Below are 113850 nucleotides of genomic sequence, written 5' to 3'. Positions count from 1 at the left end.
GAGTGGACCAGGTCCGTGTGCCCCCGCAGCGTCCTGACCGGCTCCGGCCGGCGCGGGGAGGACACGTCCCACAGCCGGATCGTGTCGTCGTCGCCGCCCGTCGCGAGCGTCCGCCCGTCCGGGCTGAACGCCACACAGCGCACCGCGGCGGCGTGCCCGCGCAGCGTGGCGAGCGTGCCGGGCCGGCGCGGGTCGGTGACGTCCCACAGCCGCACGGTACGGTCCTCGCCCGCCGTGGCCAGGGTGCGTCCGTCGGGGCTGAAGGCGACCAGATAGATCGTGCCCCGGTGACCGGTGAGCGGCCTGCCCAGCGGGCGGGGATGCGCGGGATCGGTGACGTCCCACAGCCGGACCGTGCCGTCGTCGCCGGCACTGGCCAGGGTGCGGCCGTCCGGGCTGAAGACGGCACTGCTCACCCAGCTGGTGTGGCCGGTGAGGGGTGTGCCCAGCGGGGCCGGGCGGTTCGGGTTCCCTACGTTCCACAGCCGGACCGTGCGGTCGTAGCCGGCCGTCGCGAGGGTGTTGCCGTCCGGGCTGAAGGAGGTGAGGTAGACGGCGCCGTCGTGGCCGGACAGCGGGGTGGCCAGCGGCGCGTTCACGATCGAGATCAGGCGGCTGTACGTGCCCTCGTCGCCGGGGCGCAGCCGGTGCGCGACCAGGTCGAGCTGGGCGGCCAGGGACGGATCGGTGTGCTGGACGCGGTCGGCCTCGGCGAGCACCTGCTCGAACACGGCGTCGTCGCGCTGCTTCCAGGCGATCACCGCCGTACCGGCCGCGAGCACGGCCAGCGCCACCAGCGCCGCCACCGCGGCCCGGCTCAGCCACACCGACCGCTTGCGCAGCCGCACCGAGGCGGCCAGGAACTCCACCGCGCTCCGGGTCAGATACGTGTCCCCGGCCGAACGGGCCCAGCTGCGGGCCTGCTCCAGCCGCGATCCCCGGTACAGCAGCGAGCTGTCCCGGCCCGAGCCCTCCCAGGCCCGGCCGTCCTCCTCCAGCCGCTGGCGCAGCAGATGGTCGCCCCGGCCCTCGTCGATCCAGTGCCGCAGCCGGGGCCAGGCGTGCAGCAGCGCCTCGTGGGTGATCTCCACGGTGTCCGCGTCCAGCGTCACCAGCCGGGCCCGCACCAGGGCCTCCAGCGACTCCTCCGTCTTGCCGGGGTCCGCGGACTCCTCCGCCAGCTGCCGCCGGGTGCCGCGCCGACGCGTGGCCTGCGTGTCCTCGCCCAGCCGGACCAGCCGCAGCAGCAGCAGCCGGGCGGCGGTCCGGGCCGCCGGGTCCAGCCCGGACCAGGCACGCTCGGCGGTCGCCGCGACCGCGCCCTGGATGCCGCCGGCCGCACGGTAGCCGGCCAGGGTCAGCCGGCCGGCCTTCCGGCGCTGCCAGGTGGCCAGCAGGGCGTGCGAGAGCAGTGGGAGCACGCCCGCGTCGTGCGCGCCGCGCGGGCCGTCGGCGCTCACCTCGCGCACGATCAGCTCGGCGAGCCCCGGCTCCAGCTCCAGTCCCACCGCCTTGGCCGGACCGGTCACCGCCTCGCGCAGCTCGGTGCTGGTCAGCGGGCCGAGCACCATGTGCCGGTGCTGGAGCGCGTCGGCCAGTTCCGGATAGCCGAGGCACTGCTCGTAGAAGTCGGCTCGGATACCGAGGACGACCCGGACGGGCGCGGGTCCGGCGGCGCCGGCGGGCGGGGTGCAGGCGGCGTGCAGGAAGTGGATGAAGACACGCCGGTCGGCCTCGTCGGCGCAGAGGGTGAACGTCTCCTCGAACTGGTCCACGATGACGACCGGCCGCTCGTCGGGGCCCGTCGCGCGGCCCGCCCAGACCGCGACCGCCTCGCGCACGGCCCGGCCGATGTGCGGCGCGTCGCAGCCCGGCAGCGCCGGGTTCTCCGAGGCCTCCCGCTCCGCCCTGCGGGCGTCGGCGGCGACGGCGGCGAGATCGGGGATACGGCGGACCAGCTCCCCCAGCGGATCGGCACCCGGGACGAGTTGGAGGACGGGGCCGGACGGGTCGGTGGGGTGATCGGTGGAGCGGTCGGTGGGCTGGTCGGTGGAGCGGTCAGTGGGCTGGTCGGTGGGCCGGTCGCCGGGGTGGTCGGTGGCGCGGTCGCCGGGAGGGGCGGAGCGGCCGACCGGGGGCGGAGGTGAGGGAAGCCGGGCGGGGGAATCCCCGGTGGGTGTCCCCTCCCGCCGGGAAGGGACCGCCCCGTCGGCTGTCGGACTCTTGCCGACCGCACCGGCGTCCGTGTTCATGAGGCCGCTACGGGCATCCGCGTTCATGGCCCTGCCACGGGCATCCGCGTTCATGGGCCCGCCACGGGCATCCGTGTTTACGGGCCCGCCACGAGCACCGGCGCCCAGAGCCCCGCCGTGACCACCGGCGCCCAGAGCCCCGCTATGACCACCAGCGCCCACAGCCCCGCTATGACCACCGGCGCCCACTGCCCCGCTATGACCACCGGCGCCCACTGCCCCGCTATGACCACCGGCGCCCACTGCCCCGCTATGACCACGGGCACCCGCAGCCCCACCGTGACCACCGGCGCCCAGAGCCCCGCTATGACCACCGGCACCCAATGCCCCGCCGTGACCACCGGCGCCCACAACCCCGCCCTGACCACCCGCGCCCAGAGCCCCGCCCCGGACCGCCGGGACCAGGCCCGCGTTCAGCAGGGACGACTTTCCCGCTCCCGAGGCGCCGACCAGCATGACCAGCCCGCCCGAGCGCTCGGCCGCGCGGAGCTGGGCGACGAGGTCCTTCGTGCTCCGTTCCCGGCCGAAGAACCACCGGGCGTCCTCCCGCCGGTACGGGGCCAGCCCCCGGTACGGACACACGCCACCGGCGACGGGCGGGGCCTGGGCCGGTGGCCGCCGGTTCTCCTCCGAGGGCGGCGCGGGCCGGTCGCCCGCCGGGCCGGCCAGCGCCAGCTCCCACAGCCGCTGCCAGTGGGCGAGGTCGTACAGGCCGGCGGAGACCGGGGCGGGGCGCAGCCGCCGCGCCTCGGGGATCAGGATCTGGAGGACCGCCGCGAGGGCGGCGAACTGGGCCGGTACGTTCTTGGCCCGGCGCCAGTCGCTGATCCGCTGCGCGGACACCCGTACCGGCCGGCCGCGCTCGTCGACCCGCTGCAACCGTACGACCGCCTCGGCGACGCTCTTGAGGGGAGGATTTCCGGCCTCCTTGTACAGCAGCGCGAGGCGCTCGGCGAAGGCTGTGCGTGCCCCTGAGTCGGAACTCAAGGTCCCACCCCTTACTTTCCCCCGCGTGTGACGTCCGGACCGGAAAACTCACCTTATACGCCTGACCTGCGGTTAAGGCCCGGACCGGAGACAGGAACCTCCTCCGCGGCGACGACAGATGGCAGGATCCGAACCCGGTAGCGGACCCGTCACTCACCGTCCGGACAGGCCACCGGCTCAGCGCTCGGAGAGACAGCTCATGGCACCGAACGTTCTCGGTCAAAGTCGGCCACCTCATGGCGCGCCCGGCGGGTGAGCCGCACGCAGCCGCACGCAGACCCACGCACACCCCCGTACGCCCGCCACGTCCGCGTCCACCCCGCGTCCACCCGCGTCCACCCCGGAAACCGTCCCGTTCTTCGACCCGCGCCGTCCCGCCGACTTGGCGTGGGTCGACAGCCCCGCACCGTTCGGCACCGGTCTCCACGAGGGGAGGGACCGGTGCCGGGCGGGCGGGAACCTGGCTATCTGACGGTACGTCAGCTACGGTTCGCTCGCCCGCCGTTCCCGAAGGGGTGAGTGCCATGGAGAAGCAGCGTCCCCGGTGCCCGCGACCGCCCGGCGAACCACGCTGGGTCGCGATGTTCCACGAGCCCGCCCGGGACTCCTGGACGGTGGGCGCGGAGTCCCCGTACCGGGCTCCCGTGCTGTACGCCGTGGGCGACATGACCCGGACCGCGCGGGCGCGCGGTGACGAGGTGACGGTCGCGCTCTGGGGGCCCGAGGACGGCGCCTGGCACCTCTTCGACACCCCGTCCGCCAAGCCCCCCGCCCCCACGCCGGAGCGGCCCGCGCCCGGCTCCCCGGAACCGGCCCGGCTCGTGGAGCGCATGACGGACCGCCGGCACCAGGTGCTGATGGCCGGGCTGAGCAAGGCGGGCCTGTACGACCTGAGCCCCGAGGACGGCGAGGCGGTCCGCGCCCTGGCCGACCGGCTCGACGAGCCGACGGTCCGCCGGGTGGCCCACTGGCTCGCGGCGGCGGGCGGGCAGCGGTAGCCGCGAGCCGATCCGGTGGTCCGGTTCAGGAGGGGCGCGGCCGGGCAGTGACGTCGTGAAGGTCACCGCCCACGACTGGAGGACAGATGAAGGTCTCCGTCGACCGCTCCCTGTGCTACGGCTCCGCCGAGTGCGCGCACCGGGCGCCGGCCGTGTTCGCGTTCGAGGACGGGTACGGCGTCGTACGGCCCGGCGGAGCGGACGCGACCGAGGACCCGCGCGCCCGGGAGGCGATCCTGGAGGCCGCCGAGAAGTGCCCCTCGCAGGCGATCGTCCTCACCGAGTAGCGGAAGGAGCCGGTGGGTAGGTCCAGCCGAACGCGGCGAGCGCGCGCGCCCGGGCCTCCGCGACCGCCGTGCGGGCCTCGCGTTCGGCGGGGTCGACATGGGCCGCCCCGCCCGTGACCTGCCCCTCCCACTTGCGGTACAGCAGACCGGGCTCCGCCGAGAACCAGCCCCGGCTCACCGCGTCCAGTGCCAGCAGCAGGCCGGTGTCCTCCGAGGCCGGCAGCGCCATCCAGCCGCCCAGCGCGGTGAGCAGCTCCCGCCGTACGCACAGGCTCGCCGGGTGGACCGGGGCCAGGAAGTCGTTCCCCTTCCAGTGGTCGAGGACGGTACCGGGCTCGATCGGGCCCTCGTCGGGATCGCCGGGGAAGCCGGCCGTGGAGCCGTCGGGCAGCAGGTCCAGGACGCGGCACGTCGTCCAGCCGACGGTGCGGTCCGCCTCCAGCACGGCCAGGTCGCGGGCGAGCGCGCCCGGCGTGAGCTGGTCGTCGGCGTCCAGCACCTTGACGTAGGCGCCCTCGGCGCGCGCCAGCGCGATCGTCCGGGCGACCCCGGGCCCGCCCGGCCGGCCCTGCCGGAAGCTCACGCGGGCGTCGTCGGGGAGGTACGGGCGGACCGCGTCCGTCGTGCCGTCCTCCTGGACGACCCACTCCCACTCCCAGCCGTCGGGCAGCCGCTGCGCGCACAGGGACGTGTACGCGTCCGGCAGGAACCGGGCGGACGGGCCGTGGACAGCGGTGACTACGGTGACGCGCCGGTTCACGGCAGCGCTCACCACCTTTCCGTGGGGTGCGGGTCGTTGCCGTACGAGGATGACGTACCGGGGGAACAGCGCGAGACCCCCGGCCGAACCCGGCCGGGGGTCTGTTTCGTGTCGACTGGTGCGTACGCAAGTCGCCGTGCGGTCGAGACGTTGCGGTACTGCGGTGGGGGAGGGATCAGCAGTCGAGGGAGTCCGAGAGGTGGGGGTCGTGGGCCCTGGTCTCCGTCTGCTCCGGTCCCTGCGGCTGTGCTTCCGTCTGTGTCTCGGTGAGGGGGCGGTGGCGGCAGCTCGGGGTCTTGCCGTGGGCCTCGGCCCGGATCCGCTGCTTCATCGTGGGGGGCAGGGCCCTGGCATGGGACCAGGCCGAGTGGCGCATCGCCGGGATCGTCGGGGTGGTGTGCTGCGCGGTGCCGGTGCTGGGGGTCTCGGTCCGGGGTGCGGCCGTGGCGGCGGTCGCGGGGGTGGCGGAGACGAGTCCGAGCGCCGTGCACAGCGCGAGGAAGGCGGTGACGATGGCGGTCCACAGCTTCATGACCTTGTTCTGGGCGGTCATGGCCCCTCACTTTCGGGTTGGGCGATTTGCGTACTTTCCTCATGATGTGTAGGGGGGCCGCGAAGTGGTGGACCGACGCCCGTGGCGCGTCGATGTTCAGATCAACACCACTCGGATGGGTGCAAGGGGGCGAGGAACATGTGCCTGCGCCCAAGGCGGGAGTTGGGCCCCGACGCAGGTCACCGATCGATATCGGTCGGTGTGTATAGTCGGGCGCCAGAGGTCCCTTACGTCAAGGAAAGACGAGGTCGCGCGGTGAAGAAGCTGCTCCTGGTCGCACTGGCCGCCATCGGCGGGCTCCTCGTGTACCGCCAGATCCAGGCGGATCGCGCCGAGCAGGACCTGTGGACGGAGGCGACTGACTCCGTGCCCACGGGTTCGTGAGTCCCGATACCCGATCTGTACCGACCCCGGCCGCCTGCGCGGTCGGGGTTTCGCGTTCCCCGGCCCTGTCGCGCGGGCGCCTCGCGCCTCGTGTTGCGGGGTCCCGGCGAGTGCGGTAGACGGGCGGGGCGGGCGCGGCCGGATGGTGCCGGGCGTTTAGGACGGGCGTGCGCATTGCCCGGATGGCGCAGCGGCGGCCCGGGCAGGATGGGCCTGCGGCCAGCGGCCTGGTGCGGCCGTCCGACGACTGGGGGTGTGGCACGTGCGGGGCCGAGGGGGCGGTACGGCGGCGGGGGCGAGGCCGGCCGGGTGGTCGGCGGCGTGGTCACGGGCGTGGTCGGCGTGGTCGCGGGCGTGGGCGCGGCGGCGGGCCGTCGTCGCCCGGGGTGCCGTGATCGGGCTGCTGCTGGGAGTCTCCGCCACGCCGGGCCTGCCGACCGCTGCCCTCGCCGCTCCGGCCGCCGCCGACGCGCGCCCGGGGTCGTACACCTTCACGCCCGGCGCCCAGGCCGTCGCGGGCACGAAGGGCACCACGGACGCGGCCCTGCTCGACGCCCGCCACACCTACCGCAGCTCCCTCCCCCGCAACGGCAGGCTCTACTACCGCCTGCGCCTCACCGCCACGGACACGGCGTACGTCCCCGTCACCGCCGTACCGCCGGCGGACACCACCGTCTCCGCCACCGACGGCATCCGCGTCTCGCTCCGGGACGCGAACGGCACCTCCTGCTCCTACGCCTCGGCCCGCATCGGCGCCGGGCTCAGCCCGCGCCCGGTCACGGCCCTGGCGCAGCGCGAGGCCGGCAAAGCGCTGTGCCAGGGCGGGGGGACGTACTACCTGTTCGTGGAACGCCTCGACGCCGAAGGCTCCGGAGCGGCGGCCTCGGCCGAACCGTGGGACCTGGAGATCGCGCCCGCCACGGAACCGGGCCTCGCGCAGGCCGGACCCACCACCGCGCCGCAGACCTGGGACTCCGCCACACCCGAACCCCTCACCGGCACCACCCGGGACCGCTCCGGCGGCACCGGTTTCGCCACCGCGCGCCCCGTCGCCCAAGGGATCTGGCGAACCCGTCTCACCCCCGGCGAGACCCGGTTCTACAAGGTGCCGCTGGACTGGGGCCGACAGCTGCACGCCTCCGCCGACCTGGGCGCCGCCCCGGGCCACGGCTACGTCGGCGGCGCCCTGAACCTCTCCCTCCACAACCCCGTCCGCGGCTACGTCGACGACACCTCCCTCGGCTACACCGGCGCCCCGAAGTCCGCCGCCCTCGCACCGCTCCCGCCCGTCGAGTACACCAACCGGTACGCCGTGCCCGCCGGGGTGACCTCCGTCCGCTTCGCCGGTGAGTACTACCTGGTCCTGCACCTCAGCGCGCAGCTGGCCGACACCTTCGGGCCGGGGCCGTTCGAGGTGACCCTGCGGGTCCGGGTGGGCGGACAGAAGCAGGCGGGGCCCGCCTACGCCGGCCGGCCCGTGCCGGACGGCGTCTTCACGGTCACCGATCAGGACCCGGAGGCCGCGCTGACCGGGGACACCGGGGACGGAACCGACGGCCGGATGATGCGGCTGGTCGCCGTCGGCGGGATCGGCACGGGCACCGTGCTGCTGCTGGTCCTCGGCGGGTGGACGGTGGCGGCCCGGCGGGCTCACACCCGGGTCAGCGCCCAGAAACCCACGGCGTAGCAGGCGAGCGCCAGCAGCAGGATCGGGATCGCGGCCCTGGCCGGGGGACCGGGCCGCCGGGCCGCGCGCCGCCCCCGACGACCGCGTGCGCGGGAAGGGGGTGAGGGGGGTGGCGTGTGGGGCGGAGCCTGGGGATCGCGGGTGGTGTAGGCGGCGGTGGCGGTGTCGACGCGGGGGTCCGGAGCCGGAGCCGGGGCCGGCACCGGGTCCGGCGCCGGGTTCGGGGGCGGGGCGGGGTGCGGACCGGGAGCCGGGAGCGGCTGGGGCGGCGGCAGTCGGAAGCTTCCGGTGTCCGAGAGGGAGCCGGTGTGGGTGGGCGTCGTACGGGCAGCCACGGCGGAGCCCGGAACGGGACCGGCTGTCGCAGCATCGGCACGCTCAACCACCGCCCTCTCAACCGGGTCAGCCGCCGAACCCGGCTCCTGCATCCCGCCCGGGACCAGCTCCAACGCCACGCCGGAGGCCTGCTGGAGCGGGCCGTCGGGACCGAACCCGGGTGGCAGCGGGCCGAGTTGGTCGAAGATCTCGATGACCTCGTCGTCCGAGCCGGGCTCCGGCAGGAGTTCCGCGGCGGCGGCGAGCGCCTTGCGCGCCCCCGTGGCGGTGCGGAACCGGTCCACGGGATCGGGCTGGAGCAGTGAGGCGACGACCTGCCAGAGCGGTTCCGGAACGCCCTTGGGCGGGCCGGGAGTTCCGTGCTCCAGGAAGTACTGCACGAGCGCCTTGGCGTCGGGCTTGGCGCCTTCCAGGAGATACAGGGCGACCAGGCCGACGGCGAACAGGTCGGCCGGGAAGTCGGGTTCGGCGCCCAGCATCTGCTCCGGGGCGAGGTAACCGGGCGTCCCCACCACGAGGTTGGTCTCCGTCAGCCGCGGCTCCCCGAGCCGCATCGCGATGCCGAAGTCGGACAGCCGCAGCCGGGGCCGACCGGTGCCCGTGGCTTCGAGGAGCACGTTCGCGGGCTTGACGTCCCGGTGGACGACGCCCTCCGCGTGGACGGCGGCGAGCCCGGACAGCAGCTGGTCCAGCAGCGTGCAGACGAACGCCGGCGGGAGAGGGCCGTAGTCGCCGACCAGGTGGACCAGGGAGCCGCCGGCGACCAGGTCCATGGTGAACAGCACCTTGTCGTCGTCGGCGGCCCAGCTGGCCGGAGCGAGGACATGCGGGTGGTCGATGCGCAGAGCCTGTTCACGGACGAAGCGGAGCAGGGAGTGCGCGTCGCGCTGCTGGAGGACCTTCGCGGCCACGTACCGGCGTCGGCGATGGTCCCAGGCACGCCATACGGCGCCCACGCCACCGCGTCCGATCGGATCGGCCAGCTCGTACCGGCCGGCGAAGACCTCACCCATGGCAGCCGCCGCTCCTCCCCTGGTCCGACGAAGCCCCGCACGCCCCCGCTGTACGCCCCCCGCCCGGCCGGCCCGGACCCCCGTCCCCGAACACCGGCCGCGAGGTCAGTTCTGGTGGGACTGGTAGTGCGCGACGGCGTCGGACGTACGGCCGGCGCCGTAGACGCGGAGGAACTCCGCGAGTTCGGGGTGGCTCGGGGCGAGGGTGTCCGCGGCGTCGATGATGTCACCCGCGGCGGCCACCGAGCGGAGCAGCGACTGGATCTCGCGCACCACCCGCTTCACCGTGGGAGCGCCCGAACTGTTCGTGGTCTGGGTGGTGTTGCTGAGCACGGAGCCCCCCTGCGACTTCTTGATCTCGTCCATCCGCTCGGTCGCCTCGGCGGCGCTGACACTGCCGTCCGCGACCTGGGACGCCAGTTCCTGCAACAGCTGCACCCGCTGGACCACCGCCGGATTGCCGATCTTCGCACGCTGGCCGCTCATCAGCTGCGAGAGCATCGGCGCGGACAGGCCCAGGACCGCCGCGAGCCGGGCCTGGTTCAGCCCGAGATCGTCGATGAGCTTACGGAAGAGCGCCCCCAACGGCTCCCCGTACCAGTTCCGCTGGAGGTCCCGCGCTCTGGCGGTGGCTTCCTGCTGTGCGGCGTCCATTGCGTCTCCCCATCGCTTCCCCTGAAAACCGCGGTTCGCTGTAGCGAACCACGTCGAGCATCTTACGGAGAGTGGTCATCCGCGGGGACCCCCAATCTTTTTGCGGGATACGGGGGGTGACCCGGTACTCTGGTCTGCGGCGCCCGCCGGAACGCGATGCCTCCGGCCGGTCGCTCCATCCCGGGGCCTTAGCTCAGTTGGTAGAGCGCCGTCTTTGCATGGCGGATGTCAGGGGTTCGACTCCCCTAGGCTCCACCCCGAGAAATGCCCCCTGATCTGCGGAAACGCAGTCTCAGGGGGCATTTCTGGCGTGTGGGGGCACCTGTTCCGGAGGAGGGGAAGGTCCTTCGGAATCCGCTGGACGCGCAGGCGCCGGGCCCAGCGTGGCCCAGCGGGACGAAGACTGCTCCCGGCTCATACGGCAAGACCCTCCGGCCCGATCGATCACGGCCGGAGGGTCTCCTGACGGGGCCCGGCGCTCAGGCCTCGTCGTCGCGGTCGCGGTTCGACGCCTCGTCCTCGGCCTGCTTCGCCTGAACCTCGGGGTCCAGACCCGAGGTGCCGCTGCCGTCCACGGAGGTGATGCGGCCCTCGTCAGGGACCTCCGTCGCCGCGGGCGGCTCGACCAGCCAGTCGGGGTTGGCCTGCTTGTCCCACCACTTCCAGGCCGCGAAGGCACCGCCCGCCAAGGCGGTCAGCACCGCCAGCGCCTTCAGCGTGCGGCCGGACCGGGACCGGCGGGCCTTCCGCCGGACCAGCTTCTGGATGTCCTGCGCCGAGACCTGGCCGCGCAGCGCGGCCAGCGCCGCGGCGCCACGCGCGGCGGCCTCGTCACGTACCGGGGCGGTCGCCGCCACGGCATGTTCCAGCTTGGGACGTGAATAGGCGGCCGCCTGCCGGGCGGCCTTACGGGTGCGGACGGCGGCCTCCTGCGCGGCCAGGTCCACCTTCGGCGGCACATGCGTGCGGGCCTGCTCCAGGCGCGGGGCGAGCCGGGCGTCGTACTGCACGCGGGCCTGTTCGGCGGCCTGCGACACCACGGGCGCCAGCCGTACGCGTGCCTCCTGCGCGTAGTACGCGGCACGCTCCTTGGCCGTGTCGGCGTAGGGCGCCACCACTTCCGCGGCGTGCAGCACGCTGTCCTTCGCCGAGCCGGTCGCGGCGCGCACGCTGTCGATGCGGGTCACGGGTTCCTCCTCCTCGGTGGCGTACGGTATTTCGACTTTCCACCCTTTTACGGATCATGCCTGTCCGCGGCCGGTGTGGCATGTGCGGGCGGGCATATGGGTGCCGATCGCTCCCTTCGGCGTGTTTCGGGGCAACGGGGGCTTGCGGTCGACACTGCCACGAATCACCGGCGCGCGCCGCCCGCCCGGCGGAAGTCACGGCCGCCCGGCGACGCGCGGACGGGAGCGTGGAAGGATCGAAGGTGTCGCGGCGGACGACGACGGAAGGCAGATCGTGGCCGAGCAGCTGTATGCCACCTTGAAGACCACCCTCGGCGACATCGAGGTGCGGCTCTTCTCCCTCCACGCTCCCGTCACGGTCAGAAACTTCGTCGAGCTGGCCCGCGGCGAACGCGAGTGGACACACCCGGGCACCGGCGAGAAGAGCAGAAACCCGCTCTACGACGGCACGGTCTTCCACTCCGTCATCAGCGGGTTCATGATCCAGGGCGGTGACCCCCTGGGCAACGGCCTCGGCGGACCCGGCTACGGGTTCCAGGACGAGTGCCATCCGGACCTGGCCTTCGACACGCCGTATCTGATGGCCATGGCCAGCGCCGGGCCGGACACCAACGGCTCGCAGTTCTTCATCACCGTCACCCCGAGCACCTGGCTGAACGGCAAGCGCACCATCTTCGGCGAGGTCACCGACCCGGCCTGCCAGAAGGTGGTCGACGCCATCGCGAACGTGCCGACCGGTCGCAACGACCGGCCGCTGGTCGACGTCGTCATCGAGACGGTGGTGGTGGAGGCGCGCGACGACTGAGGCCCCCGGGGCCGGCACGACCCGGCGACCGGAAGAACCCGGAGGGAACCAAACGCCCCGCTCGTCCGTAAGGATGGGCAGGGAGGACAGTGCCGGCAGGACGGACACGACGAGCAAGGGGATCTGATGGACCAGGCCGCAGGGAGCGCGCGGGACGCCGCCCGGAGCGTACCCGTGTGCTACCGGCACCCGGACCGCGAGACCGGCGTGCGCTGCACCCGCTGTGACCGGCCCATCTGCCCGGAGTGCATGGTCAGCGCCTCCGTCGGCTTCCAGTGCCCCGACTGCGTCCGCGAGGGCTCGGGCACGGGGCACGCGTCGGCGGCGTCCCGGCCCCGCACGGTCGCCGGGGGCACGGTCACGGCCGACCCCCGCCTGCTCACCAAGATCCTGATCGGGATCAACCTCGCGGTGTTCATCGCGGTCCAGGCCGACAGCTCCCTCCTGGACCATCTGGTGCTCTACGGCGCCTGGCCCCCGAAGCCGTTCGCGCCGACCTCGGGCGTCGCCGGCGGCGAGTGGTACCGCTTCGTGACGTCGATGTTCGCCCACCAGGAGTACTGGCACATCGGCTTCAACATGCTGAGCCTGTGGTGGATCGGCGGCCCGCTCGAAGCAGCCCTAGGCCGGGCCCGCTACCTGGCGGTCTACTTCGTCTCCGGGCTGGCCGGCGGCGCGCTGACCTATCTGCTCACCTCCCCGCAGACCGCCTCGCTCGGCGCCTCCGGCGCGATCTTCGGGCTCTTCGGCGCCACCGCCGTGCTGATGCGCCGGCTGAACTACGACATGCGGCCGGTCATCGCGCTGCTGGTGATCAACCTGATCTTCACCTTCGGGTTCAGCAACATCGCCTGGCAGGCGCACATCGGCGGGCTCGTCGCCGGTGTCGTCACCGGGTACGCGATGGTCCACGCCCCACGCGAGAAGCGGGCGCTGGTGCAGTACGGCACCTGTGCCGTCGTCCTGGCGCTGGCGGTGGCGCTGGCGCTGGTCAGGACCGCTCAGCTCACCTGAGACCGGGGGAACAGGGTGGGGAACACCCTGACACCGAACCGTTGTCCACAGCGTGTGGCGGATCTTGTGCACACGGTGCGGGCACAGCTGCGCCCCCTGTCGCTCGGATGTGTTTCCGCAGGTCGGACAGGGGGCGAACGCGTGTCTGAGGGTGTCTCGGCCAGTCACACCGGCGTCAACACCCGATGGGTTATCCACAGATCGTCTTTCTTTTTCCCCATGTGGAAAACGGCTGTGGATAACTCAGTGGATAGCCCTGGGCAGAGCTGGTCGCGGGGGCGTAGGCCGTGCTACTCCCACAGCCAGGGCCCGTGCTACTTCCACTGTGTGGAGACGCCGAAGCCGGCGGCGATGAAGCCGAAACCGACCACGATGTTCCAGTTGTCCAGGCTGTCGATGGGCAGCGAGCCGTCGGTCACGTAGAAGACGACGATCCACGCCAGGCCGATCAGGAACATGGCCAGCATGACGGGCGCGACCCAGGCACTGGTGGTGAGCTTGATGGCCTGCGCCTGCTTGGCGGGCGGCGGCGTGTAGTCGGCCTTCTTGCGGATACGTGACTTCGGCACGAGGGTCTCTCCTGTCGATGCGCTGCGTGGCCGCGCAGGTAACTGGGTCGGGCTCGGGGCAGCGTACAAGGGGCCAACATGACGACTCTGTGTGCTCCCCCGGGCGTCCGTTAGCGTAGTGCTTCCGTGGCGCCGAAGGAGATAAGGGTACGTTGAGCAATTCTGCCGACTCCCCCGGGACGGGATCAACGGGTTCGGGCCCCGTCCGCGGGCCGCGTGTGCGGCCGGTGCGGATACTCACGGCGGCCGTCTTCGCGCTCGCCGGGCTCATCTTCTTCACCAGCTTCGACACGGCCAAGGGCACCGACATCCGCCAGGACGGCTCCCTGCTGAAGCTGTCCGACCTGATCCAGCAGCGCAGCCGCAAGAACAAGGAGCTGGACGAGTCCAACGCGACCCTGCGCGACAGCGTGGAGTCGCTCGCCGAGAGCGATGACGGCAGCACCAAGGCGGAGGACGAGAAACTCGGCCGGCTGGAGAAGAGCGCGGGCACCCAGAAGCTGACCGGCAAGGCCGTCACCGTCACCCTGAACGACGCCCCGCCGGGCGCCACCGCCAAGCTGCCCGGCTATCCCGAGCCGCAGCCCGACTACCTGGTCATCCACCAGCAGGACCTCCAGGCCGTGGTGAACGCGTTGTGGCAGGGCGGCGCCCAGGGCATCAAGGTCATGGATCAGCGGCTGATCTCCACGAGCGCGGTGCGCTGCGTCGGCAACACCCTGATCCTCCAGGGCCGCGTCTACTCACCGCCCTACAAGATCACGGCGGTCGGGGACCCGGACCGGCTGAAGCAGGCGCTGGCCGCGAGCAAGGCGATCCAGACCTACATGGTCTACGTCAACGTGTACGGCCTCGGCTGGAAAGTCACCGACGACGGGACGGTGACTCTTCCCGGCTACTCCGGCACAGTGGATCTGCACTACGCGAAGCCAGTGGGATAGACGTCCGTCCGGGAGCCGCCGGTGCGCGTGATCGTCAGGACCGTCAGCGAGCTGTGCGTCACCGTCGGCACCGTGATCGTGCTCTTCGTCGTCTATGTGCTGTTCTGGACGGGTGTCCGGGCCGATCGCGTGATGGGCGACCAGATCGACCGGTTGCAGCAGCAGTGGTCGCGGGGGAGCGTCCACCCGAGGGCCGTTACGGTACCCAAGACGTATGAATCCGGCACCCCCTTCGCGATCATGTACATTCCGCGGCTCGGTTTCACGTGGAACAAGCCGGTGTTGGAGGGCACCGGCACCGGCACCCTGAAGAAGGGGCTCGGCCACTACGCGCGCACCGCGCGGCTCGGCCAGAAGGGCAACTTCGCGGTGGCCGGGCATCGGCGGACGTACGGCGACCCCTTCAAGGACTTCCCCGAGCTGCGGCCGGGGGACGCGGTGGTGCTCACGGACGGGACCACCTGGTTCACGTATCGGATCGACAAAGGCCCCTACAAAACAGTTCCGACCGACGTCGAGGTGATCGACCCTGTCCCCCGTAAGTCCGGGTATACGCGTCCGGGCCGGTATCTGACGCTGACCACGTGCGATCCGGAATGGGGGCACAGTCACCGGCTGATCGTCTGGGCGCACCTGGATTCCACACAGCCTGTGGAGGCAGGCGAACCGAGGGCTCTGCGCCGTTAGTCTGGTGACGTACGGCGTGGGTCTGGTGCCGTAGGGGATACGGAAGGGACGGCAAGCGACGGCATGTACGGCTGGATCTGGCGGCATCTGCCGGGCAACGCGTGGGTGAAGGCCCTCATCTCCTTCGTGCTGGTCCTGGCCGTGGTCTACGTCCTCTTCCAGTACGTCTTCCCGTGGGCCGAACCGCTGCTGCCCTTCAACGATGTGACGGTGGACAACCAGTGAGTGCGCGGATTCTCGTCGTCGACAACTACGACAGCTTTGTCTTCAACCTCGTCCAGTACCTGTACCAGCTGGGCGCGGAGTGTAAGGTCCTGCGCAACGACGAGGTGTCGACCTCGCATGCCCAGGACCGCTTCGACGGTGTGCTCCTCTCGCCCGGACCCGGGACGCCGGAGGAGGCGGGCGTGTGCGTGGACATGGTCCGGCACTGCGCGGCCACCGGGGTGCCGGTCTTCGGGGTGTGCCTCGGCATGCAGTCGATGCAGGTGGCGTACGGCGGTGTGGTCGACCGGGCGCCCGAGCTGCTGCACGGCAAGACCTCGCTGGTCGAGCACGAGGGCAGGGGCGTCTTCGCGGGCCTGCCCTCCCCCTTCACGGCGACCCGTTACCACTCCCTGGCCGCCGAGCCGGCCACGGTCCCGGCCGAGCTGGAAGTGACCGCCCGCACGCACGACGGCATCATCATGGGCCTGCGCCACCGGGAACTCCCGGTGGAGGGTGTGCAGTTCCATCCCGAGTCGGTGCTGACCGAGCACGGGCACCGGATGCTGGCCAACTGGCTGGCGGAGTGCGGTGACCTCGGTGCCGTGGCGAGATCGGCGGGGCTCGCCCCGGTGGTGGGCAGGGCCACGGCGTGACCGCGCTGCGCCCCGAGCGCGAGGACTTGTACGGCGGCGAGAGACCGTACGAGTCCTTCGGCGGTGCGCGGCCGTACGAGGCCGCCGGCGGTGCGGGGGCGCACGAGGCCTCCGGCGGTGCGCTGGTGTACACACGTCGTCGGCAGGATCCGCCGACGGCGCCGATGCCCCGGCTGACCGAGGCGGACCTCACGGCGCCGCTGCCTCCCGGCGGTGAGGACCTCACGGCGCCCTTGCCTCCCGTCGACGAGGAGACGATGGCGCTGCGGATCCCGCAGTCGGCGGGGTACGGCCCGGAGAGTGGCGCCGCAGGGGCCGCCACAGGGGCCTCTGGGGCCTCATCGACCGCTTCTGCCACCGGAGCCGCACCCGGCGGCCGCGCGGCCCGGAGAAGGGCCGCCAAGCGGCGGGGCGGGCGGCACGGCGGGGCCAGGGACACCCGTGAGGCGGTGGCGCCCCCGGCGGAGCGGGGCCCGCAGCGGCCGCTGACCCGGGTGGAGGCCCGGCGGCAGGCCCGGCTGCGCAAGCCGAGCCCGGCGACCGTCGCGAGCCGGGCGATCGGCGAGGTGTTCATCACCACCGGCGTCCTGATGCTGCTGTTCGTCACCTACCAGTTGTGGTGGACCAACGTCCGCGCGCACGCGCAGGCCGGCAGCGAGACGCACCAGCTCCAGGACGACTGGGCCAACGGCAAGCGCAGTCCGGGTGTCTTCGAGCCGGGGCAGGGCTTCGCCATCCTGCACATCCCGAAGCTGGACGTGGTGGCGCCCATCGCGGAGGGCGTCAGCAACAAGAGGGTGCTTGACAAGGGCATGGTCGGGCACTACGGCGAGGCTCCGCTGAAGACGGCGATGCCCGACGCCAGGACCGGCAACTTCGGTCTCGCCGCGCACCGCAACACGCACGGTGAGCCGTTCCGGTACATCAACAGGCTCAAGCCCGGCGACGCGGTCGTGGTCGAGACGCAGGACACCTACTTCGTGTACAAGGTGTCCTCGATGCTTCCGGTGACCCCGCCGTCCAACACCAGCGTGCTGGATCCGGTCCCGCCGGGCTCCGGCTTCACCGAGCCCGGCCGCTACATCACCCTCACCACCTGCACGCCGGAGTTCACCAGCAAGTACCGGTTGATCGTCTGGGGCAAGATGGTCCAGGAACGCCCGCGCAGCAAGGGCAAGCCGGACGCGCTCATCGAGTAGGGCTCATCGAGTAAGGGCAGAGGACACAGTGGCAGCGACCGCCGACGAGACCGAAGAGACCACGGACGCGTCCGAACCGGATCCGGAACCGGCTCCGCGTCGGCGCCCCGGCCGGATCGCGCTGGCGGTCAGCGTCTTCGGGGAACTCCTCATCACGGCGGGCGTGCTGCTCGGCCTGTTCGTCGTCTACTCGCTGTGGTGGACGAACGTGATAGCGGACCGTAAGGCGGACCGGCAGGCCGACAAGGTGCGCGAGCACTGGGCCGAGCAGCAGGAGTCGGGTCCCGGTGCGCTCGACACCAAGGACGGCATCGGGTTCCTGCATGTGCCGGCGATGCGCAACGGCGAGGTGCTGGTCGCGAAGGGCACGGGCACGGACGTCCTCGACGACGGTGTGGCCGGCTACTACACGGACCCGGTCAAGGCGACGCTGCCCACCACCGGCAAGGACGGCAACTTCTCCGTCGCCGCCCACCGGGACGGGCACGGCGCGAAGTTCCACAACATCGACAAGCTGAGGAAGGGCGACCCGGTCGTCTTCGAGACGCGGGACGACTGGTACGTCTACAAGGTCTACTCGGTCCTCCCCGAGACCTCGAAGTACAACGTCAAGGTCCTCTCGGCCGTCCCCAAGGAGTCCGGCAAGCGGAAGCCGGGCCACTACATCACCCTGACGACCTGCACCCCCGTCTACACCTCCCGCTACCGGTACGTGGTCTGGGGGGAACTGGTCCGCGTGGAGAAGGTGGACAGCGAGCGGACGCCGCCGAAGGAGTTGCGGTGAGGTGACAGACCCTCTTCGAGGGGGCCGTCATGGTCACTTACCGCAGTACTTTGAGGCGAGCGCCGGCACCCCAGGTCTCCAGCTCCTCGCGATCCACTGTGATGACTCAGCGACGTCCACGCGGTCCACGGCCCGTGCAGCTCCGGCGAACTTCTGCATGTCCGCACTGGGGACGGTGGAGCGGCCGGCGCGGTTCTTGCACTGCACGGCGAGGGTGCGGCCGTCGGCGGTCCGGCCGGTGATGTCGATCCCGCGGTCGCTGCGGGCCTGCCGTACGACGACTTCAGTACATCCGTCACGACGGAGCAGGTCTGCCACATGGCGTTCGAGTGCTTGCCAGGTCATGCTGCTGAGCGATGCCCTGACCGGGTCAGTCGGGGTATCGCCTTCGAGTGCGTTGAGCCGCCTGTGATGCCAGCACAGCCTTTGCTCGACGTTCTCGATGTCCTGGCGTAGTGCGATGAGCTCGCGGCGGTGTTCGCTGGAGGACGCGATCAGGGCGTTGAACATCGGCACGACGGTTTTGCCGAGGATGTGGGTGATGCGGTCGTCGAGGGAGACCGGCTCTGTGTGGACCGGGTTTTCCACAGGCTGGGTACGGGCCAGGTACTCCATGTCGAGGAGGTACACACGCACCTGACGTGCGACTTCGCTGTCCCGGAGCAGCATGGCGACGTTGAGGACGGCGCGGCGGGAGAAGAGGGCGAGGGACCGGGTGTGGGACTGGATCCCACTGAGTTCCTTGAAGGAGCTCAGTTCTGAACCTGTCAAAACTCGGTACCCGTTGGCCTCCAGCTCTGCACGGTGGTCGAGTACGAGAGATCGAATGGCTTTGATGCCTACCCGGAAGTAGGTCGCCACCATCGCCGTCGTCACATGCATCCCGTCCGGCAGCAGTGACAGCACCTTGACTCTGTCGAGCACGTCCGTGCGGTCCAGCACGGTGTCGCGCAGACTCTTCGACTCAGTCAGCACCGATTCTTTGATCACGTTCTGCCCTTTCACCTCGGTCGTGGCCAGATGGCCGGGGCAGAGAGGCGATTCCCCACCCCATCCGATCGACGAGTAAGGGCATTGCGAAGACACGATCGACAGAGGCACTGCCGTGCGATCACGTCGTCAAGGAGTCCGGCAGGGAGAAGCCGGGCCACTACGTCACCCTGACGAACTGCACCCCCTGCGCTGAGAGTGCGCGTGGGCCCCTGCCGGGATGTCCCGGCAGGGGCCCACGTGAGTGCGGGGTGTGTCAGCCGCCGACGCCGCCGAAGAAGCCGCCGTCGTTGCCGCCGTTGCCGCCGTTGTTCCCGTTGATGCCGGTGGTCGTGAGGGTGATCGGGGTGGCGGCCGGGTCGTCGACCTTCTCGTTCTGCTTCGGATCCTGGGAGATGACGAACGCGGTGTCGCTTCCGTCACTGCCCTGGGCGATCTGGATGTTCGTGAAGCCGGCGGCGTTCAGAATCTGCCGGGCCACGGCGACCGTGCGGCCACGGACGTCGGGGATCTGCGTCTTCTGCTGTTCCTGCGCCTTGCCCACGTTGATCGCGACGGGCGTGTTCTTGGAGACCTGCTGGCCCGCCGGCGGGTTGGTGTTCTGGACCTTGCCGTCCTGGGCGGGGTCGGTGACCGGGGTGTCGTTGCAGGTCGGGGCCAGGCCCTTGGACTGAAGCTCGGCCTTCGCCTCGTCGCAGGACTTGCCGGTGACGTCGGGGACGGTCACCTTCACCTCGGGCTTGGCGACCGTGAGGGTGATCGTGGTGCCCTTCTCCTTGCTGGTGCCGCCCGCCGGGTCCTGGGTGATGACGACATTGGGCGTCTGGGCCGACACCTGGGTCTTCTTCTCGACCTCGAAGCCCTTCTCCTTGAGCTGGGCCTCGGCCTGGTCGAACTGGACGCCGCGGACGTCCGGCACGGTGACCTTCGGCGCGCCCGTGGAGATCACCAGGGTGACGGTGCTGTTCTTGTCGACCTTGGTGCCCTGCTCCGGGTTCTGGGAGCACACGTTGCCCGTGGCCTGGTCGTCGCAGGCCTTCTTGGTGACCGACACCTTCAGGTCGACGTTGTCGGCCATCTTGCGAGCCGTCTTCTCCGGCTGGCCCACGAACGACGGCACGGGCACCTTGCCGTCGCCCTTGCCGTCGCCGCCGAACGCGTACATGCCGATCAGGATCGCGCCGACCAGGACCAGCAGGCCCGCGACCACCAGCAGGATCGTGGAGCTGTTGGACTTCTTCTGCTGGCGGCGGCGGTCCGGGCGCTCGTCGTAGCCGTAGCCGCCGTCGTCGGGGTTCATCGGCGGGAGCATGGTGGTCGCTCCGGCGCCCGCCTCCGAGCGCAGGGCGGTCGTCGCCTGGTCGTCGGGGTAGCCGCCGTAGCCGACCGCGCCCATCGCGGCCGTGGCCGCGACCGGCTGGCCGTCCAGGCACGCCTCGATGTCGGCGCGCATCTCGTCGGCCGACTGGTAGCGGTAGTTGGGGTCCTTGACCAGCGCCTTGAGGACGATCGCGTCCATCTCGGGCGTGATCTCGGGGTCGAAGACCGACGGGGGCTGCGGTTCCTCCCGGACGTGCTGGTAGGCCACGGCCACCGGGGAGTCGCCCACGAAGGGGGGCCGTACCGTCAGCAGTTCGTAGAGCAGGCAGCCGGTCGAGTAGAGGTCCGACCGGGCGTCGACCTGCTCGCCCTTGGCCTGCTCCGGCGAGAGGTACTGGGCGGTGCCGATGACGGCCGCCGTCTGGGTCATGGTCATGCCGGCGTCGCCCATGGCGCGGGCGATGCCGAAGTCCATCACCTTGACCTGGCCGTTGCGCGTCAGCATGACGTTGGCCGGCTTGATGTCGCGGTGGACGATGCCGCTGCGGTGCGCGTACTCCAGGCCCTGGAGGATGCCGATGGTCATCTCCATCGCGCGCTCGGGCAGCAGCTTGCGGCCGGAGTGCAGCAGCTCGCGGAGCGTGGAACCGTCGACGTACTCCATCACGATGTACGGGATGGAGACTCCGTCGATGTAGTCCTCGCCCGTGTCGTAGACCGCGACGATCGCGGGATGGTTGAGCGAGGCGGCCGACTGGGCCTCCCGGCGGAACCGGGCCTGGAAGGACGGATCGCGCGCGAGGTCAGCGCGCAGCGTCTTCACCGCCACGGTGCGGCCGAGCCGGGTGTCATGCGCGAGGTAGACCTCCGCCATGCCACCGCGGCCGAGCACCTGGCCCAGCTCGTACCGGCCGCCGAGGCGACGCGGCTCTTCCATAGCTACCTACCAGCCCTCTCCGTCGGTCTCGGCCGCGCACCCCTGTGCGCGGCCGGAGGCTGCCGTCCGGGCCTACCGTACCCGGCTCGCTCTGTGTGACCTGGCCAAGCCCGTAACCCGATACAGGACCGGTATCGCAACGTGCGGCGATGTGAAGGAGGTGTGAGCGGCGTCACTTCCGGTGGCCGACGGCGGTCACTTCTTGGAGTCGATGACCGCCTCCATGACGTTCTTCGCGATCGGCGCGGCCAGGCCGCCACCGGAGATGTCGTCGCGGTTGGCGCTCTCGTCCTCGATCACCACGGCCACGGCGACCGGCGAGCTGCCGTCGCTGAGCTTGGCGTAGGAGATGAACCAGGCGTACGGGTTCTCGCTGTTCTCGACACCGTGCTGGGCGGTACCGGTCTTGCCGCCGACCGTGACGCCGTCGATCTTCGCCTTGGTACCGGTGCCCTTCTCGACCACCGTCTGCATCATGTCCTGAAGGATCTGCGCGTTCTTCGGCGACAGCGGCCGGCTCAGCTCCTCCGGCTTGGTCGTGGCGACCGGGTCCAGGTTGGAGGACTGGAGCGAGTCGACCATGTACGGCTTCATCAGCTTGCCGTCGTTGGCGACCGCCGAGGCGACCATGGCCATCTGGAGCGGGGTGGCGGCGGTGTTGTACTGGCCGATGGAGGACAGCGCGGTCTGCGACTGGTTCATGTCGTCGGAGAACACGGAGGCGCTGGAGCGGACCGGGGTGAACTGCTCGGCGTCGAAACCGAACTTCTTCGCTTCCGCGAGCATCTTGTCGTTGCCGAGGTCGGCGCCGATCTTGCCGAAGACGGTGTTGCAGGAGTACTGGAGCGCGACCCGCATGGTCGCGTTCTCGCACGGGATGTTGCCCTCGTTCTTCAGCTGGGTCGTGGTGCCCGGCATGGTCCACGGCAGCGGTGAGTCGGTCTTCTCGTCGGCCGAGGTGTACTTGCCGTTCTCCAGTGCCGCCGCGGCCGTGACCACCTTGAAGGTGGAGCCCGGCGGGTAGGTCTCGCGCAGTGCTCGGTTCAGCATCGGGTCGTTGGGGTTGTACTTCTTCTGGAGCTTCTTCCAGGCCGCGGCGTCGTCGTTGGTGTTGCCCGCGAACGACGAGGGGTCGTACGACGGGTAGGAGGCCAGCGCCAGTATCTTGCCGGTGGAGGGGTCAAGGGCGACGACCGCGCCCTTGCCGCCGCGCTGCTTCAGACCGTCGTACGCCGCCTTCTGCGCGGCCGCGTTGAGCGTGGTGACGACGTTGCCGCCCTGCTGCTCCTTGCCGGTGATCATGTCCAGCGTCTTGCGGAAGAACAGCCGGTCGTCGTCGCCGGTGAGGATGCCGTCCTCGATGGACTCCAGCTGGGTGGCGCCGAAGGCCTGCGAGGCGTAGCCGGTGACCGGTGCCCACATGGGGCCGTTCTTGTACGTCCGCTTGTACTTCAGGTCGTTCAGACCGGTCTTGCTGGTCAGGGTGGACCCGGTGATCGGGTCGCCGCCGGACACGATGATGTCGCCGCGCGGGGTGGCGTAGCGGGCGATGGTGACGCGGCGGTTGTTCGGGTCGTCCTTGAGCTTGTCGGCCCTGACGTACTGCAGGTAGTTGTCCCGCAGCAGCAGGGTGAGGACGAGGAGGCCGCAGAAGATCGCGATCCGGCGCAGGGGCTTGTTCATGACGGGCGGACCACCTGGGTCATCTCGGCGTCGGGGTTGGCGGCGGGGGCGGGCGCCGGGCGGCGGGCGGTGTCGCTGATGCGGATCAGGACGCCGATCAGCGCCCAGTTGGCGATGACCGACGAACCGCCGTAGGCGAGGAACGGCATCGTCATACCGGTCAGCGGGATGAGGCCCATGACACCGCCGGACACGACGAAGACCTGGAGCGCGAAGGCGCCGGACAGGCCGATGGCGAGCAGCTTGCCGAACGGGTCGCGGGCGGCGAGGGCGGTGCGCACGCCGCGCTCCACGATCAGGCCGTAGATCAGCAGGATCGCCATGATGCCGGCCAGGCCCAGCTCCTCGCCGAAGGTGGCGAGGATGAAGTCGGAGTTGGCGGCGAACCGGATCAGCTCGGAGTGGCCCTGGCCCCAGCCGGTGCCGAGGGTGCCGCCGGAGCCGAACGCCCACAGGGCCTGCTGGAGCTGGTCGGAGTGGATACCGGTGGCGCCGGGGGTGCGGCTGAGGGTGTACTCGCGCATCGGGTCGAGCCAGGCCTGCACACGGACCTTGATGTGCGGTTCGAAGCTGGCCACGCCGATGGCGCCGGCGGCGGACATCAGCAGACCGAAGACGATCCAGCTGGTCCGCTCGGTGGCGACGTACAGCATGATCACGAACATGCCGAAGAACAGCAGCGACGTACCGAGGTCGGTCTCGAAGACCAGGATGAGGATCGAGATCGCCCAGACGACGAGGATCGGGCCGAGGTCGCGGCCGCGCGGCAGGTACAGGCCCATGAAGCGGCGGCTGGCGAGCGCGAGCGCGTCGCGCTTGACCATCAGGTAGCCGGCGAAGAACACCGCCAGCACGATCTTGGCGAACTCACCGGGCTGGATGGTGAAGCTGCCGATCGAGATCCAGATCTTGGCGCCGTACACGTCCGCGCCGAGGCCCGGGACCAGCGGCAGGAGCAGCAGGAACAGCGCGGCCACCATGGAGATGTAGGTGTAGCGCTGGAGCGTGCGGTGGTCCTTGAGGAAGATCAGCACCGCCACGAACAGCGCGATGCCCATCGCCGTGTAGATCAGCTGGTTGGTCGCCTTGCCGCCCGCGACATGGATCTGCTGGAGCAGCTTGGACTGGTCCAGCCGCCAGATGCACACCAGCCCGAGCCCGTTGAGCAGGGTGGCGAGCGGCAGCAGCAGCGGGTCGGCGTACGGGGCGAACTTCCGTACGACGAGATGGGCGACGGCGGCCAGCAGACCGAGCCCGAGGCCGTAGCTCAGCAGGCCCGCGGGGACCTGGCCGTCGATGGCCAGGCCGACGTTCGCGTAGGCGAACACGGGGATGGCCACGGCGAAGATCAGCAGGGCCAGCTCGGTGTTGCGGCGGCTCGGCGCGCCGATCGCGCCGATCGTGGACGTGTGGTGCGTCGGCGAGTTCGTAGTACTGCTCATCGTGTGACAGGGCCTCTCACGGCTTGCCTACTGCTTACCGCACAGCGAGACGACCTTCTGCTCATCCTCCGAGAGAGTGGGGCCGGGGCTGGGGGTCGCGGACGGGGTCGTGGACGGAGACTTCGAAGGGGACGGCGGGGACGTCTTCGAGGCCGACGGGTTCGGGGTCGTGTTCGGCGTCGGGGAGGCCTTCGTCGGGGAGGCCTTGGTGAAGGCGGTCTGCGTGGTGGTGCCTGTGGAACCGCTGGTGGCGGTGGAGTTGCCGGTGCCGCCGGAGCCGTTGGTGCCGCCGGTCTTGTCCTGGCCGGTCTTGGCGTTGTCGCGCGCGCGGTCGGCCGCCTGGCGCTCGGCCTGCTTGCGGCACGCCGAGGCCTGCACGGCCAGCTCCTGCACCTTCGTCCGGGCCGCCTGGAGGCCGCCCTCCGCGATCGTCGCCTTCACCTGCTTCTGCTGGTACGGCGGCAGGTACTTGAGTTCGATCTCGGGGTGGTCCTTCTCCACCTTCGACAGCGACACCCAGGCCAGGTCCTGGCTGATGCCGCGGTACAGCGCGACGTGCTCGTCCTTGGCGCCGACGTAGTACTGGGTCTGCGTCCAGCGGTAGCCGCCGTAGAGGCCGCCGCCGACGACGGCCAGGGCGAGGACGCCGTAGAGCGAGGTCTTCAGCCATCTGCGCCGCTTGCGCGGCTTGGTGAAGTCGCCGTCGGCGTAGTCGCCGAAGCCGTCGGCCGGGATGTAGCCGGTGGTGTCGCCGGAGCCGGGCGGGCCGAACTCGCCGCCGCCGTGGCCCTGGCCCTGACGGCCCAGGTGGGAGGCGCGGCCGGCCGGGGTCTGCATGATGCCGTTGTCGTGCAGGTGGTTCTGGTTCTCGGCGACGGCGCCGACCACGACGGGCTGGTCGGACAGCTGCCCGGCGAGGGTGTCACCGGTGTCCAGGTCGAGCACGTCGGCGACGATCACCGTGATGTTGTCGGGGCCGCCACCGCGCAGCGCGAGCTGGATCAGCTCCTGCACGGTCTCCTGCGGGCCCTGGTAGCTGGCGAGGGTCTCCTCCATCGTCTGGTGGGAGACGACGCCGGACAGGCCGTCGGAGCAGATCAGATAGCGGTCGCCGGCCCGGACCTCGCGGATCGACAGGTCGGGCTCGACGTGGTCGCCGCTGCCGAGGGCACGCATCAGCAGCGAGCGCTGCGGGTGGGTGGTGGCCTCTTCCTCGGTGATCCGGCCCTCGTCCACGAGCCGCTGCACCCAGGTGTGGTCCTGGGTGATCTGGGTGAGCACACCGTCACGGAGCAGATACGCGCGCGAGTCGCCGACGTGCACGAGACCGAGCCGCTGCCCGGTCCACAGCAGCGCCGTGAGCGTCGTACCCATGCCTTCGAGCTGGGGGTCCTCCTCGACCATGGCGCGCAGCTGGTCGTTGGCGCGCTGCACGGCCTGGCCGAGGGAGGTGAGGATGTCGGAGCCGGGCACGTCGTCGTCGAGCGTGACCAGGGTGGAGATGACCTCGGAGGAGGCGACCTCGCCCGCGGCCTGGCCGCCCATGCCGTCGGCGATGGCGAGCAGGCGCGGACCGGCGTAACCGGAGTCCTCGTTGCCCTCCCGGATCATGCCTTTGTGCGATCCGGCGGCAAAGCGCAGTGACAGACTCATGCGCACCTCGCCCGTCGGCTCCGGGTACAGCCGGTCGTGTCGAGCCACACTGCCCACCCTCCGGTTGGGAGCGCGCCGGAGACCGGGTGGCGGCCTGCCGCTGCGTGCTCGCTCCGCTCGCGCTCATTCATGACGTAGCACTACTTCCGCAGCTCGATTGCGGTCTTGCCGATGCGGATCGGCGCGCCCAGCGGGATCGGTGTGGGGGTCGTCAGCCGGGACCGGTCCAGGTAGGTGCCGTTGGTGGAGCCGAGATCCTCGATGATCCACTGGCCGTCACGGTCCGGGTAGATCCTGGCATGGCGGCTGGAGGCGTAGTCGTCGTCCAGCACGATCGTGGAGTCGTGCGCCCGGCCCAGGGTGATGGTCTGGCCCTGGAGCGCGACGGTGGTGCCGGTCAGTGTGCCCTCGGTCACGACCAGCTTGGTGGGGGCGTTGCGGCCGCGCCGGCCGCCGCCCTGCTGGCCGCGCTGCGGCGGGGGCGCGGCCTGCTGCCGGGTCTGCTGCCGGCCCGGCTGCTGCGGCGGCCGGGCCGCCTCCCTACGCGATCCGCGCTGGGTGACGCGCGTACCGAACAGGTCGCTCCGGATGACCTGCACGGCCACGATCACGAACAGCCACAGTACGGCCAGGAAACCCAGCCGCATGACCGTGAGGGTCAGCTCTGACATTGCCCCCGCTTCACCCTTCGGCTTGCCTATAGATAACGGTGGTGCTGCCCACGACGATCCGCGAGCCGTCGCGGAGCGTAGCGCGGGTGGTGTGCTGCCCGTCCACCACGATGCCGTTGGTGGAGCCGAGATCCTGGATCGTCGAGGGCGTTCCGGTCCGGATCTCGCAGTGCCGGCGGGACACGCCGGGGTCGTCGATCCGCACGTCGGCGTCGGTGCTGCGGCCCAGCACGAGCGTCGGGCGGGAGATCTGGTGGCGGGTGCCGTTGATCTCGATCCAGTAGCGGGTGCGCGCGCCGCTCATCGGGGCCGCGGCCGGCCGCTGTGTGGCGGGCTGCGGGTAGCCGTACCCGCCGGGGCGGGTGCCGGGCGGCGGTGCGGACGGCATCGGGGGCGCGCCGGCGGGCGGGGCGGCCGGCGGGTAGCCGTAACCGCCGGGGGCGCCCGCCGCGGGGCGGCCGGCCGCCGGGGCGCCGGGAGTCTGCGGGGCCCCCTGCTGGTTGCTGGAGGAGGCGAGGGTGCGCGAGCGCACCCGGTACAGGCCGGTGTCCAGGTCGTCGGCCTTCTCCAGGTTGACCTTGATCGGGCCCATGAAGGTGTAGCGCTGCTGCTTGGCGTAGTCGCGCACCATGCCGGCCAGCTCGTCGCCGAGCTGCCCGGAGTAGGGGCTGAGGCGCTCGTAGTCCGGCGCGCTCAGCTCCACGATGAAGTCGTTGGGCACGACGGTCCGGTCACGGTTCCAGATGGTCGCGTTGTTGTCGCACTCCCGCTGGAGCGCTCCGGCGATCTCCACGGGCTGGACCTCGGACTTGAAGACCTTGGCGAAGGTGCCGTTCACCAGACCTTCGAGACGCTGCTCGAACTTCTTCAGGACTCCCATGGGGCACCTCCTCCGTCCCTGCCGTCGTCTTGCCTGCTCTGTGCCGCTGCCTTGGCCGCTGTTCGGCCGCTGCTTGGGCGGCTGCCTTGCCGGGTACTGCTGGTACTGCTTACTGATCGTATCTACGCGCCCGCCAATCAGCCGGTTCCCCCAGCGGCTCCCCTTCGAACTCCTGGGTGCGTGTCCTGCTGCCATGGATCGTAGAGGCGGGTGAAGACCAGTGTCCCGCACCCGGCTGTGGACCCGGTCCGCCTCCCGGGGAGATGGCCTGGACCGGTACGAGGTTGATACGAGAAGCGCGTCTCCTTGATACGTCCGGCGTTCGGTGGGTGCGTCGTTGATGCGCGCGCCGGGTGTGCCGGGGGCGGTGGCCGGGGGGTCGGGCCCGGCGGGAAGCGATGTGAATCCACCCCCTACGACGTGCTAATGTTCTGGGTGTCGGAAGGGGCCGGGCCGAAAGGGCCGGAGCCGGAAGACACACCCAATGCGCGGGTGGCGGAATAGGCAGACGCGCTGGATTCAGGTTCCAGTGCCCGCAAGGGCGTGGGGGTTCAACTCCCCCCTCGCGCACACAGAGGCTACGGGCCCACCGTGAAAACGGTGGGCCCGTAGTCGTATTGCGGCTGAGCCGTGATGTGAGGAAGCTCTCAGGGTCGTGAGCCGGGGTGGATCGCGGTCGTGGTCCCGGTCCTGATCGCCGTCGTCCGTCGTGCGTGGTGTGTCGTGCGTCGTGTGACACGACGGCAGGAGGCGGGCCGGGCGAGGGCCGTCGGACGGTCCGGTGCCCCGGAGTTGTCCACAGGATCTGACGCGTTCCGGCCACCGGTTGTACGGTCTCCCCGAGTTGATGTTCGTACCGCCGCCTGTTCGGAGGCGGGCGGGCCGTGCGGGGGAGGCGGTCGCGGTGACCGGAACCGGTGTGGGAGCGACGGACGCGGCGGACCGGGGCGCGCGCCGCCTGCCCCGCGTGCGCGGGTTCGCCGAGTGGCCGCCGCAGGGCTCGCCGAAGGAGGAGGGCAAGGCACTCCGGTCGAGCGTGCCGCGCTCCGCCCACCGCACGCTGGACCTGGCCACCGCCCGCCCCGACGCGGTGAGCGCGGTGGCCGAGTCCAACGCCGGCCGCATCCCCGAGCTGACCCCGCTCCGTGTGGGCCGGATGGCGGCCACCCCCTTCGCCTTCCTGCGCGGCTCGGCCGGACTCATGGCGTACGACCTCGCGCGCACCCCCACGACCAGGATCGGCACCCAGATCTGCGGTGACGCCCACGCGGCGAACTTCGGGCTGTACGGCGACGCCCGCGGCGACCTCGTCATCGACCTCAACGACTTCGACGAGACCGTGCGCGGCCCCTGGGAGTGGGACCTCAAGCGGCTCGCGGCCTCGCTGGTGCTCGCCGGCCGCGAGGCGGGCGCCGACGAGGACACCTGCCGCGCCGCGGCCCGGGACGCGGCCGGCGCCTACCGCCGCACCATGCGGCTGCTCGCCAAGCTGCCCGTGCTCGACGCCTGGAACGCCATCGCGGACGAGGAGCTGGTCTCCCACACCGACGCCCACGACCTGCTCGGCACGCTCCAGCGGGTCTCCGAGAAGGCCCGGGCCAACACCAGCGGGCGGTTCGCCGCGAAGTCGACCGAGTCGCTGCCGGACGGCGGACGCCGGTTCGTGCCCGCCCCGCCGGTGCTGCGCCGCATACCGGACGCGGAGGCCGCCGCGGTCGCCGCCTCCCTGGAGTCGTACGTCGACACCCTCGGTGAGGACCGCCACCCCCTGCTCGCCCGGCACGCCGTGCACGACGTCGCCTTCCGGGTGGTCGGCACCGGCAGCGTCGGCACCCGGTCCTACGTCGTCCTGCTCCTCGACCACCGCGGTGAGCCCCTGGTCCTCCAGGTCAAGGAGGCCCGCCCCTCCGCGCTCGTCCCGCACCTGGTCACGGCCGGTTTCGAGGCGGCCGCGGTGCCGCACGAGGGGCGCCGGGTGGTCCTCGGGCAGAAGCGGATGCAGGTCGTCAGCGACACCTTGCTCGGCTGGACCACCGTCGAGGGGCGCCCGTACCAGGTGCGGCAGTTCCGCAACCGCAAGGGCAGCGTCGACCCGGCCGCCCTCGCCGCCGACCAGATCGACGACTACGGCCGCATGACCGGCGCCCTGCTGGCCCGCGCCCACTCCCACAGCGCCGACCCCCGCCTGATCGCCGGTTACTGCGGCAAGAACGAGGAGCTGGACGAGGCGATGGCCGCGTTCGCCGTCGCCTACGCGGACCGCACGGAGGCGGACCACGCCGAACTGGTCGTGGGGATCAGAGCGGGACGGATCGAGGCGGAGCCGGGGGCGTGACGGGGGTGTGACGGCGGGACCGGAACCCCTTCGGCGCGCCGCCGCCCGGTCCGACCACGACGACACGACGGCTACGCTGGGCGGGTGACGACCCCGGAGCCCGACCAGTCCCAGGCCCCCCGCCCCGAGGAACGGCTCGAACAGGCCGTACGGGCCGCCGAGCACGCGTTGATCGAGTACGAGATCGCCGTGGAGACCTTCCGCGTCGAGGTCGAGAACTTCGCCCGCCTCCACGAACAGCGACTCGGCCCGCTCTACGCCCGCATCGAGGAACTGGACGCGGAGATCGCCGAGGCGAAGGCCGCCCGCACCGGCGACCCCGAGGACGTCCGCCGCGCCGCGGAGGCCCGGGCCCAGGTGATGCCGATCCCGGGCGTGGAGGAGCTGCTGCACGGCTGGATGGACGGCGACGGCCTGTTCCCGGAGGCCGTCGCCATGCTCACCGACCAGCCGGTACGGCCCCCGCAGCGGGTGCGGCCCAGCGAGGAGGCCCGCAAGCTCTACCGCGAGCTGGCCCGCAAGGCCCACCCCGACCTGGCCCAGGAGGAAGGGGAGCAGAAGCGGCGCGAGGAGTTCCTCAGCCGGGTCAACGCCGCCTATGCCCGGGGCGACGAGACCCTGCTCAGGGAGCTGGCCGAGGAGTGGGCCGCCGGACCGGTGCCGCCCGAGCGCCGTCCGAGCCCCGCCGAGGAGCTGTACGCCCGCCTCGAATGGCTCGCCCAGCGCAAGGAGCTGCTCACTCTCGTCGCCCGCGAACTGGAGGAAGGCGCGATCGCCGGCATGCTCCGCCTCGCCCCGGACGACCCGGACGGGCTGCTCGACGAGATCGCCGACCGGCTGCGCGCCGACATCGCCCAGCGGGAGGCGGATCTGGCCGCCCTGCTGGGCCAGGCCTGACCCACCCGTCGCTTCGGGTAGCGTCGGAGCCATGAACTTCGGAGCTGGTGTGCCCACGGTCCAGGTCACGGACCTCAAGGACGGCGACTTCCTGCTGGACGTCCGCGAGGACGACGAGTGGCAGGCGGGCCACGCCGAGGGAGCCCTGCACATTCCCCTCAGCGAGTTCGTGGCCCGCTACGGCGAACTGACCGAGGCCGCCCCGCAGGACGGCCGCGTCCACGTCATCTGCCGCTCGGGCGCCCGCTCCGCCCAGGTCACCATGTACCTGGCCCAGCAGGGCATCGACGCGGTGAACGTCGACGGCGGCATGCAGCACTGGCAGACCGCCGGCCGCCCGGTCGTCACCGACGACGGCAAGCCGGGCTTCGTCCTGTAACCCCAGGCCTTCCGCGCCCGTGTCAGGCGAGGGGATGGGTGGCCAGCAGGTCGCCCAGCCTCTCCTCGTACGCCGCCGCCGGGCCGAGCGACAGTTCCAGGTGCTTGGCCCAGGCGTGATAGCGGTGCAGCGGGTAGTCGGTGTCCGCGCCGAAGCCGCCGTGCAGATGCTGTGCCGTCTGCACCACCCGTCGTACCCCCTCCGCCGCCCAGATCTTCGCCACCGCGATGTCCCCGGCGGCGGGCAGCGCCCCGGGCGCCCCCGAGGCGATCCGCCAGGCGGCCTGCCACAGGGTGGCCTCCATGGCGCGCAGGTCGATGTACCGGTCCGCGGCCTGCACGGCCACCGCCTGGAACGTCGCGATCGGATACCCGAACTGCTCCCGCTTGCCGGTGTACTCACCGGTCATCCGCAGCACCCGCTCACCCAGCCCCAGCGCCAGCGCGCACGTGCCCGTCACCAGCAGCGCGTGCAGCCACTCCCAGGCGCCGTCGGCCTCGATCACCTCGCCCGGCGCGACCCGCACGGACCGCAGCCGCAGCTCGGCCAGCCGCTCACCGCTGGTGGAGACCTGCTCGGCGAGCACCAGCCCGTCCGCCTCGCGCGGCACCAGTGCCAGCACGGTCCGCTCACCGGCCGTGCCCTCAATGTGCGCCGGTACGACGACCAGGTCAGCGTCGAACGCCCATGGCACCGCCGTCTGCACCCCGTCCAGCAGCCAGGCCCGCCCCTCCCGCCGTGCGGTGACGGCCAGCTCGGCCGGGTCGTGGCCGGTACGGCCCTGTCCCGCGACGGTCAGCACCAGCTCACCCCGGCCCGCCCGGGCGAGCAGCCGGTCCGCCTGCTCCGGGCCGCCGAAGGCCTGCACGGCCGCCGCGGCGGCGCAGTGCTCCAGCAGCGGCACCCGGGCGAGCACCCGGCCGGCCTCGCGCAGCACCAGGCACAGCGCGATCGCGTCCAGGCCCGCCCCGCCGTACGCCTCGGCCAGCAGCAGGCTCAGCAGGTCCGCGTCGGCGAGCCGGGACCACAGCGCCCGGTCGAAGCCCTCGGCCACGGCGCCCGTGGTGAGCGCCGGGCTGGGCACCGCGTCCGGCGCGACGCCGGCGAGCACTCCGCGCGCCGCCTCGGCCGCCGCCCGCTGCTCCTCGCTGAAGGTGAAGTCCACGGCCTGTCCTCCTGGCGGGTCCGGTGATCCGGTCGTCCGGTCCGGTCGTCCGGTCATCCGATCGTCCGGTCCGGTCGTCCGGTCGTCCGACGGTTTCCCGGTCCTGATGTCTGACGACCCGTCAAGATAGAACAGGTTCTAGGAGAAGGGAACGGTCGTGCGGCCCCTCAGCGGTCGAAGTCCAGCTCCACCCTTTCCGTCAGCGGATGCGACTGGCAGGCCAGCACATACCCGGCCTCCGTCTCCTCCGTCTCCAGCGCGAAGTTGCGGTCCATGCGCACCTCGCCCGCGACCAGGAAGGCCCGGCACGTCCCGCACACCCCGCCCTTGCAGGCGTAGGGCGCGTCGGACCGGTTGCGCAGCACCGCCTCCAGCAGCGACTCGCCCTCCCGCACCGGCCAGGTGCCGCCGCGACCGTCGAGCCGCGCGGTCACGGTGCTGTGTGCGGGCGCCGGAGCCGTGGCCGCCGGGGCCGAGCCCGCGTCCACGTGGAAGATCTCCTGGTGGATCCGGTCCCGGGCCACGCCCAGCCCGCGCAGCGCCTGCTCCGCGCCCCGCACCAGCCCGTACGGCCCGCACAGGAACCAGCCCGCCACCTGCTCCACCGGCAGCAGCGCGGGCAGCAGCCCGGCGAGCCGGTCCCGGTCGAGCCGGCCGGACGGCAGGCCCGCCTGCTGTTCCTCCCGGGAGAGCACGGTCACCAGCTGAAGCCGCTCCGGGTAGCGGTCCTTCAGGTCGGCGACCTCCTCCAGGAACATCGTCGAGGCGGCCGTACGGTCGCTGCGTATCAGACAGAACCGGGCCGCCGGCTCGCGCGCCAGCAGTGTGGCGACGATGGACAGCACCGGGGTGATGCCGCTGCCGCCGACGACCGCCGCGTACAGGCCCGGCGCCGGTTCCAGTGTGAAGCGGCCCGCCGGGGTCATCACCTCCAGCTCGTCGCCGACGTTGATCTCCTTCAGCGCGTACGCCGAGAAGGCCCCGCCCTCGACCAGCCGCACCCCCACGCGCAGGCTCTCCGGGCCCTCACCGGCCGGGTCGGGGGCGGGGGAGCAGATCGAGTAGGTGCGCCGGATCTCCGTGCCGTCGACCCGGCGGCGCAGCGCGAGATGCTGGCCGGGTGCGTGCCGGTACTCCTCGCGCAGCTCGGGCGGGACGGAGAGGGTGAGGGCGACGGAGTCGTCGGTGAGCCGGTCGACCGCGGCCACCGGGAGCGGGTGGAAGCGGGCCATCACAACTCCTTGAAGTGGTCGAACGGTTCACGGCAGGCCAGGCAGCGGCGCAGCGCCTTGCACGCGGTGGAGGAGAACCGGCTCAGCAGCTCGGTGTCGGCCGATCCGCAGTGCGGGCAGCGGATCGGGTCGGGCGCGGTGTCCGCGGTGGCCGTGGCCGCCGTGGTCTCCGTGGCATGCGTGCCCTGTGTGGCCGGCGTGGCAGGCGCGGCCTGCGCGCGGGTCGGGCCCAGGGTCAGCGGCACCGGGCCGCTGTCGTGGCGCACGCGCGGCGGGGCGATGCCGAACTCGCGGAGTTTCTCGCGTCCTTCGGGGGTGATGTCGTCGGTGGACCAGGCGGGGCTGAGCACCCTGCGCACGGTGACCTCGCGCATGCCGTGGGCGCGCAGCACACGCTCGATGTCGAGACTCATCGCCTCGACGGCCGGGCAGCCGGTGTAGGTGGGGGTCAGGTCGACCTCCACCGCGTCGCCGCCGTGGACGTGCACCGCGCGGAGCACGCCCAGCTCGCGCAGGGTGAGCACCGGCAGCTCGGGGTCGGGCACCGCGCCGGCCAGCTCCAGCAGCCGCTCCTCCAGAGCGGTGGCGGTCACCATGAGGCCCCCGGGTGGCTGCGGTGCAGGTGCTGCATCTCGGCGAGCATCCGGCCGAACGGCTCGGTGTGCAGGCCCTGCCGGCCGGCGCCCGCCGACCAGGCTCCGGTGCGCGGGCCCTCCGGCACCGGGAGGGTGGCTCGGCCGAGCACGTCCGTCACGGACTCCAGCCAGCGTTCCTCCAGGCGCGCCCAGTCGGCGGTCAGGCCCTCCACCGGCTGGAACATCTCGCCGGTGAACCGCCACAGCGCGTCGCAGGCCCGCCGCATCCGCTCATGGCTGGTCTCGGTGCCGTCGCCGAGCCGCAGCGTCCACTGCTCGGCGTGGTCGCGGTGGTAGGCGACCTCCTTGACCGCCTTCGCGGCCAGCGGAGCGAACGGGCCGTCGCCTGCGGCGAGTTCGCTGTAGAGCAGTTGCTGGTAGGTGGAGAAGTACAGCTGGCGGGCGATGGTGTGCGCGAAGTCGCCGTTCGGCTGCTCGACCAACTGGAGGTTGCGGAAGGCGCGTTCCTCGCGCAGATAGGCCAGTTCGTCCTCGTCGCCGGCCAGGGACAGCAGGACACGCGCCTGGCCGAGCAGGTCCAGGGCGATGTTGGCGAGGGCGACCTCCTCCTCCAGGACGGGGGCGTGCCCGGCCCACTCCCCCAGGCGGTGGGAGAGCACCAGGGCGTCGTCGCCGAGGGCGAGCGCGGCGGTCACCGGGAGGGGGCCGGTGCCGGAGTCGGCGGCGGGGCGGGCCGTGGGGCCGGTGGCGGTCACAGGTGCTTCACCCCTTCCGGGATGTCGTAGAAGGTCGGGTGCCGGTAGGGCTTGTCGGCGGCCGGCTCGAAGAACGGGTCCTTCTCGTCCGGCGAGGACGCGGTGATCGCGGCGGCCGGGACGACCCAGATGGAGACGCCCTCGCCGCGCCGGGTGTACAGGTCGCGGGCGTTGCGCAGGGCCAGCTCGGCGTCGGGCGCGTGCAGGCTGCCGGCGTGGGTGTGGGAGAGGCCGCGCCGGGAGCGCACGAAGACCTCCCACAGGGGCCAGTCGGTGGTGCTCATGCTCGCGTCGCTCCTGTCTCACCGGTGCCGCCGGTGTGCTTGGCCGCGTAGGCCGCGGCCGCTTCCCGTACCCAGGCGCCCTCGTCGTGGGCAGTTCTGCGCTGGGTGATCCGCTGTTCGTTGCAGGGGCCGTTGCCCTTGAGGACCTCCCAGAACTCCGTCCAGTCGATCGGGCCGAAGTCGTAGTGCCCCCGCTCCTCGTTCCACCGCAGCTCCGGGTCGGGGAGGGTGAGGCCCAGGGACTCGGCCTGCGGGACGCAGATGTCCACGAAGCGCTGGCGCAGCTCGTCGTTGGAGTGGCGCTTGATCTTCCACTCCATCGACTGCGCGGAGTGCTGGGACTCGTCGTCGGGCGGACCGAACATCATCAGCGACGGCCACCACCAGCGGTTCACGGCGTCCTGGGCCATGGCGTGCTGCTCGGGGGTGCCCTTGCTGAGGGCCAGCAGCAGCTCGTAGCCCTGGCGCTGGTGGAAGGACTCCTCCTTGCAGATCCGCACCATCGCGCGGGCGTACGGGCCGTAGGAGCAGCGGCACAGGGGGACCTGGTTGGTGATCGCGGCGCCGTCCACCAGCCAGCCGATCGCGCCGACGTCGGCCCAGGTCAGGGTGGGGTAGTTGAAGATCGAGGAGTACTTCTGGCGGCCGCTGTGCAGCTTGTCGAGCAGCTCGTCGCGGCTGGTGCCGAGGGTCTCGGCCGCGCTGTACAGGTACAGGCCGTGGCCGGCCTCGTCCTGGACCTTGGCCATCAGGATCGCCTTTCGGCGCAGGGAGGGCGCGCGGGTGATCCAGTTGGCCTCCGGCTGCATGCCGATGATCTCCGAGTGCGCGTGCTGGGCGATCTGCCGGACGAGGGTCGCGCGGTAGGCGTCGGGCATCCAGTCGCGTGGTTCGATCCGTTCGTCGGCGGCCACGGCCGCGTCGAAGGCGCGCTGGTAGGCCGTCGTGTCGACGGTGTCCGGTGCGCCGTCCGCCTCGGTACGGGCCGTGCGCTGCGCGGCTGCTGTGGCCATGCGATCCCCCTGACCTCGGGCTCTGCGGTGAACTCTGTCCGATCGACGGGTCCCGACCGGTGTCCCGACCGATCGTTCGGTCCGTGCGTAGTCCATGGTGTGCCGGGCCGCGATGGGTGTCAACCGCTGTGGAAAACTGCGCCCACAGCCTGTGGACAACGGTGGGCAAGGCACGGGAGGCCGCACCGCGGCCCGCGCCAGGGGCCGTACCGCGTGGCGAGGACCACCGCGGTCGGCCCGTACCCGGGGCTGCGCCCGGGGCCCGGGGCTGAGTACCGTTCCGTGCGAGCGCCGAGACGTGGCGCTCGTGAAGCATGCGGCTCCCGTGACGGGTGCCGCGATCCCGCGCCGCCCCGCTCAGCCGACCGCTGGGCCGGACGACCGGGCCGCAGACCGCACGAGCCGAACGACTGACCAGCCACATGAGCCGAAACGGGGGACGGGACGGAATGGACGCGTACGACGAGGACTCGCGGGGCCCGCAGGGCCCGGACGGGTCGGCCGGGACGCGTCTCCCGGAAGAACCCGCGCAGCCGCCGCCACCGCCGCCCGCTGCCGCACCCGCGCCCCGCACCGGCGTCGCCGCGCTCTCCCGCCGCTACCAGGTCGGTGCCGCGCTGGCGCTCGCCGTCGTCGCCGTGGCCGCCTGTGTGCATCTGCTGATGGTCTTCCTCAGCCTCGCGCCCGCGAACACGGTGACGAAGCAGCACGGCAAGGCGATAGAGGAGTGGGTGTACCCGGAGTTCGAGCAGAACTGGAAGCTGTTCGCCCCGAACCCGCTCCAGCAGAACATCGCCGTACAGGTCCGCGCCGAGGTGCGGATGCGGGACGGCGGCCTGCGCACCACCGGGTGGACCGACCTGTCCGCCCAGGACGGTGCCGCCATCGACGGCAACCTGGCGCCCAGCCACACCCAGCAGAACGAGCTGCGCCGGGCCTGGGACTTCTTCGCCGCCACGCACGCCGCCGACAACCGCCCCGTCGGCCTGCGCGGCTCCCTGTCCGAGCAGTACATCCGCCGGATCGTGGTGATGCGCCTGTACCGGGACGATCCGACGAGCCGGGAAGGCGTGATACAGCGCGTGCAGGTCCGTTCCAGCACCACCAACGTGCAGCCGCCGCCATGGAGCCGTGAGCGCGTGTCCGACAAGCCCGTCCAGCGCCTGCTGCCCTGGTGGTCCGTGACCGCCGACGAGGCCGCCGGAGGTGTGCGGTGAACAGTCTCTCCCTGACGCTGTCGCGCGGTATCGCCCGGGTCACCGAGGCGGCCCTCGGGCCGTACCAGAGCGCCGTGATCCGGATCGGTTTCGCCGGGACCTGGCTGCTGTTCCTGCTGCGCGAGTTCCCCCACCGCCAGGAGCTTTACGGCCCCTCCGGACCGTGGGGCTGGACCCTCGCCAAGCAGCTGACCGCCGACAACGACGCCTTCACGGCGCTGCTGTGGTCCGACGGACAGCTCTGGTTCGAGTGCTGCTACACGCTGGCCATCCTCGCCAGCGCGGCCCTGGTGCTCGGCTGGCGCACCCGGACCGCGTCCGTGCTGTTCATGGTGGGTGTGCTGTCGCTTCAGAACCGCAGCGTCTTCATCGGCGACGGCGGCGACAACGTCCTGCACCTGATGGCCATCTACCTGGTGTTCACGCGCTGCGGACAGGTGTGGTCGCTCGACGCGCGGCGCGCGGCCCACGGCGCGGCGGCACGCGCGCGGGGCGAGCGGGTGCCCGTGGACCGGGTGGGACCCGTGCTGTGGGCGGTGTTCGGGCTGGTGCTGGGCACGGTGACGCTGACCGGCCGGTTCTACAACGGCTGGCTGATCCCAGCGCTGCTGTGGACGGCCTGGGCGGGGCTCGGCCTGTGGTGGGTGGTCGGGCGCCGGGAGGCCTGGCAGCAGCCGCGGATTCTGCTGGACGTCGTCGCCAACATCCTGCACAACGGCGCCCTGGTCGTGATCATGGCGGAGGCCTGTCTGATCTACGCCACGGCCGGCTGGTACAAGGTCCAGGGCTCGCGCTGGCAGGACGGCACCGCCGTCTACTACCCGCTCCACCTGGACTACTTCTCGCCCTGGCCCGGCCTCGCGGACCTGATGTCGTCCAGCGGCACGATCATGATGATCGTGGCCTACGGGACCGTGATGGTGCAGGTCGCCTTCCCGTTCACGCTGTTCAACCGGCGGGTCAAGAACGTCCTGCTGGCGCTGATGATGACCGAGCACGCGGTGATCGCGGTCGTCCTCGGACTGCCGTTCTTCTCGCTGGCGATGATCACCGCCGACGCGGTCTTCCTGCCGACGTCCTTCCTGCGCCGGCTGGGTGACCTGGCGGCACGCGCGCGGGGGCGGTTCGCCCGGCGTGCCGGCCGTACGGTCCCCGCCCCGCGCTCCCCGGAGGAGAGCACGGCGGACCGCGTAGGGTTCACCGCATGAGCGACCCGCTGAGCCGCTGGCGCGAGCACGCGGACACCGCCGTGCTGCTCGACGGCTTCCACGCCCTGAAGCACGCGCTGCGCTTCGGGGCCGAGGTGCCGGTCGCGGTCACCACCGACCGGCGGGCCGCCCTGACCCTCGCCGAGGAGCTGGCCGGGGACGTACGCGACACCCTGGACGCCCTCCTCGCGGAGGTGTCCGGGCAGGCGTACGCCTCCCTCGTCCCGCGCCCCCATCCGACGGGCGTGGCCGCTCTCGCGGTTCGGCCGTCCCGTGAGGCCAACCTGCGCGCGCTCGCCCGCACGCTCCGCACCGCGCCCGTCGTGGTCCTGGACAACCCCCGCAACCTGGGCAACGCCGGTGCCGTGATCCGGCTGGCCGCCGGTTTCGGGGCGACCGGTGTGGTCACCACGGGCACGCTCGACCCCTGGCATCCCACGGTGGTGCGCGGCGGCGCGGGCCTGCACTTCGCGACCGCCGTCGAGCGCCTCGGCGTCGACGAGTTGCCCGCCGGCCCGCTCTTCGCCCTCGACCCGGAGGGCGAGGACATCCGCGGCACCAAGCTGCCCGACGACGCCGTGCTGGCCTTCGGCTCGGAACGCTCCGGTCTGTCACCGGAACTGCGCGCCCGGGCCGACCACCTGCTGCGCCTCCCGATGCGGCCCCAGGTCTCCAGCTACAACCTGGCCACCAGTGTGGCCATGACGCTGTACCACTGGAGCGCGACCGGCACCGCGCCCTAGGCCTGCCGGCGCACCTCCACCACCCGGAAGCGGTTGGCGACGAACGCGCCGTCGGTGAGGGCCGCGTTGGCCGCCGGGTTGCCGCCCGAGCCGTGGAAGTCGGAGAACGCGGCCGTCTGGTTCACGTAGACCCCGCCGGTCAGGTTGAGGGAGAGCTGGGCGGCCTCCTCCAGGCAGACCTCCTCGACGGCCCGCTCGGTCTCGGCGTCCGTGGTGTACGCGCCGACCGTCATCGCGCCCTTCTCCCGGACCGTGCGGCGCAGCAGCTCCACCGCGTCCGTCACCGAGTCGACGGCGACGGCGAAGGAGACCGGGCCGAAGCACTCGCTCATGTACGCGGCCTCGTCGTCCGGCTTGGCGCCGTCCAGCTTGACGATGACCGGGGTGCGGACCACCGCGCCCGGGAACTCCGGGTTGGTGATCTCGCGGGAGGCGAGGGCGACCTCGCCGAGGCCGGCGGCGGCCTCCAGGCGGGCCTTGACGTCCGGGTTGACGATCGCACCCAGCAGCGCGTTCGCCCGCGCGTCGTCGCCGAGCAGGCCGTCGACCGCGCGGGCGAGGTCGGCGGTGACCTCGTCGAAGGTCTTGGGGCCCTGGTCGGTGCCGATGCCGTCGCGGGGGATGAGGAGGTTCTGCGGGGTGGTGCACATCTGGCCGCTGTACAGGGACAGCGAGAACGCCAGGTTGGACAGCATGCCCTTGTAGTCGTCCGTGGAGTGCACCAGCACGGTGTTGACGCCGGCTTTCTCCGTGTAGACCTGCGCCTGGCGGGCGTTGGCCTCCAGCCAGTCACCGAAGGACGTCGACCCGGTGTAGTCGATGATCTTGATCTCGGGGCGGGTGGCGAGGGTTTTCGCGATGCCCTCGCCGGGGCGCTCGGCGGCCAGCGCCACCAGGTTCGGGTCGAAGCCCGCCCCGGCCAGCACCTCCCGGGCGACCTGGACGGTCAGCGCGAGCGGCAGCACCGCGCGCGGGTGCGGCTTGACCAGGACGGCGTTGCCGGTGGCCAGGGAGGCGAACAGGCCCGGGTAGCCGTTCCAGGTCGGGAAGGTGTTGCAGCCGATGACCAGGGCGATCCCGCGCGGGACCGCGGTGAACCGCTTGGTGAGGGCCAGCGGGTCGCGCTTGCCCTGCGGCTTGGTCCACTCCGCCGCCTGAGGGGTGCGGACCTGCTCCGCGTACGCGTACGCCACCGCTTCCAGGCCGCGGTCCTGGGCGTGCGGGCCGCCCGCCTGGAACGCCATCATGAACGCCTGCCCGCTGGTGTGCATGACGGCGTGCGCGAACTCGTGCGTCCGGTCGCTGATCCGCTTGAGGATCTCCAGGCAGACCACCGCCCGGACCTCCGGGCCCGCGTCCCGCCAGGACCGCTGCCCGGCCCGCATGGCCGGGAGCAGCACGTCGACGTCCGCGTGCGGGTACGTCACGCCCAGCTCGACGCCGTACGGCGAGACCTCGCCGCCCACCCAGTCGTCCGTGCCGGGCTGGCCGAGGTCGAGGCGGGTGCCCAGCAGTGCGTCGAAGGCGGCCTTGCCCGCCGCGGCGTCCAGGCTGCCCCCCTCGCCGTAGGCCTTGGGGTGCTCGGGGTGCGGGGACCAGTACGCGCGGGTGCGGATCGCCTCCAGGGCCTGGTCGAGCGTGGGCCGGTGCTTTTCGATCAGCTCGGGCGCGGTCAGTTCGGCGGCCATGCGGGACCAACTCCTCGTCTGGAGAACTCGTCGTCGAGTTCGGACCTGGCAGAAAGAGCAGCGGGATAGGACGGTCAGAGCTAGAGTAACCGAACGATCGGTCGGTACAAGGGGGTCCCGCCGCATCTGTGGAAAACCCCGTGCGGGAGGATCGCGCACATGACAGCACTCGACCTCAGCAGCCCCGTGGCCGTCGTCGGAACCGGCACCATGGGCCAGGGAATCGCCCAGGTCGCGCTGGTCGCCGGGCACCCCGTACGGCTGTACGACGCCGTCCCCGGGCGAGCCCGGGAGGCGGCCGAAGCGATCGGCGCCCGCCTCGACCGGCTCGTGGCCAAGGACCGGCTCACGGAAGCCGACCGCGACGCCGCCCGCGCCCGTCTGGAGCCCGCGGACAGCCTCGCGGAACTGGCCGACTGCGGGCTGGTCGTGGAGGCCGTCCTGGAGCGGCTGGACGTCAAGCAGCGGCTCTTCGGCGACCTGGAGGAGATCGTCGCCGAGGACTGCCTGCTCGCCACCAACACCTCCTCGCTGTCGGTGACGGCCATCGGCGGCGTCCTGCGCCACCCCGGCCGCTTCGTCGGCCTGCACTTCTTCAATCCCGCTCCGCTGCTGCCGCTGGTCGAGGTGGTCTCCGGGTTCGCCACCGACGTCACGTCGGCCACGCGCGCGTACGAGACCGCCCGCGCCTGGGGCAAGACGCCGGTGGCCTGCGCGGACACCCCCGGCTTCATCGTCAACCGCATCGCCCGGCCGTTCTACGCCGAGGCGTTCGCCGTCTACGAGGCCCAGGCCGCGGACCCGGCCACCATCGACGCGGTGCTGCGGGAGTGCGGCGGCTTCAAGATGGGCGCGTTCGAGCTGACCGACCTGATCGGCCAGGACGTCAACGAGTCCGTCACCCACTCGGTGTGGCAGTCCTTCTTCCAGGACACGCGCTTCACGCCCTCGCTGTCCCAGCGCCGGCTGGTCGAGTCCGGGCGGCTCGGCCGCAAGAGCGGGCGCGGCTGGTACGACTACGCCCACGGCGCCGAGCGGCCCGAGCCGCACACGGCCGACAAGGAACAGCCGCCCGCCCACGTCATCGCCGAGGGCGGTCTCGGGCCGGCCGCCGAACTGCTCACCATGATCCGCGAGGCGGGCATCCGGGTCCGCGAGGAGGACGAGGACCACGGCACCCGCCTGGTGCTGCCCAGCGGCGGCCAGCTCGTCCTCGCCGACGGACAGACCTCCGCCGAGTTCCGGGACGTCGTCTACTTCGACCTCGCCCTGGACTACCGCACGGCCACCCGTATCGCCCTGTCCGTCGCCCAGGACACCTCGCCGCGGACCCTCGCCGAGGCCACCGGACTGTTCCAGGCGCTCGGCAAGGAGGTCAGCGTCATCGGCGACGTCCCCGGCATGATCGTCGCCCGCACGGTCGCCCGGATCATCGACCTCGCCCACGACGCCGTCGCCAAGGGCGTGGCCACCGAGGAGGACGTCGACACCGCGATGCGCCTGGGCGTCAACTACCCGCTCGGCCCCTTCGAGTGGGACCGCAGGCTCGGCCGCGACTTCGCCTTCGACGTCCTGGACGAGATGCACGAGCGCGACCCCTCCGGACGCTACGCGCCCTCCCTCGCGCTGTACCGCCACGCGTACGCCACCGACAAGCGGGGGGGCACCTCATGACCACGGCCAAGCGTGACACCTACACCCCCGAGACGCTGCTCTCCGTCGCCGTCCGCGTCTTCAACGAGCGCGGCTACGACGGCACCTCCATGGAGCACCTGTCCAAGGCGGCCGGTATCTCCAAGTCGTCGATCTACCACCACGTCAGCGGCAAGGAGGAGCTGCTGCGCCGGGCCGTCAGCCGCGCCCTGGACGGCCTGTTCGCCATCCTGGAGGAGGAGCACGCGCGCGTGGGGCGGCCGGCGGAGCGGCTGGAGCACGTCGTGCGCCGCATGGTCGAGGTGCTCATAGCCGAGCTGCCCTATGTGACGCTGCTGCTGCGCGTGCGCGGCAACACCGAGACCGAGCGCTGGGCGCTGGAGCGGCGCCGCGACTTCGACCACCGGGTCGCCGAGCTGCTGAAGGCGGCGGCGGCCGACGGGGACGTACGCGGCGACGTGGAGGTCCGCCTGGTCACCCGGCTGGTCTTCGGGATGATCAACTCGATCGTGGAGTGGTACCGGCCGGACACGCGGGGCGCGAGCGGCCGGGAGGTGGCCGACGCCGTCGTCCGGCTGGTCTTCTCGGGGCTGCGCCAGGACTGACCTCAGCCGTCCGGCTCCAGGTCCTCCTCCTCGAACACCAGCAGCGTGCGGGTGCTGAGCACCTCGGGGATCGCCTGGAGCCGGGTCAGCACCAGCTCGCGCAGCGCCCGGTTGTCGGGCGTGTGCACCAGCAGCAGCACATCGAAGTCGCCGCCCACCAGGGCGATGTGGGAGGCGCCGGGCAGCTGTCTGAGCTGCTCGCGGACCGTGCGCCAGCTGTTTTGGACGATCTTCAGTGTGATGTACGCCGACGTGCCGTGACCCGCCCGCTCGTGGTCCACGCGCGCGCTGAAGCCCCGGATCACCCCGTCCTCGACGAGCCGGTTGATGCGCGCGTAGGCGTTGGCGCGCGAGACGTGGACGCGCTCGGCGACCGACCGTATCGAGGCCCGGCCGTCCGCCTGGAGGATCTTCAGGATGTCCTGGTCGATGGCGTCCAGCGGGCGCGGCGGCGGCGCGGTGCCTTCCTGCGGCCCCGCGGCCATTTGTTCAGCTCCCATGTCCCCCCGCTTCCTCGCCGTGGACGTCCTGCGGTCATTCCAGGCTGTGGAGAACCGTTTGTCCACAGCCTGAAGGCACCTGTAGCCAAAATGTGCCGGCGACCGAACAATCGGTTGGTGAGGCGAGTCACAGCCGACGCGCCTCCCGTAGCCACCCCCACAAGGAGGTGCCGTCATGACGGTTCTGGAGCAGCGGGGCGCGTACCGGCCATCGCCGCCGCCCGCCTGGCAACCCCGTATGGACCCCGCTCCGCTGCTGCCCGACGCCGAGCCCTACCGCGTCCTCGGCACCGAGGCGGCCGTCAAGGCCGACCCCGGCCTGCTGCGCCGGCTGTACGCCCAGCTGGTGCGCGGGCGCCGGTACAACACGCAGGCCACCGCCCTCACCAAGCAGGGCCGGCTCGCCGTCTACCCGTCCAGCACCGGCCAGGAGGCCTGCGAGATCGCCGCCGCCCTGGCGCTGGAGGAGCGCGACTGGCTCTTCCCCAGCTACCGCGACACGCTCGCCGTCGTCGCCCGGGGCGTGGACCCCGTTGAGGCGCTCACCCTGCTGCGCGGCGACTGGCACAGCGGCTACGACCCCTACGCCCACCGGGTGGCCCCCCTCAGCACCCCGCTCGCAACCCAGCTGCCGCACGCCGTCGGCCTCGCCCACGCCGCCCGCCTCAAGGGCGACGACGTGGTCGCGCTCGCCATGGTCGGCGACGGCGGCACCAGCGAGGGCGACTTCCACGAGGCGCTGAACTTCGCCGCCGTCTGGCAGGCACCCGTCGTCTTCCTGGTGCAGAACAACGGCTTCGCCATCTCCGTCCCGCTCGCCAAGCAGACCGCCGCGCCCTCCCTGGCCCACAAGGCCGTCGGGTACGGCATGCCGGGCCGGCTGGTCGACGGCAACGACGCCGCCGCCGTGCACGAGGTGCTCAGCGACGCCGTACGGCACGCGCGCGCGGGCGGCGGCCCGACCCTGGTGGAGGCGGTGACGTACCGCGTCGACGCCCACACCAACGCCGACGACGCCACCCGCTACCGGGGCGACGCCGAGGTCGCGGCCTGGCGCGCCCACGATCCGATCGAGCTGCTGGAACGCGAACTGACCACGCGCGGACTGCTGGACGACGCCGGTGTCGAGGCGGCCCGGCAGGACGCCGAGACGATGGCCGCAGCCCTGCGGGAACGCATGAACCGGGACCCCGAACTCGACCCCATGGACCTCTTCGACCACGTCTACGCCGAGACCACCGCGCAACTGCGCGAGCAGCGGGCCCTGTTGCGGGCCGAGCTGGAGGCCGAGCAGGAGCAGCACGGCGAGCCCGGCGCGCCGGAAGGCGGCGCCCGATGACGACCGTCGCCGTCAAGCCCGCCACCATGGCGCAGGCCCTCACGCGCGCGATGCGCGACGCGATGGCCGCCGACCCGACCGTGCACGTCATGGGCGAGGACGTCGGCACCCTCGGCGGGGTCTTCCGCGTCACCGACGGGCTCGCCAAGGAGTTCGGCGAGGACCGCTGCACCGACACCCCGCTCGCCGAGGCCGGCATCCTCGGCACCGCCGTCGGCATGGCCATGTACGGCCTCAGGCCGGTGGTGGAGATGCAGTTCGACGCCTTCGCCTACCCGGCGTTCGAGCAGCTGATCAGCCATGTCTCCCGGATGCGCAACCGCACGCGCGGCAGGATGCCCCTGCCGATCACCGTCCGCATCCCCTACGGCGGCGGCATCGGCGGCGTCGAGCACCACAGCGACTCGTCCGAGGCCTACTACATGGCGACGCCCGGCCTCCATGTCGTCACCCCGGCCACCGTCGCCGACGCCTACGGACTGCTGCGCCAGGCCATCGCCTCCGACGACCCGGTCGTCTTCCTGGAGCCGAAGCGGCTGTACTGGTCGAAGGACAGCTGGAACCCCGAGCAGCCGACGGACGTCGAGCCCATCGGCCGGGCCGTGGTCCGCCGGACCGGCCGCAGCGCCACGCTCATCACCTACGGTCCCTCGCTGCCGGTCTGCCTGGAGGCCGCCGAGGCCGCCCGGGCCGAGGGCTGGGACCTGGAGGTCATCGACCTGCGCTCCCTGGTGCCGTTCGACGACGAGACGGTCTGCGCGGCCGTCCGGCGCACCGGCCGCGCCGTCGTCGTCCACGAGTCCACCGGGTTCGGCGGGCCGGGCGGCGAGATCGCGGCCCGCGTCACCGAGCGCTGTTTCCACCACCTGGAGGCCCCGGTGCTGCGCGTGGCCGGGTTCGACATCCCGTATCCGCCGCCCATGCTGGAGCGGCACCACCTGCCCGGCGTCGACCGCATCCTGGACGCCGTGGCCCGGCTGCAATGGGAGGCCGAGGGCTGATGGCTCAGGTGCTGGAGTTCAAGCTGCCCGACCTCGGGGAAGGGCTCACCGAGGCGGAGATCGTCCGCTGGCTGGTCCAGGTCGGTGACGTGGTCGCCGTCGACCAGCCCGTGGTCGAGGTCGAGACGGCCAAGGCGATGGTCGAGGTGCCCTGCCCGTACGGCGGAGTGGTCACCGCCCGCTACGGCGAGGAGGGCACCGAACTCCCCGTCGGCGCCCCGCTCCTGACGGTGGCCGTGGGCGAACGCGCACCGGAGCCGGAGGGCTCCGGCAACGTCCTGGTGGGCTACGGCACCCAGGCCCCGGCGGCGCGCCGGCGCCGGGTACGGGCGGGCACGGGTGCGGCCGACGGACGGGTCGTCCGGCGCGAGATCGACGGCAGCGGAGCGGGCGCGCCGCGCCAGGCCGTCGGCACCGGACAGGCGGCGCCGACCGGAGCCTCCGGCAACGGGCAGGCCGCCCAGCGCGGGACGGCTCGGGTCGACGCCGACACCCACACGCGCGTGGCCGCACCGGCGGTGGCACAGCCACCCGCCTCCACATCCACGCCCGGCGCCGCACCCACCACGCCCACCGCCGCCCCCGCCGAGGGCCCGGTCCCCGTGATCTCCCCCCTCGTGCGCAAGCTCGCCCGGGACAACGGCGTCGATCTGCGGCAGCTGGCCGGGTCGGGGCCGGACGGGCTCATCCTGCGCGCGGACGTCGAGAACGCGCTGCGAGCCGAGGCCGCACCGGTCCGCACGGCCGAGGAGCCGGTCGTACGGACCGCCGCGCCGCCCGTCCCCCAGGGCGGCGGGACCCGCGTCCCGCTCAAGGGCGTACGCGGTGCCGTCGCCGACAAGCTCTCCCGCAGCCGCCGGGAGATCCCGGACGCGACCTGCTGGGTCGACGCCGACGCGACCGAGCTCATGCGCGCCCGCGCCGCGATGAACGCGGCCGGAGGCCCGAAGATCTCCCTCCTCGCGCTGCTCGCCCGCATCTGCACGGCCGGCCTCGCCCGCTTCCCCGAGCTGAACTCCTTCGTCGACACCGAGGCCCGCGAGGTCGTCCGGCTCGACCAGGTCCACCTCGGGTTCGCAGCACAGACGGAACGCGGCCTGGTCGTGCCGGTCGTCCGGGACGCCCACGCGCGCGACGCCGAGTCGCTGACCGCCGAGTTCGCCCGGCTCACCGAGGCGGCCCGCACCGGGACGCTGACCCCGGCAGAACTCACCGGCGGGACCTTCACGCTGAACAACTACGGCGTCTTCGGCGTCGACGGCTCCACGCCGATCATCAACCACCCCGAGGCGGCCATGCTCGGCGTCGGCCGCATCGTCCCCAAGCCGTGGGTGCACGAGGGCGAGCTGGCCGTCCGCCAGGTCGTCCAGCTCTCGCTCACCTTCGACCACCGGGTGTGCGACGGCGGTACGGCGGGCGGCTTCCTGCGGTATGTGGCGGACTGCGTGGAACAGCCGGCGGTGCTGCTGCGCACCCTGTGAGACACAGCTTCCCGCTCCTGTGAGACACAGCTTCCTCTGAGACAGAGGTTCGGAAGGAGGAACCGGCAGGACATACTCGGAGGGTGACCGACACCACCCCCGCCGCTCCGGGGACCCCCGCGCCGTACGACGCCGTCGTGCTGGCGGGCGGTGCCGCCCGGCGGCTCGGCGGGGCCGACAAGCCGGGGCTCCGGGTCGGGGGCCGCGCGCTGCTCGACCGGGTGCTCGCGGCCTGCGCGGACGCCGGGACGACCGTCGTCGTGGCCGCGCCCCGGCCCACCGCCCGCCCGGTGCGCTGGGCGCGCGAGGAGCCACCCGGTGGCGGGCCGGTCGCCGCGCTGGAGGCGGGCCTGCGGCTCACCACCGCCCGGCACACCGTCGTCCTCTCCGCCGACCTGCCCTTTCTCGAACAGCCCACCCTTCGCCGCCTGTTGACCGCTCTTCAGGAGACCGGGGCCGACGGTGCGCTGCTCACCGACGCCGACGGCCGCGACCAGCCGCTCGTCGCCGCCTACCGCACCGCCGCCCTGCGCCGTGAGCTGACCGCCCTTGCCGCCGCGCACGACGGCCTCACCGGGCTGCCCCTGCGCCGGCTGTCCAGTGCCCTCCGCCTCACCCGCGTCCCGGACCCGCTCGCGTCCTTCGACTGCGACACCTGGGACGACATCGCGACGGCCAGGGCACGTATCAGGGAGCATGGGTCCGTGTTGGATGAATGGATCTCCGCAGTCAAGGACGAGTTGGGCATCGAACTGGACGTCGACACCGGCGTCCTCCTCGATCTGGCCCGGGACGCCGCGCACGGCGTGGCCCGGCCCGCCGCTCCGCTGACCACCTTCCTCGTCGGCTACGCCGCCGCCCAGGGCAAGGGCGGCCCCGAGGCCGTTGCCGAGGCCGCGCGCAGGGCCGCCGCCCTCGCGCTGCGCTGGGAGGAAGAGAACGGCGGGGGCACCACGGACGCGAGGAGCGGGGCCCCGAGCGCCCCGGACGCCGGATGACCGCCCCCGGCACCCGGGCCGAGGCGTCCGCCGAAGACAGCGACGACCTCGATGTCGAGGAGGCTCTGGCGCTCGTGAGGGATGCTCACAGGGAGCCCCGGGACGACGGCACGGACGACAGCGCGGGCCAGGCGTCCGCCCCGTCCGCCCAGTCCCCCGGTGAGCGGCCCGTAGACCGGCACCGGGCCACCCCCTGGCCCCAGGCCCGGGAGACCGCCGCCCGTGCCGCGCGTTCCCGCGCCCGCCGCGCCCCCGTCTCGGTGCCGGTGGGCGACGCCCTCGGACTGGCCCTGGCCGCGCCCCTCGACGCCCTCACCGACCTGCCCTCCTTCGACACCTCCGCGATGGACGGCTGGGCGGTCGCCGGGCCCGGCCCCTGGCAGGTGCGCGAGGAGGGCGTGCTCGCCGGGCACGCGCAGCCCGAACCGCTCACCGACGGCGAGGCGGTCCGTATCGCCACCGGCGCCCGCATCCCCGCCGACACCACCGCCGTCCTGCGCACCGAGCACGGCCGGATCGACGCCCAGGGCCGTCTGCACGCCACGCGCGAGATGCTCCACGGCCAGGACATCCGCCCGCGCGGCCAGGAGTGCCGAAGCGGCGACCAGTTGCTGCCCGTCGGCACCCTCGTCACCCCCGCCGTCCTGGGCCTCGCCGCGGCGGCCGGCTATGACACGGTCACCGTCGTACCCCGTCCCCGCGCCGAAGTCCTCGTCCTGGGCGACGAGTTGCTGACCGAGGGCCTGCCGCACGACGGGCTCATCCGGGATGCCCTCGGCCCCATGCTGCCGCCCTGGCTGCGGGCACTCGGCGCCGACGTCATCGCCGTACGCCGGATCGGCGACGACGCCAAGGCCCTGCAAAAGGCGATCACCCGCTCCGCCGCCGACCTGATCGTCACCACGGGCGGCACCGCGGCCGGACCCGTCGACCACGTCCACCCGGTCCTGGAGCGCGTCGGCGCCGAACTCCTCGTCGACGGCGTCAAGGTGCGCCCCGGCCACCCCATGCTGCTGGCCCGCACCAAGGACCACCAGCACCTCGTCGGCCTGCCCGGCAACCCCCTCGCGGCCGTCTCCGGCCTGCTCACCCTCGCCGAACCGCTGCTGAGGACCCTCGCCGCCCACCCCGCCCCCGAGCCGTACACGCTGCCGCTCCGGGAGGCGGTGCACGGGCACCCGCACGACACCCGGCTCATCCCCGTGGTGCTGCGCGGTGACCACGCCATGCCGCTGCACTACAACGGCCCGGCCATGCTCCGGGGCATCGCCGCCGCCGACGCGCTGGCCGTCGTACCACCGGGCGGGGCCCGCCAGGGTGAGGAGGCCGAGCTGCTGGATCTGCCATGGGCGACCGCCGGAATCGGGGTGTGTTTCACGTGAAACTTCCGGGCCATGACGCCATCGCCCGCCAGGCGGGCGAACATCTGGTGACCCATCGGGTGAAACTCCCGAGGAAAGTGGTGGAGCGTCCGATCCGCCAGGTCGTCAAGCGGCTGATCATGGCCCTGGTGGTGCTGGTCGCCACCGCGCTGGTCGTCTACGCCGACCGTGAGGGCTACCGCGACAGCTCCGACGGCCCCGTCGATCTGCTCGACGCGTTCTACTACGCGACCGTCACCCTCTCCACCACCGGATACGGCGACATCACCCCGGTCAGCGACAGCGCCCGGCTCACCAACATCCTCGTCATCACGCCCCTGCGCGTGCTGTTCCTGATCATCCTGGTCGGCACCACGCTGGAGGTCCTCACCGAACGCACCCGTGAGGATTGGCGCCTGAACCGCTGGAGGTCCACCTTGCGCGACCACACCGTCGTCGTCGGCTTCGGCACGAAGGGACGGTCGGCCATCCAGACCGTCTGCGCGACCGGGCTGAAGAAGGAGCAGGTGGTCGTGGTCGATCCCAGCTCCAAGGTGATCGACACGGCCACCGCCGAGGGCTACGCCGGCGTCATAGGCGACGCCACCCGCAGTGACGTGCTCAAACGGGCCGAGGTGCACAAGGCCCGGCAGATCATCGTCGCCCCGCAGCGCGACGACACCTCCGTTCTCGTCACGCTGACCGCCCGCCAGCTCAACCGCACCGCCAAGATCGTGGCCGCGGTGCGCGAGGAGGAGAACGCCCCGCTGCTCAAGCAGTCCGGCGCCGACGCCGTCATCACCAGCTCCGGCGCGGCCGGCCGTCTGCTCGGCCTGTCCGTGCTCAGCCCCGCGGCCGGCATGGTCATGGAGGACCTGATCCAGCAGGGCAGCGGGCTGGACCTCGTCGAACGGCCGGTGGTCCGCGGAGAGGTGGGCAAGAAGCCGCGCGAGACGGACGACCTGGTGGTCAGCGTCGTCCGTGGACACCGGGTGCTCGGCTACGACGATCCGTCCGTCGGCACCCTCCAGCTGACGGACCGGCTCATCACCATCGTCCGCGCCACCCCCGAGACCCGGGTCACCCCGGACACCCGCCCCCTGCCACACGGGTGACCGGTCCCTGGGGGAGTAGCGTCACCGGCATGCATGCGATCACGATTCCCGAACCTGGTGGTCCCGAGGCGCTGGTGTGGGACGAGGTCCCCGATCCGGTGCCCGGCGAGGGCGAGGTGCTGGTCGAGGTGGTGGCCAGCGCGGTCAACCGTGCCGACATCCTGCAACGCCAGGGCTTCTACAACCCGCCGCCCGGCGCCTCCCTCTACCCCGGCCTGGAGTGCTCCGGCAGGATCGCCGCGCTCGGCCCCGGCGTCTCCGGCTGGGCCGTCGGCGACCAGGTGTGCGCGCTGCTCGCGGGCGGTGGCTACGCCGAGAAGGTCGCGGTACCGGCCGGGCAGCTGCTGCCCGTGCCCGAGGGCGTCGACCTCACGCGCGCCGCGGCGCTGCCCGAGGTCGTCTGCACGGTCTGGTCCAACGTGTTCATGGTCGCCCATCTGCGCCCGGGCGAGACACTGCTGGTGCACGGCGGCTCCAGCGGCATCGGCACCATGGCGATCCAGCTCGCCAAGGCCGTCGGCGCCAAGGTCGCGGTGACCGCCGGTACGAAGGAGAAGCTCGACCGCTGCGCCGAGCTGGGCGCGGACGTGCTGATCAACTACCGCGAGCAGGACTTCGTCGCCGAGATCAAGCAGGCCACCGACGGGGCGGGCGCCGACGTCATCCTCGACAACATGGGCGCCAAGTACCTGGACCGCAATGTCCAGGCGCTCGCCGTCAACGGACGCCTCGCGATCATCGGCCTGCAAGGCGGTGCGAAGGGCGAGCTGAACATCGGCACGCTGCTCAGCAAACGGGCCGCGATCAGCGCGACCTCGCTGCGCGCCCGTCCACTGGACGAGAAGGCGGCCATCGTCGCCGCCGTACGCGAGCACGTGTGGCCGTTGCTCGCCGCCGGGCACGTCGGCCCGGTCGTGGACCGCGAGCTGCCGATGGCGGAGGCGGCCGAGGCCCACCGGCTGGTGGAGGCGAGCGGCCACATCGGCAAGGTGCTGCTGGTCGCGCCGTAGCGACGCGGGCGGTGCGGGGGCGGAACCCGAGGGTGCATGTGGTCAGCTCTTGCGGAGCCTCAGGCCCAGGAGGGCCAGTCCCAGGCCCAGGCCGATGAGGACCAGACCGCTGCCCAGCGGGAGGATCCGCAGGACCGGCTCCGTGGATGCCTCGCCCTGCTGGGTCGCCTGCTCGGCGGCGGGCCGCTGCGGGGACCCGGTGGGGTCGGGAGAGGGGTCCCGGGGCGACGGGGAGACGCTCGGCACTTCCGCGGTCTCCGGCTCCTCCGCCTGCTCCGGCTCGTCCGGCTGCGCGGCGGGGGTGGCGGGAGGCGGGTCGTCGTCGCCCTCCTCGATCTCGGGCCCGTCCGGCCGGCCCGGCCGCATCCGCCCCTCACCGGCCCGGCTGCCCGCCCGGGACGGCTCGACGGAGGCGAGGGGCCGATAGGGGTGGACCGACGCCGAGGCGGAGTCGGACGGCATCGGAACGGCGGCGGACGCGTCCTCGCGCGGGGGGCCGTCCGGGGCGGAAGGCCCCTGCCCCGGGCGGTCGTGGTCCGGGGAAGCCTCGTCCGGCGACGCGTCCTCCGAGGAGTCCTGGTCGGAGGACGCGTCATCGGGGGACGTCTCCTCCGAGGAGTCCTCCTCCGGGGACGTCTCCTCCGAGGACGCCTTCTCCGGGGGCCCCTGGTCCGGGCGTCCACGGTCCGGGGCGGCGTGCTCCGGAGCCGTGTCCTCGTGGGGCGCGTGCTCCGGGACGGCCTGCCGTGGAGGCGCGTGCTCCGGGGCCGCGCCCTCCCTGATTCCCTGCCGCGTTGCGGTCTGCGCCCGGTGTCCGGTGGCGGACGGGCGGGCGGCGTCCGGCTCCGCGGCGAGGACGGGAGTACCGCCGTACGCGACGGCGGTGCCGTGCGCCGGCAGGGCCGTCGCCGTGAGGACGACCAGCAGCCGGAGACAGCGGAGCGTGAGTCGTGGGCGTGCAGTCACGTCGGTGACCTCCCGGGGCCCAGGTGCCGTGACCGATGGAAAACCGACGGGATCAAGCCTCACATTCAATGGCAAAGAGAGCATTCCAGATTGGGCCGTCGGGTCTAAACGGTGGATCAGCCCCACAAGGGGGCACGACGGTGATGAGGTGGTGGCGTGCGAGAGAATGGCGGCATGGAGATGCCGAGGAACGAACGGTCGCCGGAGAACCCCCAAATCCTCGTCCTGGGTCAGGACGGGATGACGCTCGGCGGTGGCGGCGGGAACGAGGACTCCCGTGAGACCCCGGTGACGGAGCAGGTGGAACAGCCGGCCAAGGTCATGCGGATCGGCAGCATGATCAAGCAGCTCCTGGAGGAGGTGCGGGCGGCTCCCCTCGACGAGGCCAGCCGGGTGCGGCTGAAGGAGATCCACGCCAGCTCGGTGAAGGAGCTGGAGGACGGCCTGGCCCCCGAGCTGGTCGAGGAACTGGAACGGCTCTCCCTGCCGTTCACCGACGACGCCACCCCGAGCGACGCGGAACTGCGGATCGCGCAGGCACAGTTGGTGGGCTGGCTGGAGGGCCTCTTCCACGGGATCCAGACGACGCTGTTCGCCCAGCAGATGGCCGCGCGGGCGCAGCTGGAGCAGATGCGCCGCGCGCTCCCGCCCGGCGTGACCGGCCACGAGGGCGGTGACGACCACCACACGGGCGGCCGTTCGGGCGGGCCGTACCTGTAAGGCCCCACCGCCCCGACTCGGCCAGACACACGAAGGGCCCGGCGGACGACCGCCGGGCCCGACCTATGCCCCGGACCGCCGGGGGCGGCTCACTGCGGCGGGTTGCCCGTCGACACTCTCAGCTCGATGGTGCCCACGTCATCCTGGTCGACGTCGGTGCCCTGTTCGGGGAACTGGTTGAGGACGGTCCCGTCACCCCAGGTGTTGTCGTCCTCGTGGACGATGTTCCACTTCCAGCCCGCGGCCTGGAGGCACTGCTTCACGGAGCCGATGTCCTTGTACCGGAAGTCGGGCAGCTCGATCTTGTCCGGGTCGCTGTAGGACTCCTGCGGATCGGTGCACTTGGACTTGTCGATCCTGCGGTTGGTGTCCGGGGGGCGGTAGCCCGCCCGGTGGGACGCGGACGCGGACGCGGAAGCGCTCGATCCGCCGCTGCCGCCCTTGGTGTCCTCGCCGGTGTTCCTCAGCGTGAGCGCGACGATCAGGCCGACGGCCACGACGGCCGCCACCGCGACCGAACCGACGACCACCGGTCGCTTGTTCCGGCCGCCGCCGGGCCGGCCGGCCTGCTGCGGCGCCGTCGTGTACGGCGGCGGGGTCGGGGCGGCGCCCTGCGGGCCGTAGCCCACGGCTGGCGTCTGGTAGCCGCCCTGCTGCGGGTAGCCGTAAGCCGGGGCGGGCGTCGGGTGGCCGTACGGGTTCGGGACCGGTGCCGGAGCCGGCTGGTACGGCGTCTGCACCTGCCCGTGCGGCGCCGGAGTCACCTGGTCGACGGGCGGGAACACCGCCGAGCCGACACCCGAGCCGCTCTGCGTCGGACCGGCGCCCGGCACGATGCTCGGCGGGGCCGCCTGGAAGGAGGCCGCGACCCGCAGGCACTCGTCGCGCATGGACTCGGCGGTCGGGAAGCGCTCGTTCGGGTTCTTCTTCAGCGCGCGGGCGACCAGCGCGTCCACGGCGGGCGGCAGCGCGCGGTTGACCGAGGAGGGCGCCACCGGCTCCTCCTGCACATGCGCGTACGCGATGGCCAGCGGGGAGTCCGCGTCGAACGGCAGCCGCCCGGTGACCAGCTGGAACAGCATGATGCCGACCGAGTACAGGTCGGAGCGGGCGTCCACGCCGCGGCCGAGGGCCTGCTCGGGCGAGAGGTACTGCGGGGTGCCGACGACCATGCCGGTCTGGGTCATCGAGGTGACGCCGGACTGCATGGCGCGGGCGATGCCGAAGTCCATGACCTTGACCACGCCCCGCTTGGTCACCATCACGTTGCCCGGCTTGATGTCGCGGTGGACCAGCCCCTTCTCGTGGCTGATCTCCAGGGCCGCGAGCACATCGGCGGTGACCTTCAGCGCCTTGTCGGCGGGCATCGCGCCGTACTGCCGGATGTCCTCCTCCAGCACGGAGCCCAGCGGCCGGCCCTCGACGTACTCCATGACGATGTACGGCGTCGCCGTGCCGTGCAAGTCGTCCTCGCCCGTGTCGAAGACGGAGACGATGTTGGTGTGCGTGAGCTTGGCCACGGCCTGCGCCTCGCGGCGGAAGCGCTCACGGAAGGCCTGTTCCCGGCCGAGTTCGGTGTGGAGGGTCTTGATGGCGACCTGACGGTCCAGCACGGCGTCGTACGCGAGGTGCACGGAGGCCATGCCGCCCTCGCCCAGCAAGTCGCGCAGCTGGTAACGGCCCCCGGCCAGCGCCTGCCCCGCGTACCGGCCGTGTGCGCCGTCCTGGCTCATCTCTCCGCGTCCCCCACCGGCCGTGCGACGCCGTCAGCCGGCGAGCAGGCCTTGATCGAATGTGTCATTCCCGGCCAAGTCTGCCCGAGGGCACTGACACGTCAAGCTCGGTGCCCGTTCCGTGACCGTACGCGCAAGAAGCGTCGCGCAAGCGTTACAGGGGGTGGACGACCGGCACACGGAATTTGCACGACAGCGCGTGCTAGAGGTTTCATGGCCGGTCCGTCTCGGGACGGTCCCGGTTGCCGTTCCGAACCGGTGGCCCCCGCGGAGGCTGTAGCGTGGCGGACGGAGACCGTAACAACACCGCGCGCACCGCGGGCAGAAACGACGGCGAGGACTGATGGCACAGACGCAGCGCTCTCAGGGCCCGTCCGACCCCGAGGCGACTGGCGGCGGCATGTCAGACGCGCCGGAGATGTGGGGCAACGGCGGGCTCGTCGGCGACGGCCGGTACCGGCTCACGCACCGGCTGGGCCGGGGCGGCATGGCCGAGGTGTTCGCGGCCGAGGACGTCCGCCTGGGCCGCACGGTCGCGGTCAAGCTGCTCCGCGCGGACCTGGCCGAGGACCCGGTCTCCAAGGCCCGTTTCACCCGCGAGGCACAGTCGGTCGCCGGCCTCAACCACCACGCGATCGTCGCCGTGTACGACTCCGGCGAGGACACGGTGGGCGGCCAGTCCGTGCCGTACATCGTCATGGAGCTGGTCGAGGGCCGCACCATCCGCGACCTGCTGATGAACGCCGAGGCACCGGGCCCCGAGCAGGCCCTGATCATCGTCTCCGGGGTGCTGGAGGCGCTCGCCTACTCGCATCAGCATGGCATCGTCCACCGTGACATCAAGCCGGCGAATGTCATCATCACCCACAGTGGTGCCGTCAAGGTGATGGACTTCGGCATCGCCCGCGCCCTGCACGGCGCGTCGACGACGATGACGCAGACCGGCATGGTCATGGGCACACCGCAGTACCTCTCCCCGGAGCAGGCGCTCGGCAAGGCCGTCGACCACCGCTCCGACCTGTACGCAACCGGCTGCCTGCTGTACGAACTCCTCGCGCTGCGGCCCCCGTTCACCGGCGAGACCCCGCTGTCGGTGGTCTACCAGCACGTCCAGGACATGCCGGTGCCGCCGTCGCAGGTCTCCGACGGGACCTGCCCGCCGGAGCTGGACGGCCTGGTCATGCGCTCCCTCGCCAAGGAGCCCGACGACCGGTTCCAGACGGCCGAGGAGATGCGCGGGCTGGTCCAGTACGGCCTCCAGATGCTGTACGACCAGGGCGGGCACACCGGCACCTGGAACACCGGCCCGGTGGAGACGCACGACGGCCGGCAGACCCCGGCGGGCGGCTTCGCCGGGACGACCGTCATGCCGCACCCGGCGGACGCCTCGGGCACCGCGCAGATCCCGCAGCCGATCCTGCCCGCGGGCTACGGCAACGGCGACGACGGCGGCTTCGAGGGGCACGGCAACAAGGGCAGCGGACGCGGCAAGCTGTGGCTCCTCGCCGTGTTCGCGGTCATCGCGATCGCGGCGGGCGTGGCGCTGGCGCTGAAGGGCGCGGGCGGCAGCGGCGGCAACGACACCGACATCCAGCCGTCGAAGACGCACTCCAAGAGCACGAAGCACGAGTCGCCATCACCGACCCCGTCCGACGAGACGACCGACCAGCCCTCGGACCCGGAGACGAACACCGGCTCGGACACCGGCACCGGCTCCGGCTGGCCGCCGGCGACCACGCCGTCGTACACCCCGTCGAAGACGGCCAGTTCCACCCCGAGCACCGAGCCGTCGGACCCGCAGACCTCGCAGTCGCAGCCCACGGACCCGACGAACGGCGGCACGGACGCGGGCACCGACACCGGTGGCACGGACGCCGGAACCGGCGACGGCGGCACGGACGCGGGCACCGGCGACGCCGGCACCACCGAGGGCACCACGACGGACGGCAGCACCGGCACCACCACCGGTTGAAGGACACCCACGGCGGCCGGGACGGCGTCCCCTTGAGGTGACGCCACCCGCCTGCCGCACGGGGCTCATTGCACGAACGCGTCGCACACCGCGTCGTACTCGCGGGTCCACCACACCGCGAGGGCCGACGCGGCCGGGAACTGGGTGTCCGCGCGCGTGTCGCCGCGCTCGTAGTGCCAGCGCAGCATCCAGAAGTCGTTCAGCCGCTCCCACCACACCCGGTGCACGGCCGCCGCCAGCTCCGAGGGCGTGGCGCCGGCCGCACGCCGGTACGCGCGCGCGTAGGCACGCACTTTCGGCAGGTCCAGCGTCCCGCCGGGTGCCACGAAGAAGATCACGGCGGCGCGTACGGCCTCCTCCGCGCGCGGCTGCACACCGAGCCGGTCCCAGTCCACGATGGCGGCCGGGGCGTCGTCCTTGTAGAGCAGGTTGAACGGGTGGAAGTCGCCGTGCACCCAGCCCACCGAGCCGCCCCGCGGCGGGCGCCGGTCCGCGTGCTGTTCCAGGAGCGCGCGGCGCTCCAGCAGCCGGTGCCGGGCGAGTTCGTCGAAGGCGTCGGCGGGGCGGTGCCGGCGCACATGGGCGAGCAGGTCGTCGATGAGGGCGACGGTGTCGGCCGGGTCGGCGCTCTCCACCGGGTGGGGGCTCGTCGCCGGGCGCGTGCGCCCCTTCGGGGGCATCACGCGCTCCAGACAGGCGTGCACGGCGCCCAGAAGCGCCCCCAGCCGCGCGCTCTCCCCGCGGGTGAGCTGGCCGCCGTGCCGGTGCCTGCCGTCGATCCAGGGATGCAGCGCGTAGGCGTGGCCGCCGACGACGGCGACCGTGCGGCCCTCGCGGTGCGCGAGCGGTACGGCGACCGGGACGCCCAGGTCGGCCAGGCGCTGGGTGGCCCGGTGCCGGCGCTCGATGGCGGCCGGGTCGGCGGTGTCCGGGTCGAAGTGGTGCTTGAGGAAGTAGCGGCCGCGCGTGGTGCACAGCCGGTAGCCGCGGTTGAGCAGGCCCTGGTCGACCGGCTCACAGGTGAGGGCGGTACCCGCGGCGTACAGGCGGAGCAGGGCGCCCAAGGGGAGTGCGGGGGGCACGGGGGGTGGTACACATGAGCGCGGCACGCGCCAGATGCTAGGGCACGCACAGCCCCTGTGAGCTGGGGCTTGTCACAGGCAGTCGCCGACGGTCGCTTTCGGTCACACGGCGGGCTTTTCCGTCTGCGTGCGGGTCACGGCCGAGGTCTCCTCCACGTGTGGACGAGCGTGTCATCCGTATGCAGTAGAAATACCCCGACTTTTCCGTCTTCGTGTGCGAGGCCGGTCTCACATGAAACTCTTCCCGTGACCTGGGTGCGCGGGATAACGTGCGGGTGCTCCGGACTGCCGCAAGGCTGTGACCAGCGCGCTTTCACACCACCTCGATTTACTTGGAAATCCAAGCAAAATCGCAGGTCAAACGGGGTTTCACAGAAATGTGGGGCACTGGGTAACGTGATGGTTGCAGGGCGCTCGCCGGGGCACCTGTCACGCCTGTTCCCGGCCGAGTGGCACCCACCCCGTGCCCGGTGGTCGAAACAGGTGAGCCGCACTGGCCTACCGGCAACCCCGGGGGCCGGAACGACGGAGGAGCACACGTGACCGTGGAGAGCAGTGCCGCGCGCAAGCCGCGACGCACCGCCGCAGGCAAGGCCGGCACCACCGGCGGCAAGACCGGCACCACCGGCGCCGCGACCGGAGCCACCGGCACCAAGCGCAGCACCCGTACCACCCGCAGCACCGTCAAGAAGAGCACCGACCCCGAACTCGTGCAGCTCCTGACGCCGGAGGGCAAGCGGGTCAAGAACGCCGAGTACGACGCCTACGTCGCCGGCATCACCCCCGAAGAGTTGCGCGGCCTGTACCGCGACATGGTGCTCACCCGCCGCTTCGACGCCGAGGCCACCGCCCTGCAACGCCAGGGCGAACTGGGTCTGTGGGCCTCCCTGCTGGGCCAGGAGGCCGCCCAGATCGGCTCCGGCCGGGCCACCCGCGAGGACGACTACGTCTTCCCGACCTACCGCGAGCACGGTGTCGCCTGGTGCCGCGGCGTCGACCCGACCAACCTGCTCGGCATGTTCCGCGGTGTGAACAACGGCGGCTGGGACCCGAACAGCAACAACTTCCACCTGTACACGATCGTCATCGGCTCCCAGACCCTCCACGCCACCGGCTACGCGATGGGCGTGGCCAAGGACGGCGCGGACTCGGCGGTCATCGCCTACTTCGGCGACGGCGCCTCCAGCCAGGGCGACGTCGCCGAGTCGTTCACCTTCTCCGCGGTCTACAACGCCCCCGTGGTGTTCTTCTGCCAGAACAACCAGTGGGCGATCTCCGAGCCGACCGAGCGCCAGACCCGCGTCCCGCTCTACCAGCGCGCGCAGGGCTACGGCTTCCCCGGCGTCCGCGTCGACGGCAACGACGTCCTGGCCTGCCTCGCGGTCACCAAGTGGGCGCTGGAGCGCGCCCGCAACGGAGAGGGCCCGACCCTGGTCGAGGCGTACACCTACCGCATGGGCGCCCACACCACCTCCGACGACCCCACCCGCTACCGGGGCGACGAGGAGCGGCTGGCCTGGGAGGCGAAGGACCCGATCCTGCGCCTTCGCCGGTATCTGGAGGCCTCAAACCACGCGGACGAGGGATTCTTCGCGGAACTCGAGGCCGAGTCCGAGACGTTGGGCAAACGAGTGCGCGAAGCGGTCCGCGCCATGCCCGACCCGGACCACTTCGCCATCTTCGAGAACGTGTACGCGGACGGGCACGCGCTCGTCGACGAGGAGCGCGCCCAGTTCGCCGCCTACCAGGCGTCGTTCGCCGATGAAGGGGGTCACTGACATGGCCGAGAAGATGGCGATGGCCAAGGCCATCAACGAGTCGCTGCGCCGTGCCCTGGACGCCGACCCCAAGGTGCTGATCATGGGCGAGGACGTCGGCAAGCTCGGCGGCGTCTTCCGGGTGACGGACGGTCTCCAGAAGGACTTCGGCGAGAGCCGGGTCATCGACACCCCGCTCGCCGAGTCCGGCATCGTCGGCACCGCGATCGGTCTGGCCCTGCGCGGCTACCGCCCGGTGGTGGAGATCCAGTTCGACGGCTTCGTCTTCCCGGCCTACGACCAGATCGTCACCCAGCTCGCCAAGATGCACGCCCGCTCGCTGGGCAAGGTCAAGCTGCCGGTCGTCGTCCGCATCCCCTACGGCGGCGGCATCGGCGCGGTCGAGCACCACTCGGAGTCCCCGGAAGCGCTGTTCGCGCACGTGGCCGGCCTGAAGATCGTCTCCCCGTCGAACGCGTCGGACGCGTACTGGATGATGCAGCAGGCCATCCAGAGCGACGACCCGGTGATCTACTTCGAGCCCAAGCGGCGCTACTGGGACAAGGCCGAGGTCGACTTCGAGGCGATCCCCGCCCCGCTGCACAAGGCGCGCGTGGTCCGCGAGGGCACCGACCTGACCCTGGCGGCCTACGGCCCCATGGTGAAGCTGTGCCAGGAGGCGGCGGACGCGGCGGCCGAGGAGGGCAAGTCCCTGGAGGTCCTGGACCTGCGCTCGGTCAGCCCCCTCGACTTCGACTCCGTCCAGGCCTCGGTGGAGAAGACCCGCCGCCTGGTCGTGGTGCACGAGGCACCGGTGTTCTTCGGCTCCGGCGCGGAGATCGCCGCGCGGATCACCGAGCGCTGCTTCTACCACCTGGAGGCACCGGTCCTGCGGGTCGGCGGCTACCACGCCCCGTATCCGCCGGCGCGCCTGGAAGAGGCGTACCTGCCGGACCTGGACCGCGTGCTCGACGCCGTCGACCGCTCGCTGGCGTACTGAGGAGAGGGTCGTGACGACGATGACGGAAGCGTCCGTACGCGAGTTCAAGATGCCCGACGTGGGCGAGGGGCTCACCGAGGCCGAGATCCTCAAGTGGTATGTCCAGCCGGGCGACACGGTGACGGACGGCCAGGTGGTCTGCGAGGTGGAGACGGCGAAGGCGGCCGTCGAACTGCCCATCCCCTACGACGGAGTGGTTCGCGAACTGCACTTCCCCGAGGGCACCACGGTGGACGTGGGCACGCCCATCATCGCGGTGGCCCTGGCCGGCGGTGCCGCGCCGGAGGCGCCCGCCGAGCAGCCGACGGCGGCACCCGCCCATGCGCAGGCCGCACCCGCCCAGCCGGAGGACGAGCCGAAGCCGGAGGGCCGCCAGCCGGTCCTCGTCGGGTACGGGGTGGCGACCTCCTCCACCAAGCGCCGCCCGCGCAAGGGCCCCGAGGTCACCGTCCCGGCGCAGGCGATCCAGGCGGAGCTGAACGGCCACGGCGGCGCGGTCACCGACAAGACCCGCCCGCTGGCCAAGCCCCCGGTGCGCAAGCTGGCCAAGGACCTGGGTGTCGACCTGGCCGCGATCACCCCGTCCGGCCCGGACGGCATCATCACCCGTGAGGACGTCCACGCGGCGGCCACGCCCCGGACGGCCGAGGCCGCCGAGCCGGTCACGGCGGCGCCCGCCGCGCCCGTGGCCCCGGCGCCCGTGGCGTCGTACGACACCGCGCGCGAGACCCGTATCCCGGTCAAGGGCGTCCGCAAGGCGACCGCGCAGGCGATGGTCGGCTCGGCGTTCACCGCGCCGCACGTCACCGAGTTCGTGACGGTGGACGTGACCCGCACGATGAAGCTGGTCGAGGAGCTGAAGCAGGACAAGGAGATGCAGGGCCTGCGGGTCAACCCGCTCCTGCTGATCGCCAAGGCCCTGCTGGTCGCCATCAAGCGCAACCCGGACATCAACGCGTCCTGGGACGAGGCCAACCAGGAGATCGTGCGCAAGCACTACGTCAACCTGGGCATCGCGGCGGCCACGCCCCGCGGCCTGATCGTCCCGAACATCAAGGACGCGCAGGACAAGACGCTCCCGCAGCTGGCTCAGGCGCTGGGCGAGCTGGTGGCGACGGCCCGCGAGGGCAAGACCTCCCCCGCGGCGATGCAGGGCGGCACGGTGACCATCACCAACGTCGGCGTCTTCGGCGTCGACACGGGCACCCCGATCCTCAACCCGGGCGAGTCGGCGATCCTCGCGGTCGGCGCGATCAAGCTCCAGCCCTGGGTCCACAAGGGCAAGGTGAAGCCGCGTCAGGTCACCACCCTGGCGCTGAGCTTCGACCACCGCCTGGTCGACGGTGAACTGGGCTCCAAGGTCCTGGCGGACGTCGCGGCGGTCCTGGAGCAGCCGAAGCGGCTGATCACCTGGGCCTGACCGCCCCGGCAACGCGCCGGAGCACGGCGAAGGGCCCGCCGCACGGGATGCGGCGGGCCCTTGTCACCGGTGCGTCAGCCGAGCTTGGCGAAGCCGTAGGTGAGGAGCTTCTTCGCGTCCGTCTCGCGCTGGGTGATGGAGGAGGAGGCGAGGACGGTGCCGATGACGGTCTTGCCGTTCCGGGTCGCGGCGAAGACCAGGCAGTACTTGGCCTCCGGGCCGGAACCGGTCTTGACGCCGATGGTGCCGCTGTAGCTGCTGAGAAGCCCGTTGGTGTTCTTCCACGGGTTCATCGTGCGGGTGCTGCCCGTCTTGGTGATCGTCTTCGCGGTGTACGACTTCGTCTTGACGATCGTGCGGAACGTGGAGTTCTTCATCGCGCTGCTGGCGATCTTCGTCAGGTCGCGCGGCGTCGAGTAGTTCGAGCCGTTGCCGATGCCGTCGAACGAGTCGAAGTGGGTGTTCTTCAGACCCAGGTTCTTGGCGGCGGTGTTCATCTTGCCGATGAAGGACTTCACCCGGGCGGCCCGCGTGGAGCCGGAGCCGTACTTGTCGGCGAGCGCGTAGGCGGCGTCGCAGCCGGACGGCAGCATCAGGCCGTACAGCAGCTGGCGCACCGTCACCTTGTCGCCGACGATCAGGTGAGCCTGAGAGGCGTTGTTCTTGACGATGTAGTCGCTGTACGCCTTCTGGATCGTGACCTTGGCGTCGAGGTTCAGGTTCGACTGCGCGAGCACGACCTTGGCGGTCATGATCTTGGTGGTGGAGCCGGTGGAGCGCCTGGTGTCCGCCGCCTTGGTGTACAGCGTCGTGGCGTTCGCGTTGTTCATCACGTAGCCGCCCTTGGCCACGATCGAAGGCGCGGTGACGGCCTGTGCGGGCGCCGCGGTGAGGGCACCGGTCGCGAGCAGCGCGCCGGACGTGACGGCGACGGCGGCGGCTCTGCGGAGGCGGATGCCCTGGATGCCGGTAATCAAAGTGATGTACCTCGAATGTCTTGAATGCCCCTGGAGTGCGGCCGAGTTGAGGTGGCAAGCGAGAGAGGGCCGCATGTGTGTGACACGTAAGTAGCACAGAAGGTTGTGCGGTCGCTGCGAGAGGCCTTCGTCACGTCCGCATGATGGACGGTCCTGCCCTTGCGTACGTGTTGTATCTATGCTGTCGGCATGAACACGGCCGTCGAGCAGCCCGCCCCGCAGTCCCTCAAGCCGCCACCCGCCGCCGACCGCGTGTACACCCACGTCAAGCAGGGTGTGCTCGACCGCCGCTACGAGGGCGGCACCCTGCTCACCGAGGGCGAGCTGGCCGAGGCCGTCGGGGTCTCCCGCACGCCCGTCCGGGAGGCGCTGCTGCGGCTGGAGGCCGAGGGCCTCATCCGGCTCTACCCGAAGAAGGGGGCCCTGGTCCTGCCGGTCTCCGCGCAGGAGATCGCCGACGTGGTGGAGACCCGGCTGCTGGTCGAGGAGCACGCGGCCCGCAAGGCCGTACCCGCGCCGCCGGGCCTGCTGGAGCGGCTGGCCGAGCTGCTGGAGCAGCAGAAGGCGCAGGCCGCCGCCGGTGACCTGGCCGCCGCCGCGGTCACCGACCGCTGCTTCCACGCCGAGATCGTGCGCAGCGGGGGCAACGAGATCCTCTCCCGGCTCTACGACCAGCTGCGCGACCGGCAGTTGCGGATGGGTGTCGCCGTCATGCACTCCCACCCCGACCGGATCGCCAAGACGCTCGCCGAGCACGAGGAGATCCTGGACGCGCTGCGCGCCGGCGACGCGGAGGCGGCCGTCGGGATCGTGCACCGGCATGTGAGCTGGTTCTCGCACCTGGCACGGGGTGAGGTCCGATGAGCCTCCCCGGGCGCAACGCCACCCTTCCGGGCGATCCGCCGGGCGGGCGCCGGGCCGTCGCCGTGTGGTCCATAGGCGTGGCCGTCTACTTCGTCGCCGTCATCTTCCGTACGTCGCTGGGGGTGGCCGGCCTCGACGCGGCCGACCGTTTCCACGTGGGCGCCTCCGCGCTCTCCACGTTCTCCATCCTCCAGCTGCTGGTCTACGCGGGCATGCAGATACCCGTCGGCCTGCTCGTGGACCGCCTCGGCACCAAGAAGGTGCTGAGCATCGGGGCGGTGCTCTTCACGGCCGGACAGCTGGGCTTCGCCTTCTCCCCCTCGTACGGCACCGCGCTCGCCTCCCGGGCGCTGCTGGGCTGCGGCGACGCGATGACCTTCATCAGCGTGCTGCGGCTCGGCACCCGCTGGTTCCCGGCCCGGCGCGGACCGCTGGTCGCGCAGCTCGCGGGCCTGGTCGGCATGGCGGGCAACCTGGTCTCCACCCTGGTCCTGTCCCGGCTGCTGCACGGCATCGGCTGGACCCCGGCGTTCGCGGGCAGCGCGCTGGCGGGCGTGGTCGTCCTCGTGCTCGCCCTGCTGTTCCTGAAGGACCACCCCGAGGGGCAGGAGCCGGAGCCGTCCTCGCACCAGGGCGCGGCCTACGTCCGCCGGCAGATCGCCGCGTCCTGGCGGGAGCCGGGCACCCGCCTGGGGATGTGGGTGCACTTCACCACCCAGTTCCCGGCGATGGTGTTCCTGCTGCTGTGGGGCCTGCCGTTCCTGGTCGAGGCGCAGGGGCTCAGCCGGGCCACGGCCGGTGAACTGCTCACTCTCGTCGTGCTGTCCAACATGGTGATCGGTCTGGTCTACGGCCAGATCGTCGCCCGGCACCACGCGGCGCGACTGCCGCTGGCGCTGGGCACGGTGACCGCCACCGCGCTGCTGTGGGCGGCGACCCTGGCCTACCCCGGGGAGCACGCGCCGATGTGGCTGCTGCTGGTGCTGTGCGCGGTGCTCGGCGCGTGCGGACCGGCGTCGATGCTCGGCTTCGACTTCGCCCGGCCTGCCAACCCGCCCGAGCGACAGGGCACCGCGTCCGGCATCACCAACATGGGCGGTTTCGTCGCCTCCATGACGACGCTGTTCGCGATCGGCGTGCTGCTGGACGCGACCGGGGACGACTACACCGTGGCGTTCAGCGCCGTGTTCGTGCTCCAGGCGCTCGGGGTCGGTCAGATCCTGCGGTTGCGGGGGCGGGCGGCCCGGCGGGAGCGGGAGCGGTTGGTGGCGAGCCGGGTGGAGACGGTGCACGTGCCTGCGGCCTGAGCCGATCTGCTTCGCCGCCCACGCGCCACCCGTTTCCAGTCGGTTGGAAGGTCGGACGACCCGTGGAGCTGCTCGCCGTCGGCGCTTTCCGCCGGGCGCGTCGCTACGGCGTCACCGTGAAGTGGCGCAGGATCGCCGCCGCCAGGTCCTGGTCGCCCTCCGTCTTCACCCGGTCCGCCACCGCCTCGGGGCTCACCCGGCCGCAGGCCAGGCGGACGTAGGTCTCCCAGTCGAGGGTGAGGGTGGCGGCCGGGCCGAGGGCGGGCGCGGTCTCCACGGTGCCGCGGCCGTGGATGTCGACGCGGACCGTGCGCAGGAACTCGACCGGGCCGTGCACGTCGAACACGATCGCCGAGCTGCGCGGGGCGTTCGCGTCGTGCGCGACGACCTTGGGCAGCGCCTCCAGCAGGACGTCCCGGGTGACGTACGCGCCCGGCGAGTCCAGGTTGCCGGGGCGGCCGAGGGCCGTGCGCAGGTCCTGCTCGTGGACCCACACGTCGAACGCCCGGGCTCGGTAGGCCTGTTCCAGGGTGATCTCCGTGCCCAGCGGCCCGCGCACCTTGGTGCCGGGGTCACGGGACTCGCCCCGCAGCTGGCGGTTGCGGCGGATGACCGTGTACTCCAGCTCGGCCGTCATCTCCGGCGCCGTGTGGTGGCGGCGGACGTCGACCTGCATCTCCATGTAGCGCTGGTGCTCGGTGGTGACGTGGAACAGGTCGCGCGGCAGGGAGTGGATGGGGCGCGGGTCGCCCAGCATCTCGCAGTCCAGGCCGATGACATGGGACACGATGTCCCGCACCGACCAGCCGGGACAGGGTGTCCGCCGGTTCCACTCGCCCTCGACGAGCGACTGCACCATCTCGGATATCGCTTCGATGGAGTGGGTCCAGGCATCGGCGTAGGGCTGGAGGGTGGGATGCAGACTCACGGAACGGGACCCCTCGGCGGTCGGTACACGGGCAGGTTGTGGCGGCATGGCCAGCGGGCGGCGGCTGCACTTCGGCGGGTGTCTTGAGAGGCTAAGTTACGCTGCTGAAAGGCACCCCGGCAGTGCTTTCGTGTGACGATCGTAGGCCCGTGTGGACGACTCGAATGCCAGGACGGTGGTAGTGTGCGCGCCTCGCTGATCCAGATCGCCGTGGACGAGGACGAACCGGTCGACTCCCGGCGGCAGCGCGTGGCCGCGCTGGTGCGGGAGCAGAGCGGGGCCGACCTCGTCGTCCTGCCCGAACTGTGGACCACCGGCGCCTTCGCCTTCGAGGAGTTCGGCCGTGCGGCCGAGCCGCTCGAAGGACCGACGTACGAGGCGATGGCCAAGGCGGCGAGCGACGCGGGCGTGTGGCTGCACGCCGGTTCCCTTCCCGAACGGGCGGCATCCGACAGCGGCTCCGCCGCGGGGGACGGCCCCCTCTACAACACGTCTCTCATCTTCTCCCCCTCCGGTGAGCTGGCCGCGGCCTACCGCAAGATCCACCGCTTCGGCTTCGACAAGGGCGAGGCGGTGCTGATGGGCGCGGGCCGGGACCTCGTGACGGTCCGGCTGCCCGGGACCACGCTCGGCCTGGCCACCTGCTACGACCTCCGTTTCCCCGAACTCTTCCGCGGACTCGTCGACGCCGGCGCCGAGACGCTGGTGATCCCGGCGGGCTGGCCCGAGCGGCGACGCGCGCACTGGACGCTGCTGGCTCAGGCGCGGGCGGTGGAGAACCAGGCGTTCGTGCTCGCCTGTGGAACGGCCGGGACCCACGCCGGAGTTCCGCAGGCGGGTCACTCGATCGTGGTGGATCCGTGGGGCGAGGTGCTCGCCGAGGCCGGCTCCGCAGAAGAGGTCCTCACGGTCGACCTGGACCCGGCGAAGGTGGCGGCGACCCGCGAACAGTTCCCGGCGCTCAAGGACCGGGTGCTGGGCCTGGAACCACCCCGGCGCCGGCTCTAGTCCCCGTCAGTCCTCCTCCCCCTCCTTCTCGGCGAGGTGGATCACGCACACCGCCACGGCGATGAGCAGCGCCGGGTCGGCGTCCTCCCGTACGACGTCCACGCCGTACGTGTCGCGGACGCTGAGCCAGCGACGGGAGATCACCGCGAGGAGTTCGCCGTCGTACTCGACGGCGAACTCGCGGTCCAGGATCTTCCCGCTGACGTCGAGTTCGGTGCCGTCCACCAGGGAGACCCGGTAGTGGTTGCGCAGCAGGGACAGCCGCTTGCGCCTGATCCTGGCCAGGGGCTCGCCGTCGCGTTCGATCACCATGGTGTCGCGCAGGGCGAACATCTTCTGGTGGATGTCGATCAGGACCCGCCCCTCGGTGTCCTTCAGCTCGAAGGTGTCCCGCAGGCGCATCGCCTTGCCGTCGACGAGGAACACCTTCCGGCCCTGTTCGTCCTCGATCCACCAGTCGTCACCGATGCCGAGGATCCGGTCGCGCACGAGGAATCTCATACGGCTCATGCTTCCCCGGCGCGGGTCGATCGTCACGAAGCCGCTCCAGCGGCCGGGGTAGGACGGGTGAGGGGCGCGGGTACGGTCCCGAACCGCCTGCGGTACTCCGACGGGCTCAGCCCGGTCTCCCGCCGCAGCCGGGCCCGCAGATTGGCCGCCGTGCCCAGGCCGCTGCGCGCCGCCACGACGTCCAGCCGCTCCTCGCCCCGCTCGATCAGCCGGCACGCCAGCGCCACGCGCTCCCCGGTGAGCCAGGCCAGCGGGGTCGTACCCAGCTGGCTGCGGAATCGGCGGTGGAGCGTGGCGGGACTGACCGCCGCGCGGGACGCCAGATCGGCCACCGTCAACGGTTCGCCCAGCCGTTGCTGAGCCCAGGCCAGCAGCGGGCCGAGCGACTCGTCGGGCACCTCGGGCACCGGCCGCTCCACGAACTGCCGCTGCCCGCCGTCCCGGTGCGCGGCGAAGACGAGCCGCCGGGAGACGTGGTTGGCGATCTCGGCGCCGTGGTCGCGGCGCACGAGATGCAGGCCCAGGTCGAGGGCGGAGGCGCTGCCGGAGGCGGTGAGGATGTCACCGTCGTCCACGAAGAGCACGTCCGGTTCCAGGAGCACCTCGGGGAAGCGGGACCGGAAGGCCTTTGCCCACATCCAGTGACAGGCCGCCCGGCGCCCGGCCAGCAGCCCGGCCTCCGCGATCGTGAACGCGCCCGAGCAGAAGCCGACGAGGCGGGCGCCACGCGCGTGTGCCCGCCGTACGACGTCCAGGACGCGCTCCGCGCGCGGGACCTCGGTGTCCGGGCGGTTCGGCACGATCAGCGTGTCGGCCTCCTCGGCGGCCTCCAGCCCGGCGACTCCGCCGAGCGTGAAGAAGCCGTCCCGCATCCGGGTGTGCGGCTCGGCCGCGCACAGCCGGAAGTCGTACAGGTCCCGCCCCAGCTCGGGCCGTGGCAGCCCGAAGATCTCGATGGCACAGCCCATCTCGAAGGGGTTGGAGTTCTCGTCGACCACCAGCACGACACGGTGAGAGGATTCTTGCGGCATATGCGATTCCTAGCACTCGTGCGGCGTCCCCGACACCCGCACGATGGGCACATGGAACCGATCTCCCTGGACGCGGCCCTCGCCTCCTTCTCCGAGCAGTGGAGCCCCCGCATCGTCACCGCCGTCAACGACTACGACGTGCGCGTGGCGAAGGTGGAGGGCGAACACGTCTGGCACGCGCACGAACACACCGACGAGTTCTTCCTCGTCCTCGCCGGCGAACTGCACATCGGCCTGCGCGAGCCGGCCGGCGAGCGCACGGTGGTGCTGCCCAAGGGCTCGGTGTTCACCGTCCCGCGCGGCACCGAACACAAGCCGCACGCGCCCGTGCCCACCGAGATCCTGGTCTTCGAGCCCACCGGGACGCTGAGCGTCGGGGACCGGCACGAGGACGTTCCCGACCATGTGGACGCGACCACGGGACACGCGCTGTCCTGACCGGGCGCCGGAATCCACCGGGACTTCAGGTGTGCGCGGGGTGAACTTCAGGTACCGCCAAGGCGGTTGACCAACCAACGGGCCCGGCCCCGAGTCGAACGGTGCGGAAGTCAGCGGAAACCAGCTGAACAGTCCGCCCGTTCCTCCCGGAGGCCCACCATGTCCGCTCGCCCCAACCGCCGCAGGCCCGTGCGCGCGCTCGCCCTGGCCGTCGGCACGGCCGCCGCCCTGGCCGTCGGCACGGCCGCCGCCCTGGCCGTGCCGTTCGCCGTGGCCGGCACCGCCTCGGCGGCCACCTCGCCGGCCACCGCCGAGGTCAACCAGTACGACTGGCAGCTCACCTACAAGGCCGCCCCCGGCCAGACCAACAAGGCCACCGTGACGGCGTCGCTCACCGCCGACCGCACGGGCATCATCTACGTGATCGACGACACCGTCACGATCAAGGCGGGCCACGGCTGCGCTCACCCGGACGGCGCGGACCGCACGAAGGTCTCCTGCACGGTCACCAGCCTCGACAGCCAGGACCCGTACGCCGCCCTGATCGTGAACCTCGGCGACCGCAACGACACGGTCGCGTACAAGAACGCCACCGACCAGATCTACTACTACGCCGAGATCTCGCTGGGCACCGGCAACGACAAGGCGACCGACTCCGGCCGCCTCGACGGCGCCTACGTCTCGGGCGACGCGGGCAACGACACCCTGACGGTCGGCAAGGAGGGCCTGGCCTGGGGCGGCGACGGAAACGACACGATCAGCGCGAGCGGCGGCGACAACATCGTGCAGGGCGGCAAGGGCGACGACGTGCTGCGCGGCGGCGCCGGAGCCCAGTACCTGGCCGGAGACGACGGCAAGGACGCGATCACCGGCGGCTGGGGCGACGACACCCTGTACGGCGGCAAGGGCAACGACGTCCTGTACGGCAACAGCGGCAACGACAAGCTGTACGGCAACAGCGGGAACGACAGGCTCTACGGCGGCCCGGGCCGGGACACGCTCTCCGGCGGCCCCGGCCGGAACGTGATCCACCAGGACTGACGGCCGCGCCGGCCACGGGCGAGCCGCACCCGGCCCGGGTTTTCCACAGGCGCCGAAACGGTTGTCGGCGTCAGGTGGCACCCTTGGAGTCATGACCGACTCCGCACCCCGACGCGCCCGAGTACGCGCCCCCGAGCTGATCGGCAAGGGCGGCTGGCTGAACACGGGAGACCAGCAGTACACCCTCGCCGACCTGCGCGGACGCATAGTCGTCCTGGACTTCTGGACCTTCTGCTGCATCAACTGCCTGCACGTCCTGGACGAGCTGCGGGAGCTGGAGGAGAGGCACCGGGACACGCTCGTGGTGATCGGGGTGCACTCGCCGAAGTTCGTGCACGAGGCCGAGCACCAGGCGGTCGTGGACGCCGTGGAGCGTTACGGCGTGGCGCACCCGGTCCTGGACGACCCCGAGCTGGCCACCTGGAAGCAGTACGCGGTGCGTGCCTGGCCGACGCTCGTGGTGATCGACCCCGAGGGGTACGTCGTCGCGCAGCACGCGGGCGAGGGCCACGCGCACGCCATCGAGCGGCTGGTCGAGGAGCTGGAGGCCGAGCACGAGGCGAAGGGCACCCTGCGCCGGGGCGACGGTCCCTACGTGCCGCCGGAGCCCGAGCCGACGACGCTGCGCTTCCCGGGCAAGGCGCTGCTGCTGCCGTCGGGGAACTTCCTGGTCAGCGACACCACCCGGCATCAGCTGGTGGAGCTGGCCGAGGACGCCGAGACCGTCGTACGGCGCCTCGGCTCCGGCACGCGCGGGTTCGCCGACGGCGGCCCGCGGGAGGCGTCCTTCAACGAGCCGCAGGGCCTCGCGCTCCTCGACGACGGCTCGGTGGTGGTCGCCGACACCGTCAACCACGCCCTGCGCCGTCTGGACCTGGCCACCGGCGAGGCGACCACCCTGGCGGGCACCGGGAAGCAGTGGTGGCAGGGCTCGGCGACGTCAGGTCCGGCCCGCGAGGTGGACCTCTCCTCCCCGTGGGACGTGGCGGTCTTCGGCGGCAAGGTGTGGATCGCGATGGCGGGTGTCCACCAGCTGTGGACGTACGACCCGGCCGCGCGCACGGTCGCCGTCGCGGCGGGCACCACCAACGAGGGCCTGGTGGACGGGCCCGTCGCCGAGGCCTGGTTCGCCCAGCCCTCCGGCCTCGCGGCCACAGCCGACCGGCTGTGGCTCGCCGACTCCGAGACGAGCGCCCTGCGCTGGGTGGACCTCGACGGACAGGTGCACACCGCCGTCGGCACCGGCCTGTTCGACTTCGGCCACCGCGACGGCGCCGCCGACCAGGCCCTGCTCCAGCACCCGCTGGGCGTCACCGCCCTGCCGGACGGCTCGGTCGCCGTCTCCGACACCTACAACCACGCCCTGCGCCGCTACGACCCGGCGACCGGCGAGGTCACCACGCTCGCCACCGACCTGCGCGAGCCCAGCGACGCCGTCCTCGTCGGCGGGGACATCGTGGTCGTGGAGTCGGCCCGGCACCGGCTGACCCGGCTGCGGCTGCCGGAGGAGGCGGTGCGCGTGGAGTCGGTCGCCCACCGCACCCAGCGCGCCGCGACCGAGGTCGCTCCCGGCCGGCTGCGCCTGGACGTGATCTTCCAGGCCCCCGCGGGCCAGAAGCTCGACACGCGCTACGGCCCCTCGACCCGGCTGCTGGTCTCCGCCACCCCGCCCGAGCTGCTGCTCAAGGGCGAGGGAGCGGACACCGACCTGTCCCGCGAACTGGAACTGAACCCGTCCGTGCCGGAGGGCGTCCTGCACGTCTCCGCGATGGCCGCGTCCTGTGACGACGATCCCGCCAACGAGTACCCCGCCTGCCATGTCCACCAGCAGGACTGGGGCGTCCCGCTCCGCCTCACGGAGAGCGGGGCGGACCGCCTGCCGCTCGTCCTGGCGGGCATGGACGAGCAGGAGGCGGCGCCTCAGACGCCGTAGCCGTCGCTGTAGCCGTCGACGCGGTGGTGGCGCGGTTCGTCCTCCACCACCGGGGTCGTCGGCGGTACCACCACGCGGCGGCGGCGGGCTATTCCGCTGAACGTCGCCACGCCGATCAGGCCCACGGCCATCAGGATCAGGCCGACGACAGTGAGGTTGACGCCCTGCATGTGCCAGTCGGTCGCGAACGTCAGGATGGCCCCCACGGCGATGAGGATGATGCATCCGCCGAGACCCATGAGACCTCGCCTCCCCTTCTGGTTCCGGAATCTCCGGTGCCGTCCGGGTACCCGGCGAGGTCCGGACTAGCCCTCCAGGAAGGCGGCCAGGGCGTTCGCCAGCAGGAACGGGTCGTCGGCGCCGCAGAGTTCACGCACGCTGTGCATGGAGAGGATCGCCACGCCGATGTCGACCGTGCGGATGCCGTGCCGGGCCGCGGTGATGGGGCCGATGGTGGTGCCGCACGGCATGGAGTTGTTGGAGACGAAGCTCTGGAAGGGGACGTTCGCCTTCTCGCAGGCCGCGGCGAACACCGCGCGGCCCGAACCGTCCGTGGCGTAGCGGTTGTTGACGTTGACCTTGAGGATCGGGCCGCCGTTGACCCGCGGGTGGTGCGTGGGGTCGTGCCGCTCCGCGTAGTTGGGGTGGACCGCGTGACCCGTGTCGGAGGACAGGCAGACCGTGCCGGCGAACGCGCGGGCCCGGTCCTCGAACGACCCGCCGCGCGCGAACACCGAGCGCTCCAGGACGGTTCCGAGCAGCGGGCCGTCCGCGCCGGTGTCCGACTGGGAGCCGTTCTCCTCGTGGTCGAAGGCGGCCAGCACCGGGATGCGGGTGAGCGGGGCGCCGGAGGTCGCGGTGGCGGCGAGGGCGGCGACACCGGCGTGCACGGACAGCAGGTTGTCCATGCGCGGACCGGCGACCAGCTCGCGGTCCCGGCCGAGGTAGGCCGGCGCCTCCACCGGATACGTCATCAGGTCCCAGCCGGTCACCGAGCCCGCCGCCAGCCCGGCCTCCTGCTCCAGGAAGGCGATGAGGTCGCCGTCCAGCACATCGCTCCCGAGGCCCCACACCGGCTGGAGGTGCCGCTGCTTGTCGAGCTTGAGCCCCTCGGAGCTGACCGAACGGTCCAGGTGGATGGCGAGCTGCGGCACCCGCAGCAGCGGCCGGTCCACGTCGACCAGGACCGAGGAGCCGTCGCGCAGGCTCAGCCGTCCGGCCAGCCCCAGGTCCCGGTCCAGCCAGGAGTTCAGCAGCGGGCCGCCGTAGATCTCCACGGCGACCTGGCGCCATCCGTGCGCCCCGCTGTCCGGGCGCGGCTTGACCCTGAGGTTCGGGGAGTCGGTGTGCGCGCCGATGATGTGGAAGGGGGTGTGCGGCTCGGCGCCCTCGGGCACGTACCAGGCCACGATCGCGCCGCCGCGCAGCACGTACTTGCCGCCGTACGTCCCGTCCCAGGCGTCCGTCTCCGCCACCTGCCGGAAACCCGCCTTCTCCAGCCGCTCGGCGGTGTTCGCCACGGCGTGGTACGGCGTCGGGCTCGCCGCCAGGAAGGACATCAGGTCGTCGGTGTGGCCGCGGTCGAAGGTGAGAGGTGCGCGCGCGGCGCTCCCTGGAGGGGCGGCGGCGGGTGACGGGCGGGATGGTGCGCTCATGGATTCACCTTAACGACGTGCACGGGCCCGCTCCCGGTAAGGAGCGGGCCCGTGCGAGGAATCGACGAGGACGTCCGGAACGTCCGCGCAGATCGGCTAGAACGCGGCCTCGTCCAGCTCCATCAGGTCCAGCTCGACGCCCGCGGCGACCTCGCGGGCGAACGTGACGCCCGGCAGGACGTTCGCCGCGAAGAACTTCGCCGCGGCGATCTTGCCGGTGTAGAACGCCCTGTCCTTCGCCGAGGCCGTGGCCAGCTTCTCGGCGGCGATCGCGGCGCCCTTCAGGAGCAGGTAGCCGACGACGACGTCACCGGAGGCCATGAGCAGCCGGGTGGTGTTGAGGCCGACCTTGTAGATGTTCTTGGTGTCCTGCTCGGTGGCGGCGAGGTCGGTCAGCATCAGGCCGACGATCGCCTCCAGCTCCACGGCCGCCTTGGCCAGGTGCTCACGGGCGCCGGCCAGCTCCTCGCCGCCGGTGCCGAGCGCCAGGAACTTCTTGATGTCCTCGGCGAGGGAGTTCAGCGCGGCGCCCTGGTTGCGGACGATCTTCCGGAAGAAGAAGTCCTGGCCCTGGATCGCCGTGGTGCCCTCGTACAGGGTGTCGATCTTGGAGTCCCGGATGTACTGCTCGATCGGGTACTCCTGGAGGAAGCCGGAGCCGCCGAAGGTCTGGAGCGACTGGGCGAGCTGCTCGTAGCCCTTCTCGGAGCCGTAGCCCTTGACGATGGGCAGCAGCAGGTCGTTCAGCGCGTGCTCGGCGGAGGCGTCCTCGCCGTTCGCCTCCTTGATCTGGATCGCGTCCTGGACGGAGGCGGTGTAGAGGACGAGGGCGCGCATGCCCTCGGCGTACGCCTTCTGCGTGATCAGCGAGCGGCGCACGTCGGGGTGGTGGGTGATGGTGACCTTGGGCGCGGTCTTGTCCATGAAGTTGGCCAGGTCCGGGCCCTGGACGCGCTCCTTGGCGTACTCCAGCGCGTTCAGGTAGCCGGTGGACAGCGTGGAGATCGCCTTCGTGCCGACCATCATGCGGGCGAACTCGATGATGCGGAACATCTGGCGGATGCCGTCGTGCTTGTCGCCGATCAGCCAGCCCTTGGCGGGGTGCTTGTCGCCGAAGGTCATCTCGCACGTGTTGGAGGCCTTCAGGCCCATCTTGTGCTCGACGTTGGTGGCGTAGACGCCGTTGCGCTCGCCCAGCTCGCCGGTCTCGAAGTCGAAGAGGTACTTCGGGACGAGGAAGAGGGACAGGCCCTTGGTGCCGGGGCCGGCGCCCTCGGGACGCGCGAGCACGTAGTGGAGGATGTTCTCCGACATGTCGTGCTCACCGGAGGTGATGAAGCGCTTCACGCCCTCGATGTGCCAGGAGCCGTCCTCCTGCTGGACCGCCTTGGTGCGGCCGGCGCCGACGTCCGAGCCCGCGTCGGGCTCCGTGAGGACCATGGTGGAGCCCCACTGCTTCTCGACGGCGATCCTGGCGATGTGCTTCTGGACCTCGTTGCCCTCCTCGAAGAGGATGCCGGCGAACGCGGGGCCGGAGGAGTACATCCACACGGCCGGGTTGGCGCCCAGGATCAGCTCGGCGTAGGCCCAGATCAGGGAGCGCGGCGAGGTGGTGCCGCCGATCTCCTCGGGCAGGCCGAGCCGCCAGTACTCGGAGTCCATGAAGGCCTGGTAGCTCTTCTTGAAGGACGCCGGGACCGGCGCGGTGTTGGTCTCCGGGTCGAAGACCGGCGGGTTGCGGTCGGCGTCGGCGAAGGACTCGGCCAGCTCGTTCTCGGAGAGGCGGGTCAGCTCCTCCAGGACGCTCTTGGCGGTCTCGACGTCCATCTCCTCGAAGGGGCCGGTGCCGTACACCTTGTCGCGCCCCAGTACTTCGAAGAGGTTGAACTCGATGTCGCGGAGATTCGGCTTGTAGTGCCCCATGGCGACGGCTCCGTAGAGAGATCGGCGAGGCACTTGCTCCTCGCACCTAGTTCACGTACCAACAAGTAGCTCCGATGATGCTACCCGTCGGTAATAAGAAGCAACCCCGATCCGGTCATCTGTGACGCGTCTCAAGTGCGCCACCCGTACCCTCCGTGCGCCTCGGCTGTCCGGGTGAATCCATACCTCCGTTTCGGGCGCGTCGCGTAACCCGATCGCTACGGTCGGTGACGGACCGTTCACCTCTCGTGCTCGGAGGCACCCATGCGACGACTCCTGACCAAGCTCGGCGGACTGGCGGCGGCGGCGATGCTCACCGTCGGGCTGGCCCACCCCTCCCAGGCGGCGGACCCGGCCTATTTCGAGTTCACCGACATCACCCATGAGCGGGCCGTCGTCCGGATCGACGACCCGGTCAAGATCCAGCACGCCCGGGACCTGCTCAGCGGCGCGACGGACGAGCGGCCCCACCTCGTCGGACGGATCGTCAAGCGGCAGGCGCCGTACAACCCGAGGTGGTCCTTCCACTACAACCCGGAGACCGTGGACTTCTTCGATGTCGCCATCGAGGTCTGCGACGCCACCCTCCCCTACGTCGAGGACCATCTGGACGAGGCGGGCGGCGCCTTCCTGCCCGGGCTCTACTGGTGCCCCTGGACCTCCCGGCTCGTCCGAGAGGTCACGGCGCCGTAGGCCGTTCGGGCGGCGGGGCGGTGCGGCGGCTCGGTACGCTTGCGCGCATGTACGGATACGGCCAGCCCATGGACGGGGGCGCTGCGCAGCAGCAGTACGCGTCGTCGCAGCAGCAGATGCCGGGTGGTGTCGGCGGGTACGGCCAGCAGCCGCCGCTCTACCCGGAGCCGTCGCCGCCCTCGCTCGCGGACGCGGTGCGCGCCTTCACGACCGGGCAGATGTCCGCCGAGGACTTCCAGCAGATCTTCGCCACGTCGAAGGTGTACTGCCCGCGCGGTGACACCCCCGGCTTCCTGGCCCTGCACAACACCCAGCAGCCGGTGATCCCGATGTTCACCTCGCTGAAGGAGCTGCGCCGGTACGCGGGCAAGGAGTCCAAGTACTTCGTCATCACCGGCGCCGAGGTGATCGACCTGCTGCCGACCGGCTACGGCTTCGTCCTGGACATGGAGGGCGAGCACCGGATGGTGTTCGACGCGAAGGCGGTCGAGCAGATGGTCGACTTCGCGATGCGCCGCATGTACGGCGGTTGATCCGCGTGTACGGCGGTTGATCCGCCCGCCCGCACACCGGGGAGCCCGGAGGGAATGCCCTCCGGGCTTTCTCTGTTGTGGGTGGCAAGAAGTTCAACGCTCAACTAAAGTGGGCGTACCAAGGAGGTACCCACCATGCCTGCAGTGACCGTCGAGAACCCGTTGACGCTGCCCCGTGTGACCGCTCCCGCCGACGCCGTGGCACGCCGCGTGCTGACCGTCACGACCGCCCCGAGCGGTTTCGAGGGTGAGGGCTTCCCGGTGCGCCGGGCGTTCGCGGGCATCAACTACCGCCACCTCGACCCGTTCATCATGATGGACCAGATGGGCGAGGTGGAGTACGCGCCGGGCGAGCCCAAGGGCACCCCCTGGCACCCGCACCGCGGCTTCGAGACCGTCACCTACATCATCGACGGCGTCTTCGACCACCAGGACAGCAACGGCGGCGGCGGCACCATCACCAACGGCGACACCCAGTGGATGACCGCGGGTTCGGGCCTGCTGCACATCGAGGCCCCGCCGGAGTCCCTCGTCGTGTCCGGCGGTCTCTTCCACGGCCTCCAGCTGTGGGTGAACCTCCCCGCCAAGGACAAGATGATGGCCCCGCGCTACCAGGACATCCGCGGCGGCAACGTCCAGCTGCTCACCACCCCCGACGGCGGCGCGCTGCTGCGCGTCATCGCCGGTGAGCTGGACGGCCACCAGGGCCCCGGCATCACCCACACCCCGATCACGATGATCCACGCCACCGTCGCCCCCGGCGCGGAGATCACCCTGCCGTGGCGGGAGGACTTCAACGGCCTGGCGTACGTCCTCGCGGGCCGCGGCAGCGTCGGCGCGGAGCGCCGCCCGATCCACCTGGGCCAGACGGCCGTCTTCGGCGCCGGCTCCTCACTGACCGTCCGCGCGGACGAGAAGCAGGACTCGCACACCCCGGACCTGGAGGTCGTCCTCCTGGGCGGACAGCCCATCCGGGAGCCGATGGCCCACTACGGCCCGTTCGTCATGAACACCAAGGACGAACTGATGCAGGCCTTCGAGGACTTCCAGAAGGGCCGCCTGGGAAGCATCCCGGCGGTGCACGGGATGTCCGAGGGCGGCATCTGACCGCTCCTCGGCGGAGTCGGCGGCGGTCGTGAGCGAGTCGTCGGGTGCCGAGTCCCCCTCGTGACCCCGGCCGTACGTCGGCCGGGGTCGGCGTCTGCTCACCCGCCCGGCCCCGCGTCGCAGGACAGGTATGGCCCCGCGTGATCCGCTGGACGCGTGCAGTTCCTACCCGTTGCCGCCCGCCGGTTCGCCGCCTGGTGTGTCGTGCTGCTGCTCGCCGCCGGGGTGGGGTGGGTCGGGGTGCAGTTGTGCGCGGAGTTCCGTACGGCCGTCACGCCGGTGCTGCTCGCCCTGCTCGGGACCGCGCTGCTCGGACCGCTGTACCGGCAGCTGGTGCGGGCGGGGGTGCAGGCGTCGGTGGCGGCCGGGCTCACCTGTGTCGCCGTCGTGGCCGTCGTCGGCGGTGCCGTCTACATCGTCGTCGCCGCGCTCGTGGACACCGGAGCGGAGATCATCGCCTCCTTGCGGGACGCGGCCAAGGGCGTCGCACGGCACTTCGGGGCCGCCGGCACGAGTCTGGACGACCTCGCCGCCAACGCCCGCGAGCTGCTGGGCAAGTTCGGCAGCACGGCCGCGTCCAACGTCATCAGCGGCGTCAGCGTCGTCGGCGAGTCCATCGCCATGGCCGTGCTCGCGCTGCTCCTCGTCTTCTTCTTCCTGCGCGACTCCCACCGCGCCGTGGCCACCCTGCGAGCGGTCGCGCCAGGCGGCAGCGCCGAGCTGCTGGAGGCCATCGCCCGGCGGTCCTTCGCCGCGGTGGAGGGGTTCATGCGCGGCACGACCTTCATCGCGCTCATCGACGCCCTCTGCATCACCGTCGGCCTGCTGATCCTCCGGGTGCCCGGCGCCATCGGGCTCGGCGCGCTCGTCTTCGTCGGCGCCTACATCCCCTACCTCGGCGCGTTCCTCTCCGGCGCGGTGGCCGTGCTGGTCGCCCTCGCCGACCGGGGCTTCGTCATCGCGCTGTGGGTGCTCGGGGTGGTGCTCGCGGTCCAGGTGCTGGAGGGGCATGTGCTGCAACCGGCGATCCAGAGCCGGACCGTGCAGATGCATCCGGCCGTGGTGATGCTGACGATCACCGCGGGCGCCTCCGTCGCGGGCATCCTCGGCATGCTCCTCGCGGTCCCCCTGACGGCGGCGGCCTTCGGGGCCGTCCAGGAGCTGCGGGGGCGTCAGGCCACCTCCTCCGAGGCGCCGGCCCCGGAGCCGCCCGGCTCGTAGAGCTCGAACCAGATGCTCTTGCCCTCGCCCCGCGGGTCCACCCCCCACCCGTCCGCGAGGAGTTCGATCAGCATCAGGCCGCGTCCGGAGGAGGCCAGTTCGCCGGGGCGACGCTTGTGCGGGAGGTCGTCGCCGGTGTCGAAGACCTCCACCCGCAGCCGCCGCCCAGGACCCTCGCCCATGACCTCCGCGAGCAGCAGCGCGTCGGCGTCCGTGTGCACGAGCACGTTGGTGACCATCTCGGAGACCAGCAGCGCCGCCGAGTCCACCTGCTCGGCCGACGCCCAGTCGTGCAGCAGCTCGCGCAGGTGCTCGCGGGCCTCGGCGATCCGCTCCGGCTCGTCCTGTGCCACCGACAGCAGCGTGCGCCGCACCGCCGGCCGTACCGCGACGGTGTCGCCGCGCCCGCAGCCCTCCCCCGGCCGGCACAGCAACAGCAGCGCGATGTCGTCCTCGCGGCGGTCGGCCAGCGGGCCGGTGGTGTGGTGGGAGGACGGCCCGTGCACGCCCTGGACCAGCGCGTCGGCCAGCGATTCCAGGTCGCCCTCGTGGTCCTCCAGGATCGCGCGCAGCCTGCGCCAGCCGCTCTCCATGTCGTGCCCGCCGGTCTCGATCAGGCCGTCGGTGCACAGCATCAGCGTCTCGCCGGGTTCGAGCGTGAACCGGGTCGTCGGGTAGTCGGCGTCCGGGTCGAGGCCCAGCGGCAGCCCGCCCGCCGTCGGCCGTGTCATCACCGTGCCGTCCGCCATCCGGATCACCGGGTCCGGGTGCCCGGCGCGGGCGATCTCCAGCCGGCCGGTCGGCGGGTCGGCCTCCACGTACAGGCAGGTCGCGAAGCGCAGGTCGGTCAGCGCGTCGTCCCCGGCGTCATGGGTGATGCCGTGCAGGAAGCGGGAGGCGCGGGAGAGGACCGCGTCGGGGCGGTGCCCCTCGGAGGCGTAGGCGCGCAGCGCGATCCGCAGCTGTCCCATGAGGCCGGCCGCGCGCACGTCGTGACCCTGGACATCGCCGATGACCAGCGCGAAGCGGCCGGAGGGCAACGGGATCATGTCGTACCAGTCGCCGCCGACCTGGAGTCCGCCGCCGGTCGGGATGTACCGGGCGGCCACCCGCATCCCGGGGATCTCGGGGCCGAGCGACGGCAGCATGGACCGCTGGAGGCCCTCGGTCAGCTCCCGCGCGGACTCGGCGGCTCCGGCCCGGGACAGCGCCTGGGCGAGCATGCGGGCGACCGTCGTCAGGACCGCGCGCTCGTCCGGGGTGAACGCCACCGGGTAGGTGAAGGCGGCCATCCAGGCGCCCATCGTGCGCCCGCCCGCCGTCAGCGGCAGGAAGGCCCAGGAGCGGCGCCCGAAGTGCCGGGCGAGCGGCCACGTCGTCGGGTAGCGGTCCCGGTAGGCCTCGGGCGAGGACAGGTACACCGCGCGGCCCGTACGGACGACCTCGGCCGCCGGATAGTCGGTGGCCAGCGGCATGTGCGAGAAAGGGCCCATGTCGGCGGGGGCGTGCCCGTGCTGTCCGATGATCGTGAGCCGGTCGCCCTCGACACCGAACACCACGAGCCCGTCCGGCGAGAACCCCGGCATCGACAGGCCGCCCGCGACCCGCAGCACCTCCGCCGTGGAGCGGGCCTCCGCCAGCGCCCGGCCCGCGTCCAGCAGGAACGCCTCTCGTGAGCGCCGCCAGTCGCCGGTGACCGCGCTGCGGCCGGCCGCCGTGCCCGGGGCCGGCTCGGTCACCTCCTGGAGGGTGCCGATCAGCTCGTACGCGTGCCGCTCGGCGTCGTAGGACGGCTTCGACCGGCTGCGGACGACCCGCAGGATGTTGCCGTCCCCGTCCATGATCCGGATGCGCACCTCGGCGAGGGTGCCCTCGGCGACCGCCAGCCGCACCACGCCGGTGATCTCGTTCCAGTCGACCGGATGGAAGCGGGCCCGGGTCTGGGCCTCCGTGAGGGTGGTCGGCTCTGGGGGCAGGCCGAGCAGCCGCGCCGCCTCCGCGTCCACGGTGACCAGCCCGGTGTCGGTGTCCCAGTGCCAGAGTCCGGTCGCGAGGGCGGCGAGGACGTCCCCCACGGACGGCAGAGGCTCGCCTGTGCGCATTGCCCCACTTTATGAAGAGGTGAGTGGAGCCTGCCACCGTAGGCGGGCCGGCGGTACGAGCGGTAATGGTGGGGAGCCGATCTTGGGGTGCCCGGTACCCTTGGGATGGCCTAGGCCGTACCCGCCTGGCGACACCCGATCCGCAAAGACTGGATGAACGACGATGCATCGGTACAGGTCCCACACCTGCGGCCAGCTCCGCGCCTCTGACGTCGGCACCGACGTCCGGCTGAGTGGCTGGCTGCACAATCGGCGCGACCTGGGCGGCATCCTCTTCATCGATCTCCGTGACCACTACGGCATCACGCAGCTGGTCGCGCGCCCGGGCACCCCCGCGTACGAGGCCCTGGACAAGATCTCCAAGGAGTCCACGGTCCGCGTCGACGGCCGCGTTGTTTCACGTGGAACCGAGAACGTGAACCCCGACCTGCCCACCGGCGAGATCGAGGTCGAGGTCGCCGAGGTCGAGCTGCTCGGCGCGGCGCAGCCCCTGCCCTTCACCATCAACACCGAGGACGGGGTCAACGAGGAACGGCGCCTGGAGTACCGCTTCCTGGACCTGCGCCGCGAGCGCATGCACCGCAACATCATGCTGCGTACGGCCGTGATCTCCGCGATCCGCCAGAAGATGGCGGCGATGGGCTTCAACGAGATGGCGACGCCGATCCTGTCCGCCACCTCCCCCGAGGGGGCCCGCGACTACGTGGTCCCCTCCCGGGTGCACCCGGGCAAGTTCTACGCGCTGCCGCAGGCCCCGCAGCAGTTCAAGCAGCTGCTGATGATCTCGGGCTTCGACCGTTACTTCCAGATCGCGCCCTGCTTCCGCGACGAGGACGCCCGCGCCGACCGCTCGCCGGGCGAGTTCTACCAGCTCGACGTGGAGATGAGCTTCGTCGAGCAGGAGGACGTCTTCCAGCCGATCGAGAAGCTCATGACGGAGCTGTTCGAGGAGTTCGGAGGCGGCCGTCACGTCACTTCTCCGTTCCCGCGCATCCCGTTCCGCGAGGCGATGCTGAAGTACGGCTCGGACAAGCCGGACCTGCGCGCCAAGCTGGAGCTGGTGGACATCACCGACGTCTTCGAGGGCTCGGAGTTCAAGGCCTTCGCGGGCAAGCACGTGCGCGCGCTGCCGGTGCCGGACGTCTCCGCGCAGCCCCGCAAGTTCTTCGACCAGCTCGGTGAGTACGCCGTCGAGCAGGGCGCCAAGGGCCTGGCCTGGGTGCGCGTGGCCGAGGACGGCTCGCTGTCCGGTCCGATCGCGAAGTTCCTCACCGAGGCGAACGTCGCCGAGCTGACCAAGCGCCTCTCCCTGGCCCCCGGCCACGCCGTCTTCTTCGGCGCGGGCGAGTACGACGAGGTCTCGAAGATCATGGGCGCGGTCCGTGTGGAGGCGGCCAAGCGCGCGGGCCACTTCGAGGAGGGCGTGTTCCGCTTCTGCTGGATCGTCGACTTCCCGATGTACGAGAAGGACGAGGAGACCGGCGGGATCGACTTCTCGCACAACCCCTTCTCGATGCCGCAGGGCGGCCTGGAGGCCCTGGAGACCCAGGACCCGCTGGACATCCTCGGCTGGCAGTACGACATCGTCTGCAACGGCGTCGAGCTGTCCTCGGGTGCGATCCGGAACCACGAGCCGGAGATCATGCTCAAGGCCTTCGAGATCGCGGGCTACGACCGGGAGACCGTCGAGGAGAAGTTCGCGGGCATGCTCCGCGCGTTCCGCTTCGGAGCCCCGCCGCACGGCGGCATCGCCCCGGGTGTGGACCGGATCGTCATGCTCCTCGCGGACGAGCCCAACATCCGCGAGACGATCGCCTTCCCGCTCAACGGCAACGCCCAGGACCTGATGATGGGCGCCCCGACCGAGCTGGACGAGTCCCGCCTGCGCGAGCTGCACCTGACCATCCGGAAGCCGCAGCCCAAGTAGGCAACCCAGCACGTCCCGGCCGTGCGCGCCGATCTGTCCTGACTCGCTCTTGACGATCGGCGCGCACAGCCGTCTCCGGGCCCGGTGACAGCTTCCGTCCCTACGGTCCCGGCCCATGACCGAAACCCCTGAAGCCGGCCGCAGCGGCGAGCCGTCCCGCCCGTCCCGTCGTACGGTGATCATGGCGGGCGGTGCCACCGCCGTGGCCGTGGGCCTGGGCGGCGCCCTGGCCGTCGACGCGTCCGCGGACGACGACACCACCGCGGACCTCTGCTACACGCTGACCTCCGAGACCGTGGAGGGCCCCTACTACATCGACGCCGACAAGCTCCGGCAGGACGTCACCGAGGACCAGGACGGCATCCCGCTGACGCTCACGCTCAAGGTGATCGACGCGGAGAGCTGCGAGCCGCTGAGGAACGCGGCCGTCGACATCTGGCACTGCAACGCGCTGGGCGTCTACTCCGGGTACGAGGCGTCGGGCAGCGGCGGAGGCGGAGGCGGCGGCCCCGCCCCGACCGGGACCCCGACGGGAACCCCGACCGGCACTCCGAGCGGTACGCCCACGGGCGCGCCTCCCTCCGGCGGCCCCGGTCCCGGTGGCGGCGGTGGCGGCGGCCACCAGGAGCCCACCGACGACACCCGCTACCTGCGCGGCACCTGGCGCACCGACAAGCGCGGGCACGTCACCTTCCGGACGGTCTTCCCCGGCTGGTACCAGGGCCGCTGTGTGCACATCCACGTCAAGGTGCACGTCGACGGCACCTGGACGGACGCCGGGTACGAGGGCGGCCGTACCTGCCACACCGGGCAGCTGTTCTTCGCCGAGCAGGCGGTGCTGCTGACGGGGGAGGTGGAGCCGTACTCCACCAACACCACCACCCGCACCACGCTCGACGAGGACACCATCTACCCGGGCAACGGGCACGCCGGCGGCCTGCTGTATCTGACGTACGACCGCAAGCACGTCGCACGCGGTGTCCGCGCCCGGCTCACCCTGGGCGTGGCCCCGGACGAGACGCACGACGGCGGCTGATCCGGCTCACTCGCCCTGCTCCTCCGTATCGGTGTCCGGGGACGCGCCCTCCTCCAGCAGCCGCTCCGCGATGTCGTCGGACCAGTGCTGGGCCCAGGCGCGCAGGGCGACGATCCGGGCCTCGTCCAGGCCGTGGCGGAGGAAGTCCCCGTCGGAGTAGAAGTCCGTGCCCGTCAGCCGGGACTGGAGGGTCGTCAGGTCGAACGGGTCGTGGGCGTGCCGGCGGCCGAGTTCCTCCAGGTCGGGCAGGGAGAACCGGGCCGCCGCGGCCTGTGCGTCGATGAGATCGACGGCGGCACCCCGGTCGTACAGGGCCCGGATCTTCGTGCCGACCGCGTCCGCGAGGGAGAGCGCCGGCCCGTACGCGGTCAGTTCCGGCGGCTGCCAGAACGCCTCCTTGTGCAGTGCGAGCGGGCACGGCTCGCCGGTCGGCGGGTCCGTGACCGTCAGCTGTGCGGTGAGCGCGGTGACCGCGCCGGTCCGCACCCGCCGTCCCCGCGCCTCCAGGGCCGCGCCGACGGCACCGGCGATGTGCTCCACGGCCTCGGCGCTCTCGGTGGCGAAGTCCAGGTTGGCGTGGGGGCGGTGGAGCAGTCCGTGCGCCTGGAGGGCGTAGCCGCCGGCCAGGACCAGACCGTACGGGCCGCCCGCCGCGACGACGTCCGAGAGGAGACGGCGATGGGGTTCGGGGATGTCCACGGGAAGATTTTTCCGGCTTCCCGCCCCACCCGCGCGACGAGTGGCAACTTTCCTCGCCGTGGCGGCCACTGAGGCAGATCAAGACGACGGTGAACTGGACCCCGACGCTCACCGCGGGCCTTCAGACGTCGGCGAAGAACCTGCCGACGGAACTGGCGGACACGACGGGCGCGGGCGTGCTGAAGTAACACCGGCGGCGACGGAAGGGCCCGGGAAGCGTGCGCTTCCCGGGCCCTTGTGCTCGTGCCACGGCTCAGACGGCCGGCTTCTCCTCGAGGCGCGGGAAGAGGACCGCGCCCTTGGTGACCGTGGAGCCCGCCGGCAGCTTGCCCCACGCGCCCGCGTCCTGGATCCGCTGCTCGGCCAGGGCGCCGAGACCGGCCTCCGCGCCCAGGGACTCCCAGAGCTTCTGGGAGGTCTCGGGCATGACCGGGTGCAGCAGCACGGCCACCGCGCGCAGGGCCTCCGCGGCCGTGTAGAGGATCGTCGCGAGGCGGGCCCTGCCCTCCTCGGACTCGTCCTTGGCCACCTTCCACGGCTCCTGCTCCGTGATGTAGCCGTTGACCTGCTTGACGAAGTCGAAGACGGCCAGGATGCCGCCCTGGAAGTCCAGCTCCTCGCCGATGCGGCGGTCCGCCTCGGCCACGGCCTTGGCCAGGCCGTCGTGGATCGCCTTCTCCGCCTCGCCGTCGGCGGTCGACTCCGGCAGCGTGCCGCCGAAGTACTTGCCGACCATGGCGGCCACGCGGGAGGCGAGGTTGCCGTAGTCGTTGGCCAGCTCGGAGGTGTACCGGGCGGAGAAGTCCTCCCAGGAGAAGGAGCCGTCCTGGCCGAAGGAGATGGCCCGCAGGAAGTACCAGCGGTAGGCGTCCACGCCGAAGTGCGAGGTGAGGTCCTGCGGCTTGATGCCGGTCAGGTTCGACTTCGACATCTTCTCGCCGCCGACCATCAGCCAGCCGTTGGCCGCGATCTTGCCGGGGAGCGGGAGGCCCTGGGCCATCAACATGGCGGGCCAGATCACCGCGTGGAAGCGGAGGATGTCCTTGCCGACCAGGTGGACGTCGGCGGGGAAGGTGGCCTCGAACTTCTCCTGGTTCTCGTTGTAGCCGACCGCCGTGGCGTAGTTCAGCAGCGCGTCGACCCACACGTAGATCACGTGCTTGTCGTCCCAGGGGATCGGGATGCCCCAGTCGAAGGTCGAGCGGGAGATGGAGAGGTCCTGGAGGCCCTGGCGGACGAAGTTCACGACCTCGTTGCGCGCGGACTCGGGCTGGACGAAGTCCGGGTTGGCCTCGTAGTGGGCGAGGAGCTTGTCGGTGTACTCGCTCAGCTTGAAGAAGTAGTTCTCCTCGCTGAGGATCTCCACCGGCTTCTTGTGGATGGGGCACAGTTTCTGGCCCGCGAACTCTCCCTCGCCGTCGAGCAGCTCGCCCGGGAGCTTGTACTCCTCGCAGCCGACGCAGTACGGGCCCTCGTAGCCGCCCTTGTAGATCTCGCCCTTGTCGTACAGATCCTGGACGAATTCCTGGACGCGGTCGGTGTGCCGCTTCTGCGTGGTGCGGATGAAGTCGTCGTTCGCGATCTCCAGGTGCTCCCAGAGAGGCTTCCAGGACTCGGTGACGAGCTTGTCCGCCCACTGCTGGGGCGTCACCCCGTTCGCCTCGGCCGTGCGCATGATCTTCTGACCGTGCTCGTCCGTGCCGGTGAGGTACCACACCTTCTCGCCGCGCTGACGGTGCCAGCGGGTGAGCACGTCGCCTGCGACGGTCGTGTAGGCGTGGCCCAGGTGAGGAGCGTCGTTGACGTAGTAGATGGGGGTGGAGACGTAGTACGCCTTGTCACCCTGCTTCTCGGATCCAGTGGCCGCCATAAGTCGAAATCCTACTGGCCCGCCGAAGATCGACTCACATGCGTTTCGGGGGGTGGACCCGTGTGGCCCACCCCCCGTGTGGTGACTACATGGGGTGACTACATGGGGTGGCTACGGCCGCCAGGCCGCCAGTACGCCCTCGTACAGCTCGGTGTCCGTCAGCTCGCGGGGGGTGGGGCCCGCGTGGAAGAAGGACGTGTTGCCGGTCTTCAGCTTGCGGAGGTAGTCGAAGGCCTTGTTGTCGTGGTCACCGAAGGCGACGAAGGAGAAGAAGAGGGCGGGGTGGTTCGTGGCGGTGTCGGTGAGGGACTGGGTGGCGGGGGTCTTGGCGTCCGGGGCGCCGTCGGTCTGGAACACGACCAGGGCGGGGGTGCCGGGGGTGGTGTTCTTCTCGTAGTGGGCTACGACGGCCTGTACGGCGGCGTGGTAGCTGGTACGGCCCATGCGGCCGAGGCCGGCGTGGACGTCGTCGATCTTCGTCTCGTGGTCCGGGGTGAGGGTGAGGTCGGTGGTGCCGTCGACCTCCGTGGAGAAGAAGACGACGTGGACCGTGGCCTCGGGGTCGAGGTGGGCGGCGAGGGCGAGGGTCTGGTCGGCGAGGGCCTGCGCGGAGCCGTCCTTGTAGTACGGCCGCATGCTCGCGGAGCGGTCGAGGACCAGGTAGACCTTGGCGCGGGTGCCGGTGAGGTCGGTCTTCTTGAGGGTGGCTGTGGCGGCTTTGTAGGCGGTGGTGAGGGAAGGGGTCTGGGACTTGATCTTGGCGAGGGTGGTGGCGGGCTGAGCCTTGCCAACCGCCTCGGCTTCGCGGGTTGCCTGCGGCTCCGGGTCCGGGTCCGCCTCGGCTTCGCGGGTTGCCTGCGGCTCCGGGTCCGGGTCCGCCTCGGCTTCGCGGGTTGCCTGCGGCGCCGGGTCCGGGTCCGCCTCGGCTTCGCCATCGGCGTCCGTGTTCCCACCCGCACCACCCGTGCGGGTCTCGTCGTCAGGTGCGGGTGGCCCCTGTGGGGCGTTCTCGCCGTCGGCGGCCTGCGGGGCGGTGGTCGCCTCGGCGGGCACGGCGGCCTCCGCCTCCACGTCCGCCTCCGGCTGAGCCTCAGCCGCCGAGTCCGCCTTCGGCCCGGTTGCCGGTTCCGGCTCGGCCTCCGCTTCCGACTTCGTCGTCGCTTCTGCCTTCGGCTCGACTGCTGTTTCCGCCTCGGGCTGGGCCACGGGCTCCGCCTCGGGCTGAGCCTCAGCCGCCGCGTCCGCCTTCGGCTCAACCGCTGCTTCCGCTTCCGGCTCGGTTGCCGGTTCTGCTTCTGACTCCGGCTGAGGCTCGGTCGGCGGGTCCGCTTCCGCTGCCGGGGCGGTTGCCTTGGTGCTGGTCGGCTCCGGTTCCGTAGCCGTGGCGGGCTGCGGTTCCGGAGCCGGTGTCGCTGCGGTCTGCTCCTGGGCGGGCTTCTCCGCCACCGGCGCGCTCTGCTCAGCCGTCGGCTCGGGCTCGGGCTCCTCGGCGGTTTCCGTCTCCGCCGGGGTCGTCGGCGTGGACTTCTCCTCGGCCTCGTCCTGGGCCTCGGCCGAGGCCGCGACCGGGAGCTTCTCCTCGGCCTTGTCCTTGGCCTTGTCCTCGGCCTTCTCCTCCGGCGCGTTCTCCGTCTGGGCTGGAGTCGGCTCTTCGGTGCTCTCCTCCTCGGTCCTCTCCTCGGCCTTGGCCGGAGATGGCACCTCGGGGGTCTTCGGCGGGTGGGGTGGGGGGTTCAGGTTGTCGAAAGCCGCTGCCACCAGCTCGTGTTCCTCGGTGGGGGTGCGGCGGGGTTCGGGGACCGAGGGTGGGGTCGGGGAGTGCGCGGGGGTCTGGTTCGCACCCTCCGGCTCGGTGGCTCGTGCTTTGCGTGAGCGGCCGAATGCGTTCCGCAGGAGAGTGAGAATGCCCATGTGCGCAACCCTTCGTGAGTTGTAGCCGTCAATCCCTGGCCAGGACGGACACGTAAGGTTAGCGGCCCCGGATTGCGGGAGCGGTCAGCGCGGGGACGCGATCGCGCGGGCCGCCGCCACCTCCTGGCGCAGGGGTTCCAGGACGCTGCCCGCCGGGCCGGTCAGGTCGGTGCGGACGGCGATGAGGGTCTCCGCGTTCCGTACGCCCTCCGACAGCTCCCACAGTTGCCGGGTGACCTGGGTGATCTCGGCGGTGGACGGCGCCGCCGCCCCGTGGCGGACGCGGACGCGGGCGGCCGTGGTGGCGTCCACGATCCGTTCCACGGCGACGACCAGCGGCCACCACGCGGCGGCGCGCCGGCCGGTCGGCGGTGGTTCGGTCAGGGCCCGCTGGAACTCCGTCCGGATGACGGACAGGTCGCGGTAGAGGCGGCGGCGCATACGGGCCCGGGCGGGCGGGTCGGCGTGCGGGCCGAAGGCGGCCTCGACGTACGCCGCCGTGTCGGCCACCGCGTCGGCGAGGCGGTCGCCCACCCGGGTGTGCCAGCTCTCGGGCCACAGCAGGTAGCCGGCGGTCAGCGCGACGGCGCAGCCCAGCAGGGAGTCGGCCAGCCGGGGCAGCAGCAGTGCCGTGCCCTGGTGGTTGAGGATGTCGGAGAGGATGAGGATCACCGGGGTGATGGCGGCCGTCTGGTAGCCGTAGCCCCGGGGGGTGAGGGCCGGGATCAGCGGGGCGAGGACGAAGAGGACGGGGACGTGCCACCAGCCCAGCGGGACCTCGGCCAGGATCAACGCCGCGATCAGCAGGCCGGCCACCGTGCCGAGCGCGCGCAGCAGGGCGCGGGAGAAGACCGAGCCGAAGTCGGGTTTGAGGACGAAGGTGATGGTCAGGGCGACCCAGTAGGAGCGCGGGACGGGGATCAGGGAGACCAGGGCCTGGCCGATGCCGATGCAGAGGGCGAGGCGTACGCCGTAGCGCCAGGAGTTGGCGGACAGGACGACGTTGCGGGCCGCGCGGGCGGCGCGGATGCCGAGGGCGGCCGGCCGGCCCAGGCGGTCGTCGATGCCCCGGGGGTCCACGTCGGGGGCGGTGACGACCTCGGCGGTGTGGCGCAGGGCGTGGTCCACCGCCCGGGCCGTCTCCGTGGTGGGGACGGGGAGGCGCAGGGGCGGGAGGGTGCTCGCCCCTGTCGCGACGGCGTGGGCCAGGTGGTGGAAGGCTTCCGGGATCTGCGGGGGGAGCGGGCGGGCCGCCAGGTGGGCCGCGGGGGCGGCCTCGATCACCGGGGTGATGGCGTTCAGCTGGGCGAGGAGCCGGGTGAGGTCCGGGCTGCGGCCGTGGTGGCGGGCGCGCCGGGCCAGGATCAGGTCGTAGGACTGGTTCAGGGACTGGGTGACGGCGCGGCGGGCCTCCTCGTAGTCCTCGGTGCGGTCGGTGCCGGCGGCGGCGAGCAGGGTGGCGACCGTGCGGTAGGTGGCCGCGACCGCGGCCCGTTCGGGCACGCCCGCGCGCAGCGGCCAGGCCAGCAGCCCGAGGACGAGGACGAGGAGGCCGCCGCCGGTCAGCAGGGTCGGGGCCAGCCACCAGGGGGAGGGGAGCGGGAGGCCCGCGCCCACCACGCAGTTCAGCAGCAGGAGCAGCCCGGAGACCGAGGCGACCGCGCCGATCGTGGAGATCATGCCGGAGACGAGGGCGACGCCGGTGACCGCGGCCACCGCGTACCAGCCGTGCCCGTACACCAGGGTGCCCAGGGTGACGCCGACCGCGCCGAAGAGCTGCGGTACGGCGATGTTGAGGACGCGCATGCGGTAGGCGTCGGCGGTGTCGCCGATGACGCCGGACAGGGCGCCCATGGAGGCGAGGGCGCCGTAGGCCGGGCGGCCGGCGGCGAGGCCGAGCGCCAGGGGGAGGGCCATGGCGAGGGCGGCGCGGGCCACGGCGGCCCAGTTGACGGGGGCCTGCTGGGGTTTGAGGTTCCGGACCAGCCAGTCGGGAGGGGTGAGGCTGATGGGGAACTCTCGGGCCATGCGCCCATTATCACCGGGTTGATCCGGCAGGGTCAGGTCCGTCGGTGCACGGCTCAGGTCCGTCGGTGCACGGCTCAGTCCCGTCGGTGCAGGGTGAGATCCACGACCAGGGCGCGGTGGTCGGTGCCGGACACGCGCAGGAAGCGGGCGCCGGTCGCGGTGAAGTCCCGGGACACCAGCACATGGTCGATCTGGGCGCCGATGAGGGAGGCGGTGCGGGACGGCCAGCTGGGGGCGCGGTCGTGGCCGGCGAGGCGGGCCGCATCGGTGAGGCCGGTGTCGAGGACGCGCCGGAAGGCCGCGTGGTCCTGCGAGGCGTTGAAGTCCCCGGCGAGGATCACGGGGCTGTCGTCGTGGGCGGCGGCGAAGGCGCGGAGCCGGGCGAGTTCGCGGCGCCACAGGCCCACCTGGTCCGGCAGCGGGGGCATGGGGTGGGCGAGCTGGAGGCGTACGGCGTGGCCGCGCACGTCGGCGACGGCGCCGGGCATGCCCAGCGTGCCGCGGACGCCCGCGGCTGGTCCGAGCGGGAAGCGGCTCAGGACGAGGGAGCCCTTGGAGCCGTCCTCCTCGACGGCCCGGCGGTGCGGGTAGACGCTCGCGAAGTCGCCTTCCAGGGTGGCCCGGCAGCCGGACTCGCACTCCTGGACGAAGACCACGTCCGGCCGCCGGTCGCGCAGGACCGGGACCAGGGCGGGCGTGCCGCGGCCGGACTCGACGTTCGCGGTGAGCACGCGGAGCCGGGCGAGGGGCGGGCCGTCGGGCTCGCCGGTCTTGCCGTACGGCTCCAGGTACCAGGCGAGCAGGCCGAGGACGGCGACTCCCCACAGCAGGCCCGGCCACCAGCGGGCGAGCAGCGCGCACAGCAGCGCGAAGCCGGCCGGTGCGAGCAGCCAGGGCAGGAAGGCGAGCAGCTGGGGTACCGGGGTGATGCCGTCGGTGTCGGCGACCCGGCAGCCGACGACCACGCTCACCCCGGCGAGCAGCAGTCCGGCGCACCAGGCGCCGAGCCTGCGTCCGGGGCGCTGGGTCACGGGGCGAGCCTATGTTTCAGCCGTCCAGCCGCGCCAGGAATTCCGTCAGCGCGCGGTTGAACTCCACGGGTCGTTCCAGGTTGGGCAGATGGGCGGCGCCCTCGATGACGTGCAGGACCGAGTCGGGGAGGGCCGCGTGCATGGCCTCGGCGTCGGCGACCGGGGTGTAGGTGTCGTCGGCGCCGACCAGGACGAGGGCGGGCACGGGCAGCGTGGACAACAGGGCGCGGTAGTCGGGGCGTTCGGCCCGGCCGCGCAGCGCGGCGGCGGCGCCCTCGGGGGAGGTGGCCGTCATCATGCGGTGCACGTGGGCCTTGACCTCGGGGTCGGCGTAGGGGGCGACCATCTTCTCCAGCACCTCGTCGGCGTAGCCGCGCAGGCCCTCGGCGAGCAGCCGGTCGGCCATGGCGTTGCGGCTCCGCCGGCCCTCGGGGGTCTCGGCTTCGGGGAAGGTGTCGGCGAGGACGAGGCCCCGGACGCGGTCGCCGGAGCGGGCGGCGCACTCCATGGCGATCTGGCCGCCCATGGACAGGCCGGCGAGGACGAAGGTGTCCACACCCAGGTGGTCCAGGAGGTCCGCGATGTCCTGGGCGTGGCGGGCCAGCGGGACCGTGCCGGGGGTCACGGGGGAGGCGCCGTAGCCGCGCAGGTCGGGGGCGATCACCCGGCGGGTCGCGGCGAACTCCGTGAGCTGCGGCTGCCACATCGTGCGGTCGAAGGGGTGGCCGTGGACGAGGACGAGGGGAACCCGGGAGGTGACTCCGGGGTCTTTGTCCTCGAATGCGAGGAAGGAGGGCATGGCAACGACCCTAGGGTGCCGCCATCGCTCGGTGCAATAAGATCTTTGCCCTCAGTGCAATCCAACCAGCCCGGGAACAGGGGGAGTTGTGGACGACTACCGGCGCATCGCCGACCGGATCGCCGCCGACATCACCGGCGGACGGCTGCGGCCCGGCCAACGGCTGCCGCCCCAGCGGGTGTTCGCGCGACGGCGCGGCATCGCGCCGTCGACGGCCGGGCGGGTCTACGCCGAACTCGTGCGCCGGGGACTGGTGGTGGGCGAGGTCGGACGCGGCACGTTCGTGCGGGCCACCGCGCCGGACGGGCAGCCCGGGATCGCCCTGACCGAGGCGGCCGGCACCCCGCTCGTCAACCTGGAGCTGAACTACCCCTCCGTACCCGGGCAGGCCGAGCTGCTGGCCCCGGCCCTGACGTCGCTGCTGCGGCCGGACGCGCTCGGCCAGGCGCTGCGGCCGGCCCCGGCGGCGGGCACCCCGGCGGCCCGGGAGGCGGTCGCCGCCCTCCTCGCCCCGAGCGGGCTGCGGACCGCCCCGGATCGCGTCCTGTTCACCGGCAACGCCCGCCAGGCCATCGCCGCCACGCTCGCCGCCCTGGTCCGGCCCGGCGGCCGGGTCGGGGTGGAGCCGCTGACGTATCCGCTGGTCAAGGAGATCGCGGCGCGTCTCGGCCTGGTCCTCGTCCCGCTCGCCACGGACGCGGAGGGCCCCCTGCCGGAGTCGGTGGCCGCAGCCCACCGCAGCGCCCCGCTGTCCGCCCTCTACCTCCAGCCCGCCCTGCACAACCCGACCTCCCGCACGGTGACCACCGGGCGGCTGCGGCAGCTGGCCGACTGTGTCCACAGGCTGGGGACACCGGTGGTCGAGGACCGGATCTGGGCCTTCCTGGACACGGGCGGCACGCCCCCGCTCGCCGCGCTCGCGCCCGGCCTGGTCCACCTCGTCGACAGCCTCTCCAAGCGGGTCGCGCCCGGCCTCACCGTCGGTTTCGCCGTCGTACCGGAGGACCGCGTGGAGGCGGTGGCGCGGGCCGTCCGTTCCGGCGGGTGGAGCGCGGGCTCCTTCGCGCTGGAGGCGGCCGTGCGCTGGCTCGGCGACGGCACCGTGGACCGGCTGGTGGCCGCCAAACGGCAGGACGCCCGGCGCCGGCAGCGGCTGGTCGCCGAGAAGCTGGCCGGGTTCGCCGTACGGTCCGACCCGGCGGCCTACTTCGCCTGGTGGGAGCTGCCCGCGCCGTGGCGGGCGGACACCTTCACGGCCGCCGCGCGGGCGCACGGCATCGCCGTCACCCCGGGTACGGCCTTCTGCGTCGACCCGAGCCGGACGCCGGACGCGGTCAGGCTCGGGCTCGGGTCGGCGCCGGAGCCCCGGCTGGCGCGGGCGCTGGAGACCCTCGCCGGCGTCGCGCGGGACGGGGCAGCCGGAGGTGGCGGGTGAGCCAGACGACGAGGGCGACCGCCAGGCCGAGGGCCAGCAGCAGCCAGGCGGCCGTGCGCAGGGTGCCGGTCAGGGCGTCGTAGACGGCGCCCGCCGCCGGGTGGGACACACCGGCGGGCAGGTCGGCCAGGGTCAGATCGCGGCCGACGGCGAGGGCGACGGCGAGCAGGGCGCCGCCCAGGGCCGTGCCCAGGGCGGTGGCGGCAACGGCCCGGCGCCGGTGGACGGCGAGCCCGATCCCGCCGACGGCGAAGGCGACGGCCGCCATCGGCAGCCAGAAGCCGGCGACTTCGAGCACGTGGTACCCCTTCCGGAGCGTGGACAGGCGGTCCGCCGGGAGCACGGGGACCTCGGTGTGCTCCACCGGGATGCGTGCGGCGAGCGGCACGTGGTCACGGGTGAGCTGGCGTTTGACCTGGGCGGTGACGGGGGCAAGGTCGACGGTGACGGTGCGCTCGTCCTCCGCGCGCAGGGCGCGCAGGACGGCGTCGTGGGTGATCCGGTTGCCGGTGTCCCAGGCCAGCCGGAAGGCGCGGGTCTGGGTGAAGGAGCGGACCGCGTCGTGCACGAACGGGCGGACCGAGCCGCGCACCGGGCGCACGTCCAGATGCTCGTCCACCGCGTGCAGGATGCCGTCGCCGACCGTGTCCACGACGGCCTCCCGCACGGCCGGGTCGGCGGCGAGCGGCGCCATCGTGGTGACGTACCGGCCCGTGTCGGCGAGCCCGTACGCCGCCCAGGCCGCCAGCGCGCCGAACGGCACGAGGAGGCAGGAGAGGGCGATCAGTACGGCCGACAGGGCGCTCCTGAGGCGTTGGGGCACGCTTCCAGGCAAGGCCCATCGGGGTCGGGGCGCGAGCGGGAGGACTGCGTTCGGGCGCTCTCCGGTGGAGGGTTCACCTGAACGGGTGTTTCCTGGTGCTGGGGAGAACAAAGTGGCTGATGTGGGCCACTGGGACACAGGGGAACGCGTGGGCCCCGGCCGACCGGCCGGGGCCCACGCGCGTCCGCTCGCGGTCCCGGCGTCCGCTCGCGGTCCCGGCGTCCTCAGCGGATCCGGCGGCCGAACGCGTCCTCCCGCGTGTAGTAGCGGTAGAAGAAGAACGCGAAGGTGGCCGCCGACACCAGCAGGGACATCAGCACCGACCGCTGCACGTCGCCGCCCTGGCTGGCGCTCTGGGTGGGGAAGAAGCTGCCGCTCTGGTTGTACAGGAAGCCGAACGCACAGCCGGTGAACGCCGTCCACAGCAGCGCGTGCACCTCCCGCGGCATCCGGGGGGCCAGTATCAGCAGGGCCGCGCACAGCACCGCGAACACCAGCGCGCTGACGAAGCCGAGCAGCACGTTCCAGCCGGTGATCGGACCGCCGAAGCGGTTGTTGGCCGCCACCCAGTAGCCGTAGACCAGGCCCAGCACGACCGGGACGGCCAGCCGGCCGATCGCGTGGGTGCGCGCGTCGAAGACCTCGGGTGAACGCCGGACCACATCGGTCGACCGGCGCTCCGCCTCGGGCGTACGGCCGGGCCGGGACGTTCCGCCGGGCGCGGGTGCCGCTTGAGCCATGAGAGCACTCCTCTCTCCTCGCCCCCGATCTCCAGGGCACACCGGGGCGCACGGCCTGGCAACTCGGCCAGGAGGGTGACGAGTGCCCGGATGCGTGGAGTTCTCTCCCGTGATTCGCTGAAGGACATGGAGGGCTGGCCGCCGTGACGGAGATGGAGTACGAGCGGCGGCGCGGCTCGCCGCTGCGGATCCGCGGGGTGAGCGTCGCGTGGCTGCCGCCTCTGGTGCTGCTCGTCGGTGTCGTCCTGCTGGACTTCAACACCGGCGAGAGGTTCCGGATCGTCACCTGGATCGTGCTGGTCCCGGGCATCGCCGCCGCGATCTGCGGGGTGTGGACGACGGCGGCCTACAGCGTGGTGTCCGTGGTGACGTACGTCCTCGTGGACAACGCGTGGCCCGACCAGTACCAGGCCGGATTCGGCGACTTCCTCCTCGTCGCCCTCGGCGGCGCCCTGGCCACCCTGGCCGCGGCCGTGCGCACGCGCCAGGAACGGCAGGTGGGGCACATCCGGGACATCGCCGAGACCACCCGGCGCACCGTGCTGCGCCCGCTGCCGCCGCGCTGGGCCGGGCTGGAGCACGCGGGGGTGTATCTGGCCGCCGACGTCGACGCCCGGGTGGGCGGCGACTTCTACGACATCCAGCCGGGGCCGCACGGCACGCGGGTGCTCGTCGGCGACGTGCAGGGCAAGGGGCTCGGCGCGGTGGAGGCCGCGGCCGCGCTGCTCGGCACGTTCCGGGAGGCCGGGTACCACGAGAAGGACCTGAAGACCGTCGCCGAACGTCTGGAGACCCGGATGCGGCGGCACCGCGCCCACACCGCCGCGCTCGGCCGGGACGACGGCGACCGGTTCGCCACCGCCGTCCTCATCGACTTCCCCCAGGGCACCACGGACGCGATCGACGTCACGAACTTCGGCCACGAGCCCCCGCTCGCCGTCGGCCCGCACGGGGTCCGCGAGCTGCCGAGCGGCGACGGGCTGCCGCTCGGCCTCGGCGACCTCACGGGCGCCCCGCCGCCGGTGCACCGGTTGCGGCTGGCCGCCGACGAGACGCTGCTGCTGGTCACCGACGGGGTGACCGAGGCCCGCGACAAGCCCGGCGAGTTCTACCAGCTGGCCCACGAGGTGTCCCGCGCGGTCCGCGCGGACCCCCGCCGCAGCGAGCCCCGCCGCCTGGTCCGCCGAGTCCGCGACGGCGTACTGCGCCACAGCGGAGGCTGCCTGGAGGACGACACGACGATCTTCGCGGTACGGCGGCTCAGCGGGGACGCGGAGGCGTCGGGTGCGGGGGGCGCAGGGGGCGTGGTGGGGGCGGACGTGTGGGGGACCGGCGGTACCGCGGGTGGGGGTGCCGGGGGTGGGGGTGGCAGGACGGGAGGTGAGTGACGGCGGGCGCGCCAGGTGGCGGGGAGCGGGGGCCTGGGAGCCGGCGGAGGCGGGCCGGGCCGGGCGGGACGTTAGAGGTGCCTTGGCGTCGGGGGTGCCGGGCCGTGGGGGCCTTGTCGGGTGCCAGGGACCAGCGGGTCCCAGGCCGGCGGTGCGCCGAGGAGCCTCGGCGCCGGGCTTGTGGGGTGGGCAGGGCGGGGGTCGCTCGGGCGTGAAGGGGCCGAGAAGCTGTGGGGCGAGGGGGTTCGGGGGCGGGCGGCAGGCGCTCGAAGAGGGGGGTTTGCCGGGGGGACGCGTCGGTTTGCGGGCGCAGCGGTTACGGTGCTGGCTGGAGAGCGGATTCACGGGGCCCCGGGTACGGAGGGGTCGCGGGGTCCACAGGGTGACTTGGGGGAGGCACGATGCCCGGAACCGTGCTGCTGCTCGCGGCCGCGCCGCTGGGCCGGGGGCGCCTGGTGGACGCGGCCGGTGTCCTGCCGGTGCTGGCCGCGGTCGCCCCCGCCGTACTGTCCGGTGCCGACACCGCGAACGTCGTCGAACTCGCCGACCCGCTGGAGCCGCAGGCCGTCCTTACCCGGCTGCGGGCCGCCGCGGCCTCCCCCGGCCCGCTCACCGTGTACGTCACCGGCCAGTTGCAGCTGGACCGCCGCCAGCACCAGCCGCACCTCGCCCTGGCCCGCACCACGCCGGCCACGGTCCGCTACACCGCGCTGCCCTGGCACTGGATCCGCGAGGAACTGCGCCTGCGCTCCGCCGCGGACACCGCGCTCGTCGTGGACCTGCACGCGGACACCGAGGCCTGGCGGCACGTCACCGAGCGCGGCCTCGACTCCGGCCGGAACACCGCCGTGTACGGCCGTATCGCCCCGGCGACGGGACGGCGGGGCCTTGCGGAGCCGGCGTACATGAAAACGGTGGCCACGCTCCTGCGCAGCGGCCACCGGCCCCCGCTGGACGCCTTGCACCAGCAGGCCGTGGGCCGTATCCCCCAGGAGACGAAGGGCAATCTGCTGCTGGCCGACGCGGGCGGCCACGCCGTACCCGCCGCCACCACCTCCCCCGCCACGTTCACCGCCCCTCTCCCCTCCCCCCGCCCCGAAGACCCGCACGCCGTCATCAGTGACGCCGTGCGGGCCGGGCGGCACGGGGAGGCCGACGGGATGGCCGCCCGGTACGAGGCGGAGGCGGCACGGGCGTACGGCGCCGGGTCGGAGCAGGCGCTGCACTGGAGCGAGGTGCGGGCCGATCTGGCGATGTTCGCGGGGGACCCGGTGCGCAGCTGCCGGGCCTGGCTGGTGGTGGCCCGGACGCGGCTGGCCGCCGGGCAGGCGGTGGACGCGCCCGCCGTGGAGGCGGCCGTGGACCGTGCCCACCACCAGTGGACCCGTATCAAGGACACGGCGCGGGCCCGTGAACTCGGGCCCGCGCTCGCGGAGCTGCGGTTGAGGGTGCCGGGCCGCCGGCGCGGCGCGCTGGAGAACGTCCAGCGGCAGCTGGGCCGGCTCCAGGCCGCCCCGTGACCCTTACCTGGTGAACGTGAGGTACTTCCAGGCGCCGTGCGTCGTGGAGTTCACGGTGTCACCGGACGCGCTGTTGATGTACGACGAGCGCACCCGGAACCGCCAGCCGACGTCCTCGCCGTGGTCGCCGGTGATGCGGACCTTGGAGACGCCGTCGGAGCCCAGCTTGAAGTACGCGGGGTCGCCCGGGTACCAGCGGCCCTGGTAGTACACCTCGAACTCGAACTTCTGCGCCCGGCCCGGGTAGTACGACATCTTCGTCGTGATCAGCGGGTCCTTGGTCTTGTGGAAGAAGTAGTACGTGTGGCCCCACGCCGACTTCGCCGTGTAGTGGCTGCTGACCGACGTGGACACGCTCACCCGGGCGCCGACGGTGCTCGCGGCGGACGCCGGCTTGTAGCGGGAGTCGCCCGCGAACTTCGCGGTGATCTTGGCGTCCCGCTTCAGGTCCAGCGTGACCGACAGGTTGCCGTCGGAGTTGACCTTGCCGGACTTCACCAGCTTGTTCGGCTTGTCGCCGCCGAACGGGTCGGCCCAGATCTCCACCGTACGGTTCTTGTACGTCGTCCCCAGGTGCGCGGTGAACTTGACGTCCTGGCCGTAGGAGTAGACCTTGCCGTTGTTGTTGACGGTCAGCGTCGGCTTGGCGCGGGAGACCTCGACGGAGTCCGAGCCGGAGGCCGCCGCGTGGCCGGCGTCGCCGGCGTAGGCCACCGTGTACTTCACCTTGCCGCCGGCCGGCGGGGTGTCGGTGAAGGAGAACGTGCCGTCGGCCTTGGTGACCGCCGCCGCGAGGGCCTTGCCCGTCGGCGACTCCAGGTCGGTGCGGGTCACGGTCAGCCTGGTGCCGGCGGGGACGGCCGCCTTGGAGGCGACCTTGCCCTTGACGGTGAGCGGCTTGGCGCGGGTGGCGGTGGCCGGCGCGTCCACGGTGACGGTGGAGACCGCCTTGGTGGGCGCGATCAGGACGCGCAGGGAGTACACGCCCTCGCTGTTGCGGGTCACCGCGAACAGCCGGGAGCCGTCGGGTGCCCAGGCCAGACCGCCCCGGGCCAGCAGGTCGGAGCCGCTGGTGGTGCCGGTGTTCGGGAAGTCGTAGGTGCGGACCGCCTCGCTGCTGCCGGGCTTGAAGACGTAGACGTCCGGCTCGTAGGAGCCGTCGATACCGGCCGCGACCGTGCCGTCGGGGGCGATGGCGACGGAGTTGGGGTACGCGTCCGTGACGTACTTGCCGTCCTCGTTGAGGTCGGAGGTCCGGAACACCTGCTGGTAGTACGGCGCGCCGCTGGCCACCACGACGTCCTTGCCGTCGGGGGTGACCTGGAGGTCGCCGAGGTTGCTGCCGGCCTCGCGGGTGCTCGCCACCTTGGTGGCGGTGCCCGACGAGACGTCGTACGAGGCCAGTTCGACCGGGCTCTGCCCGACCGCACCGGCGATCAGGGTGCTGGAGCCGGGCGCGGCGTCCAGCAGCGGGGCCGCGTACCAGCCGTTGTCCTGGCCGAGGGTGACCGTGTGGTCCTCGGTGGTCAGGTCGACGGAGCCGATGTTGCCCTCGGCGGCGCCGCCGTAGCCGAACCACAGTTTGCCGCCCGCGAGGGCGACGCTGAGCGGCTTGTCGCCGACCTCGTACCGGGTGGTCTCGGTGTCGGTGGCGGTGTCGAAGACCGCGATGGCGTCGAGGTCCTGCACGGCCGCGTAGAGCGTGCCGGAGTCGGCGGACAGCTCCAGGCCCTGGACGCCGGAGAGGTTGGTGGTGATCTCCTTGAACGGCTTGCCGTTCAGGTCCGTCACCACGATCTTGCCGTTGAGCGGGTCGCTGACGAAGACCTGCTGGTGGACGGCGTCCACGACGATGTCACCGGTCTGCCTGACCGGCAGGGCGGTGGTGGAGTCGGCGGACGCCGGTGTCGCGGCGAGAGCCGCCGAGCTGAAGAGGACCGCCAGGGTGGTGGCTGCCGTGAGAGAGCGCTTGCGCACGCTGATTCGAACCCCCCGGAACGAATGAGAAAAAAAGACATGGGTGCCGCGCGGGCATGGCGATGCGTCTGCCCCCTGTGCATGAGCCGTGTGCGCCTCGTGCGGCGAGTGTGGAAAGACTAGGTCATGCCACTGACAAAAGCGCGAGGGCCCCTCCCGGACATGCTCAGGGCGTACAGCGGGGCAGCCGCCGCGCCCGGGGGTGGCGCGGCGGCTGTGGGTCAGTGCTTCTGGAGGGTCGTCAGCTCACGTCAGCGCGGCCACGCGACGAACGGGATGCGACCGGAGTGCACCGTGGCACCGCTGTCGCGTCCGCCGCCGCCACCCCGAAGGCCACCCGGGTCGGCGATTCGGAAGCGCGGGGCGGCCCGTTGCCTGGGTCGCACTCCCGCGGTACCCGAGTGCCGTCACGCGCCGCTTCGGCCGCCCGGCGCGCCCGTCGGCGTCAGCGATCCGCCTGCTGGGTCGCCGCTGTCGCGGGTGCCGGTGTGGTGCCGGCCGCGCGGGCCGGGCCGGCGTTGGCCGCGAGGAGGAGGGCCGTGGCGGCTGTGACGGCGGCGATGATCGCTCGGGCGGTGGACGTTCGGCCGATCGGGCGGATGCGGGAGTGGGGCGGTGCGTAGGGTGCGGATGTACGTCCGGGCACGGCGACCTCGCAACACAACAGCGGCGTGTTAAGCATGTTTAATTCGCCGTTTAACCTAGGGGCTGCCGGAGCGCAACGGCAAGGGGTGTCAGGGGAGTTGGGGGGCATGGGTATGCGGGAGCGGGACGACCCGGAGGTCATCGGGCGGCGGGTACAACGGCTGCGCAGCCAACGCGGGCTGACACAGCGGCAGTTGGCGGAGCCCGCGTACACACCCGCCTACATCTCCACCCTGGAGGCCGGGCGGGTCCGCGCCTCCGACGAGGCGCTGCGGCACATCGCGGACCGGCTCGGGGTCGCCTTCGAGGAACTGGCCGTCGGCCGGCCCGCCCACCTCGCCACCGACCTGCGGCTGCGGCTCACCGAGGCCCAGCGGGTCCTCGCCGACGGCCGGGCCGAGGAGGCCGCCGCCCAGTACGCCGTGCTGCGCGCGGAGGCCGAGGCCCACGCGCTGGGGTACGAGCACGCCGCCGCGCTGCTCGGCCTCGGGGAATGCGCCCTGGAGACAGGGCAGTTGACCGCGGCGCGCGAGTACTTCGAGCAGGCCGAGGAACGGCTGGCCGACAAGGCCCTGCCGGTCCGCGTGCCCGCCCTGCGCGGCCGCGCCGTCGCCCACTACCTCGCCGGTGAACTCCGCTACGCCGTCTACCTCCTGGAGACCGCCCTCGACGAGCTGAACCGGGGCGGACTGCACGACCCCGACGCGCTCCTGCTCCTCTACGCCAGCATCATCGGCCCGTACATGGACATGGGCGCCCACGCCCGCGCCGCCCAGGCCGCCGAGTTCGCCCTCGCGCTCGCCCCGCAGGCCGGCGACCCCGCGCTGATCGCCCGGATGCACCGCTCGGTGGCCCGCACCCTGCTCGCCGAGGGCCGGGCCGCCGAGGCCGACGCCTCCCTCGCCAAGGCCGCCGAGCTGTACCGCCGGCTGAGCCTGCGCACCGAGCTGGCCAACTGCCACTGGATGCGCGGCTACGTCTGCGCCCAGAACGGCGAACTGGAGCGCGCTGAGGAGGAGTTGCGGCAGGCGTACGCCATGCTGTCGGAGACCCGGGCCGCCCTCTACCGCAGCCAGACCGCCGTCGAACTCGCCGACGTCCTGCACCGCCGGGACAAGTCGGAGGAGGCCGCCGAGCTGCTGGAGGGCGTCCTCGGGGACTTCTCCTCCGAGCGCGGCGCCGTGCACGCCGCCGCCGCGCACCGCCTCCTCGGCATCATCGCCGAGGACGCCCGGGACACCGAGGCCGCCGAGGAGCACTACGTCCGCGCCCTCAGCCTCCTGGAACGCGCGGGCGCCGCCGGTGACCTCGCCGACCTGTGCCGACTCCTCGGCGACCTGCTCCGCCGTACGGGCCGTGTCGAGGCCGCCCTGGACGCCTACCGCACCGGCCTCGGCCCCCGCACCACCCCCGGCACCACCACGCTCGGCCCGGCCCCGGCCCAGCCGCCGCTCTGAGGCCTCACACCTGCGCCCGGCCCTGCTTGCGGATGTCGGCCAGGCGCAGGGCGCCGACCTGCACGGCCGCCTGGGTCGCGTCGTTCGGTACGTCGCCCAGGCTGCCGTTGGTCAGCGCGAACGCGTCCTCGCCGACCCGGACGGCGGCCACGTCCAGGGTGAGCAGGAACTCCTGTTCGTCGGGTGTCATACCGGCGAGGGTGACGCGCAGGCCCTGGCGGGCGTCACCGACCTCGGGCAACGGGGCGTCCACGACCTGTACGTCCTCCACCAGCCCCAGCTCCGTGGTCGCCGTGAACCGCGCGCACCGCGCCGGCAGTGTCCGCAGCCACGCCAGCACGGCGTCGACGTCCGCCGGGCGACGGGCGCCGATCTGGTAGCGGAGCTGGGCGTCGGTGTCGGTGTCGTCCAGGCCGACGGCGATGCGGGCCGGGCCGCCGAGCAGTTCGTCGCTGTACAGGGCGTCCAGCAGCGGCTGGCACTCCCCGGCCGTGGTGTGCGCCTTCAGCAGTCCGTCGTGCCAGGTGGCCGCGCCCCGGGTGGAGGTCCAGGGGGCGCCGAGGTCGGTCGCGGTGAGCAGCGCGGCCTGTGCCTGATCGTCGCTGAGCGAGGAGCCGTCGGCCCGCGCGGACGCCTTGGACGTCGGGGCCGGCCGGTCGAGCGTGGGCAGGGGGTGGGGCGCGCTCGCCGGGTGCTTCAGACCGAGGGCCGCGCAGCCGCCGGCGGTCAGCAGGCCGGCGCCGATCAGGGGGAGGACGACGGCACGGGGGAGGTGGGGTATCGCGGGGGACATCGTGCCTCCTGGGCTGCGTGCGGCCGGGGTGCCTGATCTCACGGCATCACCGCCCTGACCTGGCCACCAGCGCTCCGGGCCGTACGGGTGAGGCGGCGGCGGAAAATCCGTGGTGCGGTCCTCGCGGGGCCGGTACGGTGCCGTCCATGCAGCGCGCCCACCTGTGCCCGTCGAGCACGACGACGCCGGAGACCGTCCCGGCGCGCTGACACCTGACCAGCACCGAAGCCCCGGGGCGCACGCCCCGGGGCTTCGTCGCGCACCGGGACGTCCGCCTCCCGCACCCAGGAGACCCGGATGAACGACCAGCTGCCCGACCACCGCCGCCTCGGCCGCGAACTCGGCCTCTTCGACACCGACCCCCTGATGGGCGCCGGCCTGCCGTACTGGCTGCCCGACGGGGCCGTCGTGCGGCACACCCTGGAGGAGTACATCCGGGACGCCGAACGCCGGGCCGGCTACCGGCACGTGTACTCGCCCGCGCTCGGCAAACGGGAGCTGTACGAGATCTCCGGGCACTGGGACCACTACCGCGACGACATGTACCCGCCGATGCGGCTCGGCGCCGAGGAGGTCGTCCTGCGGCCCAGCCTCTGCCCCCACCACGCCCTGATCTACCGCTCCCGCTCCCGCAGCTACCGCGAACTCCCGCTCCGCATCGCCGAACTGGGCGCCATGCACCGCGCCGAGCTGTCCGGCGTGCTCGGCGGCCTGACCCGGGTCCGCGCCATCCACCTCAACGACGCGCACGTCTTCTGCACCCTGGACCAGGCGGTGGCGGAGGCCCGCGCCGCCCTGGAGCTGATCGCCCGCGCCTACGCCGACCTCGGCATCGAGGCCGTACGCCACCGGCTCTCGCTGCCCGGCGCGGGCGGCAAGTACGTCGCCGACCCGGAGCTGTGGCGCCGGGCGACCGGGCTGCTGCGGGAGGTCCTCGCCGAGGCCGGGGTGGCGTACGAGGAGGCGGAGGGCGAGGCCGCGTTCTACGGCCCGAAGATCGACGTGCAGATCGCGGACCCGGCCGGCCGCGAGTCCACCCTGTCCACCGTGCAGATCGACTTCCACCAGCCCGCCCGCTTCGATCTGCGCTACATCGGCGCCGACGGCGCGAAGCACCGGCCGGTGATGGTGCACCGCAGCATCATCGGCAGCGTCGAACGGGCCGTCGCCCACCTCGTCGAGACCCACGGCGGCGCGTTCCCGGCCTGGCTGGCCCCCGTCCAGCTGGCCGTGCTGCCGGTGGCCGAGGAGCAGGTCGAACCGGCGGCGGCGCTGGTCCGCGAGGCGCTCGCCCTGGGCCTGCGCGCCGAACTGGCCGGCCCCTGGGAGGGCACCCTGGGCGCCAGGATCCGCGCGGCCCGCCTGGTGCCGTACCAGGCGGTGATCGGCGCACGCGAGGCGAGCGCCGGCCTGGCCGCCGTACGCCTGCGCGACGGCGACCGCCCCGGAGCGCTGCCGGCACCCGACCTGCTGCGCCGGATCACCGAACGGGTGGCGGCACGCGGCCCCGCACTGTGGGACGGGGGTGCCCGCGCCTCTGAGCCGAGCTGCGGTTCACCCACCTGAAAGGCGCGGGGAACCGCGCGAGCGGCCGGCACGGACCCGCGTCCGGCGAACGACCCGCACCCGGACCTGACGACCGCCGTCCGGCACCGGTCACGTCGGCTCGGCCTGATCTAAGGTCGGCACGACGGAAGGAGTCCGCCGTGGACGGTCAGCCCATTCCCGTGATCATCGACTGCGACACCGGCGTCGACGACGCCCTGGCCCTGCTGTTCGCCGTGCGCCACCCGGGACTCGACCTCCGGGCGGTGACCTGCGTGGCCGGGAACACCGACGTGGACGGGGTGGTCCGCAACACCCTCACCGTGCTGGAGCAGGCGGGCGCCCCCGACATCCCGGTGGCCCGGGGTGCCGAGCGCCCGCTGCTGGAGCCGGCCCGCCCGGCCCCGGTGCACGGCGTCGACGGCATGGGCGACCTGGGCCTGCCCGCGCCCGCCCGGACCCCCGTGGCCGTCGACGCCGTCACCCTCCTGCGCCGCGAGATCCTGGCCTCCCCGCGCCCGGTGACACTGATCCCGACCGCGCCGCTCACCAACATCGCCCTGCTGCTGCGCACCCACCCCGAGGTCACCCGGAACATCGAGCGGATCGTGTTCATGGGAGGGGCGGTGGCCACCGGCAACGCCACGCCGGTCGCGGAGTTCAACGTCTGGCACGACCCGGAGGCGGCGGCGATCCTGCTGACCGCCGGGGTGCCGATCACGATGTACAGCCTGGACGTCTTCCAGCAGGTCGTCGTGGACAGCGCCGAGGTCCACCGGCTGCGCGCCAGCGGCGAGCCCGGCACCCGCCTCGCCGGTGAGCTGCTCGCCCACCGGCCGGCCCACCAGGGCGAGCCGCCTCAGGCGGAGGAGGCGGGCGGCCTCGGCGACGCGGGCGCGGTCTGCGCGGTCGCCGACCCGCACGGCATCACCACCCGCCTGCTCCCGGTCGAGGTCTCCCTCGCCCCTGGCCCCACCAGGGGCCAGACCGTCGTCGACCGCCGCCCCCGCCTCGGCGAGTCCGAGATCCACGAGGGCGGCCGTGAACGCGCCCTGGTCGACGTGGCGTTGGAGGTGAACGCCGACCGGTACGTGAAGCTGTACCTGGAGACGGTCGCGCGCTAGCCGCTACTCGGCGGCGGACGGGGAGACCGCCCAGCGCTCCTCCACCCGGGCGACCTTCCAGTACGCCAGCGCCGCCGCCCACACCACCACGAACAGGCCGACGATGAGGTAGCCGACGTGGTCGAGGTCGAGGCCGGCGATCCAGCCGGTGATGTCGTCGTGCAGGCCGAACCTCTCGTGCAGGACGCCGACCAGTTCGATGGTGCCGATGAAGAAGGCGACGGCGATGGACAGCCCGGTGATGGCGAGGTTGTAGAAGACCTTGCGGACCGGGTTGGAGAACGCCCACTGGTAGGCGAAGTTCATGAACGTGCCGTCGAGCGTGTCGAACAGGCTCATCCCGGCGGCGAAGAGGAGGGGCAGGCAGAGGACCGCGTACCAGGGCAGGCCCGCCGCCGCGCCCGAGCCCGCCATCACCATCAGCGTGACCTCGGTGGCCGTGTCGAAGCCGAGCCCGAAGAGGAAGCCGAGCGGGTACATCTGTCCCGGCCGCGAAATGGACTTCGTCAGACGGCCGAGGACGCGGTTCATGAACCCCCGCGAGTCCAGGTGCTGTTCCAGCTCCTTCTCGTCGTACGCGCCCGCCCGCATCGCCCGGAAGACCTTCAGGATGCCCACCAGGGCGATCAGGTTCAGGGCGGCGATGAGGTAGAGGAACGTGCCGGAGATCGTCGTACCGAGGAAGCCGAGCACCTGGTGGGTGGTGGAGCCGTCGTTCATGACCTTCCCGGCCAGCGAGGTGCCGCCCGCGATCAGCAGCGCCAGCAGCACCACCACGCTGGAGTGGCCGAGCGCGAACCAGAACCCCACCGACACCGGCCGCTTCCCGTCGGCCATCAGCTTCCGGGTGGTGTTGTCGATCGCCGCGATGTGGTCGGCGTCGAAGGCGTGCCGCATGCCGAGGGTGTAGGCGGTGATGCCGAGCCCGACCCCGAAGACGTCGGTGCCGACCTTGTAGTGCTCGGGCGCGACGAGGAGGTACAGAATTCCGAAGGCGACGACGTGCAGGGCGACGATCACCGCCATCAGCCCCACTGTCTTGACGGTGTCCTCGCGTCGCCAGCGGAAAGACGCGGCATCGGCCATGGGTTCACGCTCCAGCACCTCGTGGATCACTTCGTGAGCTGCCGTGGCCGGTCTCCTGGCTTACGGGTCGTACGTCCGCCGTCCCTGCCTTCCCGGTCATGCGACCAGTGGCCCGGCGATGCCGGACGGAACGGGAACTCCCCGATCACAGTGGCGAGGGCCGCGTCGACCTTCCATCGACTTCCCGAACACCACGGCCCGCCCACCGTAGAGGGGCACGCGGTTTCCTGCATAGCTGCGCACCTGCGCAGGTATCGAAGATCACAAACAGCGGGCCTGCCAGACTGGCCCCATGCATCTCGTGCCTGCCGACCGAGCCGACCGTCGTTCCATCGACGGGCATCGGGTGTGCGAGGCGATCGCCGCCATCGGTGAGGCGGGGCGTCTGCGCACCTGGGCCGACCGTTTCTCGCTGCTCGCCGATGCCAACCGGCTGGCGCTGCTGCTCGCCCTGCACCGTACCGGGCCGCTCGCCGTGTCCGATCTCGCGATCGCCACGGGGATGAACGACCCCGCCGTCTCCCAGGCCCTGCGGCTGCTGCGGGCGGCCGGGGTCGTGGCGGGGGAGAAGGAGGGGCGCGTGGTGCGGTACCGGGTGGTGGACGCGGACGTTCGGGGGCTGTTGGAGCACTGCGTCGGCTGAACGGCCGCTAAAGGTTCCCTTTCCGGGCAAGGTGGACAGATACAGATTCCGTACTGTCGTCCGTCCCCTGGGAGCCCGTATGGCAGACCTCTCGCCGGACCTCTCGTCCAGGAACCCCGACTGGTGGCGGCAGGCCGTCATCTACCAGGTCTATCCGCGCAGTTTCGCCGATGCCGACGGTGACGGCCTCGGCGACCTCCGGGGCATCACCGACCGGCTGGGCCATCTCGCCACGCTCGGCGTGGACGCCCTGTGGCTGAGCCCCTTCTACCCCTCCGAACTCGCCGACGGCGGCTACGACGTCATCGACCCGCGCGGGGTCGACGAGCGCCTCGGCACCCTGGACGACTTCGACGCCCTGGTGGGTGAGGCGCACCGGCTCGGGCTGAAGGTCGTCGTGGACATCGTTCCCAATCACACCTCCCATCTGCATCCCTGGTTCCAGGAGGCGCTGCGCGCCGGGCCCGGCTCCGCCGCCCGGGAGCGGTACGTCTTCCGGCCGGGGCGTGGCGCGCACGGTGAACTGCCGCCCAGCGACTGGCAGTCCGTGTTCGGCGGCAGCGCCTGGCGGCGGGTGCCCGACGGCGAGTGGTACCTGCACCTGTTCGCCCCCGAACAGCCCGACCTCAACTGGGACGACGAGGAGGTCCGCGCCGACTTCCGCACCACCTTGCGGTTCTGGTCCGACCGGGGCGTGGATGGTTTCCGCGTGGACGTCGCCCACGGCCTGGCCAAGGACCTCACCGAGCCGCTGCGGGACCTCGGGGACATCGGCGCGACCGGCGAGCAGGCCCTGCCGCTGATGCCGCCGGGCAGCCATCCCTACTGGGACCGCGACGAGGTCCACGAGATCTACCGCGACTGGCGCAAGATCTTCGACGCCTACAGCCCGCCCCGCACGGCCGTCGCCGAGGCCTGGGTCCCCGGTGCCCGCCGCGCCCTGTACGCCCGTCCGGACGAACTCGGCCAGGCCTTCAACTTCGAGTACCTGGAGGCGCGCTGGGACGCGGAGGAGCTGCGGGACGTCATCACCGCCTCACTGGTCACGGCCCGGACCGCCGGGGCCTCCGCGACCTGGGTGCTGTCCAACCACGACGTCGTACGCCACGCCTCCCGGCTCATGCTGCCGGCCGGCACCGACCCGGCCGCCTGGCTGCTGTCCGGCGGCACCGCGCCCGTGATCGACGCGGCGGCCGGGCTGCGCCGGGCCCGGGCGGCGACCCTGCTGATGCTGGCGCTGCCCGGCTCGGCCTACCTCTACCAGGGGGAGGAACTGGGCCTGCCCGAGGTGGCCGACCTGCCCACCGAGGTGCTCCAGGACCCGATCTGGGAGCAGACCGGCCATGTCCGCAAGGGCCGCGACGGCTGCCGGGTGCCGCTGCCGTGGACGACGACCGGACCGTCGTACGGCTTCGGGCCCGGGGCCGGCTGGCTGCCGCAGCCGGCGTCCTTCGCGGCGTACGCCGTCGAGGCGCAGGCCGGCACCGAGGGTTCCACGCTGGAGCTGTACCGCTCGGCCCTGCGGCTGCGCCGCAAGCTGCTCCAGGGCGAGACGCTGACCTGGGCGCCGGACGCGCCCGCCGACGTCCTGGACTTCAGCCGCACCGAGGCCTGGCGGAACGTCACCAACCTCGGCGCGCAGCCGGTACCGCTGCCGCCGGGCGAGGTCCTGCTGAGCAGTGGCCCGGTGCCGGAGGGGAGGGTTCTGCCGCCGGACACCACGGTGTGGCTGGCCTAGCCGGCCGGCGTACTGGGGCTGGGCGTGACGCCGCCGCCCGTACCGCCGCCGCCCGTGCCGCCACCACCGGCGCCGCCGAGGTCCAGCGGCGTGGACGTGGCGGTCGGCGGCGGGGTGAGCACCACCTCCGGCTGGCCCGCCGCCGGGGCCGGCGGCGTCAGGTCGGACGAGGGCAGCTTCGGCGGGGTGGTCTGGTTGAAGATGGTCTGGTCGAAGTCGACCAGACCGGTCTTCTCCATCACCGTGATGTGGTCCAGCACGGTGTCGTTGGCCTGGTCGGCGAGGGCCCGCACCAGCGAGTTCTTGGTGGTGGAGCGGATCTTCGCGATCGTGTTGAAGATGGAGCCGTGCGTCATCCGCAGGATGTTGGCGAAGTCGGTGTCGAACTGCTTGCCGCTCTCACCCTTCAACTGGTTGACGAAGCCCACCTGTTGCGGACTCGCCACGTTGGGCAGCGTGATGTTCAGCATGGGGCCGATCTTGCGGCAGGAGGCGTCCAGCGCGGCGTGCCCGTCGATCAGGTGCTCGCTGGCCGTCTTGACCCCCTTGGTGGAGCCCTTCTGCAACCCGATCTGGCCGAGCGGGTACTCCCACAGGCCGGCCGCCCGCACCTTGACCACGAAGTCCCGGTCGGCCTCGGTGAGCGGTCCCCACTGTGTCTGCGCGATGATCCGCGACTGTGAGCTGGAGACGGTGCTCAGCCCGAGCATGCTCGGGTAGGCGAGGGCCGCGAGGGTCAGGGCCATCGCACCGCCCACGAAGAGAGTTCCCGTCGCGTTCCGCGAAAAGCGCACCGTTCCTCCTGCCTGTGGGTCCCGCCCATGGTTCGGACGCACAGCAGTACGGATGCGGAGGCGGTTCGTCTCAGTGCTCGCGAGTAAAGAATCTCCCGGGTGCGGTTGACGGAAGGTTGACCGCTCCCCGGCACAAGGTTGACCACTCCTCGGGAGAAGGCAGACCGGGCTCGCCCCTAGATTCGCCGCATGCCCCCACCGTCACCGCCCCGGCCCCCCGCCGCGCTGCCCGTCCTGCCCTACCGCAAGCCCACCAAGGGCCGCGACTACTGGGTGCTGGACGACGTCCTGCCGGACGTCGACGCCGTACGGGAACGGTGCCTGGCCAAGGACGACTGGGTCGAGGGGTATCCGTACACCTCCGAGACCTGGCCCGGCCTGCGCGCCATGCCGGGTCTGGAGCCGGGTGAACTCGCCCGGATCGAGCGGCTGGTGCGGAAGGCGACCGGGGCGAAAGAGCTGTGGGTGCAGCGGGCGCCCGGCGGCGGCACCCTCAACCACAACTGCGTCCAGGTGGTCGGCGAGGGCGAGAGCGAGCCCCGCCCGCACACCGACTCCCGCGCGCTGTGCCGGTACGCGGCCGTGCTCTACCTCAACCCCGGGGTGCCCAAGGACTGCGGGACCGCCTTCTACCGCCAGTCGCTGCCCGGCGGCCGGCTCGGCGGCAACGTCGTCCAGGCCCCGCACACCAACCTGGTCGAGGCGCTGGGGACGCGGTACGTCCCGGCGGACCACTTCGAGGAGGACGTGCGCGTCCCGCACCGGTACAACCGCCTGCTCCTCTACCACGCCAACCTGGTGCACAGCGCGACCGGTTACTTCGGCCGGACGCTGGAGGAGAAGCGGATGACGGCGGTGTTCTTCTGGATGGCCTGACCGGTACGACGGGCCCCGCACACTCGCGCGCGTGGCCGCGGGTGGTGTGAGGAGGCCGGGTGCGCGGTACGGATGGCCGTATGAGCAGTGTCGCCATCGTGGGAGCCGGGCCGGGGCTCGGGACCGCCGTCGCCCGGCGGTTCGGACGGGAGGGGTTCGCCGTCGGGCTCGTCGCCCGGGACCGGGGGCGGCTGGACGCGATCGTCGACGGACTCGCGGCCGAGGGTGTCACCGCCCGCGGGTTCGGCGCCGACGTGCGCCGGCCCGAGCAGCTGGCCGCGGCGCTGGGCGAGCTGGCCGACGCCCTCGGGACCGTCGAGGTGCTCCAGTACAGCCCGGTGCCGCACCGCGACTTCATGCGGCCGGTGCTGGAGACCCGGCACCGGGACCTGGTGGGGCCGATCGAGTTCTCCGTGTACGGGCCGGTGGCCGCCGTGCAGCAGGTGCTGCCGGGCATGCGGCGGCTCGGGCGCGGGACGATTCTCTTCGTCAACGGCGGAAGCGCCGCCGTACCCCATCCCGAGCGGGCCGGCACCTCGATCGCCTTCGCGGCGGAGAGCGCGTACGGGCATCTGCTGCACGACCGGCTGGCGGGCGAGGGCATCCATGTCGCCCAGCTGATCATTCCCGGGGCCATCACAGCGGGTCACGCGCGCAAGGACCCGGACGTGCTCGCGGAGAGGCTGTGGACCCTGCACCGGGAGCGGCACGGATTCCGGCACTACGCCGACGACCTCGACAGCTGACCGGCCGCTGACCGGCCGGAAGCGGTCACCCTGCGGGGAGTGACGTTGTGAGCCAATATGGGGCTGTTGGCCGCTTTGCTCTCTTCAAAGGGGGCCTCAATGGCTGTCGAAATCCCTCCGCTCGTCAAACCATCCCGGCTCAGGAGCCGGGGCGGGCTGCTCGGCGAGTGCCTGGCGGAGTTCCTCGGAACCTTCGTCCTCATCTCCTTCGGCTGCGGCGTGGTCGCGATGGCGGTCGCCGCACTGCCCGGATCGGGCCGGGCCGCCACCGCCACCACGATCTTCCTCGCGGCCGGCGACTGGCTTCTGATCACCTGGGGCTGGGCGCTGGCCGTCGTTTTCGGCGTCTACGTGGCCGGCGGGATCAGCGGCGCCCATCTGAACCCGGCCGTGACCCTGGCCATGGCCGTGCGCCGCGGCTTCCCCTGGCTCAAGGTGCTGCCGTACTGGTTCGCCCAGGTCGTCGGCGCCCTCACCGGCGCCGCGCTGGTCTACCTCGTCTACCACAACGCGATCGACGCCTACGACAGCGCCGTGACGGGGCCGAAGGTGAACGGGCACACCAACGCCACGTTCTCGATCTTCGCGACGTTCCCGGCGCCGTACTTCCACGGCGGCATCTGGGGCCCGCTGATCGACCAGATCGTCGGCACGGCCTTCCTGCTCATGTTGATCGCGGCCGTGATCGACCTGCGCAACCAGGCCGTGAAGGCCAACCTCGCGCCGCTGATCGTGGGCTTCGTCGTCGCCGCGATCGGCATGTCCTACGGCGCGAACGCCGGCTACGCCATCAACCCGGCCCGTGACTTCGGGCCGCGCCTGCTCACCTACGCGGCGGGCTGGGACAGCCTGGCGTTCCCAGGGAGCGTGCCCGGCTCGTTCAGCGCCTACTGGTGGATCCCGATCGTCGGTCCGCTGATCGGCGGCACGATCGGGATTGTGATCTACGACCTGTTCATCGGCGACGTGCTGCTCGTCCGGTCCGAGCTGGCCGAGGGCCCGGAGCCGGGCCGGTCGACCCCTGTACGGACCACCGACGAGGAGTAGTCGCCAGGTGCCGGGCCGGGGGGGGGGGGGGGGGGGTCCCCCCCCCCCCCCCCCCCTCGCCCCCCCCCCCCCCCCCCCCCACAACCCCCCCCCCCCCCCCCCCCACCCCCCCCCCCTCGGGGCCAAAAGCCTTGGCGCCCCCG

The 113850-nt window shown here is 72.1% G+C and carries 100 protein-coding genes, 2 tRNA genes and 1 riboswitch (1 of these 103 only partly in view); of the genes, 57 read left to right on the top strand and 45 right to left on the bottom strand.

The window, feature by feature from the left end; all coding sequences use genetic code 11:
• Window positions 1–3239, bottom strand: the 5' portion of a protein-coding gene (locus ACZ4WH_RS08810; RefSeq protein ID WP_468178079.1) for an nSTAND1 domain-containing NTPase. It extends 1396 nt beyond the left edge of the window; 3239 of the gene's 4635 nt are visible here — the first part of the coding sequence; it begins with the start codon at window positions 3237–3239; its stop codon lies off the left edge, out of view.
• A gap of 581 nt (window positions 3240–3820) precedes the next feature.
• On the opposite strand from ACZ4WH_RS08810, the gene ACZ4WH_RS08805 reads away from it, so the two are divergent.
• Window positions 3821–4237, top strand: a complete 417-nt coding sequence (locus ACZ4WH_RS08805; RefSeq protein WP_468178078.1) for a hypothetical protein — start codon at window positions 3821–3823, stop codon at window positions 4235–4237.
• Window positions 4238–4323: 86 nt separating this feature from the next.
• Window positions 4324–4524 carry a ferredoxin gene (locus ACZ4WH_RS08800; protein WP_468178076.1) on the top strand — a complete coding sequence of 67 codons (201 nt, stop codon included), beginning with the start codon at window positions 4324–4326 and terminating at the stop codon, window positions 4522–4524.
• On the opposite strand, the gene ACZ4WH_RS08795 is transcribed toward ACZ4WH_RS08800, so the two are convergent.
• The gene (locus ACZ4WH_RS08795) at window positions 4514–5296 is read right to left on the bottom strand and encodes a glycosyltransferase family 2 protein (protein WP_468178074.1); all 783 of its coding nucleotides are present in this window, start codon (window positions 5294–5296) and stop codon (window positions 4514–4516) included. The two genes, ACZ4WH_RS08800 and ACZ4WH_RS08795, sit on opposite strands and share 11 nt — an antisense overlap.
• 163 nt (window positions 5297–5459) lie before the next feature.
• On the bottom strand, window positions 5460–5837 hold the full coding sequence (locus tag ACZ4WH_RS08790) for a DUF6344 domain-containing protein (RefSeq protein WP_468178072.1): 378 nt from the start codon (window positions 5835–5837) through the stop codon (window positions 5460–5462).
• A 255-nt stretch (window positions 5838–6092) separates the two neighbouring features.
• Between ACZ4WH_RS08790 and ACZ4WH_RS08785 the strand changes: the two genes are divergently transcribed.
• The gene (locus ACZ4WH_RS08785; RefSeq protein ID WP_003999697.1) at window positions 6093–6221 is read left to right on the top strand and encodes a DLW-39 family protein; all 129 of its coding nucleotides are present in this window, start codon (window positions 6093–6095) and stop codon (window positions 6219–6221) included.
• 391 nt (window positions 6222–6612) lie between these two features.
• Window positions 6613–7908 carry a hypothetical protein gene (locus ACZ4WH_RS08780; RefSeq protein WP_468178070.1) on the top strand — a complete coding sequence of 432 codons (1296 nt, stop codon included), beginning with the start codon at window positions 6613–6615 and terminating at the stop codon, window positions 7906–7908.
• Here the strand turns inward: ACZ4WH_RS08780 and ACZ4WH_RS08775 are convergent.
• Both ACZ4WH_RS08775 and ACZ4WH_RS08770 read right to left on the bottom strand, forming a co-directional pair.
• Window positions 7872–9257, bottom strand: coding sequence for a serine/threonine-protein kinase (locus ACZ4WH_RS08775; protein WP_468178068.1), 1386 nt, complete (start codon window positions 9255–9257; stop codon window positions 7872–7874). The two genes, ACZ4WH_RS08780 and ACZ4WH_RS08775, sit on opposite strands and share 37 nt — an antisense overlap.
• A 105-nt stretch (window positions 9258–9362) precedes the next feature.
• On the bottom strand, window positions 9363–9911 hold the full coding sequence (locus ACZ4WH_RS08770; RefSeq protein ID WP_468178066.1) for a helix-turn-helix domain-containing protein: 549 nt from the start codon (window positions 9909–9911) through the stop codon (window positions 9363–9365).
• A gap of 182 nt (window positions 9912–10093) precedes the next feature.
• On the opposite strand from ACZ4WH_RS08770, the gene ACZ4WH_RS08765 reads away from it, so the two are divergent.
• Window positions 10094–10166: transfer RNA gene (locus ACZ4WH_RS08765), tRNA-Ala, on the top strand.
• A gap of 224 nt (window positions 10167–10390) precedes the next feature.
• Here ACZ4WH_RS08765 and ACZ4WH_RS08760 read toward each other — a convergent pair.
• Entirely contained in the window at window positions 10391–11098 is a 708-nt protein-coding gene (locus ACZ4WH_RS08760; protein WP_468178064.1) for a DUF5324 family protein, read from the bottom strand.
• A 274-nt stretch (window positions 11099–11372) separates the two neighbouring features.
• On the opposite strand from ACZ4WH_RS08760, the gene ACZ4WH_RS08755 reads away from it, so the two are divergent.
• The gene (locus ACZ4WH_RS08755; protein WP_468178061.1) at window positions 11373–11903 is read left to right on the top strand and encodes a peptidylprolyl isomerase; all 531 of its coding nucleotides are present in this window, start codon (window positions 11373–11375) and stop codon (window positions 11901–11903) included.
• A gap of 126 nt (window positions 11904–12029) precedes the next feature.
• Window positions 12030–12917 (top strand): rhomboid family intramembrane serine protease, encoded by an 888-nt coding sequence (locus tag ACZ4WH_RS08750; protein WP_468178059.1) that lies wholly within the window; start codon window positions 12030–12032, stop codon window positions 12915–12917.
• Between the two features lie 314 nt (window positions 12918–13231).
• Here ACZ4WH_RS08750 and crgA read toward each other — a convergent pair whose 3' ends face one another.
• Window positions 13232–13486, bottom strand: a complete 255-nt coding sequence (crgA, locus tag ACZ4WH_RS08745; protein WP_030344322.1) for a cell division protein CrgA — start codon at window positions 13484–13486, stop codon at window positions 13232–13234.
• Between the two features lie 152 nt (window positions 13487–13638).
• Here crgA and ACZ4WH_RS08740 point away from each other — a divergent pair, with 152 nt between their 5' ends.
• The 6 genes from ACZ4WH_RS08740 (at window position 13639) to ACZ4WH_RS08715 (ending at window position 17957) form a co-directional block, all read left to right on the top strand.
• Window positions 13639–14427 carry a DUF881 domain-containing protein gene (locus tag ACZ4WH_RS08740; protein ID WP_468178057.1) on the top strand — a complete coding sequence of 263 codons (789 nt, stop codon included), beginning with the start codon at window positions 13639–13641 and terminating at the stop codon, window positions 14425–14427.
• A 21-nt stretch (window positions 14428–14448) separates the two neighbouring features.
• Entirely contained in the window at window positions 14449–15114 is a 666-nt protein-coding gene (locus ACZ4WH_RS08735; RefSeq protein ID WP_468178055.1) for a class E sortase, read from the top strand.
• Between the two features lie 63 nt (window positions 15115–15177).
• Entirely contained in the window at window positions 15178–15339 is a 162-nt protein-coding gene (locus ACZ4WH_RS08730; protein WP_468178053.1) for a hypothetical protein, read from the top strand.
• Window positions 15336–15974, top strand: coding sequence for an aminodeoxychorismate/anthranilate synthase component II (locus ACZ4WH_RS08725; RefSeq protein ID WP_468178051.1), 639 nt, complete (start codon window positions 15336–15338; stop codon window positions 15972–15974). Before ACZ4WH_RS08730 ends, ACZ4WH_RS08725 begins: the two co-directional genes overlap by 4 nt.
• Window positions 15971–17173 carry a class E sortase gene (locus ACZ4WH_RS08720; protein ID WP_468178049.1) on the top strand — a complete coding sequence of 401 codons (1203 nt, stop codon included), beginning with the start codon at window positions 15971–15973 and terminating at the stop codon, window positions 17171–17173. Before ACZ4WH_RS08725 ends, ACZ4WH_RS08720 begins: the two co-directional genes overlap by 4 nt.
• A 28-nt stretch (window positions 17174–17201) precedes the next feature.
• Complete coding sequence (locus ACZ4WH_RS08715) at window positions 17202–17957, top strand: class E sortase (protein ID WP_468178047.1); 756 nt, start codon at window positions 17202–17204, stop codon at window positions 17955–17957.
• A 33-nt stretch (window positions 17958–17990) separates the two neighbouring features.
• Here the strand turns inward: ACZ4WH_RS08715 and ACZ4WH_RS08710 are convergent, their stop codons facing one another.
• The 7 genes from ACZ4WH_RS08710 to ACZ4WH_RS08680 all read right to left on the bottom strand — a co-directional run bounded on the left by ACZ4WH_RS08710 (window position 17991) and on the right by ACZ4WH_RS08680 (window position 27533).
• The gene (locus tag ACZ4WH_RS08710; protein ID WP_468178045.1) at window positions 17991–18947 is read right to left on the bottom strand and encodes a restriction endonuclease; all 957 of its coding nucleotides are present in this window, start codon (window positions 18945–18947) and stop codon (window positions 17991–17993) included.
• A gap of 256 nt (window positions 18948–19203) precedes the next feature.
• Window positions 19204–21204, bottom strand: coding sequence for a Stk1 family PASTA domain-containing Ser/Thr kinase (pknB, locus tag ACZ4WH_RS08705; protein WP_468178042.1), 2001 nt, complete (start codon window positions 21202–21204; stop codon window positions 19204–19206).
• 195 nt (window positions 21205–21399) lie between these two features.
• On the bottom strand, window positions 21400–22887 hold the full coding sequence (locus ACZ4WH_RS08700; protein ID WP_468178040.1) for a peptidoglycan D,D-transpeptidase FtsI family protein: 1488 nt from the start codon (window positions 22885–22887) through the stop codon (window positions 21400–21402).
• Window positions 22884–24329, bottom strand: a complete 1446-nt coding sequence (locus ACZ4WH_RS08695; RefSeq protein WP_468178038.1) for an FtsW/RodA/SpoVE family cell cycle protein — start codon at window positions 24327–24329, stop codon at window positions 22884–22886. Before ACZ4WH_RS08695 ends, ACZ4WH_RS08700 begins: the two co-directional genes overlap by 4 nt.
• Window positions 24330–24356: 27 nt before the next feature.
• The gene (locus ACZ4WH_RS08690) at window positions 24357–25982 is read right to left on the bottom strand and encodes a Stp1/IreP family PP2C-type Ser/Thr phosphatase (protein WP_468178309.1); all 1626 of its coding nucleotides are present in this window, start codon (window positions 25980–25982) and stop codon (window positions 24357–24359) included.
• Between the two features lie 140 nt (window positions 25983–26122).
• Entirely contained in the window at window positions 26123–26653 is a 531-nt protein-coding gene (locus ACZ4WH_RS08685) for an FHA domain-containing protein FhaB/FipA (RefSeq protein WP_468178036.1), read from the bottom strand.
• 10 nt (window positions 26654–26663) lie between these two features.
• Complete coding sequence (locus tag ACZ4WH_RS08680; protein WP_468178034.1) at window positions 26664–27533, bottom strand: FhaA domain-containing protein; 870 nt, start codon at window positions 27531–27533, stop codon at window positions 26664–26666.
• 486 nt (window positions 27534–28019) lie between these two features.
• On the opposite strand from ACZ4WH_RS08680, the gene ACZ4WH_RS08675 reads away from it, so the two are divergent.
• From ACZ4WH_RS08675 to ACZ4WH_RS08660, 4 genes are all read left to right on the top strand, one after another.
• A tRNA-Leu gene (locus tag ACZ4WH_RS08675) sits at window positions 28020–28103 on the top strand.
• Window positions 28104–28437: 334 nt separating this feature from the next.
• On the top strand, window positions 28438–29868 hold the full coding sequence (locus ACZ4WH_RS08670; RefSeq protein ID WP_468178032.1) for a DUF2252 domain-containing protein: 1431 nt from the start codon (window positions 28438–28440) through the stop codon (window positions 29866–29868).
• A gap of 84 nt (window positions 29869–29952) precedes the next feature.
• The gene (locus ACZ4WH_RS08665; RefSeq protein WP_468178029.1) at window positions 29953–30765 is read left to right on the top strand and encodes a hypothetical protein; all 813 of its coding nucleotides are present in this window, start codon (window positions 29953–29955) and stop codon (window positions 30763–30765) included.
• 49 nt (window positions 30766–30814) lie between these two features.
• Window positions 30815–31144: a rhodanese-like domain-containing protein gene (locus tag ACZ4WH_RS08660; protein ID WP_468178307.1), complete on the top strand. Its 330-nt coding sequence runs from the start codon at window positions 30815–30817 to the stop codon at window positions 31142–31144.
• Window positions 31145–31166: 22 nt separating this feature from the next.
• On the opposite strand, the gene ACZ4WH_RS08655 is transcribed toward ACZ4WH_RS08660, so the two are convergent.
• The 6 genes from ACZ4WH_RS08655 to paaA form a co-directional block, all read right to left on the bottom strand.
• Complete coding sequence (locus tag ACZ4WH_RS08655; RefSeq protein WP_468178027.1) at window positions 31167–32309, bottom strand: acyl-CoA dehydrogenase family protein; 1143 nt, start codon at window positions 32307–32309, stop codon at window positions 31167–31169.
• Between the two features lie 167 nt (window positions 32310–32476).
• Window positions 32477–33541 (bottom strand): 2Fe-2S iron-sulfur cluster-binding protein, encoded by a 1065-nt coding sequence (locus ACZ4WH_RS08650; RefSeq protein ID WP_468178025.1) that lies wholly within the window; start codon window positions 33539–33541, stop codon window positions 32477–32479.
• On the bottom strand, window positions 33541–34137 hold the full coding sequence (gene paaD, locus ACZ4WH_RS08645) for a 1,2-phenylacetyl-CoA epoxidase subunit PaaD (protein ID WP_468178023.1): 597 nt from the start codon (window positions 34135–34137) through the stop codon (window positions 33541–33543). Before paaD ends, ACZ4WH_RS08650 begins: the two co-directional genes overlap by 1 nt.
• Window positions 34131–34832, bottom strand: coding sequence for a 1,2-phenylacetyl-CoA epoxidase subunit PaaC (gene paaC / locus ACZ4WH_RS08640; protein WP_468178305.1), 702 nt, complete (start codon window positions 34830–34832; stop codon window positions 34131–34133). Before paaC ends, paaD begins: the two co-directional genes overlap by 7 nt.
• A 56-nt stretch (window positions 34833–34888) precedes the next feature.
• The gene (gene paaB, locus ACZ4WH_RS08635) at window positions 34889–35176 is read right to left on the bottom strand and encodes a 1,2-phenylacetyl-CoA epoxidase subunit PaaB (RefSeq protein WP_030640248.1); all 288 of its coding nucleotides are present in this window, start codon (window positions 35174–35176) and stop codon (window positions 34889–34891) included.
• Window positions 35173–36189 carry a 1,2-phenylacetyl-CoA epoxidase subunit PaaA gene (gene paaA, locus ACZ4WH_RS08630; protein ID WP_468178021.1) on the bottom strand — a complete coding sequence of 339 codons (1017 nt, stop codon included), beginning with the start codon at window positions 36187–36189 and terminating at the stop codon, window positions 35173–35175. Before paaA ends, paaB begins: the two co-directional genes overlap by 4 nt.
• 449 nt (window positions 36190–36638) lie before the next feature.
• On the opposite strand from paaA, the gene ACZ4WH_RS08625 reads away from it, so the two are divergent.
• The 3 genes from ACZ4WH_RS08625 to ACZ4WH_RS08615 are packed head-to-tail and all read left to right on the top strand — an operon-like array spanning window position 36639 to window position 39357.
• Window positions 36639–37406: a DUF5819 family protein gene (locus ACZ4WH_RS08625; protein WP_468178019.1), complete on the top strand. Its 768-nt coding sequence runs from the start codon at window positions 36639–36641 to the stop codon at window positions 37404–37406.
• Window positions 37403–38614, top strand: a complete 1212-nt coding sequence (locus tag ACZ4WH_RS08620; RefSeq protein ID WP_468178017.1) for an HTTM domain-containing protein — start codon at window positions 37403–37405, stop codon at window positions 38612–38614. Before ACZ4WH_RS08625 ends, ACZ4WH_RS08620 begins: the two co-directional genes overlap by 4 nt.
• Window positions 38611–39357: a TrmH family RNA methyltransferase gene (locus tag ACZ4WH_RS08615; protein ID WP_468178015.1), complete on the top strand. Its 747-nt coding sequence runs from the start codon at window positions 38611–38613 to the stop codon at window positions 39355–39357. The genes ACZ4WH_RS08620 and ACZ4WH_RS08615 overlap by 4 nt, the downstream gene beginning before the upstream one ends.
• Here the strand turns inward: ACZ4WH_RS08615 and paaN are convergent.
• Window positions 39354–41045, bottom strand: coding sequence for a phenylacetic acid degradation protein PaaN (paaN, locus tag ACZ4WH_RS08610; RefSeq protein WP_468178013.1), 1692 nt, complete (start codon window positions 41043–41045; stop codon window positions 39354–39356). The two genes, ACZ4WH_RS08615 and paaN, sit on opposite strands and share 4 nt — an antisense overlap.
• A gap of 159 nt (window positions 41046–41204) precedes the next feature.
• On the opposite strand from paaN, the gene ACZ4WH_RS08605 reads away from it, so the two are divergent.
• Window positions 41205–42719, top strand: coding sequence for a 3-hydroxyacyl-CoA dehydrogenase (locus ACZ4WH_RS08605; protein WP_468178011.1), 1515 nt, complete (start codon window positions 41205–41207; stop codon window positions 42717–42719).
• Window positions 42716–43303 (top strand): TetR/AcrR family transcriptional regulator, encoded by a 588-nt coding sequence (locus ACZ4WH_RS08600; protein ID WP_468178009.1) that lies wholly within the window; start codon window positions 42716–42718, stop codon window positions 43301–43303. The genes ACZ4WH_RS08605 and ACZ4WH_RS08600 overlap by 4 nt, the downstream gene beginning before the upstream one ends.
• 2 nt (window positions 43304–43305) lie before the next feature.
• Here the strand turns inward: ACZ4WH_RS08600 and ACZ4WH_RS08595 are convergent, their stop codons facing one another.
• Window positions 43306–43803, bottom strand: coding sequence for an Lrp/AsnC family transcriptional regulator (locus ACZ4WH_RS08595; protein WP_468178007.1), 498 nt, complete (start codon window positions 43801–43803; stop codon window positions 43306–43308).
• A gap of 175 nt (window positions 43804–43978) precedes the next feature.
• Here ACZ4WH_RS08595 and pdhA (ACZ4WH_RS08590) point away from each other — a divergent pair, with 175 nt between their 5' ends.
• The 7 genes from pdhA (ACZ4WH_RS08590) (at window position 43979) to ACZ4WH_RS08560 (ending at window position 52108) form a co-directional block, all read left to right on the top strand.
• The gene (gene pdhA, locus ACZ4WH_RS08590) at window positions 43979–45142 is read left to right on the top strand and encodes a pyruvate dehydrogenase (acetyl-transferring) E1 component subunit alpha (RefSeq protein WP_468178005.1); all 1164 of its coding nucleotides are present in this window, start codon (window positions 43979–43981) and stop codon (window positions 45140–45142) included.
• On the top strand, window positions 45139–46143 hold the full coding sequence (locus ACZ4WH_RS08585; RefSeq protein WP_468178003.1) for an alpha-ketoacid dehydrogenase subunit beta: 1005 nt from the start codon (window positions 45139–45141) through the stop codon (window positions 46141–46143). Before pdhA (ACZ4WH_RS08590) ends, ACZ4WH_RS08585 begins: the two co-directional genes overlap by 4 nt.
• Window positions 46143–47624 (top strand): dihydrolipoamide acetyltransferase family protein, encoded by a 1482-nt coding sequence (locus tag ACZ4WH_RS08580; RefSeq protein WP_468178001.1) that lies wholly within the window; start codon window positions 46143–46145, stop codon window positions 47622–47624. Before ACZ4WH_RS08585 ends, ACZ4WH_RS08580 begins: the two co-directional genes overlap by 1 nt.
• A gap of 83 nt (window positions 47625–47707) precedes the next feature.
• A complete protein-coding gene (locus tag ACZ4WH_RS08575; RefSeq protein WP_468177999.1) occupies window positions 47708–48622 on the top strand; it encodes an NTP transferase domain-containing protein in 915 nt (304 codons plus the stop codon).
• Window positions 48619–50004, top strand: a complete 1386-nt coding sequence (locus tag ACZ4WH_RS08570) for a molybdopterin molybdotransferase MoeA (protein ID WP_468177997.1) — start codon at window positions 48619–48621, stop codon at window positions 50002–50004. The genes ACZ4WH_RS08575 and ACZ4WH_RS08570 overlap by 4 nt, the downstream gene beginning before the upstream one ends.
• Window positions 50001–51098, top strand: a complete 1098-nt coding sequence (locus ACZ4WH_RS08565) for a potassium channel family protein (RefSeq protein ID WP_468177995.1) — start codon at window positions 50001–50003, stop codon at window positions 51096–51098. The genes ACZ4WH_RS08570 and ACZ4WH_RS08565 overlap by 4 nt, the downstream gene beginning before the upstream one ends.
• Before the next feature lie 29 nt (window positions 51099–51127).
• On the top strand, window positions 51128–52108 hold the full coding sequence (locus ACZ4WH_RS08560; protein ID WP_468177993.1) for an NAD(P)H-quinone oxidoreductase: 981 nt from the start codon (window positions 51128–51130) through the stop codon (window positions 52106–52108).
• 42 nt (window positions 52109–52150) lie between these two features.
• On the opposite strand, the gene ACZ4WH_RS08555 is transcribed toward ACZ4WH_RS08560, so the two are convergent.
• Window positions 52151–53074 (bottom strand): hypothetical protein, encoded by a 924-nt coding sequence (locus ACZ4WH_RS08555; protein ID WP_468177991.1) that lies wholly within the window; start codon window positions 53072–53074, stop codon window positions 52151–52153.
• 174 nt (window positions 53075–53248) lie between these two features.
• On the opposite strand from ACZ4WH_RS08555, the gene ACZ4WH_RS08550 reads away from it, so the two are divergent.
• Complete coding sequence (locus ACZ4WH_RS08550; protein ID WP_468177989.1) at window positions 53249–53794, top strand: bacterial proteasome activator family protein; 546 nt, start codon at window positions 53249–53251, stop codon at window positions 53792–53794.
• 89 nt (window positions 53795–53883) lie between these two features.
• On the opposite strand, the gene ACZ4WH_RS08545 is transcribed toward ACZ4WH_RS08550, so the two are convergent.
• Window positions 53884–55527 (bottom strand): Stk1 family PASTA domain-containing Ser/Thr kinase, encoded by a 1644-nt coding sequence (locus tag ACZ4WH_RS08545; RefSeq protein ID WP_468177987.1) that lies wholly within the window; start codon window positions 55525–55527, stop codon window positions 53884–53886.
• Between the two features lie 343 nt (window positions 55528–55870).
• Here ACZ4WH_RS08545 and ACZ4WH_RS08540 point away from each other — a divergent pair, with 343 nt between their 5' ends.
• Window positions 55871–57499, top strand: coding sequence for a protein kinase domain-containing protein (locus tag ACZ4WH_RS08540; protein WP_468177985.1), 1629 nt, complete (start codon window positions 55871–55873; stop codon window positions 57497–57499).
• A gap of 65 nt (window positions 57500–57564) precedes the next feature.
• Here ACZ4WH_RS08540 and ACZ4WH_RS08535 read toward each other — a convergent pair whose 3' ends face one another.
• Entirely contained in the window at window positions 57565–58581 is a 1017-nt protein-coding gene (locus ACZ4WH_RS08535) for a phosphotransferase (RefSeq protein WP_468177983.1), read from the bottom strand.
• A gap of 539 nt (window positions 58582–59120) precedes the next feature.
• On the opposite strand from ACZ4WH_RS08535, the gene pdhA (ACZ4WH_RS08530) reads away from it, so the two are divergent.
• Genes pdhA (ACZ4WH_RS08530) through ACZ4WH_RS08520 form a run of 3 tightly spaced genes read left to right on the top strand, consistent with a single transcriptional unit; the run spans window position 59121 to window position 62758 of the window.
• The gene (gene pdhA / locus ACZ4WH_RS08530) at window positions 59121–60359 is read left to right on the top strand and encodes a pyruvate dehydrogenase (acetyl-transferring) E1 component subunit alpha (RefSeq protein WP_468177981.1); all 1239 of its coding nucleotides are present in this window, start codon (window positions 59121–59123) and stop codon (window positions 60357–60359) included.
• 1 nt (window position 60360) lies between these two features.
• Entirely contained in the window at window positions 60361–61338 is a 978-nt protein-coding gene (locus ACZ4WH_RS08525; RefSeq protein ID WP_468177979.1) for an alpha-ketoacid dehydrogenase subunit beta, read from the top strand.
• 10 nt (window positions 61339–61348) lie between these two features.
• The gene (locus ACZ4WH_RS08520; RefSeq protein WP_468177977.1) at window positions 61349–62758 is read left to right on the top strand and encodes a dihydrolipoamide acetyltransferase family protein; all 1410 of its coding nucleotides are present in this window, start codon (window positions 61349–61351) and stop codon (window positions 62756–62758) included.
• Between the two features lie 74 nt (window positions 62759–62832).
• Here the strand turns inward: ACZ4WH_RS08520 and ACZ4WH_RS08515 are convergent, their stop codons facing one another.
• Complete coding sequence (locus ACZ4WH_RS08515; RefSeq protein WP_468177975.1) at window positions 62833–63735, bottom strand: D-alanyl-D-alanine carboxypeptidase family protein; 903 nt, start codon at window positions 63733–63735, stop codon at window positions 62833–62835.
• Between the two features lie 189 nt (window positions 63736–63924).
• On the opposite strand from ACZ4WH_RS08515, the gene ACZ4WH_RS08510 reads away from it, so the two are divergent.
• On the top strand, window positions 63925–64599 hold the full coding sequence (locus tag ACZ4WH_RS08510) for a GntR family transcriptional regulator (protein WP_468177973.1): 675 nt from the start codon (window positions 63925–63927) through the stop codon (window positions 64597–64599).
• Window positions 64596–65906 carry an MFS transporter gene (locus ACZ4WH_RS08505; protein WP_468177971.1) on the top strand — a complete coding sequence of 437 codons (1311 nt, stop codon included), beginning with the start codon at window positions 64596–64598 and terminating at the stop codon, window positions 65904–65906. Before ACZ4WH_RS08510 ends, ACZ4WH_RS08505 begins: the two co-directional genes overlap by 4 nt.
• 103 nt (window positions 65907–66009) lie before the next feature.
• On the opposite strand, the gene ACZ4WH_RS08500 is transcribed toward ACZ4WH_RS08505, so the two are convergent.
• Window positions 66010–66834: a maleylpyruvate isomerase family mycothiol-dependent enzyme gene (locus ACZ4WH_RS08500; protein ID WP_468177969.1), complete on the bottom strand. Its 825-nt coding sequence runs from the start codon at window positions 66832–66834 to the stop codon at window positions 66010–66012.
• Between the two features lie 183 nt (window positions 66835–67017).
• Here ACZ4WH_RS08500 and ACZ4WH_RS08495 point away from each other — a divergent pair, with 183 nt between their 5' ends.
• The gene (locus tag ACZ4WH_RS08495; protein ID WP_468177967.1) at window positions 67018–67842 is read left to right on the top strand and encodes a carbon-nitrogen family hydrolase; all 825 of its coding nucleotides are present in this window, start codon (window positions 67018–67020) and stop codon (window positions 67840–67842) included.
• A 6-nt stretch (window positions 67843–67848) separates the two neighbouring features.
• On the opposite strand, the gene ACZ4WH_RS08490 is transcribed toward ACZ4WH_RS08495, so the two are convergent.
• Window positions 67849–68343: an LURP-one-related/scramblase family protein gene (locus tag ACZ4WH_RS08490; RefSeq protein WP_468177964.1), complete on the bottom strand. Its 495-nt coding sequence runs from the start codon at window positions 68341–68343 to the stop codon at window positions 67849–67851.
• A 32-nt stretch (window positions 68344–68375) separates the two neighbouring features.
• The gene (locus tag ACZ4WH_RS08485) at window positions 68376–69383 is read right to left on the bottom strand and encodes a helix-turn-helix domain-containing protein (RefSeq protein WP_468177962.1); all 1008 of its coding nucleotides are present in this window, start codon (window positions 69381–69383) and stop codon (window positions 68376–68378) included.
• Between the two features lie 51 nt (window positions 69384–69434).
• Here ACZ4WH_RS08485 and ACZ4WH_RS08480 point away from each other — a divergent pair, with 51 nt between their 5' ends.
• The 3 genes from ACZ4WH_RS08480 to ACZ4WH_RS08470 all read left to right on the top strand — a co-directional run bounded on the left by ACZ4WH_RS08480 (window position 69435) and on the right by ACZ4WH_RS08470 (window position 72795).
• Window positions 69435–69821, top strand: a complete 387-nt coding sequence (locus ACZ4WH_RS08480) for a cupin domain-containing protein (RefSeq protein ID WP_468177960.1) — start codon at window positions 69435–69437, stop codon at window positions 69819–69821.
• A 159-nt stretch (window positions 69822–69980) separates the two neighbouring features.
• Window positions 69981–70862 carry a calcium-binding protein gene (locus tag ACZ4WH_RS08475; RefSeq protein WP_468177958.1) on the top strand — a complete coding sequence of 294 codons (882 nt, stop codon included), beginning with the start codon at window positions 69981–69983 and terminating at the stop codon, window positions 70860–70862.
• Between the two features lie 91 nt (window positions 70863–70953).
• Window positions 70954–72795: a thioredoxin-like domain-containing protein gene (locus ACZ4WH_RS08470; RefSeq protein ID WP_468177956.1), complete on the top strand. Its 1842-nt coding sequence runs from the start codon at window positions 70954–70956 to the stop codon at window positions 72793–72795.
• Here the strand turns inward: ACZ4WH_RS08470 and ACZ4WH_RS08465 are convergent.
• The 3 genes from ACZ4WH_RS08465 to ACZ4WH_RS08455 form a co-directional block, all read right to left on the bottom strand.
• Complete coding sequence (locus ACZ4WH_RS08465) at window positions 72783–73034, bottom strand: DUF6458 family protein (RefSeq protein ID WP_468177954.1); 252 nt, start codon at window positions 73032–73034, stop codon at window positions 72783–72785. The genes ACZ4WH_RS08470 and ACZ4WH_RS08465 overlap by 13 nt on opposite strands.
• A gap of 66 nt (window positions 73035–73100) precedes the next feature.
• Window positions 73101–74450, bottom strand: a complete 1350-nt coding sequence (locus tag ACZ4WH_RS08460) for a M18 family aminopeptidase (protein WP_468177953.1) — start codon at window positions 74448–74450, stop codon at window positions 73101–73103.
• 96 nt (window positions 74451–74546) lie between these two features.
• Window positions 74547–76373, bottom strand: coding sequence for an acyl-CoA dehydrogenase (locus ACZ4WH_RS08455; RefSeq protein WP_468178303.1), 1827 nt, complete (start codon window positions 76371–76373; stop codon window positions 74547–74549).
• A 264-nt stretch (window positions 76374–76637) separates the two neighbouring features.
• Between ACZ4WH_RS08455 and ACZ4WH_RS08450 the strand changes: the two genes are divergently transcribed.
• The 4 genes from ACZ4WH_RS08450 (at window position 76638) to ACZ4WH_RS08435 (ending at window position 79927) form a co-directional block, all read left to right on the top strand.
• Window positions 76638–77066, top strand: a complete 429-nt coding sequence (locus tag ACZ4WH_RS08450; protein ID WP_468177951.1) for a BP74-related protein — start codon at window positions 76638–76640, stop codon at window positions 77064–77066.
• A 47-nt stretch (window positions 77067–77113) separates the two neighbouring features.
• Entirely contained in the window at window positions 77114–77599 is a 486-nt protein-coding gene (locus ACZ4WH_RS08445) for an SseB family protein (protein WP_468177949.1), read from the top strand.
• 135 nt (window positions 77600–77734) lie between these two features.
• The gene (locus tag ACZ4WH_RS08440; protein WP_468177947.1) at window positions 77735–78706 is read left to right on the top strand and encodes a pirin family protein; all 972 of its coding nucleotides are present in this window, start codon (window positions 77735–77737) and stop codon (window positions 78704–78706) included.
• Window positions 78707–78862: 156 nt separating this feature from the next.
• On the top strand, window positions 78863–79927 hold the full coding sequence (locus ACZ4WH_RS08435) for an AI-2E family transporter (RefSeq protein WP_468177945.1): 1065 nt from the start codon (window positions 78863–78865) through the stop codon (window positions 79925–79927).
• Here the strand turns inward: ACZ4WH_RS08435 and ACZ4WH_RS08430 are convergent.
• Window positions 79879–82029, bottom strand: coding sequence for an ATP-binding SpoIIE family protein phosphatase (locus ACZ4WH_RS08430; protein WP_468177943.1), 2151 nt, complete (start codon window positions 82027–82029; stop codon window positions 79879–79881). The genes ACZ4WH_RS08435 and ACZ4WH_RS08430 overlap by 49 nt on opposite strands.
• A 163-nt stretch (window positions 82030–82192) precedes the next feature.
• Between ACZ4WH_RS08430 and aspS the strand changes: the two genes are divergently transcribed.
• Entirely contained in the window at window positions 82193–83956 is a 1764-nt protein-coding gene (gene aspS / locus ACZ4WH_RS08425; protein ID WP_468177941.1) for an aspartate--tRNA ligase, read from the top strand.
• 115 nt (window positions 83957–84071) lie between these two features.
• The gene (locus ACZ4WH_RS08420) at window positions 84072–84992 is read left to right on the top strand and encodes an intradiol ring-cleavage dioxygenase (protein WP_468177939.1); all 921 of its coding nucleotides are present in this window, start codon (window positions 84072–84074) and stop codon (window positions 84990–84992) included.
• A 6-nt stretch (window positions 84993–84998) separates the two neighbouring features.
• Here the strand turns inward: ACZ4WH_RS08420 and ACZ4WH_RS08415 are convergent, their stop codons facing one another.
• From ACZ4WH_RS08415 to ACZ4WH_RS08390, 6 genes are all read right to left on the bottom strand, one after another.
• On the bottom strand, window positions 84999–85691 hold the full coding sequence (locus ACZ4WH_RS08415) for a nucleotidyl transferase AbiEii/AbiGii toxin family protein (protein ID WP_468177937.1): 693 nt from the start codon (window positions 85689–85691) through the stop codon (window positions 84999–85001).
• A gap of 253 nt (window positions 85692–85944) precedes the next feature.
• Window positions 85945–87561: a methionine--tRNA ligase gene (gene metG, locus ACZ4WH_RS08410; RefSeq protein ID WP_468177935.1), complete on the bottom strand. Its 1617-nt coding sequence runs from the start codon at window positions 87559–87561 to the stop codon at window positions 85945–85947.
• Between the two features lie 111 nt (window positions 87562–87672).
• The gene (locus tag ACZ4WH_RS08405) at window positions 87673–89472 is read right to left on the bottom strand and encodes a VWA domain-containing protein (protein ID WP_468177933.1); all 1800 of its coding nucleotides are present in this window, start codon (window positions 89470–89472) and stop codon (window positions 87673–87675) included.
• An 84-nt stretch (window positions 89473–89556) separates the two neighbouring features.
• A complete protein-coding gene (locus ACZ4WH_RS08400) occupies window positions 89557–91500 on the bottom strand; it encodes an FUSC family protein (RefSeq protein ID WP_468177931.1) in 1944 nt (647 codons plus the stop codon).
• Between the two features lie 74 nt (window positions 91501–91574).
• Window positions 91575–92531 carry an endonuclease/exonuclease/phosphatase family protein gene (locus ACZ4WH_RS08395; RefSeq protein WP_468177929.1) on the bottom strand — a complete coding sequence of 319 codons (957 nt, stop codon included), beginning with the start codon at window positions 92529–92531 and terminating at the stop codon, window positions 91575–91577.
• Between the two features lie 16 nt (window positions 92532–92547).
• Window positions 92548–93330 (bottom strand): alpha/beta fold hydrolase, encoded by a 783-nt coding sequence (locus ACZ4WH_RS08390; protein ID WP_468177927.1) that lies wholly within the window; start codon window positions 93328–93330, stop codon window positions 92548–92550.
• 88 nt (window positions 93331–93418) lie between these two features.
• On the opposite strand from ACZ4WH_RS08390, the gene ACZ4WH_RS08385 reads away from it, so the two are divergent.
• Window positions 93419–94765: an aminotransferase-like domain-containing protein gene (locus ACZ4WH_RS08385; RefSeq protein ID WP_468177925.1), complete on the top strand. Its 1347-nt coding sequence runs from the start codon at window positions 93419–93421 to the stop codon at window positions 94763–94765.
• Here ACZ4WH_RS08385 and ACZ4WH_RS08380 read toward each other — a convergent pair.
• Both ACZ4WH_RS08380 and ACZ4WH_RS08375 read right to left on the bottom strand, forming a co-directional pair.
• Window positions 94665–95588 (bottom strand): hypothetical protein, encoded by a 924-nt coding sequence (locus ACZ4WH_RS08380; protein ID WP_468177923.1) that lies wholly within the window; start codon window positions 95586–95588, stop codon window positions 94665–94667. The two genes, ACZ4WH_RS08385 and ACZ4WH_RS08380, sit on opposite strands and share 101 nt — an antisense overlap.
• A gap of 224 nt (window positions 95589–95812) precedes the next feature.
• The gene (locus ACZ4WH_RS08375) at window positions 95813–96328 is read right to left on the bottom strand and encodes a hypothetical protein (protein WP_468177922.1); all 516 of its coding nucleotides are present in this window, start codon (window positions 96326–96328) and stop codon (window positions 95813–95815) included.
• A 152-nt stretch (window positions 96329–96480) separates the two neighbouring features.
• Between ACZ4WH_RS08375 and ACZ4WH_RS08370 the strand changes: the two genes are divergently transcribed.
• Together ACZ4WH_RS08370 and ACZ4WH_RS08365 are read left to right on the top strand one after the other, a co-directional pair.
• Window positions 96481–97716 carry a PP2C family protein-serine/threonine phosphatase gene (locus tag ACZ4WH_RS08370; protein WP_468178301.1) on the top strand — a complete coding sequence of 412 codons (1236 nt, stop codon included), beginning with the start codon at window positions 96481–96483 and terminating at the stop codon, window positions 97714–97716.
• A 401-nt stretch (window positions 97717–98117) separates the two neighbouring features.
• On the top strand, window positions 98118–99236 hold the full coding sequence (locus ACZ4WH_RS08365; RefSeq protein WP_468177920.1) for a hypothetical protein: 1119 nt from the start codon (window positions 98118–98120) through the stop codon (window positions 99234–99236).
• Between the two features lie 3 nt (window positions 99237–99239).
• Here ACZ4WH_RS08365 and ACZ4WH_RS08360 read toward each other — a convergent pair whose 3' ends face one another.
• Window positions 99240–101213, bottom strand: coding sequence for an Ig-like domain repeat protein (locus ACZ4WH_RS08360; RefSeq protein WP_468177919.1), 1974 nt, complete (start codon window positions 101211–101213; stop codon window positions 99240–99242).
• Window positions 101214–101971: 758 nt separating this feature from the next.
• Here ACZ4WH_RS08360 and ACZ4WH_RS08355 point away from each other — a divergent pair.
• Window positions 101972–103315 carry a helix-turn-helix domain-containing protein gene (locus tag ACZ4WH_RS08355; RefSeq protein ID WP_468178299.1) on the top strand — a complete coding sequence of 448 codons (1344 nt, stop codon included), beginning with the start codon at window positions 101972–101974 and terminating at the stop codon, window positions 103313–103315.
• A 4-nt stretch (window positions 103316–103319) separates the two neighbouring features.
• Here the strand turns inward: ACZ4WH_RS08355 and ACZ4WH_RS08350 are convergent, their stop codons facing one another.
• The gene (locus ACZ4WH_RS08350) at window positions 103320–104108 is read right to left on the bottom strand and encodes a hypothetical protein (RefSeq protein ID WP_468177917.1); all 789 of its coding nucleotides are present in this window, start codon (window positions 104106–104108) and stop codon (window positions 103320–103322) included.
• A 297-nt stretch (window positions 104109–104405) separates the two neighbouring features.
• On the opposite strand from ACZ4WH_RS08350, the gene thrS reads away from it, so the two are divergent.
• Both thrS and ACZ4WH_RS08340 read left to right on the top strand, forming a co-directional pair.
• Complete coding sequence (gene thrS / locus ACZ4WH_RS08345) at window positions 104406–105674, top strand: threonine--tRNA ligase (RefSeq protein WP_468177915.1); 1269 nt, start codon at window positions 104406–104408, stop codon at window positions 105672–105674.
• 140 nt (window positions 105675–105814) lie between these two features.
• Window positions 105815–106777: a nucleoside hydrolase gene (locus tag ACZ4WH_RS08340; protein ID WP_468177913.1), complete on the top strand. Its 963-nt coding sequence runs from the start codon at window positions 105815–105817 to the stop codon at window positions 106775–106777.
• A 3-nt stretch (window positions 106778–106780) separates the two neighbouring features.
• Here ACZ4WH_RS08340 and nicT read toward each other — a convergent pair whose 3' ends face one another.
• Window positions 106781–107863 (bottom strand): Nickel transporter NicT, encoded by a 1083-nt coding sequence (nicT, locus tag ACZ4WH_RS08335; protein WP_468177911.1) that lies wholly within the window; start codon window positions 107861–107863, stop codon window positions 106781–106783.
• A 28-nt stretch (window positions 107864–107891) separates the two neighbouring features.
• Window positions 107892–108074, bottom strand: a riboswitch (cobalamin riboswitch).
• A gap of 81 nt (window positions 108075–108155) precedes the next feature.
• Between nicT and ACZ4WH_RS08330 the strand changes: the two genes are divergently transcribed.
• Together ACZ4WH_RS08330 and ACZ4WH_RS08325 are read left to right on the top strand one after the other, a co-directional pair.
• A complete protein-coding gene (locus ACZ4WH_RS08330) occupies window positions 108156–108506 on the top strand; it encodes an ArsR/SmtB family transcription factor (protein WP_468177909.1) in 351 nt (116 codons plus the stop codon).
• 79 nt (window positions 108507–108585) lie between these two features.
• Window positions 108586–110244 (top strand): glycoside hydrolase family 13 protein, encoded by a 1659-nt coding sequence (locus ACZ4WH_RS08325; RefSeq protein WP_468177907.1) that lies wholly within the window; start codon window positions 108586–108588, stop codon window positions 110242–110244.
• Here the strand turns inward: ACZ4WH_RS08325 and ACZ4WH_RS08320 are convergent.
• On the bottom strand, window positions 110241–111002 hold the full coding sequence (locus ACZ4WH_RS08320) for a DUF4142 domain-containing protein (protein WP_468178297.1): 762 nt from the start codon (window positions 111000–111002) through the stop codon (window positions 110241–110243). The genes ACZ4WH_RS08325 and ACZ4WH_RS08320 overlap by 4 nt on opposite strands.
• Before the next feature lie 225 nt (window positions 111003–111227).
• On the opposite strand from ACZ4WH_RS08320, the gene ACZ4WH_RS08315 reads away from it, so the two are divergent.
• The 3 genes from ACZ4WH_RS08315 (at window position 111228) to ACZ4WH_RS08305 (ending at window position 113707) form a co-directional block, all read left to right on the top strand.
• Window positions 111228–111914 (top strand): DUF6445 family protein, encoded by a 687-nt coding sequence (locus ACZ4WH_RS08315; RefSeq protein WP_468177905.1) that lies wholly within the window; start codon window positions 111228–111230, stop codon window positions 111912–111914.
• Window positions 111915–111994: 80 nt separating this feature from the next.
• Entirely contained in the window at window positions 111995–112660 is a 666-nt protein-coding gene (locus ACZ4WH_RS08310; protein ID WP_468177903.1) for an SDR family NAD(P)-dependent oxidoreductase, read from the top strand.
• Window positions 112661–112759: 99 nt separating this feature from the next.
• Window positions 112760–113707, top strand: a complete 948-nt coding sequence (locus ACZ4WH_RS08305) for an MIP/aquaporin family protein (RefSeq protein WP_468177901.1) — start codon at window positions 112760–112762, stop codon at window positions 113705–113707.
• Window positions 113708–113850 lie beyond the last annotated feature (143 nt).

This window comes from Streptomyces sp. NPDC029138 (assembly GCF_055564375.1).
The sequence above is the reverse complement of the archived record's forward strand: the minus strand, read 5'-3'. Positions and strand labels throughout refer to the sequence as shown.

Coding starts and splice junctions, on each gene's coding strand:
- ACZ4WH_RS08805 (WP_468178078.1), top strand. CDS start 3,821: ATGTTCCACGAGCCCGCCCGGGACTCCTGGACGGTGGGCGCGGAGTCC.
- ACZ4WH_RS08800 (WP_468178076.1), top strand. CDS start 4,324: ATGAAGGTCTCCGTCGACCGCTCCCTGTGCTACGGCTCCGCCGAGTGC.
- ACZ4WH_RS08790 (WP_468178072.1), bottom strand. CDS start 5,837: ATGACCGCCCAGAACAAGGTCATGAAGCTGTGGACCGCCATCGTCACC.
- ACZ4WH_RS08775 (WP_468178068.1), bottom strand. CDS start 9,257: ATGGGTGAGGTCTTCGCCGGCCGGTACGAGCTGGCCGATCCGATCGGA.
- ACZ4WH_RS08770 (WP_468178066.1), bottom strand. CDS start 9,911: ATGGACGCCGCACAGCAGGAAGCCACCGCCAGAGCGCGGGACCTCCAG.
- ACZ4WH_RS08750 (WP_468178059.1), top strand. CDS start 12,030: ATGGACCAGGCCGCAGGGAGCGCGCGGGACGCCGCCCGGAGCGTACCC.
- ACZ4WH_RS08730 (WP_468178053.1), top strand. CDS start 15,178: ATGTACGGCTGGATCTGGCGGCATCTGCCGGGCAACGCGTGGGTGAAG.
- pknB (WP_468178042.1), bottom strand. CDS start 21,204: ATGGAAGAGCCGCGTCGCCTCGGCGGCCGGTACGAGCTGGGCCAGGTG.
- ACZ4WH_RS08700 (WP_468178040.1), bottom strand. CDS start 22,887: ATGAACAAGCCCCTGCGCCGGATCGCGATCTTCTGCGGCCTCCTCGTC.
- ACZ4WH_RS08695 (WP_468178038.1), bottom strand. CDS start 24,329: ATGAGCAGTACTACGAACTCGCCGACGCACCACACGTCCACGATCGGC.
- ACZ4WH_RS08690 (WP_468178309.1), bottom strand. CDS start 25,982: ATGAGTCTGTCACTGCGCTTTGCCGCCGGATCGCACAAAGGCATGATC.
- ACZ4WH_RS08685 (WP_468178036.1), bottom strand. CDS start 26,653: ATGTCAGAGCTGACCCTCACGGTCATGCGGCTGGGTTTCCTGGCCGTA.
- ACZ4WH_RS08680 (WP_468178034.1), bottom strand. CDS start 27,533: ATGGGAGTCCTGAAGAAGTTCGAGCAGCGTCTCGAAGGTCTGGTGAAC.
- ACZ4WH_RS08650 (WP_468178025.1), bottom strand. CDS start 33,541: ATGGCCCGCTTCCACCCGCTCCCGGTGGCCGCGGTCGACCGGCTCACC.
- paaD (WP_468178023.1), bottom strand. CDS start 34,137: ATGGTGACCGCCACCGCTCTGGAGGAGCGGCTGCTGGAGCTGGCCGGC.
- paaB (WP_030640248.1), bottom strand. CDS start 35,176: ATGAGCACCACCGACTGGCCCCTGTGGGAGGTCTTCGTGCGCTCCCGG.
- paaA (WP_468178021.1), bottom strand. CDS start 36,189: ATGGCCACAGCAGCCGCGCAGCGCACGGCCCGTACCGAGGCGGACGGC.
- ACZ4WH_RS08625 (WP_468178019.1), top strand. CDS start 36,639: ATGGACGCGTACGACGAGGACTCGCGGGGCCCGCAGGGCCCGGACGGG.
- ACZ4WH_RS08615 (WP_468178015.1), top strand. CDS start 38,611: ATGAGCGACCCGCTGAGCCGCTGGCGCGAGCACGCGGACACCGCCGTG.
- paaN (WP_468178013.1), bottom strand. CDS start 41,045: ATGGCCGCCGAACTGACCGCGCCCGAGCTGATCGAAAAGCACCGGCCC.
- ACZ4WH_RS08605 (WP_468178011.1), top strand. CDS start 41,205: ATGACAGCACTCGACCTCAGCAGCCCCGTGGCCGTCGTCGGAACCGGC.
- ACZ4WH_RS08600 (WP_468178009.1), top strand. CDS start 42,716: ATGACCACGGCCAAGCGTGACACCTACACCCCCGAGACGCTGCTCTCC.
- ACZ4WH_RS08595 (WP_468178007.1), bottom strand. CDS start 43,803: ATGGGAGCTGAACAAATGGCCGCGGGGCCGCAGGAAGGCACCGCGCCG.
- pdhA (WP_468178005.1), top strand. CDS start 43,979: ATGACGGTTCTGGAGCAGCGGGGCGCGTACCGGCCATCGCCGCCGCCC.
- ACZ4WH_RS08585 (WP_468178003.1), top strand. CDS start 45,139: ATGACGACCGTCGCCGTCAAGCCCGCCACCATGGCGCAGGCCCTCACG.
- ACZ4WH_RS08580 (WP_468178001.1), top strand. CDS start 46,143: ATGGCTCAGGTGCTGGAGTTCAAGCTGCCCGACCTCGGGGAAGGGCTC.
- ACZ4WH_RS08570 (WP_468177997.1), top strand. CDS start 48,619: ATGACCGCCCCCGGCACCCGGGCCGAGGCGTCCGCCGAAGACAGCGAC.
- ACZ4WH_RS08560 (WP_468177993.1), top strand. CDS start 51,128: ATGCATGCGATCACGATTCCCGAACCTGGTGGTCCCGAGGCGCTGGTG.
- ACZ4WH_RS08550 (WP_468177989.1), top strand. CDS start 53,249: ATGGAGATGCCGAGGAACGAACGGTCGCCGGAGAACCCCCAAATCCTC.
- ACZ4WH_RS08545 (WP_468177987.1), bottom strand. CDS start 55,527: ATGAGCCAGGACGGCGCACACGGCCGGTACGCGGGGCAGGCGCTGGCC.
- ACZ4WH_RS08540 (WP_468177985.1), top strand. CDS start 55,871: ATGGCACAGACGCAGCGCTCTCAGGGCCCGTCCGACCCCGAGGCGACT.
- ACZ4WH_RS08525 (WP_468177979.1), top strand. CDS start 60,361: ATGGCCGAGAAGATGGCGATGGCCAAGGCCATCAACGAGTCGCTGCGC.
- ACZ4WH_RS08510 (WP_468177973.1), top strand. CDS start 63,925: ATGAACACGGCCGTCGAGCAGCCCGCCCCGCAGTCCCTCAAGCCGCCA.
- ACZ4WH_RS08505 (WP_468177971.1), top strand. CDS start 64,596: ATGAGCCTCCCCGGGCGCAACGCCACCCTTCCGGGCGATCCGCCGGGC.
- ACZ4WH_RS08490 (WP_468177964.1), bottom strand. CDS start 68,343: ATGAGATTCCTCGTGCGCGACCGGATCCTCGGCATCGGTGACGACTGG.
- ACZ4WH_RS08485 (WP_468177962.1), bottom strand. CDS start 69,383: ATGCCGCAAGAATCCTCTCACCGTGTCGTGCTGGTGGTCGACGAGAAC.
- ACZ4WH_RS08480 (WP_468177960.1), top strand. CDS start 69,435: ATGGAACCGATCTCCCTGGACGCGGCCCTCGCCTCCTTCTCCGAGCAG.
- ACZ4WH_RS08475 (WP_468177958.1), top strand. CDS start 69,981: ATGTCCGCTCGCCCCAACCGCCGCAGGCCCGTGCGCGCGCTCGCCCTG.
- ACZ4WH_RS08470 (WP_468177956.1), top strand. CDS start 70,954: ATGACCGACTCCGCACCCCGACGCGCCCGAGTACGCGCCCCCGAGCTG.
- ACZ4WH_RS08465 (WP_468177954.1), bottom strand. CDS start 73,034: ATGGGTCTCGGCGGATGCATCATCCTCATCGCCGTGGGGGCCATCCTG.
- ACZ4WH_RS08460 (WP_468177953.1), bottom strand. CDS start 74,450: ATGAGCGCACCATCCCGCCCGTCACCCGCCGCCGCCCCTCCAGGGAGC.
- ACZ4WH_RS08455 (WP_468178303.1), bottom strand. CDS start 76,373: ATGGGGCACTACAAGCCGAATCTCCGCGACATCGAGTTCAACCTCTTC.
- ACZ4WH_RS08450 (WP_468177951.1), top strand. CDS start 76,638: ATGCGACGACTCCTGACCAAGCTCGGCGGACTGGCGGCGGCGGCGATG.
- ACZ4WH_RS08445 (WP_468177949.1), top strand. CDS start 77,114: ATGTACGGATACGGCCAGCCCATGGACGGGGGCGCTGCGCAGCAGCAG.
- ACZ4WH_RS08440 (WP_468177947.1), top strand. CDS start 77,735: ATGCCTGCAGTGACCGTCGAGAACCCGTTGACGCTGCCCCGTGTGACC.
- ACZ4WH_RS08430 (WP_468177943.1), bottom strand. CDS start 82,029: ATGCGCACAGGCGAGCCTCTGCCGTCCGTGGGGGACGTCCTCGCCGCC.
- aspS (WP_468177941.1), top strand. CDS start 82,193: ATGCATCGGTACAGGTCCCACACCTGCGGCCAGCTCCGCGCCTCTGAC.
- ACZ4WH_RS08420 (WP_468177939.1), top strand. CDS start 84,072: ATGACCGAAACCCCTGAAGCCGGCCGCAGCGGCGAGCCGTCCCGCCCG.
- metG (WP_468177935.1), bottom strand. CDS start 87,561: ATGGCGGCCACTGGATCCGAGAAGCAGGGTGACAAGGCGTACTACGTC.
- ACZ4WH_RS08405 (WP_468177933.1), bottom strand. CDS start 89,472: ATGGGCATTCTCACTCTCCTGCGGAACGCATTCGGCCGCTCACGCAAA.
- ACZ4WH_RS08400 (WP_468177931.1), bottom strand. CDS start 91,500: ATGGCCCGAGAGTTCCCCATCAGCCTCACCCCTCCCGACTGGCTGGTC.
- ACZ4WH_RS08390 (WP_468177927.1), bottom strand. CDS start 93,330: ATGCCCTCCTTCCTCGCATTCGAGGACAAAGACCCCGGAGTCACCTCC.
- ACZ4WH_RS08375 (WP_468177922.1), bottom strand. CDS start 96,328: ATGGCTCAAGCGGCACCCGCGCCCGGCGGAACGTCCCGGCCCGGCCGT.
- ACZ4WH_RS08370 (WP_468178301.1), top strand. CDS start 96,481: ATGGAGTACGAGCGGCGGCGCGGCTCGCCGCTGCGGATCCGCGGGGTG.
- ACZ4WH_RS08365 (WP_468177920.1), top strand. CDS start 98,118: ATGCCCGGAACCGTGCTGCTGCTCGCGGCCGCGCCGCTGGGCCGGGGG.
- ACZ4WH_RS08355 (WP_468178299.1), top strand. CDS start 101,972: ATGCGGGAGCGGGACGACCCGGAGGTCATCGGGCGGCGGGTACAACGG.
- ACZ4WH_RS08350 (WP_468177917.1), bottom strand. CDS start 104,108: ATGTCCCCCGCGATACCCCACCTCCCCCGTGCCGTCGTCCTCCCCCTG.
- thrS (WP_468177915.1), top strand. CDS start 104,406: ATGAACGACCAGCTGCCCGACCACCGCCGCCTCGGCCGCGAACTCGGC.
- nicT (WP_468177911.1), bottom strand. CDS start 107,863: ATGGCCGATGCCGCGTCTTTCCGCTGGCGACGCGAGGACACCGTCAAG.
- ACZ4WH_RS08330 (WP_468177909.1), top strand. CDS start 108,156: ATGCATCTCGTGCCTGCCGACCGAGCCGACCGTCGTTCCATCGACGGG.
- ACZ4WH_RS08325 (WP_468177907.1), top strand. CDS start 108,586: ATGGCAGACCTCTCGCCGGACCTCTCGTCCAGGAACCCCGACTGGTGG.
- ACZ4WH_RS08315 (WP_468177905.1), top strand. CDS start 111,228: ATGCCCCCACCGTCACCGCCCCGGCCCCCCGCCGCGCTGCCCGTCCTG.
- ACZ4WH_RS08310 (WP_468177903.1), top strand. CDS start 111,995: ATGAGCAGTGTCGCCATCGTGGGAGCCGGGCCGGGGCTCGGGACCGCC.
- ACZ4WH_RS08305 (WP_468177901.1), top strand. CDS start 112,760: ATGGCTGTCGAAATCCCTCCGCTCGTCAAACCATCCCGGCTCAGGAGC.